The 111497-nt window shown below is 66.2% G+C and carries 103 protein-coding genes, 2 tRNA genes, 3 pseudogenes, 2 riboswitches and 1 other annotated feature (1 of these 111 running past the window's edge); of the genes and pseudogenes, 65 read left to right on the top strand and 43 right to left on the bottom strand.

The window, feature by feature from the left end; translation table 11 throughout:
• On the top strand, positions 1–305 hold the 3' portion of the coding sequence (locus QE363_RS19120; RefSeq protein WP_309697846.1) for a DUF2141 domain-containing protein. 133 nt of this gene lie to the left of the window's left edge; the window shows 305 of its 438 coding nt (coding positions 134–438); its start codon lies off the left edge, out of view; it ends in the stop codon at positions 303–305.
• A gap of 143 nt (positions 306–448) precedes the next feature.
• Positions 449–1273 (top strand): MipA/OmpV family protein, encoded by an 825-nt coding sequence (locus tag QE363_RS19125; RefSeq protein WP_309697848.1) that lies wholly within the window; start codon positions 449–451, stop codon positions 1271–1273.
• 44 nt (positions 1274–1317) lie between these two features.
• On the opposite strand, the gene QE363_RS19130 is transcribed toward QE363_RS19125, so the two are convergent.
• Entirely contained in the window at positions 1318–1830 is a 513-nt protein-coding gene (locus QE363_RS19130; protein WP_307101193.1) for a hypothetical protein, read from the bottom strand.
• Between the two features lie 71 nt (positions 1831–1901).
• Here QE363_RS19130 and QE363_RS19135 point away from each other — a divergent pair, with 71 nt between their 5' ends.
• A complete protein-coding gene (locus QE363_RS19135; protein ID WP_309697850.1) occupies positions 1902–2345 on the top strand; it encodes a DUF1810 domain-containing protein in 444 nt (147 codons plus the stop codon).
• 24 nt (positions 2346–2369) lie between these two features.
• On the opposite strand, the gene QE363_RS19140 is transcribed toward QE363_RS19135, so the two are convergent.
• A complete protein-coding gene (locus QE363_RS19140) occupies positions 2370–2750 on the bottom strand; it encodes a hypothetical protein (protein ID WP_309697853.1) in 381 nt (126 codons plus the stop codon).
• Positions 2751–2865: 115 nt separating this feature from the next.
• Between QE363_RS19140 and ung the strand changes: the two genes are divergently transcribed.
• The 5 genes from ung to QE363_RS19165 all read left to right on the top strand — a co-directional run bounded on the left by ung (position 2866) and on the right by QE363_RS19165 (position 5119).
• Positions 2866–3561: a uracil-DNA glycosylase gene (gene ung / locus QE363_RS19145; RefSeq protein ID WP_307101198.1), complete on the top strand. Its 696-nt coding sequence runs from the start codon at positions 2866–2868 to the stop codon at positions 3559–3561.
• Between the two features lie 78 nt (positions 3562–3639).
• On the top strand, positions 3640–3948 hold the full coding sequence (locus tag QE363_RS19150) for an alkylphosphonate utilization protein (RefSeq protein ID WP_309697855.1): 309 nt from the start codon (positions 3640–3642) through the stop codon (positions 3946–3948).
• A 38-nt stretch (positions 3949–3986) separates the two neighbouring features.
• Positions 3987–4232 carry a type II toxin-antitoxin system prevent-host-death family antitoxin gene (locus QE363_RS19155; RefSeq protein ID WP_309697857.1) on the top strand — a complete coding sequence of 82 codons (246 nt, stop codon included), beginning with the start codon at positions 3987–3989 and terminating at the stop codon, positions 4230–4232.
• Positions 4233–4234: 2 nt separating this feature from the next.
• Positions 4235–4495 carry a Txe/YoeB family addiction module toxin gene (locus QE363_RS19160; protein WP_309698249.1) on the top strand — a complete coding sequence of 87 codons (261 nt, stop codon included), beginning with the start codon at positions 4235–4237 and terminating at the stop codon, positions 4493–4495.
• Positions 4496–4837: 342 nt separating this feature from the next.
• Positions 4838–5119, top strand: a complete 282-nt coding sequence (locus tag QE363_RS19165; RefSeq protein WP_309697859.1) for a DUF3892 domain-containing protein — start codon at positions 4838–4840, stop codon at positions 5117–5119.
• Between the two features lie 89 nt (positions 5120–5208).
• Here the strand turns inward: QE363_RS19165 and thiC are convergent, their stop codons facing one another.
• From thiC to gluQRS, 8 genes are all read right to left on the bottom strand, one after another.
• On the bottom strand, positions 5209–7056 hold the full coding sequence (gene thiC / locus QE363_RS19170) for a phosphomethylpyrimidine synthase ThiC (RefSeq protein ID WP_309697861.1): 1848 nt from the start codon (positions 7054–7056) through the stop codon (positions 5209–5211).
• A gap of 32 nt (positions 7057–7088) precedes the next feature.
• Positions 7089–7198: riboswitch (TPP riboswitch) on the bottom strand.
• A gap of 140 nt (positions 7199–7338) precedes the next feature.
• The gene (locus QE363_RS19175) at positions 7339–8355 is read right to left on the bottom strand and encodes a ferritin-like domain-containing protein (protein WP_309697864.1); all 1017 of its coding nucleotides are present in this window, start codon (positions 8353–8355) and stop codon (positions 7339–7341) included.
• 37 nt (positions 8356–8392) lie between these two features.
• On the bottom strand, positions 8393–9349 hold the full coding sequence (locus QE363_RS19180) for a ferritin-like domain-containing protein (protein WP_309698250.1): 957 nt from the start codon (positions 9347–9349) through the stop codon (positions 8393–8395).
• A 200-nt stretch (positions 9350–9549) separates the two neighbouring features.
• Positions 9550–10527: an L-histidine N(alpha)-methyltransferase gene (gene egtD / locus QE363_RS19185; RefSeq protein ID WP_309697865.1), complete on the bottom strand. Its 978-nt coding sequence runs from the start codon at positions 10525–10527 to the stop codon at positions 9550–9552.
• 2 nt (positions 10528–10529) lie between these two features.
• A complete protein-coding gene (egtB, locus tag QE363_RS19190) occupies positions 10530–11801 on the bottom strand; it encodes an ergothioneine biosynthesis protein EgtB (RefSeq protein ID WP_309697867.1) in 1272 nt (423 codons plus the stop codon).
• A 40-nt stretch (positions 11802–11841) separates the two neighbouring features.
• Positions 11842–12405 carry a cob(I)yrinic acid a,c-diamide adenosyltransferase gene (locus QE363_RS19195; protein WP_309697869.1) on the bottom strand — a complete coding sequence of 188 codons (564 nt, stop codon included), beginning with the start codon at positions 12403–12405 and terminating at the stop codon, positions 11842–11844.
• 4 nt (positions 12406–12409) lie between these two features.
• A complete protein-coding gene (locus QE363_RS19200; RefSeq protein ID WP_307101213.1) occupies positions 12410–12637 on the bottom strand; it encodes a twin transmembrane helix small protein in 228 nt (75 codons plus the stop codon).
• Positions 12638–12647: 10 nt separating this feature from the next.
• Positions 12648–13514: a tRNA glutamyl-Q(34) synthetase GluQRS gene (gene gluQRS, locus QE363_RS19205; RefSeq protein WP_309697873.1), complete on the bottom strand. Its 867-nt coding sequence runs from the start codon at positions 13512–13514 to the stop codon at positions 12648–12650.
• 110 nt (positions 13515–13624) lie between these two features.
• Between gluQRS and QE363_RS19210 the strand changes: the two genes are divergently transcribed.
• A complete protein-coding gene (locus tag QE363_RS19210; protein ID WP_261270221.1) occupies positions 13625–14191 on the top strand; it encodes an HNH endonuclease in 567 nt (188 codons plus the stop codon).
• 45 nt (positions 14192–14236) lie between these two features.
• Entirely contained in the window at positions 14237–14656 is a 420-nt protein-coding gene (locus QE363_RS19215; protein ID WP_309697876.1) for a hypothetical protein, read from the top strand.
• 45 nt (positions 14657–14701) lie between these two features.
• On the opposite strand, the gene QE363_RS19220 is transcribed toward QE363_RS19215, so the two are convergent.
• Positions 14702–15319, bottom strand: coding sequence for a DUF1826 domain-containing protein (locus QE363_RS19220; RefSeq protein WP_309697878.1), 618 nt, complete (start codon positions 15317–15319; stop codon positions 14702–14704).
• Between the two features lie 10 nt (positions 15320–15329).
• On the bottom strand, positions 15330–15794 hold the full coding sequence (locus tag QE363_RS19225) for a hypothetical protein (RefSeq protein ID WP_309697880.1): 465 nt from the start codon (positions 15792–15794) through the stop codon (positions 15330–15332).
• 272 nt (positions 15795–16066) lie between these two features.
• Between QE363_RS19225 and ppc the strand changes: the two genes are divergently transcribed.
• Together ppc and QE363_RS19235 are read left to right on the top strand one after the other, a co-directional pair.
• A complete protein-coding gene (gene ppc, locus QE363_RS19230) occupies positions 16067–18742 on the top strand; it encodes a phosphoenolpyruvate carboxylase (protein WP_309697882.1) in 2676 nt (891 codons plus the stop codon).
• Positions 18743–18746: 4 nt separating this feature from the next.
• A complete protein-coding gene (locus QE363_RS19235) occupies positions 18747–19151 on the top strand; it encodes an OsmC family protein (protein WP_309697884.1) in 405 nt (134 codons plus the stop codon).
• A gap of 87 nt (positions 19152–19238) precedes the next feature.
• On the opposite strand, the gene QE363_RS19240 is transcribed toward QE363_RS19235, so the two are convergent.
• The 6 genes from QE363_RS19240 to QE363_RS19265 all read right to left on the bottom strand — a co-directional run bounded on the left by QE363_RS19240 (position 19239) and on the right by QE363_RS19265 (position 24553).
• Positions 19239–19571 carry a chorismate mutase gene (locus QE363_RS19240; RefSeq protein ID WP_307101227.1) on the bottom strand — a complete coding sequence of 111 codons (333 nt, stop codon included), beginning with the start codon at positions 19569–19571 and terminating at the stop codon, positions 19239–19241.
• Positions 19572–19691: 120 nt separating this feature from the next.
• Positions 19692–20189, bottom strand: coding sequence for a methylated-DNA--[protein]-cysteine S-methyltransferase (locus QE363_RS19245; RefSeq protein WP_309697887.1), 498 nt, complete (start codon positions 20187–20189; stop codon positions 19692–19694).
• 50 nt (positions 20190–20239) lie between these two features.
• Positions 20240–20632 carry a thioesterase family protein gene (locus QE363_RS19250; RefSeq protein ID WP_307101231.1) on the bottom strand — a complete coding sequence of 131 codons (393 nt, stop codon included), beginning with the start codon at positions 20630–20632 and terminating at the stop codon, positions 20240–20242.
• Positions 20629–21234, bottom strand: coding sequence for a DedA family protein (locus tag QE363_RS19255; RefSeq protein WP_309697889.1), 606 nt, complete (start codon positions 21232–21234; stop codon positions 20629–20631). Before QE363_RS19255 ends, QE363_RS19250 begins: the two co-directional genes overlap by 4 nt.
• Entirely contained in the window at positions 21210–23279 is a 2070-nt protein-coding gene (locus tag QE363_RS19260) for a S9 family peptidase (RefSeq protein ID WP_309697891.1), read from the bottom strand. Before QE363_RS19260 ends, QE363_RS19255 begins: the two co-directional genes overlap by 25 nt.
• Before the next feature lie 50 nt (positions 23280–23329).
• Complete coding sequence (locus QE363_RS19265) at positions 23330–24553, bottom strand: glycoside hydrolase family 43 protein (RefSeq protein ID WP_309697893.1); 1224 nt, start codon at positions 24551–24553, stop codon at positions 23330–23332.
• A gap of 137 nt (positions 24554–24690) precedes the next feature.
• Between QE363_RS19265 and QE363_RS19270 the strand changes: the two genes are divergently transcribed.
• Positions 24691–26481 carry an aminopeptidase P family protein gene (locus QE363_RS19270; RefSeq protein WP_309697895.1) on the top strand — a complete coding sequence of 597 codons (1791 nt, stop codon included), beginning with the start codon at positions 24691–24693 and terminating at the stop codon, positions 26479–26481.
• A gap of 507 nt (positions 26482–26988) precedes the next feature.
• Here QE363_RS19270 and QE363_RS19275 read toward each other — a convergent pair.
• Both QE363_RS19275 and QE363_RS19280 read right to left on the bottom strand, forming a co-directional pair.
• Positions 26989–31590, bottom strand: a complete 4602-nt coding sequence (locus tag QE363_RS19275) for an NAD-glutamate dehydrogenase domain-containing protein (protein ID WP_309697897.1) — start codon at positions 31588–31590, stop codon at positions 26989–26991.
• Between the two features lie 92 nt (positions 31591–31682).
• Complete coding sequence (locus tag QE363_RS19280) at positions 31683–32489, bottom strand: hypothetical protein (RefSeq protein WP_309697899.1); 807 nt, start codon at positions 32487–32489, stop codon at positions 31683–31685.
• A 144-nt stretch (positions 32490–32633) separates the two neighbouring features.
• Here QE363_RS19280 and QE363_RS19285 point away from each other — a divergent pair.
• Together QE363_RS19285 and QE363_RS19750 are read left to right on the top strand one after the other, a co-directional pair.
• A tRNA-Thr gene (locus tag QE363_RS19285) sits at positions 32634–32709 on the top strand.
• Between the two features lie 651 nt (positions 32710–33360).
• Positions 33361–33574 (top strand): annotated as a pseudogene (locus tag QE363_RS19750) (integrase core domain-containing protein); the annotation flags it as partial.
• Positions 33575–33633: 59 nt separating this feature from the next.
• Here the strand turns inward: QE363_RS19750 and QE363_RS19295 are convergent.
• Complete coding sequence (locus tag QE363_RS19295) at positions 33634–35838, bottom strand: TonB-dependent siderophore receptor (protein WP_309697901.1); 2205 nt, start codon at positions 35836–35838, stop codon at positions 33634–33636.
• Between the two features lie 320 nt (positions 35839–36158).
• Here QE363_RS19295 and QE363_RS19300 point away from each other — a divergent pair, with 320 nt between their 5' ends.
• From QE363_RS19300 to QE363_RS19335, 8 genes are all read left to right on the top strand, one after another.
• Complete coding sequence (locus QE363_RS19300) at positions 36159–36281, top strand: hypothetical protein (protein WP_309697903.1); 123 nt, start codon at positions 36159–36161, stop codon at positions 36279–36281.
• On the top strand, positions 36278–37204 hold the full coding sequence (locus QE363_RS19305) for a VacJ family lipoprotein (RefSeq protein ID WP_309697905.1): 927 nt from the start codon (positions 36278–36280) through the stop codon (positions 37202–37204). The genes QE363_RS19300 and QE363_RS19305 overlap by 4 nt, the downstream gene beginning before the upstream one ends.
• A 318-nt stretch (positions 37205–37522) precedes the next feature.
• Positions 37523–37918, top strand: coding sequence for a DUF333 domain-containing protein (locus QE363_RS19310; RefSeq protein ID WP_309697908.1), 396 nt, complete (start codon positions 37523–37525; stop codon positions 37916–37918).
• A 16-nt stretch (positions 37919–37934) separates the two neighbouring features.
• Positions 37935–38585: an RNA polymerase sigma factor gene (locus QE363_RS19315; RefSeq protein ID WP_309697910.1), complete on the top strand. Its 651-nt coding sequence runs from the start codon at positions 37935–37937 to the stop codon at positions 38583–38585.
• A 37-nt stretch (positions 38586–38622) separates the two neighbouring features.
• The gene (locus tag QE363_RS19320; RefSeq protein ID WP_309697912.1) at positions 38623–39579 is read left to right on the top strand and encodes a FecR domain-containing protein; all 957 of its coding nucleotides are present in this window, start codon (positions 38623–38625) and stop codon (positions 39577–39579) included.
• Positions 39576–41990 carry a TonB-dependent receptor plug domain-containing protein gene (locus tag QE363_RS19325; RefSeq protein ID WP_309697914.1) on the top strand — a complete coding sequence of 805 codons (2415 nt, stop codon included), beginning with the start codon at positions 39576–39578 and terminating at the stop codon, positions 41988–41990. Before QE363_RS19320 ends, QE363_RS19325 begins: the two co-directional genes overlap by 4 nt.
• 186 nt (positions 41991–42176) lie before the next feature.
• Positions 42177–42767, top strand: coding sequence for a DUF333 domain-containing protein (locus QE363_RS19330; RefSeq protein ID WP_309697916.1), 591 nt, complete (start codon positions 42177–42179; stop codon positions 42765–42767).
• Between the two features lie 318 nt (positions 42768–43085).
• A complete protein-coding gene (locus QE363_RS19335; protein WP_309697918.1) occupies positions 43086–43781 on the top strand; it encodes an outer membrane beta-barrel protein in 696 nt (231 codons plus the stop codon).
• A gap of 82 nt (positions 43782–43863) precedes the next feature.
• Here the strand turns inward: QE363_RS19335 and QE363_RS19340 are convergent, their stop codons facing one another.
• Positions 43864–44004, bottom strand: coding sequence for a hypothetical protein (locus tag QE363_RS19340; RefSeq protein WP_309697920.1), 141 nt, complete (start codon positions 44002–44004; stop codon positions 43864–43866).
• A gap of 85 nt (positions 44005–44089) precedes the next feature.
• Between QE363_RS19340 and QE363_RS19345 the strand changes: the two genes are divergently transcribed.
• The 6 genes from QE363_RS19345 (at position 44090) to QE363_RS19370 (ending at position 51746) form a co-directional block, all read left to right on the top strand.
• Positions 44090–44164: transfer RNA gene (locus tag QE363_RS19345), tRNA-Thr, on the top strand.
• A gap of 101 nt (positions 44165–44265) precedes the next feature.
• Positions 44266–45558: a dicarboxylate/amino acid:cation symporter gene (locus tag QE363_RS19350; protein ID WP_309697922.1), complete on the top strand. Its 1293-nt coding sequence runs from the start codon at positions 44266–44268 to the stop codon at positions 45556–45558.
• 73 nt (positions 45559–45631) lie between these two features.
• Positions 45632–47743: a transglycosylase domain-containing protein gene (locus tag QE363_RS19355; protein WP_309697924.1), complete on the top strand. Its 2112-nt coding sequence runs from the start codon at positions 45632–45634 to the stop codon at positions 47741–47743.
• Positions 47744–48157: 414 nt separating this feature from the next.
• Positions 48158–48213, top strand: a sequence feature (sul1 is cis-regulatory element that is thought to sense ions involved in sulfur or methionine metabolism; They are found in Alphaproteobacteria).
• Between the two features lie 73 nt (positions 48214–48286).
• Positions 48287–49768, top strand: a complete 1482-nt coding sequence (locus QE363_RS19360; RefSeq protein ID WP_309697926.1) for a SulP family inorganic anion transporter — start codon at positions 48287–48289, stop codon at positions 49766–49768.
• A gap of 59 nt (positions 49769–49827) precedes the next feature.
• Positions 49828–50829: a beta-eliminating lyase-related protein gene (locus tag QE363_RS19365; RefSeq protein WP_309697928.1), complete on the top strand. Its 1002-nt coding sequence runs from the start codon at positions 49828–49830 to the stop codon at positions 50827–50829.
• Positions 50826–51746, top strand: a complete 921-nt coding sequence (locus tag QE363_RS19370; RefSeq protein WP_309697930.1) for an EamA family transporter — start codon at positions 50826–50828, stop codon at positions 51744–51746. The genes QE363_RS19365 and QE363_RS19370 overlap by 4 nt, the downstream gene beginning before the upstream one ends.
• Here QE363_RS19370 and QE363_RS19375 read toward each other — a convergent pair.
• On the bottom strand, positions 51656–52495 hold the full coding sequence (locus QE363_RS19375; RefSeq protein ID WP_309697932.1) for an NAD(P)-dependent oxidoreductase: 840 nt from the start codon (positions 52493–52495) through the stop codon (positions 51656–51658). The genes QE363_RS19370 and QE363_RS19375 overlap by 91 nt on opposite strands.
• Positions 52496–52660: 165 nt before the next feature.
• Complete coding sequence (locus tag QE363_RS19380; protein ID WP_309697934.1) at positions 52661–54370, bottom strand: M28 family metallopeptidase; 1710 nt, start codon at positions 54368–54370, stop codon at positions 52661–52663.
• Between the two features lie 138 nt (positions 54371–54508).
• On the opposite strand from QE363_RS19380, the pseudogene pepN reads away from it, so the two are divergent.
• Positions 54509–57113, top strand: a pseudogene (gene pepN / locus QE363_RS19385) (aminopeptidase N).
• 130 nt (positions 57114–57243) lie between these two features.
• Here pepN and QE363_RS19390 read toward each other — a convergent pair.
• From QE363_RS19390 to QE363_RS19415, 6 genes are all read right to left on the bottom strand, one after another.
• A complete protein-coding gene (locus tag QE363_RS19390; RefSeq protein ID WP_309697937.1) occupies positions 57244–58176 on the bottom strand; it encodes an alpha/beta hydrolase in 933 nt (310 codons plus the stop codon).
• A gap of 201 nt (positions 58177–58377) precedes the next feature.
• Entirely contained in the window at positions 58378–58737 is a 360-nt protein-coding gene (locus QE363_RS19395; RefSeq protein ID WP_307101279.1) for a tRNA-binding protein, read from the bottom strand.
• Positions 58724–59395, bottom strand: coding sequence for a glutathione S-transferase family protein (locus QE363_RS19400; RefSeq protein ID WP_042487586.1), 672 nt, complete (start codon positions 59393–59395; stop codon positions 58724–58726). Before QE363_RS19400 ends, QE363_RS19395 begins: the two co-directional genes overlap by 14 nt.
• 27 nt (positions 59396–59422) lie before the next feature.
• A complete protein-coding gene (locus tag QE363_RS19405) occupies positions 59423–60889 on the bottom strand; it encodes a PepSY domain-containing protein (protein ID WP_309697940.1) in 1467 nt (488 codons plus the stop codon).
• Positions 60876–61055, bottom strand: coding sequence for a TonB-dependent receptor (locus tag QE363_RS19410; RefSeq protein ID WP_309698251.1), 180 nt, complete (start codon positions 61053–61055; stop codon positions 60876–60878). The genes QE363_RS19405 and QE363_RS19410 overlap by 14 nt, the downstream gene beginning before the upstream one ends.
• Positions 60976–62991 carry a TonB-dependent receptor gene (locus tag QE363_RS19415; RefSeq protein ID WP_309697941.1) on the bottom strand — a complete coding sequence of 672 codons (2016 nt, stop codon included), beginning with the start codon at positions 62989–62991 and terminating at the stop codon, positions 60976–60978. Before QE363_RS19415 ends, QE363_RS19410 begins: the two co-directional genes overlap by 80 nt.
• A gap of 241 nt (positions 62992–63232) precedes the next feature.
• Positions 63233–63454, bottom strand: a riboswitch (cobalamin riboswitch).
• Between the two features lie 86 nt (positions 63455–63540).
• Between QE363_RS19415 and QE363_RS19420 the strand changes: the two genes are divergently transcribed.
• From QE363_RS19420 to QE363_RS19440, 5 genes are all read left to right on the top strand, one after another.
• Positions 63541–63843 (top strand): hypothetical protein, encoded by a 303-nt coding sequence (locus QE363_RS19420; protein WP_309697944.1) that lies wholly within the window; start codon positions 63541–63543, stop codon positions 63841–63843.
• 962 nt (positions 63844–64805) lie between these two features.
• Complete coding sequence (locus QE363_RS19425; RefSeq protein WP_294275029.1) at positions 64806–65306, top strand: hypothetical protein; 501 nt, start codon at positions 64806–64808, stop codon at positions 65304–65306.
• Positions 65303–66241 (top strand): hypothetical protein, encoded by a 939-nt coding sequence (locus QE363_RS19430; protein WP_294275030.1) that lies wholly within the window; start codon positions 65303–65305, stop codon positions 66239–66241. The genes QE363_RS19425 and QE363_RS19430 overlap by 4 nt, the downstream gene beginning before the upstream one ends.
• A gap of 246 nt (positions 66242–66487) precedes the next feature.
• Positions 66488–66802 (top strand): hypothetical protein, encoded by a 315-nt coding sequence (locus QE363_RS19435; protein ID WP_309697947.1) that lies wholly within the window; start codon positions 66488–66490, stop codon positions 66800–66802.
• Positions 66799–68934: a relaxase/mobilization nuclease domain-containing protein gene (locus QE363_RS19440; RefSeq protein ID WP_309697949.1), complete on the top strand. Its 2136-nt coding sequence runs from the start codon at positions 66799–66801 to the stop codon at positions 68932–68934. Before QE363_RS19435 ends, QE363_RS19440 begins: the two co-directional genes overlap by 4 nt.
• Positions 68935–69160: 226 nt before the next feature.
• Here QE363_RS19440 and QE363_RS19445 read toward each other — a convergent pair whose 3' ends face one another.
• A complete protein-coding gene (locus tag QE363_RS19445; protein ID WP_309697951.1) occupies positions 69161–70141 on the bottom strand; it encodes an MBL fold metallo-hydrolase in 981 nt (326 codons plus the stop codon).
• 2 nt (positions 70142–70143) lie between these two features.
• Positions 70144–70770, bottom strand: a complete 627-nt coding sequence (locus QE363_RS19450) for an SOS response-associated peptidase family protein (RefSeq protein ID WP_309697953.1) — start codon at positions 70768–70770, stop codon at positions 70144–70146.
• A gap of 476 nt (positions 70771–71246) precedes the next feature.
• Between QE363_RS19450 and QE363_RS19455 the strand changes: the two genes are divergently transcribed.
• From QE363_RS19455 to QE363_RS19470, 4 genes are read left to right on the top strand one after another with little or no spacing between them, the layout of a single operon-like run.
• Positions 71247–72008: an ImuA family protein gene (locus QE363_RS19455; RefSeq protein WP_405053228.1), complete on the top strand. Its 762-nt coding sequence runs from the start codon at positions 71247–71249 to the stop codon at positions 72006–72008.
• Entirely contained in the window at positions 71926–73710 is a 1785-nt protein-coding gene (locus QE363_RS19460) for a DNA polymerase Y family protein (protein WP_309697957.1), read from the top strand. The genes QE363_RS19455 and QE363_RS19460 overlap by 83 nt, the downstream gene beginning before the upstream one ends.
• Positions 73710–76985, top strand: coding sequence for an error-prone DNA polymerase (locus QE363_RS19465; RefSeq protein WP_309697959.1), 3276 nt, complete (start codon positions 73710–73712; stop codon positions 76983–76985). The genes QE363_RS19460 and QE363_RS19465 overlap by 1 nt, the downstream gene beginning before the upstream one ends.
• 6 nt (positions 76986–76991) lie before the next feature.
• The gene (locus QE363_RS19470; RefSeq protein WP_309697963.1) at positions 76992–77249 is read left to right on the top strand and encodes a hypothetical protein; all 258 of its coding nucleotides are present in this window, start codon (positions 76992–76994) and stop codon (positions 77247–77249) included.
• A 117-nt stretch (positions 77250–77366) separates the two neighbouring features.
• On the opposite strand, the gene QE363_RS19475 is transcribed toward QE363_RS19470, so the two are convergent.
• Genes QE363_RS19475 through QE363_RS19485 form a run of 3 tightly spaced genes read right to left on the bottom strand, consistent with a single transcriptional unit; the run spans position 77367 to position 80593 of the window.
• Complete coding sequence (locus QE363_RS19475) at positions 77367–77756, bottom strand: DUF4878 domain-containing protein (protein WP_309697965.1); 390 nt, start codon at positions 77754–77756, stop codon at positions 77367–77369.
• Positions 77756–78496 (bottom strand): hypothetical protein, encoded by a 741-nt coding sequence (locus tag QE363_RS19480; RefSeq protein WP_309697967.1) that lies wholly within the window; start codon positions 78494–78496, stop codon positions 77756–77758. Before QE363_RS19480 ends, QE363_RS19475 begins: the two co-directional genes overlap by 1 nt.
• Before the next feature lie 27 nt (positions 78497–78523).
• Positions 78524–80593 carry a S8 family serine peptidase gene (locus tag QE363_RS19485; RefSeq protein ID WP_309697969.1) on the bottom strand — a complete coding sequence of 690 codons (2070 nt, stop codon included), beginning with the start codon at positions 80591–80593 and terminating at the stop codon, positions 78524–78526.
• 23 nt (positions 80594–80616) lie between these two features.
• Between QE363_RS19485 and QE363_RS19490 the strand changes: the two genes are divergently transcribed.
• The 6 genes from QE363_RS19490 (at position 80617) to QE363_RS19515 (ending at position 86905) form a co-directional block, all read left to right on the top strand.
• Complete coding sequence (locus tag QE363_RS19490) at positions 80617–80856, top strand: hypothetical protein (RefSeq protein WP_309697971.1); 240 nt, start codon at positions 80617–80619, stop codon at positions 80854–80856.
• Between the two features lie 612 nt (positions 80857–81468).
• A complete protein-coding gene (locus QE363_RS19495) occupies positions 81469–82122 on the top strand; it encodes a hypothetical protein (RefSeq protein WP_309697973.1) in 654 nt (217 codons plus the stop codon).
• Between the two features lie 42 nt (positions 82123–82164).
• Positions 82165–82818 (top strand): hypothetical protein, encoded by a 654-nt coding sequence (locus QE363_RS19500; RefSeq protein ID WP_309697975.1) that lies wholly within the window; start codon positions 82165–82167, stop codon positions 82816–82818.
• 46 nt (positions 82819–82864) lie between these two features.
• Complete coding sequence (locus QE363_RS19505; RefSeq protein ID WP_309697976.1) at positions 82865–83722, top strand: hypothetical protein; 858 nt, start codon at positions 82865–82867, stop codon at positions 83720–83722.
• Between the two features lie 133 nt (positions 83723–83855).
• The gene (locus QE363_RS19510) at positions 83856–85394 is read left to right on the top strand and encodes an AAA family ATPase (protein ID WP_309697978.1); all 1539 of its coding nucleotides are present in this window, start codon (positions 83856–83858) and stop codon (positions 85392–85394) included.
• 161 nt (positions 85395–85555) lie between these two features.
• Positions 85556–86905 (top strand): hypothetical protein, encoded by a 1350-nt coding sequence (locus tag QE363_RS19515; protein ID WP_309697980.1) that lies wholly within the window; start codon positions 85556–85558, stop codon positions 86903–86905.
• Positions 86906–87642: 737 nt separating this feature from the next.
• On the opposite strand, the gene QE363_RS19520 is transcribed toward QE363_RS19515, so the two are convergent.
• Positions 87643–88527 (bottom strand): LysR substrate-binding domain-containing protein, encoded by an 885-nt coding sequence (locus QE363_RS19520; protein ID WP_309697982.1) that lies wholly within the window; start codon positions 88525–88527, stop codon positions 87643–87645.
• Between the two features lie 109 nt (positions 88528–88636).
• Between QE363_RS19520 and QE363_RS19525 the strand changes: the two genes are divergently transcribed.
• The 4 genes and pseudogenes from QE363_RS19525 (at position 88637) to QE363_RS19540 (ending at position 92691) form a co-directional block, all read left to right on the top strand.
• Positions 88637–89728, top strand: a complete 1092-nt coding sequence (locus QE363_RS19525; RefSeq protein WP_309697984.1) for a putative sulfate exporter family transporter — start codon at positions 88637–88639, stop codon at positions 89726–89728.
• A 96-nt stretch (positions 89729–89824) separates the two neighbouring features.
• Positions 89825–90193, top strand: a complete 369-nt coding sequence (locus tag QE363_RS19530; RefSeq protein WP_309697986.1) for a DUF305 domain-containing protein — start codon at positions 89825–89827, stop codon at positions 90191–90193.
• Positions 90190–91620: a YncE family protein gene (locus tag QE363_RS19535; protein WP_405053202.1), complete on the top strand. Its 1431-nt coding sequence runs from the start codon at positions 90190–90192 to the stop codon at positions 91618–91620. Before QE363_RS19530 ends, QE363_RS19535 begins: the two co-directional genes overlap by 4 nt.
• A 438-nt stretch (positions 91621–92058) precedes the next feature.
• Positions 92059–92691, top strand: a pseudogene (locus QE363_RS19540) (tyrosine-type recombinase/integrase).
• A gap of 153 nt (positions 92692–92844) precedes the next feature.
• On the opposite strand, the gene QE363_RS19545 reads toward QE363_RS19540, so the two are convergent.
• Genes QE363_RS19545 through QE363_RS19555 form a run of 3 tightly spaced genes read right to left on the bottom strand, consistent with a single transcriptional unit; the run spans position 92845 to position 94399 of the window.
• Positions 92845–93378 (bottom strand): DsrE family protein, encoded by a 534-nt coding sequence (locus tag QE363_RS19545; RefSeq protein WP_309697988.1) that lies wholly within the window; start codon positions 93376–93378, stop codon positions 92845–92847.
• Between the two features lie 29 nt (positions 93379–93407).
• Entirely contained in the window at positions 93408–93785 is a 378-nt protein-coding gene (locus QE363_RS19550) for a metalloregulator ArsR/SmtB family transcription factor (protein ID WP_309697990.1), read from the bottom strand.
• The gene (locus tag QE363_RS19555) at positions 93782–94399 is read right to left on the bottom strand and encodes a peroxiredoxin (protein WP_309697992.1); all 618 of its coding nucleotides are present in this window, start codon (positions 94397–94399) and stop codon (positions 93782–93784) included. Before QE363_RS19555 ends, QE363_RS19550 begins: the two co-directional genes overlap by 4 nt.
• 152 nt (positions 94400–94551) lie before the next feature.
• Between QE363_RS19555 and QE363_RS19560 the strand changes: the two genes are divergently transcribed.
• The 13 genes from QE363_RS19560 (at position 94552) to QE363_RS19620 (ending at position 105397) form a co-directional block, all read left to right on the top strand.
• Positions 94552–95403: an MBL fold metallo-hydrolase gene (locus QE363_RS19560; protein WP_405053203.1), complete on the top strand. Its 852-nt coding sequence runs from the start codon at positions 94552–94554 to the stop codon at positions 95401–95403.
• Complete coding sequence (locus tag QE363_RS19565) at positions 95400–95840, top strand: YeeE/YedE family protein (protein WP_405053204.1); 441 nt, start codon at positions 95400–95402, stop codon at positions 95838–95840. Before QE363_RS19560 ends, QE363_RS19565 begins: the two co-directional genes overlap by 4 nt.
• Complete coding sequence (locus tag QE363_RS19570) at positions 95840–96256, top strand: DUF6691 family protein (RefSeq protein WP_309698253.1); 417 nt, start codon at positions 95840–95842, stop codon at positions 96254–96256. Before QE363_RS19565 ends, QE363_RS19570 begins: the two co-directional genes overlap by 1 nt.
• Positions 96257–96275: 19 nt before the next feature.
• On the top strand, positions 96276–97931 hold the full coding sequence (locus QE363_RS19575) for a TIGR01244 family sulfur transferase (RefSeq protein WP_309697996.1): 1656 nt from the start codon (positions 96276–96278) through the stop codon (positions 97929–97931).
• Positions 97928–98710: a sulfite exporter TauE/SafE family protein gene (locus QE363_RS19580; protein WP_309697998.1), complete on the top strand. Its 783-nt coding sequence runs from the start codon at positions 97928–97930 to the stop codon at positions 98708–98710. Before QE363_RS19575 ends, QE363_RS19580 begins: the two co-directional genes overlap by 4 nt.
• The gene (locus tag QE363_RS19585) at positions 98710–100119 is read left to right on the top strand and encodes a cytochrome ubiquinol oxidase subunit I (RefSeq protein ID WP_309698000.1); all 1410 of its coding nucleotides are present in this window, start codon (positions 98710–98712) and stop codon (positions 100117–100119) included. The genes QE363_RS19580 and QE363_RS19585 overlap by 1 nt, the downstream gene beginning before the upstream one ends.
• Entirely contained in the window at positions 100116–101123 is a 1008-nt protein-coding gene (gene cydB, locus QE363_RS19590) for a cytochrome d ubiquinol oxidase subunit II (RefSeq protein WP_309698002.1), read from the top strand. The genes QE363_RS19585 and cydB overlap by 4 nt, the downstream gene beginning before the upstream one ends.
• Positions 101123–101239, top strand: coding sequence for a DUF2474 family protein (locus QE363_RS19595; RefSeq protein ID WP_309698003.1), 117 nt, complete (start codon positions 101123–101125; stop codon positions 101237–101239). The genes cydB and QE363_RS19595 overlap by 1 nt, the downstream gene beginning before the upstream one ends.
• Positions 101239–102048: a TlpA disulfide reductase family protein gene (locus QE363_RS19600; RefSeq protein ID WP_309698005.1), complete on the top strand. Its 810-nt coding sequence runs from the start codon at positions 101239–101241 to the stop codon at positions 102046–102048. Before QE363_RS19595 ends, QE363_RS19600 begins: the two co-directional genes overlap by 1 nt.
• Positions 102045–102674: a DsbA family protein gene (locus tag QE363_RS19605; protein ID WP_309698007.1), complete on the top strand. Its 630-nt coding sequence runs from the start codon at positions 102045–102047 to the stop codon at positions 102672–102674. The genes QE363_RS19600 and QE363_RS19605 overlap by 4 nt, the downstream gene beginning before the upstream one ends.
• An 85-nt stretch (positions 102675–102759) precedes the next feature.
• Entirely contained in the window at positions 102760–103647 is an 888-nt protein-coding gene (locus QE363_RS19610) for an MBL fold metallo-hydrolase (RefSeq protein WP_309698009.1), read from the top strand.
• A complete protein-coding gene (locus QE363_RS19615) occupies positions 103644–104603 on the top strand; it encodes a c-type cytochrome (RefSeq protein WP_309698010.1) in 960 nt (319 codons plus the stop codon). Before QE363_RS19610 ends, QE363_RS19615 begins: the two co-directional genes overlap by 4 nt.
• Before the next feature lie 41 nt (positions 104604–104644).
• Entirely contained in the window at positions 104645–105397 is a 753-nt protein-coding gene (locus tag QE363_RS19620) for a substrate-binding domain-containing protein (RefSeq protein WP_309698012.1), read from the top strand.
• Between the two features lie 735 nt (positions 105398–106132).
• On the opposite strand, the gene QE363_RS19625 is transcribed toward QE363_RS19620, so the two are convergent.
• From QE363_RS19625 to QE363_RS19635, 3 genes are all read right to left on the bottom strand, one after another.
• Entirely contained in the window at positions 106133–106933 is an 801-nt protein-coding gene (locus tag QE363_RS19625; protein ID WP_309698014.1) for a DUF1883 domain-containing protein, read from the bottom strand.
• 79 nt (positions 106934–107012) lie between these two features.
• The gene (locus QE363_RS19630; protein WP_309698016.1) at positions 107013–107306 is read right to left on the bottom strand and encodes a DUF3892 domain-containing protein; all 294 of its coding nucleotides are present in this window, start codon (positions 107304–107306) and stop codon (positions 107013–107015) included.
• 14 nt (positions 107307–107320) lie between these two features.
• Complete coding sequence (locus QE363_RS19635; protein WP_309698018.1) at positions 107321–107461, bottom strand: hypothetical protein; 141 nt, start codon at positions 107459–107461, stop codon at positions 107321–107323.
• A gap of 131 nt (positions 107462–107592) precedes the next feature.
• Here QE363_RS19635 and QE363_RS19640 point away from each other — a divergent pair, with 131 nt between their 5' ends.
• A complete protein-coding gene (locus tag QE363_RS19640) occupies positions 107593–107949 on the top strand; it encodes a helix-turn-helix transcriptional regulator (protein ID WP_309698019.1) in 357 nt (118 codons plus the stop codon).
• Positions 107946–108830: an ImmA/IrrE family metallo-endopeptidase gene (locus QE363_RS19645; RefSeq protein ID WP_309698021.1), complete on the top strand. Its 885-nt coding sequence runs from the start codon at positions 107946–107948 to the stop codon at positions 108828–108830. Before QE363_RS19640 ends, QE363_RS19645 begins: the two co-directional genes overlap by 4 nt.
• Before the next feature lie 99 nt (positions 108831–108929).
• Here QE363_RS19645 and QE363_RS19650 read toward each other — a convergent pair whose 3' ends face one another.
• Positions 108930–110126: a hypothetical protein gene (locus QE363_RS19650; RefSeq protein WP_309698023.1), complete on the bottom strand. Its 1197-nt coding sequence runs from the start codon at positions 110124–110126 to the stop codon at positions 108930–108932.
• A 628-nt stretch (positions 110127–110754) separates the two neighbouring features.
• On the opposite strand from QE363_RS19650, the gene QE363_RS19655 reads away from it, so the two are divergent.
• On the top strand, positions 110755–111497 hold a 743-nt coding region (locus QE363_RS19655), incomplete at its 3' end, for a serine hydrolase domain-containing protein (protein ID WP_309698025.1).

Genomic DNA, 111497 nt, shown 5'->3' on the forward strand with positions numbered 1-111497 from the left:
TGACCGCCGACCCCGACAATTTCCCCGCCTGTGTCGATGATGCGCGGGCGATGACCCGATCGGTGCCTGCGGGCCAGCGCGCCATCCATCTCGACGGCCTGCCCCATGGCAATTATGCCGCCGCCGTCATCCATGACGAGAATGACAACGCCAAGCTGGATACGCTGGCGGGCATACCGCGCGAAGGCTTCGGCTTTTCGCGCAATCCGGCGATCCGCTTCGGCCCGCCGCGTTTCACCGCAGCCCGTTTCGGGCTCGATTCTGTTGCCGAAACACAACAGATCAGGATGCGGTACATATTCTGACACACAGCGCCGGAGCGAAATCGTTACCGTAGCGTTGCATTTCGGATAACCGATTCAGGGAGTTTTCCGTCTTGCGCCTTTTCTCGCGCTCCATCCTACGGGGTGCCGCCCCGCTGATCGCCCTGGGCGCCGCCTCCCTCTCCATGCCTGCCCAAGCCCAGGACAATGCACCGGCCACCAGCCCGGCGGCGGCCGAAATGGCGGGCCAGCTCGGCAAGAACACGATCACCATCGGCCTAGGCGCGGCCTATCTGCCCGATTATGAGGGGTCGAAGGATTATTCCTTCAGCCCCGCGCCCGCCGCGCTCGCCTATATCGACGGGCATACCATCACCTATATCGGCAACCGCCTGTCGGTCGACCTGATCGGCGACAAGTCCAATCGCGACTGGGACATTCAGGCCGGGCCGATCGGCGTGGTCAATCTGGACCGGACCACCAGCTCGGGAATCGACAATCCCCGCGTCCGCGCGCTGGGCAAGATCGGCGCGGCGGTCGAGCTGGGCGGCTATGTCGGCATCGGCAAGATCGGCGTCATCACCAGCCCCTATGACCGGCTGTCCGTCTCGCTCAGCTATCGCCACGACGTGACCGGCGTGCATGACAGCGGCATCTGGCAGCCTTCGGTCAATTATTTCACCCCGCTGTCGACCAAGGCGGCGGTCGGGCTGTTCGCCACCGCCGAACATGCCGGACGCGGCTATGCCCGCCGCTATTTCTCGATCACGCCCGATCAGAGCGCGGCGAGCGGCCTGCCCGTCTATAACGCGCGCAGCGGGTGGAAGGACTGGTCGATCGGCGGCCTCGCCACCTATTCGATCACCGGCAACCTGCTGAAGGGCTGGAAGGTCGTCGGCGGGCTGACCTATGGTCGGGAGCTGGGCAATTTCGCCGACAGCCCGATCGTGTCGCAGGTCGGTTCGCGCAGCCAGTGGCTGGGCGCGCTGGGACTGGCCTATACCTTCTGACGCGAGCGGGGCGGGTCGGGAGCGACCGACCCGCCCCTCCCCCCTCATTCCTGCGGGCATTCGTCCGGGCGCGTGACCGGCGCGCCGCCCATATACCATTGGCTGCGGTCGCCCATCGTCTCGCGGTCATGGTAGCAGACCTGCGCCTTGCCCGTCCTGGTATCCAGCGCCACCGTCCAGTTGTTGTCGGCGCAGTCATGCGGGGTGCAGCCATGCGCGGCGATCCCGGACTTGCCCTGCGCGAAGATCGGCACCGTCACCGCGCCGCGCGACATGATCCGCCGGACCAGCGACTGGTCACCGACCGCATCGTGCAGCGCGCTCGCCACCTCGGTCCGGTCGAAGAAGCTCACCCCGTCGACCGCGTCACCCGGATAATGGCCGATATAGGCGGTCAGCGGATTGACCTGCGCCACGCCGGGGATCGGCGTCGGCCGCGCGGTGCCCGGCGGGGTGAAATTGCCCGGCGCCACGTCGGAGTCCGCATCCCCGTCCTTGCTGCCGCAAGCCGCGAGCGCCAGCAGCGCGAGGGGGGCGATCAGGGCAAGACGGCGCATCATACTCTCCTGAAAACATTCTTCTTTTGCAATCGCGGGAACGCATCGACGCCGCGACCGGTTGCCGGGGCATGAAGCCCCCTGCCCCACATGATGCCGCGCTCGATCGCTTTGTCGAGGCCCAGCGGACCCAGCATGACATCGCCCTGGCCGAACTGCGCGCCGGGCGAAAGCGAAGCCACTGGATGTGGTTCGTCTTTCCCCAGATCGCCGGACTGGGCCGCAGCGAGACCGCGCGCTTCTATGCCATCGCGGACGCGGGGGAGGCGCGGGCCTATCTGGCGCATCCGCTGCTCGGGGCCCGGCTGTACGCGGCCGTGGCGGCGGCGGTGGCCGCGCCCGGATCGGCGGAGGCGATATTCGGCGGTATCGATGCCATCAAGCTGCGATCCTCGCTGACCCTGTTCGCGGCGGTGGCGGACGATCCGGCCCCATTCCGCCATGGGCTGGAGCGGTTCTTCGGAGGGCAGCCGGACCCCGCCACGCTCGAACGGCTGAACCGCCCGGCGGAGTGACGCCGGGCGGCCCTTTCGGATGGCTCAGCTCTTGATCGTGACCGGGCCGGGGCCGGTGACGCTGGCGGACTGGTCGGCGGTCATCACGATCGTCCATTGCGCGGTCCCGTCGCACACCGCGTTCCAGCTCGGATTGCCGTTGACCGGGGCGGCCTCCTTCATCGCGGTGACCGACTGGCAGCTGGCCCCCGACGGCCCGGCATCGCGGATCGCCCGGAACAGGACGCCGCGCCGCTGCCCCTCGGGAAGCGCGCGGATCTTGGCGCCCAGCGCGTCCGCACTCATCTCGCTGCCATTGGTGGTCACGGCCGCGCTGCTGGTGTTGCCGGCTTCGGTCGAGGACCCGCAGGCGGCCAGCGGGAGCGCGGCGGCCACAACGGCGAGGGCGATGGTGGAACGCTTCATGATCTTCCTCCTCCAAATCGAACGCAGCGGCCGCGGGCGCGCGACCGTATCGCTTGCATAACGACTATCGGCGATCCCGGTTGCGCGGCCAAGACAGCTTCTGCATGACGGGACCATGAGCGACATTCACCTGCACGAGAGCTGGCTGCTGCCCTTACGCGGCGAGTTCGACGAACCCTATATGAAGGCGCTCAAGACCTTCCTCGCCGACGAGCGCGCCAGCGGCCAGCGGGTCTTTCCCCGGCCCAAGGACTGGTTCCGCGCGCTCGACCTGACCCCGTTGCCCGAGGTGCGCGTCGTGATCCTGGGGCAGGACCCCTATCATGGCGAGGGACAGGCGCATGGCCTGGCCTTCTCGGTCCAGCCGGGCGTTCGCCCGCCGCCCAGCCTGGTCAACATCTACAAGGAGATGGCGACCGACCTGGGCATCGCGCCGCCCTCCCACGGGCTGCTGGACCATTGGGCGCGGCAGGGGGTGCTGCTGCTCAACTCGGTGCTGACCGTGCGGATGGGCCAGGCTGCCTCGCATCAGGGGCGCGGGTGGGAGCGGTTCACCGACGCGGTGATCCGCGCCGTCGCCGCCAAGCCCGAGCCGGTCGTCTTCATCCTGTGGGGCGCCTATGCCCAGAAAAAGGCGGGCTTCGTCCGCGAGATGGGTGGCGGGCGGCATTGCGTCCTGACCTCGGTCCACCCCTCGCCCCTGTCGGCACGCGGCGGCTTCTTCGGATCGAAGCCCTTTTCGCGCGCCAACGCCTTTCTGGTCGAACATGGCCGCGAGCCGATCGACTGGGCACTGCCGCCGCTGGACTGATCTGTAATCACACTGGCATCATTTCCGCCAAGCGCGCATAGGGCCCGCCATTCCACCGATCAGATAAGGACAAGGGCGATGGCCGACGACGAATATGTCTATGACGAAGCGACCGGCGAATGGATCAGCGCAGCCGATGCGGCGGCGAAGGCCGGGACGGCCGATGACGACGCGGTCGTGGTGCGCGACTCGGTCGGCAATGTGCTGAACGACGGGGATCAGGTGACGCTGATCAAGGACCTGACCGTCAAGGGCGCTGGCCAGACGCTGAAGCGCGGCACGCTGATCAAGTCGATCCGCCTGACCGGCGACGCGCAGGAAATCGACTGCAAGTTCGATGGGATCAAGGGGTTGGTCCTGCGCGCGGAGTTTGTGCGGAAGCGGTGAGGATTGACGTTCGGAAGAACGTAGGAGAGCTTCGGCTCATGCAAGCCGTCTCCTACGCCGAAGCGTCCGAGAATCTGGAGGCGATGATCGACAAGGTCGTCGCCGACCGTGCGCCCGTAGCGATCACCCGCCAGCGGGGCGAAGGGGCCGTACTGGTATCCGCCAGCGAATGGGCGTTGATCGAAGAGACTCTGTACCTGCTGCGCTCGCCCAAGAATGCCGAACGGCTGCTGGACGCGGTACGCGGGTTCGAAGCTGACGGGCAAGGCGTGCCCCTTTCTTGAACGTGACGTTTCGGCCGACGGCGTGGGACGATTATCGCCATTGGCCGGAACGTGACGCGAAGCTCTACGACAAGCTCCATGCGCTGATCGAGGAATGCCGCCGTCACCCGTTCAAGGGAACAGGCAAGTCCGAACCACTGGGCAGCAACCTGTCAGGCTGGTGGTCCTGCCAGATCAGCCATGAACATCGTCTGGTGTACCGGGTGGCGGGCAGCGGCGGCGAGCAGGTGCTTCAAGCGGCGCAGTGCCGGTATCATTATTGATCCGAAATGGATGCGATTGTGATGGGCGTCGCTTGCCACGCCGCTCAACGCCCATCACCTCAAAGATCACGGTCCAGCGACAACCTTCTCGCTTCGTTATGGCCGCTGATGTCATGTCTATCAGGCTCTACTGCTCAGCGCTACACGCAAGAAGCGAGAAGCGGCATTGACGAAGACTTGGTTTCATGATTTCTTCATCAAGTCAGGGCGGTCGTTCCAGCGACCGCCCTGACAAACGGCAGGCATCCCCGCCGGTGCTGTGGTCAGCGTCGGGAATCTATGGGGCCGTTAGCTCAAGGTCAACCGCCACGATGCCTGGGCGGTCGTGCGGAGCTATGTAAGATGGCCAATACAGCGCAAATTCAGTGCATCAACAAGACCAGCCGATATAGCACCTATGAGCGCATTTCGCATGTCGGCGGCGCTTTTCCCAGCCGATGGAAACTGACGCAGGAAGAGGCCATTGCGGCGATCGAGTCCGGTCAGTGGCAATTTTACGTATCGGTAGGCGGTCAATCGGCGTGGGTCATCGTCGCCCGCTCAGCCGCAGGCAATAAGTATCTGAAGACGCAAAACGATGGCGAGCAGCCCAACAATTTGTTGAGCCTGCCCGAATGCCCCTAAGCTGAAATTCCCGTGGCCTTCGACTTCGCTCAGGCTGAACGGAGGCTGGGAGTCGGGGCCGCACCGTTGCCAGGTGCGGCCCCTTTTCGTCACTCCGCCGGAAGGTAAACCTCCCCACCCTTCTCGCGGAACTTCTCGCTCATTTCCTGCATCCCCGCCTCGGCATCCTCGGCCGCGACGAAGGTTTCGACCGGCGCGTTCTGCTTGGCGGCGAACTCGCGCACTTCCTGCGTGATCTTCATCGAGCAGAATTTCGGGCCGCACATCGAACAGAAATGCGCGGTCTTGGCGCCCTCCGCCGGGAGCGTCTGGTCGTGGTAGGATTCCGCCGTGTCCGGGTCGAGCGACAGGTTGAACTGGTCGCGCCAGCGGAACTCGAAGCGGGCGCGGCTCAGGGCGTCGTCGCGCATCTTGGCGGCCGGGTGCCCCTTGGCCAGATCGGCGGCATGGGCGGCCAGCTTGTAGGTCACCACCCCGACCTTCACGTCGTCGCGGTCGGGCAGGCCCAGATGCTCCTTGGGCGTGACGTAGCAGAGCATCGCCGTGCCGTACCAGCCGATCATCGCCGCGCCGATGCCGCTGGTGATATGGTCGTAACCCGGCGCGATGTCGGTCGTCAGCGGCCCGAGGGTGTAGAAGGGCGCCTCGCCGCACGCCTCCAGCTGCTTGTCCATATTCTGCTTGATCTTGTGCATCGGCACATGGCCCGGCCCCTCGATCATGACCTGCACGTCCTGTTCCCAGGCGCGCTTGGTCAGCTCGCCCAGCGTATAGAGCTCGGCGAACTGCGCTTCGTCATTGGCGTCGGCGATCGCGCCGGGGCGCAGGCCGTCGCCCAGCGAATAGGCGATGTCATAGGCCTTCATGATCTCGGTGATCTCGTCGAAGCGTTCGTAGAGGAACGACTCCTTGTGATGCGCCAGGCACCATTTCGCCATGATCGAGCCGCCGCGCGACACGATGCCCGTCACGCGCTTGGCGGTCAGCGGGATATAGGGCAGGCGCACGCCCGCATGGATGGTGAAATAGTCGACGCCCTGCTCGGCCTGTTCGATCAGCGTGTCGCGGAAGATTTCCCAGGTCAGCTCCTCGGCGATGCCGCCGACCTTTTCCAGCGCCTGATAGATGGGGACGGTGCCGATCGGCACGGGCGAGTTGCGGATGATCCATTCGCGCGTGTCGTGGATGTTGCGCCCCGTCGACAGGTCCATCACCGTGTCCGCGCCCCAGCGGATCGACCAGACCAGCTTGTCGACCTCGGACGCGACGTTGGAGGCGACCGCCGAATTGCCGATATTGGCGTTGATCTTGACCAGGAAGTTGCGGCCGATCGCCATCGGCTCGGATTCGGGGTGGTTGATGTTGTTGGGGATGATCGCCCGGCCGCGCGCCACTTCGTCGCGGACGAATTCGGGGGTCACGTAATCGGGAATGGCAGCGCCGAAGCTCTCGCCGTCGCGGACATATTCGCGCAGCATCTCGCGGCCCAGATTCTCGCGGGTCGCGACATATTCCATCTCGGGCGTGATGATGCCGCGCCGGGCATAGTGCATCTGGCTGACGTTCATGCCGGGCTTGGCGCGTAGCGGGCGGTTCAGCCCGGTGCGCGGGAATTGCGGCACGCCGCCCGAACGGTCGGGGCCAAGCTGGCCATTGTCCTCGGGGCGGATCTCACGGCCGTCATAGGCCTCGACATCGCCGCGCCCCTCGATCCAGTCGCGGCGGATCTGCGGCAGGCCCGCCATGATGTCGATGCGGGCGTTCGGATCGGTATAGGGGCCGCTGGTGTCATAGACGCGCAAAGGCGGCTCGCCCGAAGACGGGTCGAGATGGATTTCGCGCATCGCGACGCCCAGCGGGCCGACATGAATCTTCTTCGACCCACGAATGGGGCCGGTGGTGACGCCAATTTCAGCCTTTGCGGGAATATCTGCCATAGTCCACTCCATGCGGAGGAAACGGACCATGAGAGACGGGGCCGCTCCCTCCCTACGCCGGTGTCAGCCGGATCAGGTTCAGCGGGTCGGGGGCTCTTGCCCCCCTCTCAAGCGCAGGTCAGCGCTCCCCCGGGGATGGCCCTTGCATAAGCGCAAATCGCGCCAAGCAGAAGGGCTTTCCGCCGAAATGCCCCGCGCGGCCGGGCGGACGTATGAAAAAGCCCCGGTCGGCCAGGGGCTGGCGGCCGACCGGGGCGATCACCCCTTGCGGGACAGAATGCGTCAGCCGCTGGCCGCGCTGGTCCGTACATTGCCGTTCAGGCCGCTCGGGAAGAAGCCGCCGCCGGTCACCGCCGCCTTGTTGAGATAGACGACGTTCAGCACCTGCTGCGGCGTGCGGACAAAGGCGACGGCGTTGGAATCGGCGGGCACGATGTTGGCCGACGTGACGCCGTTGGCGGTGACGGTGATGCCCTGATCGAGGTCGGTCGAGCCGTCCAGGCTGTCACGCGCGTCCGAAATCTGGTTCGCCGCGGTGATCAGCGTTCCGTTGCTCAGCCCCTTGCGATAGATGACCGAGCGGACCAGGCCCGCATGATAGGCCTCGGCTGCGTGGATGCCCGCCGCCGCCTCGACAAAGGTCTTGTTGGAGAGCAGCGTGACCCCGCCCATATAGGCGGTGACGCCGACATCCTCGAAGATATAGGCGGCGAGCAGGAAATTCTCGTCCGAGGCATAGGGGTCGAAGGTTCCGGTCGATCCGATCACCCCGGCCGCGCGCGCCGCCGCCGTGAAGGCGCCATTGGCATCGCCCGACAGGTTGATCGCGGGCTGCGCCACCGCGCTGGAGCCCAGGGCATTGCGCAGGAAGGTGACGTGCGCGATCTCGTCATAGGCGATCTCGCGAGCATATTGCGCCACCAACGGGTCCTGGAACGCGACCTGGCGCGGCTGTCCGCTGGTGCTGGTCGCGACAGAGCCTTGCGTGCCCGTACCCGCCTGAAGCGAGGCGGACAGGCCCGCGCCGAAGGCGGCATAGCTGTAGAATTGCGCTTCCAGATATTCGAGCTGAAGCGCGAAGTTCAGGACATCGGCGTCGGTGACCGAGCCCGCCGTCGCGGTCGGGGTGGGCGTCGGCAGGACGATGACGTCGTTATCGTCGCTGCCGCAGGCGCCCAGCATGGCCAGCCCGCCCACCGCACCGGCCCCGGCGGCCATGCGCATGAAACGGCGACGATCGGACCGGCGCTTGGCCGAAGCCTCTTCGATCACATCGAGAATGAAGCGTTCTTCGCTCATGATGAAAAAATCCTCTCGGAACGAGGAAAAAGGGGGATCAGTTGGCCGCGCTGGCGCGCAGGGTGCCGTTGACGCCGGCGGGGAAGAATCCGCCCAGCGTGGCCGACGCCTTGTTGAGATAGACGATGTTCAGCACCTGCTGCGGCGTGCGGCTGAACGCGATCCCGTTGGAGTCGAGCGGTACGATGTTGGACACCAGCTGTCCGCCGACCGTGGTCGCGGCAATGCCCTGATCCAGGTCGGTGGTCCCGTCCAGGCTGTCGCGCGCGTCCGAGATCTTGCCCGCTGCGGTGATCAGTGCCGGGGTCTGGATCCCCTTGGCATAGAGCGTCGTGCGGACGATCGCGGCGTGATAGGCCTCGACCGCCAGGATGCCGGCGGCGGCCTGGAGGAAGGTCTTGTTGCTGATCAGCGGCGAGGCCCCCTTATAGGCGGTCACGCCGACATCCTCGAAGATATACGCGCCGAGCAGAAAATTCTCGTCCGAGGCGTAAGGATCGAAGGTCGAGTTGGAGTCGATCACGCCCGATGCGCGCGCCGCCGCGGTGAACGCGCCGTTCGCGTCGCCCGAGATGTTGATCGCGGGCTGCGCCACCGCCGAACTGCCCAGCGCGGTGCGCAGGAACGCGACATGTGCGGCTTCGTCGGCCGCGATCTCGCGGGCATATTGCTCGACGATCGGGTCGGTGAACGTCACCTTCTTGCCGCCGGTGACCGCGCCCTGCGTGCCCGTGCCGGTCAACTGGCTGGAGGCGAGGCCGGTGCCGTTGGCGGCAAAGGCATAGAATTGCGCTTCGAGATATTCGAGGTTCAACGCGAAGTTTAGGATATCCGCGTCGGTGATCGTCGACTGGGCCCCCGCCTTGCTGGTCAGGGTAAAGGCCGCGACGCCGGCGGCGGCGGCGCCCATCGCCGTCTTGAAGAACGCGCGTCGTTGATCGCGGCGCTGGGCCCGTGCGTCGAATGCGTCGAGCAGGTGTGCGCTTTCGGTCATCATGCTCCTCCCGGTATGGAACCCTCGCAAGTCTATCTGTCGGCTCTTTGCCAGCAGATAGACTTGCAAGAGGGTCAAGCGGGAAGACTTTTCAGGGTAAAGCCCAACGCCCGACCGAAAAGCGAAACGTTACGTCCGCAGGAAAAGACGCAACTCTTTTCACCTGTCCGGTTATACCGCGATTCGATACGACGAAACGTTCATGGAGCAAGACGAACCGATTGCGCCTCGGCCAGATAGACCGCGAACATGTCATCCGGATCGCTCCATTGCGCGACCGGAGTCCAGCCGCCCGCGCGCAGCAGGATCTTGGCGTCGCGGGGGCCGTATTTGTGGCTGTTCTCGGTGTGGATCGTCTCGCCTGCGGCCATGGCGAAGGGGCGGCCCTCGATGGTGAAGGCGACGTCGCGGGTCGCGGCCAGGTGCATCTCGATCCGCGAGCGATCGTCGTTCCACACCGCGCGGTGGCGGAAATCCTCGACCGGGATGGTGCCGTCCAGCTCGCGGTTGATCCGGTCGAGCAGATTGCGGTTGAACGCCGCCGTCACGCCCTGCGCATCGTCATAGGCGGGGACCAGGATTTCGCTGGACTTGGCGCGGTCCATCCCGATCAGCAGCATTGCCCCCTCGCCCAGCGAACCGCGCATCGCGCGCAGCAGGTCGGTCGCCATGGCGGGCGTCATGTTGCCGATGGTCGAGCCGGGGAAGAAGCCCAGCTTCGGCGCCTCCGCCACCATCGCGGGCAGCGCCAGCGGGTGCATGAAATCCCCCTCCAGCGGATGGATGGGCAGGTCGGGAAAGGCCTGTTGCAGATTACGCGCGGATTCGCGCAGGAAGTCGCCCGAAATGTCGATCGGCACATAGGCCGACGGCTCGACGCAGCGCAGCAGCACCGGCGTCTTGGTCGAGGAGCCCGATCCGAACTCGACCACCGCGCGCCCCTTGCCGACATGCGCGACGAGGTCGGGGCAGATGGTCTTCAGGATCGCGGTCTCGGCGCGGGTGGGATAATATTCGGGCAGATCGGTGATCGCCTCGAACAGCTCGGACCCCTTGCGGTCATAGAACCAGCGGGCGGGGATGGCACGGGGGCGGCGCTCCAGTCCGGCGAGGACATCGGCGCGGAAGGCGGGATCGGTCAGCGACATCTGACCATCCTCGATCTCGGGCTTCAGCATGATTACAGGTCCTTTGCCAGACGGACGCCGGTGAACTGCCAGCGCTGATGGGGGTAGAAGAAATTGCGATAGGAGGCGCGGGCATGGCCGCGCGGCGTCGCGCAGCTTCCGCCGCGCAGGACGAACTGCCCGTTCATGAACTTGCCATTATATTCGCCGACCGCCCCCTCGACGGCGCGAAAGCCGGGATAGGGACGATAGGCGCTGCCGGTCCATTCCCAGACATCGCCGAAAAAGGCGGGGCCATGGGTCGCGGGACGCGGTTCGATCGCGCCGCCCGCCTCCATCTGGTGCCCCCCCGCCGGATCATGCGCGGCGGCGGCGGCTTCCCACTCCATCTCGGTCGGCAGCCGCGCGCCCGCCCAGCTGGCAAAGGCATCCGCCTCGTAGAAGCTGACATGCGTCACCGGGGCGGCGGGATCGACCACGCGGCGGCCGTCCAGCCCGAAACGGGTCCAGCCGCCGTCGCGCTCTTCCCAATAGAGCGGCGCGGCGATCCCCTCTCCCTTCACCCACGCCCAGCCATCCGACAGCCAGAGCCGGGGATCGCGATAGCCGCCATCGGCGATGAACTGCATCCATTCGGCATTGGTGACCGTGCGATCCGCGATGGCATGAGGATGGAGCAGGGCCTCATGGCGCGGCCCTTCGCAGTCGAAGGCGAAGCCCTGTCCGTCATGGCCGATCCGGACCACGCCCGCCTGCCCCTCGATCCAGCCGATCGGGCCGGGCATCGCGACGGGGGCCTTGGGCTCGGGCGGATAGAGCGCGGGCTCCAGCGGGTTTTCGGAGAAAAGGTGCAGGATGTCGGTGACGAACAGCTCCTGATGCTGCTCCTCGTGATGGCATCCCAGCGCGACCAGCTCGCGCGCCGCGTCGGGCAAATCGGGCAGCGCCGCCAGCAGCGCGGCATCGACATGCGCGCGGTACGCCCGCACCTCGTCCAGCGTCGGGCGGGTGATCATCCCGCGACGATGGCGCGCGTGACGCTTTCCTTCCGCCTCGTAATAGCTGTTGAACAGGAAGGGAAAGCGCGGATCGTGCAGCCGATAGTCCGGCACATGGTCGCGCAGCACGAACGTCTCGAAAAACCAGGTCGTGTGCGCCATATGCCACTTCGCGGGCGAGGCGTCGGGCATCGACTGGACGGTGGCGTCGGCGTCGGACAGCGGCTCTGCCAGCGACAGGGTCAGCGCGCGGACGGCGCGATAGCGGGATGCCAGTTCGTCGGCAGGCGTCGGCGCCGTCGCGGACGACGGTACGAGGGTCGGCATTCGGCTGCTCCCCGGATTGCGGGGAACAGCGACCGGCCCGTTACCGTCTCGCCCGCACCCCTCCTGGAACCCAAAGAACGTCCGATGCGCCGTTTTTGTTCACCACCCGTGCCGCGACGAACAGCCAGTCCGACAGGCGGTTGAGATAGGCGAGCGCGGACGGATTGGTCGCCTCATGCTCCGAAAGCGCGACGCCCGCCCGCTCGGCCCGCCGCGTGATCGCGCGCGCCAGATGCAGATGCGCCGCCGCTGGCGTGCCGCCGGGCAGGATGAAGCTGGTCAGCGGCGCCAGTTGCGCGTTCATCGCGTCGATCTCGTCCTCCAGCCGCGCGACCTGTTCGGGCAGGATGCGCAGCGCCCCCTCGACATGGTCGGGCGTGGCGAGATCGGCGCCCAGGTCGAACAGGTCGTTCTGGATTCGCGTCAGCTGCTCGGCCAGCGCGCCCTCCATGCTCAGCAGCGCGACGCCGATCGCACTGTTCGCCTCGTCCACCTCGCCGATCGCGATCAGCCGCGCATCCGCCTTGGACCGGCGTGACCCGTCGACCAGCCCGGTCGTGCCCGCATCGCCGGTGCGGGTGTAGATCTTCGTCAGCTTGACCATCGGATCAGGTCCGCCCCGCCAGGAACAGCAGCAGGACGACGATGGTGATCGCCAGCGCCTGGAAGAAGATGCGCTGCTGCATCATCCGGTTGGATTTCAGCTGCGACGCGGTCGGCCCCTCGCCCTTCGCCTCCGCCGTGGCTTCCTGCAGGAAGGTGATGATGCCGCGCACCAGCGCGACCAGGGTGGCGAGCATCGCCGCGATCAGCAGGATCACGAGAAATGTGGTCATGCCGGGGAGCTTACGCCTCCCCCAGCCGAAATCCAGCGGGAAGCATATTGCGGCGCAGCGCGTCCGCCAGCGCGCGACCATCCTCGCCGCCCTCGCGCATCGCCGCCAGCGCGGGCGCGCCGTGGCGCTTGGCGAGCCGCTGGCCATCGGCGCCCAGGATCAGCGGATGATGATGATAGAGCGGCGTCGGCAGGTCGAGCAGCGCCTGGAGCAGCCGGTGGACATGGGTGGCGTCGAACAGGTCGAGCCCGCGCACCACATGAGTGACGCCCTGCGCGGCATCGTCGACCGTCACCGCCAGATGATAGCTGGCGGGCGCATCCTTGCGCGCCAGGATGACGTCGCCATGCGCCAGCGGATCGGCGGCGACGATGCCCGCGCGGTCGTCCTGCCAGCTCAGCGGCCCGGTGCGTCCGGCGGCGCGCGCCATGTCGAGACGCCAGCCATGCGGCATCGCCATCCGCGCGGCGCGCGCCTCGGGGGACAAATGGCGGCACGTCCCCGGATAGACCGCCACGGCCCCATGCGGCGCCGACAGGCTGGCGGCGATCTCGGCACGGGTGCAGAAACAGGGATAGAGCAGATCGGCCAGGCGCGCCTGCGCCGCCGCATACAGGTCCAGCCGATCCGACTGGAAGGACAGGTCGTCCCATTCCAGCCCCAGCCACTCCAGGTCGCGCAGGATCGTGTCGACATGCTCGGGTCGGCTGCGCGTGCCGTCGATATCCTCGATGCGCAGCAGGAAGCGCCCGCCGCCCGCGCGCGCCAGATCGTGCGCGCGCACCGCCGACAGCGCATGGCCCAGATGCAGCCGCCCGGTCGGGCTGGGCGCGAACCGCGTGACGGGGCGGGTGGCGGGCGGGTGGGCTCCGCTCATCGCCCGCCCCCTTGACCGCGTTTCCCATCCCATGTTCTCATAGCGTCCAGTGTCATAGCCATGTCACGCGCCTGCGCGAATAGCGTCGGCGTACCACGAAGGGAGGAGCTGTGTTTCATCCCGACCTGATCCGACACCCGGACAGTTGTCCGGCACTCGTGCTGAATGCGGACTATACGCCGCTGTCCTATTATCCGCTGTCGGTCTGGCCCTGGCAGACCGCGGTGAAGGCCGTGTTCCTCGACCGGGTGGATATCGTCGCCCATTATGAGCGCGAGGTGCGCAGCCCGACCGCCAAGGTCAAGCTGCCCTCGGTCATCGCGCTGAAGCAATTCGTGAAGCCGTCGCAATTTCCGGCCTTCACCCGCTTCAACCTGTTCCTGCGCGACCGCTTCTCCTGCCAATATTGCGGATCGCATCGCGACCTGACCTTCGACCATGTCATCCCGCGCGCCCAGGGGGGCCGGACGACCTGGGAGAATGTCGTCACCGCCTGTGCGCCGTGTAATCTGAAGAAGGGCGGGCGCACCCCGCGCCAGGCCGGAATGCCGCTGCATATCGAGCCGATCCGCCCGACAAACTGGCATTTACAGGAACATGGGCGCAGCTTCCCGCCCAATTATCTGCATGAAACATGGCACGACTGGCTGTACTGGGACGTTGAGCTGGAAGCGTAACGAACCTGGGAGTCGGCGATGCGGGAATGGGCGATAGGCCTCGGGATGGTAGCGATGCTGGCGACGGCGGCGTGCGGCAAGAAGGAAGAGAATCGCGCCGAAGCCGATCGCGCCGCCGCCAAGGCGGGCTTCGTCCCCCCCTCGGTCACGTCCCGCGTCGATTTCGGCAGCATGATGGCGCGCCGCTTCCGCGAACTCGACCGCGACGGCAACGACATCATCACCGCCGACGAAATGCCCGCGAGCCGTTCGCGCCTGTGGGAGCTGGATCGCAACAAGGACGGGGAGATCACCGAAAGCGAGTTTTTCGAGGGGATGCTGGCGCGGTTCGATCGGATGGACCTGAACCGCGACGGCACCGTGACCTCCGAGGAACGCGAGGCGTCGCGCACCGAGCGCCCCGCCATCCCGACCAACCCGGTCGCGACGGGTGCGACCAGCGGCGCACCGGGGAATATGAACTGAGCCGAAGGGCAGCGGCGCGCGTTCGCCCGCCGCGCCGCTCCCCCGTCAACAGGGATCGGCGCTGGGAAGGAACGGCCCCGATCGGTCCCGCTCGCCGTCATGCACCGGATCGATCGCCAGCACGAGGCGGCGACCGCCACCGGGCGGCGCACGGTGGAGGACCGTGGGCGGGTCGAGCAGCATCCGCCCCTTGAACACGCCCACCGCCCCTGTCGGCACCTCGCAGATCGCGTCCGGCCCCTCGGCGCAGCACCATTGGAGGCCGGGGCCGACATAGGTGCATCGCAGCGCGATGGGGGTGCGGTCGGCGTGGAACTGGTCGCCTTCCCCGCCCTGGCCGACCGCGAGCCGGACGCGCAGGCGATCCTCTCCGGTCAGCGCGGCGAGACGCCGGACGAGACGGTCGATGTCTGCCCCCAGCATTTCGCGCACCGCCCGCGCATATCCCGCCGCGCGCAGGGCGGCCTGCACCGACCCACCGAGATCGGTCTCGACCGACAGGCTGTCGACGCCGTCCAGGTCGAGCGCGCCCAGCGCCGCCCGGAGCGGCGGGGGCAAGCGACGCCACCAGATGGCCAGAGCCGTATCGGGCCGCGCGATATGATCGAGCAGCGCGCTATCGCCACCAATGGCGACCCGCCGCGCCATGCCGATCGCGGTCATTGCCCCGGCGTTACGGCTGATAGGGCAGCGACGACTGGTGAAGGATGATCCGCACCCTCCCATCCTCGCATTGCTTGAACACGAAGCTCTTGTTCACGAAGATATGGCTGTCATCCTCGCCGATGAAGTGCACGTTGCACTGCACGATCGCCAGGTCGCCGTGCAGGATATAGTCGAGCTTGCTGTACCAGACCTTCACCCAGGGCTTCAGCTTGAACCCCTTGTCGTCGGGAAAGTCCGCATTGCTGCCGATGAAATAGGCGAGCGCCCCCTCCTTGGTCGGGCGATAGGTCTTCGCGCCGAAGGTCAGCGTCGGCTTGAACAGCACCTTGCCATGGTCGTAATCGTAATTGTCGCTCAGGATCCGGGACGCGAAGGCCTCGACGTCGCCGCCCTCGGCATGAACCCGGCCGACCGCCACCACATTGTCGCACCAGGTCTGTAGCGCCGTGTGGACCAGCTCTTCGGTGAACATCGTTCCTGCCTTTCTCCAATGGTCGGGATGCCGTTCGCGACCACGCTGGAGCGCGTCGACCAGCCAGCATCCCGGCCCGCTTTTGCCCTTTATGATATTACATATCATCACTGGTCTGTAAGGAAATCTTGCTGCGGCGGACACTTCGACGGGCGACGTGCCCCGCTGCATGTCAGCACGCAATTTTGCAGTCCGATGACACAGGATATTATACCAAAATTGCGGTCCGCAATCGGTTGACGCCCGCCCTATTGCGTTGCAGCAATGCGCGCATGACGAAACTGCCTCCCATCGCGAACAATCCCGATATCCGTTTCCTGGGCGCGCAACTGGGCGACGTGATCCGTCGCTATGGCGGCGATGCGCTGTTCGAGGCGACCGAGGCGATTCGCCGCGCCTCGGTCGATCGGTACCGGGGGCTGGGGGAGGACGGCTCGGTCGACCTCCAACTGGAACGCCTCGCGCTCGACGAGACGCTGGATTTCGTGCGCGGCTTCATGCTGTTCTCGATGCTCGCCAATCTGGCCGAGGACCGGCAGGGCATCGCACGCGAGCCCGGCACCGACATTGCCGAGGTGCTGACGACGCTGGCCGACAAGGGCATCGACCGCGACGCTGCGATGGAGCTGCTGGGCCGTTCGCTGGTCGTCCCCGTCCTGACCGCGCACCCGACCGAGGTGCGGCGCAAGAGCATGATCGACCACCGCAACCGCATCGCCGAACTGCTGGCGATGCGCGATGCCGGACGCGACGTCACCCCCGACGGCGACGATGTCGAGGCCGCGATCGGCCGCCAGATCGCGCTCCTGTGGCAGACCCGCGTGCTGCGTCGCGAGCGGCTCTATGTCACCGACGAGGTGGAGACCGCGCTATCCTATCTGCGCGACGTCTTCCTGCCGGTGCTGCCCGCGCTCTATCAGCGCTGGGACAAGGCGTTCGGCACGCGCGTCCCCGCTTTCCTTCGCACCGGATCGTGGATCGGCGGCGACCGCGACGGCAATCCCTTCGTCACCGCCGAATCGCTGACCACCGCACTCGCGCGCGCGGCCGAGGCGGTGCTGGGCCATTATTGCGACGCGATCCACGCGCTGGGGGCCGAGCTGTCGATCTCGACCGGCCATGCCGAGGTGGACGAGGCGGTGCTGGCGCTGGCCGAGGCGAGCGGCGACGAGGCGCTCAGCCGCTCGGACGAACCCTATCGCCGTGCGCTGTCGGGCATCTATGCGCGGCTCGCCGCGACGCATCAGGCGCTGACCGGCAAGCCCGCGCCGCGCCCCGGCCGCCTGACCGGCGAGCCCTATCCCGATCCCAAGGCGCTGCGCACCGATCTGGTCGCGATCGCGCGCGGGCTGGCGGCGCGCGGCGACGGCGCGCTGGCGAGCGGCGGCGCGCTCGGGCGGCTGATCCGCGCGGTCGAGACGTTCGGCTTCCACCTCGCCACGCTCGACCTGCGGCAGAATTCGGCGGTGCACGAACGGGTGGTCGCCGAGTTGCTGAAGGTCGCAGGGGTCGAGGCGGATTATCTCGCGCTGGACGAAGAGGCGCGCGTCGCGCTGCTCCGCCGCGAACTGGCCAATGCCCGGCCGCTGTTCAGCCATTATGCCGAGTATTCGGACGAGACGCGCTCCGAACTGGCGATCGTCCAGGCCGCCGCCGATGCGCATGCCCGGTACGGCCCCAAGTGCATCACCAACTATATCGTCTCGATGGGCAAGTCGGTGTCCGACCTGCTCGAGATCAACCTGATGCTGAAGGAATTCGGCCTCTACCGCCCCGGCGAACCCGCCACCGCCGCGATCATGGCGGTGCCCCTGTTCGAGACGATCGAGGATCTGGAGGCGGGGCCCGAGATCATGCGCGCCTATTTCGCGCTGCCCGAGATCGCCGCCATCGTCCGCGCGCGCGGGCATCAGGAGGTGATGATCGGCTATTCGGACTCGAATAAGGATGGCGGTTACCTGACCTCCACCTGGTCGCTGTCCAAGGCGTCGAGCGCGTTCCGCCCGGTGTTCGACGCGGCGGGGGTGCAGATGCAGCTGTTCCACGGGCGCGGCGGCGCGGTCGGGCGCGGCGGCGGCAGCGCCTTTGCCGCGATCCGCGCGCAACCGCACGGCACGGTGCAGGGCCGCATCCGCATCACCGAACAGGGAGAGGTGATCGCGGGCAAATATGGCACGCGCGACTCCGCGCTGACCAATCTCGAGGCCATGGCATCGGCCACCCTGCTCGCCAGCCTGGAACCCGAACATCTCTCCCCGGCCGAGAATGCGCGCTTCACCGCCGCGATGGAGCAATTGTCGGCGACCGCCTTCACCACCTATCGCGGCCTCGTCTACGGGACCGAGGGGTTCCGCACCTTCTTCCGCCAGATGACCCCGATCGCCGAGATTGCGGGCCTGAAGATCGGCAGCCGCCCGGCCAGCCGCAAGAAGTCCGACGCGATCGAGGACCTGCGCGCCATTCCCTGGGTGTTCAGCTGGGCGCAGGCGCGCGTCATGCTGCCCGGCTGGTTCGGCGTCGGCACCGCCATCGCCAATTTCGAGGACAAGGCGCTGCTGGCCGACATGGCCAAGAACTGGCCGTTCTTCGCCGCGACGCTGGCGAATATGGAGATGGTGCTCGCCAAGTCGGACATCGGCATCGCGCGCCGCTATGCCGGGCTGGTCGAGGACGAAGCCTTGCGGGATTCGATCTTCGGGCGCATCCATGACGGCTGGCACCGCGCGCGCGACGGGCTGCTGACCGTGACGGGGCAGACGCGGCTGCTGTCGGACAATCCCGCGCTGGAGGCGTCGATCCGCCTGCGCCTGCCCTATATCGAGCCGCTGAACCTGCTCCAGATCGAGCTGATGAAGCGCCACCGCGCGGGCGAGGACGATCCGCGCATCGGCGAGGGCATCCTGCTGTCGATCAACGGCATCGCCACCGCGCTGCGCAACAGCGGGTAAGAGCATGACCGATTTCGTGGTCCGGTACGAAGGCGGCCTGCGCTGCCGGACCGAGCATCCCGACTCCGGCGCGGTGCTGGTCACCAACGCCTCGCAGGAACTGGGCGGCAGCGGCGAAGGCTTTTCGCCGAGCGACCTTTTGTCGGTGTCGCTGGGCGGTTGCGTGCTGAGCATCATGGCGATGGCGGGGCGCGTCGCCGGGCTGGAACTGGCGGGCGCGACGGCGACCGTCACCAAGGAGATGGGCAACGCCCCGCGCCGGATCACGACCCTGGCCGTGACGGTGCGCGTGCCGGGCCGCTATGACCCGGCCCAACGCAAAAGGCTCGAAGCGGCGGCGGCGGCCTGCCCGGTCCATGCGGTGCTGGGCATCGATGCGCCGATCGCCATCCTGTGGGACGAGGACTGACGGCCCGATGGCCTTCCTTCCCTCTCCCCTGTCCAGGGGAGAGGGGAAGAAGAAGCAATGCTGCATGTCGATCCGCCGGTAAGGAATTCAGCGCCCGACCTGCCGCGCCTCCTCGGCGGTGAAGCCCTCGACCATCGCCCGGAAGGTCGCCTCCGCCACATCGGGGTTCACCCCCTGCCGCGCGGCCTTTTCGCGGATGCGCGCCAGGATTTGACGGATTCGCGCCTCATCGCGCACCGTCGCGGCGGAGGTCTTGAACCGCCCGGCCTGCGCGACATAGCGCGACCGCTCGGCCATCAGGCGCAGGATCTGGTCGTCGATCCGGTCGATATTGGTCCGCACCTCGCCCAGATTGCGGCAGCACGGCGTCGGCGCGGGGCTCGCGGCGGTCAGCAGGGCGGCCGCTACGGGCCAGAGCATCGATCGCATATCCGATTCTCCCGGTGGAAGCCGGCGGAGGGATACGCCCCCAGACTTCGACCGGCCAAGCCCGCAGCCCTGCGATCGGCCGCGCGGGCGGGTGCGGCCGTCGTGGATCGCTCAGGCGAGCGCGCGTTGCCGCTCGCCGCGTTCGTGCGCCAGCAGCCATTGCTTGACCGCCAGCCCGCCCGCAAAGCCGGTCAGCGTCCCGTTCGCGCCGATCACCCGGTGGCAGGGGGTGACGATCGACAGCGGATTGCGACCATTCGCCGCCCCCACCGCGCGCGAGGCCCCCGGCCGCCCGATCGCGGCGGCCAGCGCGGCGTAGCTGCGCGTCTCGCCGTAAGGGATGGCGTTCAGGCCGGTCCACACCGCTTTCTGGAAGTCCGTGCCCTCGGGATCGAGCGGCAGGTCGAAGGTGCGGCGCCGTCCCTCGAAATAGTCGCGCAACTGGCGCACCGCCTCGGCCAGCACGGCATGGGCGGGATCGTCGCGCCGTTCGGGCAACCGGACCCGCCCTGCCCTCTCCTCGGCCCACAGGACGGCGCGCAGGCCGCGCTCGCTGGCGACAAGGGTCAGTTCGCCGACCGGCGAGGCCATGGTGCATTCGCTCAACATGGGACCGACCCTAGCCGATCCCCGCGCCCCGCGCGTCCCGCTTCTTGCGGTCAAACCATGAAGGGGGCGGCGATCTCGGCCGTGACGCGCAGCAGTCGGCCGGTGGCGCGGTCGAGCAGCGCCCAGGTCGTCACCGCCTCCACCTTCACCTGCCCCTCGGCATCCAGAAAGCGGACATGCCGGTCGAACCGCGCGCCCTTGGGCGGGTTGGGGACCCAGGTTTCCGCCGTCACCGTCTCCCCCGCCACGACATTGCCGCGATAGTCGATCTCGTGCCGCGTCACGACCCAGACATGCGCCGCGACATGTTCGGGCGGCGCGACCGCTTCCCAATGGGCGGTGGCGATCGCCTGAATCCACTGGACCCAGACGGCGTTGTTCACATGGCCCAGCTCGTCGATATGGTCGGGGCCTGCGGTGATCTGGATCGAAAAGCGGCTCATGCCTGTTCGTTCGGGTCCCTGTACCTTTGCCACAGCGCGCGGACGCCCCAGCCGATCGCGGCGGCGACCATGACCAGCGCCGCCGCCATCAGGATATGGCGCAGGCTGGGGCGATAGCGCGCCGCCAGTTCCTGGAACGCCTCGCCGAACAGATAACCGATGCCGACGAAGATCGAAGCCCAGCATGCGGCGGATGCGGCGTTGACCGCGACGAACAGCCGGGTCGACACCTGGCTGGTCCCGATCGCGACCGGGCTGATCGTGCGCAGGCCATAGAGGAAGCGGAAGGCGAAGATGAAGCCGACCGGATAGCGTTCCATCATCCGCGTCACGCGCGCATAGACCCGTCGCTTGCGCAGCTTGGCCACCCAGCGCCCGTCGCGCGACCGGCGGCCGATGGTGAAGAAGATCTGGTCGGCGACGAACGATCCGATCGCCGCGGCGATCAGCGCGGCGGGCCAGCCGACCAGCCCCTGATGCGCCAGGATGCCGCCGGTGACGACCGCCGTCTCCCCCTCCAGCCCCGCACCCAGCGCGATCGCCGCCACGCCGTAGCGCGCGACGATCGCCTCGATGCTCAGGACTCCACTCCCATCTGCCACAGGATGAAGGCATGTTCCTCCGCACCTTCGCGCAAGGACTCGAACCGGCCCGACTTGCCGCCATGCCCTGCCCCCATATTGGTCTTGAGCAGCAGCAGATGGTCGTCGGTCTTGGTCGCGCGCAGCCGGGCGGCCCACTTCGCGGGCTCCCAATAGGTGACGCGCGGGTCGTTCAGGCCGCCCGAGATGAACATCGGCGGATAGGCCTGGGCCCGGACATTGTCATAGGGGCTGTAGCTGCGGATCAGCTCGAACGCCGCCTTGTCCTCGATCGGATTGCCCCATTCGGGCCATTCGCCCGGCGTCAGCGGCAATTCGGCATCCATCATCGTGTTGAGGACGTCGACGAACGGCACGTCGGCGATCACCGCGCCCCAGAGTTCGGGGTCCGAATTGACCACCGCGCCCATCAGCTCGCCGCCCGCCGAGCGGCCCGCAATCGCGATCTGCCCCTGGCTGGTCCAGCCGCCCGCGATCAGCCCCTTCGCGACATCGACGAAATCGTGGAAGGTGTTGGTGCGCTTTTCGAGCTTGCCGTCCAGATACCATTGCTGGCCCAGATCGTCGCCGCCGCGAATATGCGCGATGGCATAGGCGAAGCCGCGATCGAGCAGGCTCATGCGGCCCGTGGAGAAGCCCGGCGGGATCGCATAGCCATAGGCACCGTACGCATAGAGGAACAGCTTGCCCGTTCCGTCGCGTGGGAAATCCTTCGGGTACACGATCGACACCGGCACCATCGTCCCGTCGCGCGCGGGAATCTTCAGCCGCTCGGTCCGGTACTTGTCCGCGTCATAGCCCGAGGGGATTTCCTGGACCTTCAGCACGGTCAGCCCGCCGGTCGCCACGTCGTAATCATAGACGGTGCCCGGCGTGACCATCGATTCATAGCCGAGCCGCAGGACCGACACGTCGTACTCGGGATTGTCGCCCAGGCCCGCCGTGTAGCTCGCCTCCGGGAATTCGATCCGCTGTGGCACGGTCGGCGCGTCGTAGCGGTGGATGGCGATCCGGTCCAAACCGTCCTCGCGCCCCTCGACCACGAAGAAGTCCTTATAGCATTCCACCCCCGTCATGTAGAAATGCGGGTTCGGCCCGATCAGCTCGTGCCAGTCGCCGGGTGCCTCGATCGAGGCGGTGCACAGGCGGAATTGCGGGTCCACATCGTTGGTGTGGATGAACAGCGTGCCGTCATGCTCGTCCACATCATATTCGCGGCCCTCCTTGCGGGGGGCGACCAGGATCGGTTCGGCGAAGACATTGTCGGAGGGGACCAGCCGCACCTCGCTGGTGACATGGTCGCCGGTGGCGATCACGATCCAGTTGCGCGCGGAGGTCTCGGCGACGGCGACGCGGTAGCCTTCGTCATCCTCGTGGAACAGCTCGACATCGTCCGCGACCGGCGTGCCCAGCCGGTGGAAGCGCGCATTGTCGGTCCGCCACTGGGCATTGGCCACGCCGTAGAGGAAGCCGCTATCGTCCTTGGTCCAGACGATCTCCGACAACATGCCGGGAATGACTTCCGCCAAGTGTTCGCCGGTGGTCAGGTCCTTGATCCGCACCTCGAACCGCTCGGAGCCATTGTCGTCGATCGCATAGGCAAGGTAGCGGCCATTGTTGCTGATCGAGAAGGCGCCCAGCCGGAAATATTCCTTGCCCTCGGCCAGCGCCGGTTCGTCGAGCAACAGCTCGTCGGGGCCGCCCGCGACCGGCTTGCGCCACCATTTGCGATATTGCCCACCCGTCTCGAACGCGGTCCAGTAGAACCAGTCGCCGTCCTTTTGCGGCACGGAGGATTCGTCCTCCTTGATCCGCCCCTTCATCTCTTCGTACAGCCGGTCGATCAGCGGCTGGCGCGGGGCCATGACCGCCTCGAAATAGGCGTTCTCCGCCTCGACATAGGACAGGACATCCTTGTCGGTGACCTCCGGGTAAGCGGGGTCCTTCAGCCAGGCATAGGGATCTTCGATGGTGATGCCATGCGCGGTGAAGCTGTGGGCACGGGTTTCGGCAACGGGCGGAGTCAGCGCAACGGGTTCGGTCATCACCCGGATGTAGCTAGGGTTGGGGTCTGCCGGAAGAGGCGGCGGGTCCGCTATTTCTTATGCCGTCCCACCCGTTCACGCTGAGCGAAGTCGAAGCGCATGTTCCGCGCTTGGCCACGAAGGGAATCCCGTGGCCTTCGACTTCGCTCAGGCTGAACGGCGGGCGGGGTTACCTGGCCTTCCACCCATCCGCCAGCGTCCAGCGATCCCGCCAGTGCAGGACCGGCGTCTCGCCCTCCCATTCCACCGGCAGCCAGACATAGCGCCCGTCGATCGCATTTTCCGGCCGCCAGCGATCCGCCATGAAGATGAAGCGCGGCTCGCCCCCCGGCCCGCTCGGGCGGCAGGGGCAGGACGAAGGTCGATTGCGAGTGGAAGGTCGTCTTGCGGTCCACCTCGCTTCCCCGAACCGGATTGCCCAGCGAGCGCCACGGCCCCGTGACCGCGTCCGCGACATAGACCCGCCCCGGATTGGGCCGCCACCCGGTCAGGCCCGAAGCGAACATGTAATAGCGCCCCTTCGCCTTGAAGAGCGCGGGCGCCTCGTTCCCGCCATCGGGCAGCGCGCGGACATAATAGCCGTCATGCCGGGTCCAGTCGGGCGCCAGCCGGGCGATCTGCAGCGTCGCATTCTCTTCCGAGGCATAGATGTGCCACGCGGTGCCGCCGTCGACGAAGACGGTCATGTCGCGCGCCATCTGCCCGCCGGGGAAGTCGCGCGCCAGGATCGTGCCGGGCGCCTTGTCCTCGGCCGTTGCGTTGGCGGGCCAGATGCCGGGATTGACCCGGCCCGCGTGCAGGAAGCGGAACGGCCCCTGCGGCCGGTCGGCCACGGCGACGCCCGCCTGCGCGGCGCCATATCCCCGCCCCTTGAGTTCCAGATGGAACCACATCACGAATTTGCGGGTGCGCGGATTATAGACGACCTTGGGCCGTTCCAGGATACAGCCGCGCGCGATCGGGCTGGCGGGATCGTCGGACACGGACAGCGCGACCCCTTCGTCACGCCAGTTCACCAGATCGGCCGAGCTATAGGCATGGACGCCGACTAGCGCGGTATTGCCGCCTTCGCCCTCGGTCTTGTGCTCACCATGCCACCACCAGCGTCCGCCGTGCCGCAACAGCCCGCCGCCATGGGCGTTGATCGCCACCCCCTTCGTGTCGTTCCACACCTCTCCGGGGCGGAAGGCGTCCAGCCCGGCCGCCCGCGCGCCACCGCCACCGATCAGCGCCGCCGCGCCCGCCCCCACCAGGATGCCCCGCCGGTCGATCATCATCCGATCCTTCCAAATGCCATTCGCAGCGGATCGTATATCGTCTGACAAATTCCTCAAGCCCCCCGAGAGGCTCGACGCTGTACGGGCGGAGGGCTAGACCGGCCCCGTTTCCCATTGCTGTCAGGCCGCTTCCCATGTCCCACTCCGCCCGTCTTGCCGCCCTTCGTGCCGAACTGGCATCCCTTGGCCTTGACGGTTTCGTCGTCCCGCTGACCGACGAGCATATGAGCGAATATGTCGGCGACTATGCGCAGCGGCTGGGCTGGCTGACCGGGTTCGGCGGTTCGGCGGGCAGCGCGGTGGTGCTGGCGGACAAGGCGGCGATCTTCACCGACGGGCGCTATACGCTGCAAGTGCGCGAGCAGGTGTCGGGCGACGACTATGCCTATATCCCCGTGCCCCAGGACAGCGTGGCGGGCTGGCTGGGCCGCGAGACGGCGGCGGGGCAGCGGATCGGCTATGACCCGTGGTTGCACACCCGCCAGCAGGTCGCCGACATGACCGCCGCGCTGGCCGACCGCGACGCGGAACTGGTCGCGGTGGGCGCCAATCCGATCGACGCGATCTGGACCGACCGCCCCGCCCCTTCGCCCGCCGTGATGACGGTGCAGGACGATGCGGTGGCGGGCGAGAGCGCGGCGGCCAAGCGCGCGCGGATCGGCGAATGGCTGGCCGAGCAGCGCGCCGATGCGGTGGTGCTGTCGGCGCTGGACTCGATCGCCTGGACGCTCAACGTCCGCGGCACGGACGTCGCGCATACGCCGGTCGCCTTGTCCTATGCGATCGTCCATGCGGATGGCGAGACCGACCTGTTCGTCGCGCCGGACAAGATCACGCCCGAGGTTCGCGCGCATCTGGGCAATGCGGTGCGGCTGCACGACCGCGCGGCGTTCGAGGTCTATCTGACCGGCTTTGCGGGCAAGCGCGTCGTCGCCGATCCGGAGCGCGCGGTCGCTGCCATCGGGCAAGCGCTGGAGGCGGGCGGGGCCAAGGTGCTGGCGCTTCGTGATCCGGTGGTGCTGACCAAGGCGATCAAGAACCCGGCCGAGGTCGCCGGGCACCGTGCCGCCTCGGTCCGGGACGGCGCGGCGATGGTGAAGTTCCTGCGCTGGGTCGAGAGCGAATGCCCCAAGGGCGGGCAGACCGAACTGTCCGCCGCCGCCCGGCTGCTGGCGTTTCGCGAGGCGACGGGGCTGCTCAAGGACACCAGCTTCTCGACCATCTCGGCGACCGGGGCGCATGGCGCGAGCCCGCATTATCACGTCACCGAGGAATCGAATGCGGCGATCGAGCTGGGGCAGCTCTTCCTGATCGACTCCGGCGGACAGTATCAGGACGGCACCACCGACATCACCCGTGTCATGCCGATCGGTGAGCCCACGGACGAGATGCGCGACCGCTTCACCCGCGTGCTGAAGGGGCATATCGGGCTGGCGACGGCGGTGTTTCCGGACGGGACGCTGGGCGGGCACCTCGACTCGCTAGCGCGGCGGCCGCTCTGGGAGGTCGGTCTGGATTATGCCCATGGCACCGGGCACGGCGTCGGCGCGTACCTGTCGGTGCATGAGGGGCCGCAGCGTATCGCCGCGCCCAACTATCCCGGCGGTGCCGCGATGGAGCCGCTGCGCGCGGGCATGATACTGTCCAATGAGCCGGGTTATTACAAGGCGGGCGAGTATGGCATCCGCATCGAGAATCTGGTGCTGGTCGAACCGCGCGCCATCGCGGGCGCAGACCGGGACATGCTGGGGTTCGAGACGCTGACCCTGTGCCCGATCGAGCGGTCGCTGATCGTGGCGGACCTGCTGACGGCCGGGGAGCGGGACTGGCTCAACGCCTATCATGCGCGAGTAGCGGAGGTCTTGGCGGCCGAACTGGAGGGTGCGGATCGGGACTGGTTGCTGGAGAAGTGTGCGGCCATCTGATTTTTCACGCGAAGCCGCGAAGGCGCGAAGAAGACGGAAGAAGGTTGGTTCGCGCGGAGGCGCGGAGACGCGGAGGTGTCTCGCCCGCCGCGCCAGCGGCCCTTTTATCTCTGACGCTGACGAATAGAGGGCGCTGCGCGCGGCTTTATAGCAGGACGACATGAGTTGAACCCACTCCTCCCCTTCAGGGGAGGGGCACGGGGTGGGGGGCTTCCGCCAGCGTGCGGCCTGTGGCGAGGCCCCACCCCAACCCCTCCCCTGAAGGGGAGGGGCTTACGCCGTTTCAAGTCAATGTCATCCTGTTCCAAACCTCTCTGCGTCCTCTGCGCCTCTGCGCGAATAAAACTTCTTCTCCGCGTCTCCGCGTCTCCGCGCGAACCAACCTTCTTCGCGCCTTCGCGGCTTCGCGTGAACAATAACGCCGCGCGGGATGGGCCCCCACGCGGCGTTTTGCGCGCCTCACACGACAAAGGAACTGGGCCCCGGCCTTCGCCGGGGAACAGTCGCTTACCGCCCCAGCAGCACCCGCGCCTGGCCCGCGATCTGGGCCAGCATCGCGGCGTTGGGTTGGGCCGCCAGGCGGGCCCGGTCGATCACCGCCTTGAACTGGCCGACCCGCGCGGCGTTGCGCTCCAGCCAGGCTTCGACCGCCGCTTCGGGGTCGGTCGCGCCCGCCCGGCCGAGGAAGTCGAGCCGCTGCTGCTGGAAATCGCGCGCCAGCCCTGCGATCAGCAGGCGCTCCCACGGATCGCTGGGGTTGATCCGCGCCGCCTGACCCTGTGCCCAGTCTAGGCCCAGCGCCTGGCCCAGACGGGTAAAGGCATGGGTCAACCGCGTCTCGTCCAGCGACAACCGCTGGCCCAGATCGGCCAGCCCCACCGCACCGTCGAGTTCGGACACCCGCACCACCCGCGCCGCGAGTTCGGCAGGCGCCCCCGCCTCCTCCAGCACGGCGACGACCCGCGCGCTCTGCGCCTTGGCCTCGTCACGCAGCAGCGCGGGCGTTTCCGCCGCCAGCCGCTCGATCCCCGGCTGCAATCGCTCCAGCGCCGCGCCCGGTGCGGTCCCGGCGGGCATCGCGCGCAGCAAATCGGCGATCTGCGAGCGGGTCGCCCGCGCCACCTCGTCGAACAGCGCGATGCGGGCAGCTTCGGGCATCGCCGCCGTCTCGATCGCGGTCCACAGCCCGCCCAGATCGAACAGCCGCTCGACCACGACGAACATCGCCGCGATGTCGGCCATCGCCGCGCCTTCCTCTTCCGCCAGCTCGAAGGGGTGGAGGATGCCCATCCGGTTGACGATGCGGTTGGCGAGCTTGGTCGCGACGATCTCGCCGCGCAGGCGATGCTGGTCGATCGCCTCGCCGAACGCTTCCCGCATCGCGGGCGGGAAGGCCGCATGCAGATCGGGGCGCAGTTCGTCGTCCAGCGCCAGCGGGCTGGTCTCGATCGCGTCCTGCAAGGTCAGCTTCGCCGTCGCCAGCAGCACCGCCAGCTCGGGCCGGGTCAGCGGAATCCCATCCTGCCCGCGCCGCAGCAGCACGTCGTTGCTGCCCAGCCCCTCGACCGCGCGGTCGAGCCGTCCGGCGCTCTCGAAGATTTCGATGACGCGGACATAGCTCGGCATCGCGCCCGCCCCGTCCGCCTCGGCGATCGACAGGCCGAGCGTCTGGAGCCGGTTATCCTCCAGCACGATATGCGCCACGTCATCGGTCATCGCGGCGAGCAACCTGTTGCGGTCGCCCTCCGCCAGACGGCCCTCGATCATCTCGCGGTTCAGCGCGATCTTGATGTTGACCTCGTTATCCGAACAGTCGACGCCCGCCGAATTGTCGATGAAGTCGGTGTTGATCCGCCCGCCCCGCTCGGCAAAGGCAATGCGCGCGGCTTGCGTGACGCCCAGATTGGCGCCCTCGCCGATCGCGGTGACGCGCAGATCCTCGGCATCGACGCGCAGCCGGTCATTGGCCGGATCGCCGACCTGGACGTTATTCTCCGCCGCCGCCTTGATGTAGGTCCCGATGCCGCCGAACCAGAGCAGGTCGGCCGGGGCCTTCAGGATCGCCGAGATCAGCGCCGCCGGTTCCAGCGACGTGGCGGTGATGCCCAAAGCCTCGCGGATTTCGTCCGACAGCGGGATGGTCTTGGCCGAACGCGGGAAGACGCCGCCTCCGGCCGAGATCAGGCTGGTGTCGTAATCCGCCCAACTCGACCGGGGCAGCGCGAACATCCGCGCGCGCTCGTCCCAGCTCGTGGCGGGATCGGGATTGGGGTCGAGGAAGATGTGGCGATGGTCGAACGCCGCGACCAGCTTGATCGCCTTGGACAACAGCATCCCGTTGCCGAACACGTCGCCCGACATGTCGCCGCAGCCGACGACGCGGATGGGCTGGCTCTGCACGTCCACGCCCCGCTCGGCGAAGTGGCGCTGGACCGAGACCCAGGCGCCCTTGGCGGTGATGCCCATCGCCTTGTGGTCGTACCCCTGGCTGCCCCCGGAGGCGAAGGCATCGCCCAGCCAGAAGCCGCGCTCCAGCGCCAGCGCATTGGCCACGTCGGAGAAGGTCGCGGTGCCCTTGTCGGCGGCGACCACGAAATAGGGGTCCTCGCCGTCCAGCACGCGCACGCCCGCCGGGTGCACCACCGCGCCCTCGACGATATTGTCGGTGATCGACAGCAGCGCGCGGATGAACACGCGGTAGCTTTCCTTGCCCTCGGCCGCCCAGCCGTCGCGGTCGGTAACCGGCGAAGGCAGCTGCTTGGGGTAGAAACCGCCCTTCGCGCCCGTGGGCACGATGACTGCGTTCTTTACCCGCTGCGCCTTCATCAGCCCCAGAATCTCGGTGCGGAAGTCGTCGCGGCGATCCGACCAGCGCAGCCCGCCGCGCGCGACCGGCCCGGCGCGTAAGTGGATGCCCTCGACGCGGGGGCTATAGACCCACACCTCACGCCAGGGCAGCGGCGCCGGGAGCCCCGGAATCTTGTGGCTGTCCAGCTTGAACGCCAGCGCTTCCTTGCCCGCCTCGGCAAAGGCGTTGGTGCGCAGGGTCGCGGCGATCATGTCGCGGAAGCTGCGCAGGATACGGTCGTCGTCGATCGCCGACACGGCATCCAGCCCGGCCGCGATCGCGGCATCGGCGGCGGCGAGATCGCCGGTCGCCTTGGGATCATGCGCCGCCGTGAAGCGCTCGATCAGCGCAGTCGCCAGCTTGGGTGCCCGGCGCAGCGCGTCGACCACGGTGGTCAGCCCATAAGGCAGCCCCGCCTGGCGCAGATAGCGGAACCAGGCGCGGAACAGCACCACCGCCTGCGGGCTCAGCCCCACATCGACGATCAGCCGATTGAACGCGTCATTCTCCGCCTTGCCCTCCAGCACGGCGGCGATCGCCCCCTCCAGCACCGCCGCGCCCTTGGGCTCGGTGGTCGCCTCGGTCTCTACGATGAAGTCGTGGACGAAGGGATCGGCATCGTCGCGCAACCGGGTCGGCAGCTCGCCGATCACGCGGAAGCCGAAATTCTCCAGCACCGGGACCGCGTCCGACAAAGGCAGCGCGCCGTTCAGCTTGTAGATCTTCAGCTGGCGATCCTGCCCCGGCTGGACCGGGAACAGGCGCACCGAGCGGCTCCCCTCATTCTCCAGCGACGACAGGCGCAGAATGTCGGCGGCGGCTTCGGCTGCGTCGCTGACATTGCGGTAATTGGTCGGGAAGCCATTGGCCCAGCGCAGGGCCAGCCGCGCCGCACGCGGGGCGGGCACCTGCTCGGCCAGCGCTGCCTCGACATCGGGCATCCAGCCGCGCACCATCTTGCGCAGCCGCTCGGACAGTGCCGCCGTGTCGGGCAGACGACCGTCCTGGCGCAGGTCGATCGTATAGCGGATCAGCGCGACGACGCCGTCCTCCAGCGCGATCGACCAGTTGAGCAGCGAGCCGTTCGCCGCCTCGCCCAGCATGTCGCCGATCGCGACACGCCGCGCGGTGGTCAGCTCGTCGCGCGGCAACCAGACAAAGGCGAACAGATGCCGCTGCAACACCGACCGGATCAGCACCAGCTCGGGCCGCGGCCGGTCGGCCAACGACATGGCGGTCAGGGCCAACGTCTCCAGCGCCTCGGCCGGGAAGGCGGTGACCAGATCATGCGGCAGCGCGGTCAGCGCATGGGTCAGCGCCTTGCCGGTATGGCCGCGCGGGTCAAAGCCGAACTTGGCCTGGAGCGCCGCCAACCGCGTGCGCAGCACCGGCACCTCATGCGGCGGACTGGCGAGCGCGGCGCTGGTCCACAGACCCGCATGGATCGACAGACCGACCACGCGGCCCTCCTCCATCACCGGCACCAGCACCAGGTCGAGCGGCACCGAACGATGCACGGTCGAGATCGCATTGGACTTGAGCAGCAACGGCGCCGCCCCACCTTGCGCGAAATAGTCCAGCGCCCGCTGGCGCGAGGTGTCGGCGAGCAGCGGCACCTTGTGCGGCGTCCGCGCCACGCCCAGCGCGGGTGCGTCGCGGCCGTCCTCGAACCATTTCTCATGGCCCAGCAGCGTCAGCTTGCCGCCCAGGAACCACAGCAGCAGTGCCGCCCCCTCGCCATTCTTCTCGCCCAGCGTGGTCGCATCGGCGGCCAGCGCGTCCTGCAACCCCGACCAGTCCACCACGGCGGCGCGGACATCGGCCAACACGGCGCGCAGATCGTCGACCAGCCCGCGCCGGTCACGCGCATCGGCGCGTTCCATTTCCAGATAGATGAAGGATTCGGACCGGCCGCCGGTGCCGATCGCCTGAAGCTGTCCCTCGGCATCGCGGGTCACGGGCAGGACGGGGTGGATCACCCGGTCGATCGCGATTCCGTCCGCACCGACCATCGCCGCGATCGAATCGACCAGGAAGGGCATGTCGTCATTGACGATGGCCAACCGCATCCGGCGGTGCGTGTCGTCGCCCGACATCGGCTCCAGCGCGATCGACGGCTCGCCCGGCGACCGCTGCTGGGCCACGCCCGCGACGAAGGCCGCCGCGGCAGCCACCTCCGCGGGGCCGAACCCCTGCAATTCCGCCGGAAGGGCGCCCTGGGTCAGCCGTGCGGCAATCGCGTCGGCCATCGGATGCGACATATTCGGTGCCATGGGTGCAAGTCCTAGGCTTGGGCTTCGCGCCGCTCAACCCTTTGCCGACAGAGAAAAGATGTTGCGCCGCAGCGCAATTTTCATTGCGAGGCGCGCAATACCCTGTCGGCCAGCCGCTCGTCATCGACGACCGACCCCTGAACGGCGATCCGGCCGCCCTGCGTCACCCGCCCGACCAGGACGACCGGGCTTCCGACCGCCGCGCCGGTGTCGAACGCGACATGGCCGAGCGGCGCGGGATCGGCGCGCGCGCGACGCAGGGGCGGCTCGGGCGCCTCGTCCCACAATGCCCCGCCCGTCGCGGGCGGCTCCGCCTGCGCCATCGAATCGAGCAGCGCGGAATCGAGCGTCGCCTGCAACAACGGATCGGCCAGTTCCTTCCAACTGACGACGCCGTGGATGAAGTCGATCGTCCGGCCGTCGGACGAATAGGGCAGCAGGATGGCGCGGTACAGCGTGGTGCGGCCGCGCGCGTTGACGAACTCCGCCTCGAACCCGGCGGGCGCCTTGTCGCTCAGGATCTGGCCATAATGCCCGACCATCCGCGCCAGGAGCGAGCCCTGCGGCAGATCCGCAAGCGTTCCGGGCCGCCCGTCCAGATCACCCTCCCCGCGCAGGGCCTGGCCGATATAGGCGATCGCCGGATCGCCCGACCGCCCCCGAAAATCCAGCAGCACCGAATTGCCCGCGAAATCGGCGATCGCCTCGGGATCAAGCGCGGCGATCGGCGGATAGGGCGCTTCGCCCAGCAGCGAGGCCCAATGGTGATAGGCGCGCGCATGCAACCGCCGCTCCACCCCGCCCAGCGCGAACAGCACGTCGTCAGCCTCTCCCACCCCGCTCGTGTCGACGGGGAGAGCCTCGTTCAGATCCGGCCCGGTGGTCATGACTGTCATCCTCGCTATCCGGTCCAGTCATGGCGCCGTTATCGTTAACGACATGTAAAGATGCCAAAGCCGCTTGCCAGCCCCCAACAGACCTGTTAAGCGCCGCCACCTCGACCGGACACCAGCCGGTTCGACCGATGAAGGGCCGCTTTAGCTCAGCTGGTAGAGCATCGCATTCGTAATGCGGGGGTCACAGGTTCGAGTCCTGTAAGCGGCACCATCCACCTTAAGCCATCAAAAGGCTTAGGTTTTTACGAAAATCACCGCTTGTAACGACTGTCTGCTACAATCGTAGCGAGGCAAGGATGAGTGCGTACCTGCTCAAGCGTGATGGCGGCACCTATTATTTCCCGCGTTCGATCCCGCTAGCCCAAAGGCAGCGGTTCGGAGGAAACGCGAATGGGTTCGGTTGCCGGGTGCAAATGACCGTAACGAGGCCAAGAGGCTCACACCCGCCTGTCTGATCTAGGCGATGGAAGCGGATACCTTGAACGCATCCGCCCGGAACCCACCAAAGCCCTTTGACGCTCCTGTCGCATCGACCAGCCCCATAGATACCAAGCTGCTACCGAAGCGCCCGACAATGTTTCTATTAGGTGTTTGATCCCACGGTTTGTTGGTGCGATCCTTTCGTTTGGCATGGAAGGAGGCCGTATGGGACAGGTCCATCACGGGAGCGCCAAGACCACGCGCGCCGTCCGATCAGCAATACAGCGCGCCAAGCTTCGCTCGCGACGCTGAGCCGTGAGTTGGGGATCAGCCCGAAGACGGTCGCGAAGTGGCGGAAGAGGGCAAACGTCGAGGATCTAAAAACCGGGCTGAAGGCCTCTCATTCTGCGACCTTGTTCGAGGCTGAAGAGGCGATGGTTGCGAGCACCGGCTCACCAAACCGGACCATCCGTCGACCAGCGGACAAGTCGAGCGGATGAACCGGACCATCAAGGAGGCGACCGTCAACGCTTCCACTACGACAGCCACGACCAACTGCGGACACTCCTTGCCGCTTCATAGCCGCCTATGATTTCGCCCGCCGACTCAAAACATTCAGCGGGCTCACACCTTACCAATACACCGCCAAGGCCTGAACATCAGAACCAGATCGGTTCATCGTCAATCCGATCCACCAGATGCCGGGACTGAACACCTAGAAAGCGTAACGTAGCGTGGCCTTCACGTCGGCGGGGCGGCCATAGGCCAATTGATTGTAGAAGCCGATCTGCGAGTAATACTTCTTGTCAAAGATATTGTCGGCGTTGACCTGCACCGACAACCTGTCCGTCACCGGATACCGCGCCATGAGATTGACGAGTGCGTAGCTGTCGATCCGCAATCGCTCGGCATTGCGGGTGACGGGATTGGTCGTATCGGTGTAACTCGCCCCCTCCCAGTTGACACCCCCGCCGATCGTGAGCCCCTTCAAGCTGCCGTCGCGCAGCTCATAGGTAGTGAAAAGGCGCAACAAGCGATCGGGATAGTTGCTGTTGACCCTTTTATCGTTTTGGTCGCGTACCTTGAACTGGGTATAGTTCACGCTGACCGCCCAGCCCGACCTGATCTCGCCATTGGCTTCGGCCTCGAAACCGGTGCTTCGCGCGCCCTTTGCAGCATAATAGGCCTGGTTGATCGTGCCGGGTATCAGGTGGCCGGGATCGATCTGCGCCAGATTGTCCTGCTCCACCCGGAATACCGACAAGGCGGTCTTTAGCCGTCCGCCGAAGAAGCCGCTCTTCAGACCGGCTTCGTAATTGACCCCGGTGACCGCCGGAAGATAGCCCCCCTTGCGGTCCTGGGCGTCCTGCGGCTGGAATATCTTCGTGTAGCTGACATAGACGGTGTGATTGGGCGTCACGTCATAGAGGATACCAGCATAAGGAATGAACTCGTTCCGGTTGCCATAGTCGGCGACCGTGCCATAGGAAACGCCCTTCCGCTCCCATGAGGCGAGGCGCGCGCCCAGAATGACCTTGAGCGGATCGGCGAGCGACAAGCGGGTCGCCGCGAAATAGCCCCATTGCCGGGTGCTGACATCGACCAGTTGCGAGCGCGCGCCCCATGTCGGCTCGGGGTAGGAGCCGTCCCATGTATTGAAGTCGCCCGCCGGCGCTTCGTTGCTGCTATCGTATCCGAAGAAACCCAGCTTCTGCCTGGCGTAGCTCGCCCCGGCGATCACGTTATGGCGGCGCCCGAACAGTTCGAACGTGCCGGTCAGGCGCGCCGTCAGGTCCAGTTGCGACAATCGGCTGTCATATCGTGCCGGGATCGGCACGAGGCCAAGACCGGTGGTGCGGTCCGGTTGGCCGTACAGGTAGAGGAGCCGCATGTCGCCGCTGTTCTTGCTGTAGTTCCCATAGAGACGGAGCGTCCAGTCGCGCCCGAAATCCTGCTCCAGGTTCACAAAGGCAGTGCGCTGCTTCGAATCCCAACGCGTCCAGTCGGCACCGATGGTCTTCGACCGCGGCCAGTCGGTCCGGCTGCCGTCCGCATACCATGTCGGGAGCCCGCCCCACAGCGTCGCGCGGGGGCTGTTGGCTTGGTAGCTGGCGCCCGCACTGAGCCGCGTCGATGGCGAAAGGTCCGCGTCCACCACCCCGTAGAGCACGATCTTCCGGTTGCCGAGCAGATCGACATAGGAGTCCGCATCCTGAAACCGGGCGACGCCGCGAACGCGAACGCTGCCGTCGCGGGTTACCGGACTGCTGACATCGGCCTGCACGAGATAATCGTTCCAGCGCCCGGCCGATGCCATGAACGAGCCCGTCAGATGGTCGCTAGTGGCGTGCTTGCGAATGAGATTGATCGAGGCGGACGGATTTCCGGCCCCGGTCAAAAGCCCGGTGGCGCCGCGCACAATCTCGATACGATCGTAGATGGACAGGTCCAGTTCGGACTCGCCCGCGCTATAGGCCGCCATATATTGAAGCGGCATCCCGTCGATCTGGTAGTTCTCGATGTCGAAACCGCGCGCCGCGAAGACGTTGCGCGAACTGTCGAACGCCTTGGCGGAAAGGCCGGCGGCATTGTTGGCGACATCGGTGAGGCTGCGGAGCTGCTGGTCGTCGAGCCGTTGGGACGTCACCACCGTCACGGACTGTGGAGTCTCCTGGATGGTGAGGCCGAGCCCGGTCGCAGAATCAAGCCGGTCGTTGGTGGTGTAGCGGCCGATAACGGTGATATCGTCGCGCTCCTTCGACTGATCGTCGCTGGCCGCACGGCTTTCCTGTTCACCGCGCTGTGCGCGTGGGGACTGCGCTGACTGTGCCACCGCGATCGAAGGAATTGCCACGCCTGCCAGCAGAGAGCCCAATATGAACCGGCACCACATAACCGGCGCGTGCGCAGCAAAATCCATTTCATTGCCCCTTAATATCGATTCGCATTAGCAAGGAGGTGTCTTCTATTCAAGTTCGGCATGACTGCGCCTCGGGATTCCCATTTTACCCTCCCGGGCAAACAGCGCATGGCGGATCGGCGCTGTTGCGGAGCATCGCCGTCATCACGGCGTCCCACTCGCGCCACGTCGTCCCGTGACGCGAAGCGACCATGCCCCCTTCGCCCGCTGACCGAAACCAGCCGTATACGCTCGTTCGGATATAAGGTGGTCCGGCGCCGACTCCGTCCCTGTGATGACGGAGGTGATCGTGCGCTTCGTCGATGCGAAGGACCTGACCCATGACGCTTCCTGCCCTGACGCTGGCGACCGGCGCCCTTTGCGTGTCGGGGTACGCGAGCGCCATCCCGGTGGGCGGCGCCCATGCCGGTCCGGGTGTCCAGAGCCAGGGAGAGGGCCGTTGATCGCATTGTCGCTGGTCGCGATACTGGCGACCCCGTCGCTGCCCGTGCAGCGATCGGTGCCCCTGCCGCCGGATTTCGAGATGGCCTCGATCGCGATCGAGGATGTCCATGCCTTCGCCCCGCCCGAAGCCGCCGCCGCTCCCGCAACCGACAGCGATCCCGGCGAGGCGGAGGAGATCGTGGTGACCGCGAGCCGGCACCGCGCGAACGATCCGCTGCGCGCGGTGAACGCCGCCGCCTTCGCGCTGTCCGAGAAGGTGGACGACGCCATCCTGGAGCCCGCCGCCCATGTCTATGAGCAGGCGGCGCCCCGGCCGGTCCGCACCGGGCTGCGCAACTTCTTCGCCAATCTGCGCGAGCCGGTCGCCTTCGTGAACTTCCTCCTTCAGTTCAAGTTCGGCAAGGCGGCGGAGACGGTGGGCCGCTTCGCGATCAACTCGACGATCGGGCTGGCGGGAGTGGTCGACATGGCGCGCCGGTGCCCCTTCCGTCTTCCGCGCCGCCCCAACGGCTTTTCGGACACGCTGGGCTTTTATGGCGTCAAACAGGGACCCTTCCTGTTCCTGCCCCTGCTCGGGCCGACCACCTTGCGCGATCTCGTCGGCGGTGCGGTCGACGGCATCGCCTCGCCGGTCGCGATCGGGGGGCCGTTCCGCAACCGCGCCTATATCGTCATCAGCAACGTCGTGCGGACGCTCGATCGTCGCGTCGAGATGGATGAAGAGTTGCGCGAGATCAGCGAACAGCCCGATCCCTATGCCGCCCGACGGGACCGCTATCTCGACCAGCGCGAGGCGCGGGTGCGGCGATTGAAGGGGCTGGGCGACCCGGACGCCGTGGTGGAGGAAACGCCCTATGGCCAGGTCGATCCGTCCGCGCCCCTCCCTGCCTGCCCGCGCCGAAAGGCCAGCCATGCGGGATGACCGCCCCTGCCCCGCTGCCTTCGAAGCGCAGGATTGCGGAGCCCCCGCCCCGCCCCTGTCCCACCCGGCATGCCGCCCCGTTCCGGGCGGCTGGATCATAGGACGACCGATGCGACTGCTCGCTTTTTGCCTGACCTCCCTCCTCCTCTCGGCGACGCTGATCCCGAACACCGCGCATGGACAGGGTTGGACCTGGAACGGGTGACGGACCTCGCCGTCGCGATTCAAAGGCAATGCCCCTTTCGCTCCGTCTGCTGAGTGAAGGCAGCGTGAAAAGCCCGCGCGCGGATCAGGGGCAGGCGGATCAGGGGCAGGCGGATGAAGGACGGGTATGTGATGGATCGACTGGCCTATGTCGCGACGGGATTGCTGATATGCGCGGGCGTACCGGCGCTGATCCTGACCAGCGCCGAAGCCTTTCCGCAGGTGAGCGTACAGGCGCCCGAAACCGGGGCGTGCCTCCGCACCGGCGGGGTCAGCATCCTTGTCGACGGCACACCCTATTGCCGCCAGCCAAATCGCCCCGCCATCGACGAGCAGCATTTTCCCCGGCCACGGCCAGGCATCGCCGTCATGTCCAACCCCGCCAGCGCCTATTGCGAGGAGCTGGGCGGCACGCTGGAGACGGTGGACGCGCCGGACGGCCAGACGGGTTATTGCCATTTGCCGAACGGCGCGGTGGTCGAGGAATGGGCGCTGTACCGTGGCCGGTAACCGCCATGGGGCCGCGATGCTGCGGCAGGACTTTTGCCATGCAGGGGATCACGCCCCGCCGCCCGCCCGCATGCATCCGCGGCGGGTGACGGCCGCGAATTCCTTTTTCAACGATCCGTCACTAAGGAGTTCGATACGATTCACTCCCATCATGTCGGTGCCGATGTCATCAAGCGGGCTCGAAGCAGTCTATCTGGCCAACCGCGACAAACTTGTCCGGTTCCTGGTCGCGCGCGGTGCGGGCGATTCCGCCGAAGACCTGGTGAATGATCTTTGGCTAAAGATTTCAACACTTTCGCCGGGACCGATCGCCAATCCCATGTCCTATCTGTTTCGCGCCGCCGATACGTTGATGATCGACCGCTATCGGGCGCGCCGCCAGGCGGAGCGCCGCGACCAGGACTGGTACGACCTGAGCAGCGACGGCGAAACCTCGGGCGAACCGGCGGGCGAGCGGGTGATCGGCGCGCAGCAGGAAGTGACCAGGGTGGCGGCGGTGCTCGCAAAGCTGGGCGCGCGTCGGGAAACGATCTTCCGCCGCGCCCGGATCGACGGCGTGTCGCAGCGGCAGATCGCGGCCGAACTCGGCGTCAGCCTCAGCACGGTGGAGGCGGATCTGCGGATCGCCACGCGCGCATTGATCGAATTGAAGGAAGACCTGCGATGAGCATCACCCACGCCATCGCGATCAAGGACAAGGCACGATGACCGGCAGGAAGGTCGAGGACCATGCACTGGATTGGGCCATCCGTGCCGCCGATCCCGATTTCGACGATTGGGACGGGCTGACAGCGTGGCTGGAGGCCGATCCGCGGAACCCGGACCGGTATGACGATGCGACGGTGGCCATCGCCGAGGCACGCGACCGCGTCGCGGCCCTGCCCGTCCAGACGGCCCCCGCCCAAGCGGCGCCCGTCCAGGCCGTGCCGGTCGCCGCCAATGATGCCGGCGCGGCGCGGCGTGGCTATTGGCGCTGGGGCGGCGGGGCCGTCGCCGCGATGCTGGCCGTGGTCGTCGGCACCTCGGTCTGGAACGGCCGGTCGCAACCCTATGCGGTGGAAACCCGCCCCGGCGAGCAGCGCGAGATCGCGCTGGCCGATGGCAGCCAGATCATCATGGCGGGCGGCTCGCGCGTGACGCTAGACCGCGCGAACGCACGGGTGGCGGTCGCGGATCGTGGCGAGATGCTGTTCCGGGTCCGGCATGACGCGGCGCATCCCTTCCGGGTGACGGCCGGGGAGACGACGATGGTCGATCTGGGCACCGTCTTCGACGTGAAGCGCGATCCGCAGCGGACGCGCGTCGCGGTGGCGGAGGGCGCGGTGATGATCGATCCGAAGGGCGCGGGGCTTCGGCTCGATCCCGGTCAGGCGGTGGTGGTGGCGGGCGGCCGCTCCTTCCGTCGCGAGCGCGCCGAGGATGTCGGGGGCTGGCGCGAAGGGCGAGTGACCTTCGACGGCGCATCCCTATCCGACGTCGCCCGCGATCTCAGCCGTCAGATGGGCCATGCCGTCCGCGCCGACGCCTCCGTCGCGGATCGGCTGTTCAGCGGCACGGTCGATCTGCGCTCGCTGAACGACGATCCGGCGCTGCTGGGTCGCCTGCTGGCGGTGAATGTCCGGACGGACGGCCAGACCTGGGTGCTGGGCGGCGATCGGTGAGGCCGGCCGCCGGGTGGGTCGCGGTCGGGCTGTTGACGACCGCGACCGCGACGTCTGCCGCCGCCGCCGCGCCGACGCTGGCGATCGATCTGCCCGCCGGCAGCGTCAGCAGCCAGGTTCTGGCGCTGGGGCGGCTGGGCGGCGTCAGCGTCGTGGTGACCGACGCGCGGCTATGGGGAAAGCCGGTGCCCGCGCTGCGCGGACGGATGACCGTGCTCGCCGCGCTGCGCCTGATCGCCGCGCGCTGCGGCGGCGCGGTCGAGCCGATCGATGCCGCGCTCTTCCGGCTGGTGCCGGGCCGCGCAGCGGCGCATCGCACGCCCCCGCCCAGACCCCGGCCGCCCGCCCCGGCACCCGCGCCCCCCGCCCCGCCCACCCCCGATATCGTCGTGGTGGCCAGCAAGCGCGACCTGCCCCTCGATCATGTCGCGGGACAGATCATGCGGATCTCCGGCCGGGATCTGGAATTCGGCGGCGCCGGGGGGACCGAACGGCTGACCTCTCGCCTGTCGACCCTGGCGTCGACCTATCTGGGGGCCGGGCGCAACAAGCTGTTCATACGCGGGATCGCCGATTCCAGCTTCACCGGCCCGACCCAGGCGACGGTCGGCCAGTATTTCGGCGACCTGCGCCTGGGCTATAATTCCCCCGACCCCGATCTTCGGCTGGCCGATCTGGCGGCGGTCGAGGTGCTGGCGGGGCCTCAGGGCACGCTGTACGGCGCCGGTTCGCTCGGCGGCCTGATCCGGCTGGTTCCCAATCCCGTCGAGCTGGACCGCACCGGCGGATCGGTCGCGGTGGGCGCCTCCGCCACCAAGCATGGCGCGCCGGGATATGACGCGCAGGGGGTGCTCAACCTGCCGATCGTGACGGATCGGCTGGGCATCAGGCTGGTCGCTACGGCGGTCGAGGAAGGCGGCTACATCGACAAGCCGCTGCTCGGTCGCCACAATGTCAACACCACGCGCATCGTGGGCGGCCGCGGCACCGCGCACCTGAAGATCGCCGACCATTGGAGCGCCGAGCTGATCGGGATAGGCCAGCGTATCCGCGGGGCCGACAGCCAATATGCGGATTGGAACGGCGCCCCCCTGACGCGCAACACCAAGGTCGTCGAGGGGTTCGGAAGCGACTTCCGTCAGGGCCAGTTCGTACTGAACGGCCGGATCGGAGAGGTGCGGTTCAGCTCCTCCACCGGCATCACCGCGCATGACCTGACCGAACGTTACGACGCGACGGTGGCGGGCGACGATCCGACGGTCTTCCTCCAGACCAACCGGACGCGCATGTTCGCCAACGAGACGCGGGGCTGGGTCACGCATGCCGACGGATCGGGCTGGCTGCTGGGCCTGAGCTATACCGACAATCGCTCGCGGCTGTCGCGCGCCTTCCTGTCGCTCGGCGACCGCCAGCAGCTTCCCGGCGTGTCGAACGCGGCGCAGGACGCCACCGCCTATGGCGAGGCGAGCGCGCGATGGACGAAGAGCCTTCTGGTGACGGGCGGCTTGCGCGTGAACCGATCGGTGCTGACGGGGGCGGCCGAAGACACGCTGGTGCAGAGCGGGCCCGAGGTAGGGGCGACCCTAGCCTCGCGACGAAAGCTGTCCCTGTTGCCCTCCGCCTCGGCCCTGCTGGACGTGGGGGCCGATGCCGCGATGTTCCTGCGCTATCAGCAGGGGTTTCGGCCCGGCGGGTTGACGATCTTCGACGGCTATGTCCGCCGCTTCAACAGCGACCATGTCGCGACGATCGAGGCGGGCTATCGCCTGGGTCACGCCGGGCGAAGCCCATTCGCCTTCTCCCTTACCGTCGCCCATACCGACTGGCGCAATATCCAGGCCGACTTCGTCGATGCGGGCGGCCTTTTGTCCACCGCCAATGTGGGCAATGGCGACATCTGGACGGTGGAGACGACCGCCTCCGCGCGGGTGGCGAAGGGGCTGCGGGTCGACGCCGCGCTCTCGCTCAACGACAGCAGCATCAACGAACGCACCCCGAAATCGTCTACGACCGACGACGTGGCGGGCGTTGGCGCTGGGGCTGGAGGGGGCGTGAAGGCGCGGCTGGGGCCCATCCCGAACATCGCCAACGTCACCGCGCGCATCGGGCTGTCCTATGATGCCGCGCTATCCGATCGCACGCGGCTGAAGGTCGATGGCTGGGCCCGCTATGTCGGCACCTCGCGGCTCGGGGTCGGACCGGAGCTGGGTGAGGAGCAGGGCAATTTCCTCGACAGCGGCCTCACCGCTCGCCTGGGATGGGATCGCTTCGGCCTGACGGCGGGCGTGACGAACCTGACCGATACGCGCGGCAACCGTTTCGCGCTGGGAACCCCCTTCTTCACCGGCAAGGGACAGGTCACGCCGCTGCGCCCCCGGACCTTCCGCATCGGGCTGGACGCCGCTTTCTGACGATTGTTTTTACGGTATCGGCCATACCGCTCCGTCATCCCCATTGCCCGGCCTCGAAAGCCGACCGTCGAATACCGGCGAGCGGTTCATTCAGCTACCGGCAATACGGAGTAAGGAATAACCCGTCTTCGGAATGACAATCTCCATGACGGGAAAATTCCCGGCTTCGTTGGGAAGGACAAATATATGAAGCTCAAAGTATTTCTGATGACCAGCCTGGTGTCCGCGGGTGCGGCGATGCTTGCGACTCCCGCCCAGGCGCAGGGCAATAGGCAAGGCATCGCCAATCCCGCTTCGGAATATTGCGTCTCGATCAAGGGAACCTCATTCTCGCGCAAGACGCCATCGGGCGAGATCGGCTATTGCCGGTTGCCCAACGGCCGGACCGTTGAAGAGTGGAAGCTGTTCCGCGAAAGCCAGAAGCGTCCCCCCGCCCCGAAGCCGCGCAACGACGCGTCCATGGCCAATCCCGCATCGGTCTATTGCGACAAGATCGGCGGAACCAACATCGACCGCCACACGCCGCAGGGCGATGTGGGGCTATGCCGCCTGCCCAATGGCAAGACGGTCGATGCCTGGGCGCTGTACCGGCGCGACGAAGGCAAGCCCGCCCCGGCCCGCCGCGATCGCATCGGTCTCGCCAATCCGGCATCGGGTTACTGCCTGAAGCAGAAGGGACGCCTGGAAATGCGCGAGGGGCCGGGCGGCACGACGGGCTATTGCCATCTGCCGAACGGACGCGTCGTGGAGGAATGGCGCCTGTATCGCGAGCAGTAATCGGCCAGGCTCGCCAGGAGCCTTTGTGAATAGCGGCCGCGCGTTTCGACGCGCGGCCGTTTTCGTTGCGTCATGGACGGGGCCGCGACAGCAACGACCAAGCAGAAAATTCCCCGGCCAAGTTTTTCCAAAAAATTTTTCCGGGGACCCAAGGCATATCGGAAATGGTGTCGTCTTGCGAGTGTAGGGGGACGCAGACTGGTGCAGCCCACTCGAAACAAGATTCATTTCGAAGGACGATTTTCCATGACCCTGGTTAGCACGTTCGCGGCCGCTCGTCTCGGTGCGTACCGGTATTCGACGGCCCTGGCCGTCAGCATGATTGCCACCATCGTCGCCGTTGCCCCCGCCGCCGCGCAGCAGTCCGAACCCGGCCCCTATGCCGTCGCCCGCGCCGGCGTGCAGGTCGACTCGGACGTCAAGACCAACCGGGTGCTGGCCAAGGGCCAGACCGTGTCGAAGACGGCGCCGACGCTGCCCAAGAATATCGACAACAATTCCGGCTTCACCGGCGAACTGGGCCTGGGTTACGACTTTGGCGGGTTCCGCCTGGAAGGCACGGCGGGTTACGACACCGCCAGCGTCAATCCCAAGGCCCTGGGCGACAAGAATTATGTCGCAGGCGGCCGTGCCAAGTCGTTCGACCTGGGCGTCTCGGCCTATGTCGACCTGATCCAGGACGGCCCCCTCAAGCCGTTCGTCGGCGGCGGCATCGGCGCCTCGCGCGTCAAATATTCGGCCTATCGCGAAGCGCGCAGCGCCAATCCCGGCACGCTGAAGCCGAGCGCGGACATCGTCGGCACCGACTGGGGCTTCCGCTGGCACCTGGACGCGGGCGTCAGCTATGACGTGGCGCCGATGACGTCGATCGAAGTGCTCGGCCGCTATGCGAAGACGTCGGGCCTGCGGATGAAGGGCGTGACGCTCGATCAGGATCTCAGCCGCTCGACCACCGACTATAAGCTGAAGAGCTCGTCGACCTCGCTCATGATCGGCCTGCGCCAGAAGTTCTGATCGCACGCCGACCCAATGCGAAGGCGCCGTCCCTGCTCCGGCCGGGACGGCGCCTTTTTTTGCATGGCAGATCCGCGCCCCGTCAGTCGGCGCCCCGCTCCTCCGGCGGCGTGTCGCGCGGCGGGGCGGCGGGGGCGCCCAGCCCCCTGGCCTGGGCCTTGCGACGTTTCAGATTTTCCCGCAGCTGCGCCGCCAGCCGTTCCGCGCGTTCGTCTTTTGTCATGACAAAATGCATATTCCGGCAAACGGCCGCTTGACAACGCCCGCCGGATCGTCTCTAGGCGCGCTTCCCGCGGTGAAACGCGAGTGCTGCCGTAGCTCAGTGGTAGAGCGCATCCTTGGTAAGGCTGAGGTCGTGAGTTCAATCCTCACCGGCAGCACCATTTTCCCCCGCCCGTGACCGGGCCGGGGCGATCCCCCAGCTTTCGGGACCCATCACAAAACTTGGTTGGGATCGTTTCGCGGCTTCGCTAGCTATGACCCAATGAAATTTCGTTTTTCCTTTGGAGCCCAGGTCTTCGTCGGCATGGCCGTCGGGCTGCTGCTCGGGCTGTTCGCGCGCGCGCAGAATGTCGCCGGACTGGCCGAGGCGTTGCGGATCATCGGCGAGAGCTTCGTCCAGCTGCTCAAGGTGCTGGTCGTCCCGCTGGTGTTCACCGCCATCGTCGCGTCGATCGCCGCTTTGCGCGACCTGAACAATGCCGCGCGGCTGGTCGCCGCCACCTTCATCTGGTTCGCGGTCACCGCGCTGATCGCGGTCACCATCGGGCTGACGCTGGGCACCGTCCTGCAACCCGGCCTACATGCCGGAGTCGCGGCGGGCAGCGCGGTGCGGCCCGACACGGCGGGCTCGTGGCTCGACTTTTTGCGCGGGCTGATCCCGTCCAACATCCTGGGCCTGTCCGCCTCGACCAGCGCGGGCGATGGCGGCGCGCTCAAGACCGGGCTGTCGTTCAACATCCTGCAGATCATCGTCATGGCGGTCGCGATCGGCGTCGCGGCGGTGCGCGTCGGCGACAAGGGCGAGAGCTTCCTGTCGTTCAACGCCTCGGCGCTGGCCATCTTCCGGCGCATCCTGTCCTGGGTGATCCGGCTGACCCCGATCGGGTCGGGCGCGCTGCTGGGCAATGCCATCGTCCGCTATGGCTGGCAGTCGCTCTCGGCGCTCGGCAGCTTTGCGCTGGCGGTCTATATCGGGCTCGGCCTCGTCCTGTTCGTCGTCTATCCGCTGCTGCTGCTGGCCAACGGGCTGTCGCCGAAGCGCTTCTTCGCCGCCGCCTGGCCCGCGATCCAGCTGGGCTTCGTCTCGCGCTCGTCGATCGCCACCCTGCCCGTGACCGAGGATGCGGTGGAGCGGCGGCTGGGCGTGCCGCGCGCCTATTCGGCCTTTGCGGTGCCCTTTGCCGCGACGACCAAGATGGACGGCTGTGCGGCCATCTATCCCGCCATATCGGCGCTGTTCGTCGCGCAATATTATGGCCTGCCGCTGCATGTCGGCGATTATGTGCTGATCGTGCTCGTCTCGGTCCTGGGTTCGGCGGCGACCGCCGGGCTGACCGGCGCGGTCGTGATGCTGACCCTGACCCTGTCGACCCTGGGCCTGCCGCTGGAGGGCGCGGGGCTGCTGCTGGCGATCGACCCGATCCTCGACATGGGGCGGACCGCGATCAACGTGGCGGGCCAGGCGCTGGTCCCGACGATCGTCGCGCACCGTGCGGGCCTGATCGAACAGACGCCCCCCGCAGACCGCTTGCCGGAGGTGCCGCAAACGGGGTAAACTGCGCCATGAGCTTGCGCGCGGTGTTCTGGCAAAGTAATACACGCGAGTGGCAGACCGCCGGAACCCTGTGATGCGCCCCGACCCTTTCAATCCCGACCGTACGCCCATCAATCGCCCCTATGAGCCGGTGGGGCCCAACTATCCGCTCTACGATGCCGAGACCCAGAGCTGGTCCTTCGGCACCGACGAGGACGAGGCGCCCGCCGAACGCCCACGCCGCCGCATCCACTGGGGCCGGTGGATCGTGCGCGGTACGGGGGTGGGCATCATCCTGCTGGTGCTGGCGATCATCTGGCTGGCGGTCACCGCACCGCTGTCGCGCTCGCTCCAGCCGCCGACGCCGCCGTCGATCACGCTGACCGCCGATGACGGCACCCCGATCGCACGGCGCGGCGCGATCATCGGCGCGCCGGTCGACGCGGCCAAGCTGCCCGCCCATGTGCGCGAGGCGTTCATGGCGATCGAGGACCGGCGCTTCTACTCGCACTGGGGCATCGACCCGCGCGGCATCCTGCGCGCGATGTGGCACAATGTCGGATCGGGCGGCGTGCGCGAGGGCGGATCGACCATCACGCAGCAGTTGGCCAAGAACGCCTTTCTCGATTCCGACCGGACGGCGGGCCGCAAGATCCGCGAGGCGATGATCGCCTTCTGGCTGGAGGCGTGGCTGACCAAGGACGAGATCCTGTCGCGCTATCTGTCCAACGTCTATTTCGGCGACAATGTGTACGGCATCACCGCCGCCTCGAAACATTATTTCGGGCGAACGCCGGACAGGCTGAACATCGGCCAGGCGGCGATGCTGGCGGGGCTGGTCAAGGCGCCCTCGCGCCTGGCGCCGACCACCAATCTGAAGGGCGCGCGCGCGCGCCAGGCGGTGGTCGTCGCGGCGATGGAGGATGCGGGCTTCCTGACCAAGCGCGAGGCCGATGCGGTCCAGCCGCAGCGTGTGCTCGCCTCGCGGCCCGAGACCCTGCCCTCCGGCACCTATTTCGCCGACTGGGTACTGCCCGAGGCACGCGACCAGGCGGGCGAGATCAAGACCGAGGCGACCGTCCAGACGACGCTCAACCCCCGGCTCCAGCGGATCGCCGAGCGGACGGTGCGCAGCGCCGGGCTCAACCAGGCGCAGGTCGCGCTGGTCGCGATGCGCCCCGACGGCCGCGTCGTCGCGATGGTCGGCGGCAAGGATTATTCCAAGAGCCCGTTCAACCGCGCCACCCAGGCGCGGCGCCAGCCGGGCTCGGCGTTCAAGCTGTTCGTCTATCTGGCGGCGCTGCGTTCGGGCATGACCCCGGACTCGACCATCGAGGACGAGCCGGTCGACATTGCGGGCTGGAAGCCGCGCAACAGCGACGGGCGCTATCTGGGCAAGATCACGCTGCGCCAGGCCTTTGCCCGCTCGTCGAACGTCGCCGCCGCGCGGCTGACCCAGGCGGTGGGCGTGAAGTCGGTGATCAAGGCGGCGCGCGACTTGGGCATCACCACCCCGATCGCCAACGAGGCGACGATCGGCCTGGGCACCTCGACCGTCAGCCTGCTGGAGCTGACCGCCGCCTATGCCGCAGTCGCCAATGAAAGCTATCCGGTCGTCGCGCGCGGCCTGGGCGATGTGAAGGACAAGGGCTGGTATCAGGCGCTGACCAACCGCAAGACGGGCTTCTCGTCCGCCGTGCATGACGGGATGCTCGACCTGCTGTCGTCCTCGATCAAAACGGGGACGGGGCGGCAGGCGCTGCTGACCGTCGATGCCTATGGCAAGACCGGCACGACGCAGGATTCGCGCGACGCGCTGTTCATCGGCTTCGCGCGCGACCTGGTGGTGGGCGTGTGGGTCGGCAATGACGACAATACCCCTAACCCCGGCCTGTCGGGTGGCGGCGTGCCCGCGCGGATCTGGCGCGCCTTCATGCAGTCCGCGCTGGACATTCCGCCGGTCGCGGCCCCGGTGGTCGAGCAGGAGGTCGATCCCGACGCGATCGCCAACGGCATGGAAGAGGAAACCCTGCCGATCGAGGGCGACCCGGTTGGGGACATCATCCAGGGCATGGGGCTGGACCTGCGCACCGGTGAGGACGGATCGATCACCGTCGGCCCCGGCCGCCGCCGCCCCGACCGCGCCAGCCCGCCCCCCGAGGACCGCCGCCCGCCCGACGAGCGCGATGGCGAGGGCGAGGAGTAACGGGGGCTCTTCCGGCGGGAGGGGCTTCGCGCGAACGGGAGATGGTTCACCCGAAGCCGCGACGGCGCGACGAGGAATGGTTCGGCGTTTGATCGCAGCGCTTCGCTTGCGACGTCCGGCAACTACCACCCCGGCGAAGGCCAGAGTCCAATTGCCGAGCAGTCGTCGCGACCTACCAACGCCACCCCGACTGGATTCCGGCCTTCGCCGGGATGGTGCTTATAGAATTTAAGGCGGATCGACAGTCAGGGCCTTCTTCCCCTCGCCCCTTGCAGAGGGGAGAGGGGAAGAAGGGGCAATGTCGGTCCGCCCCAAGGCGTTTAATCCCGACAGGCGGATACGCGAGCTGCCGGGGTAAAGGGACATGGGGGCTTGCCCTGCCCGCCCCTTGCCCGTTAAACGCGACGTCATTCGCAAGGACCCGGTGAAATTCCGGGTGGCTATTCCGGCCGCCGATCCGCCGGACAACAGACAGCATGGCTTTTCCCTTCCCGCTCGCGAACCGCCGAGCGGCCCTGCCATGCGCCTGATCCTGGTTTTCCCATGACTGTTACAAACTACCGAACCCCCTGGTTCTCGAGCCTCGGCGAGGCGCGTCGCGACGTGCTTGCCGGGCTGGTCGTCGCGCTCGCGCTGATTCCCGAGGCGATCGGCTTTTCGATCATCTCGGGCGTCGATCCGCGCGTCGGACTCTATGCCTCGGTCGCGATCGCGATCGTCATCTCCTTTCTCGGCGGGCGGCCCGCGATGATCTCCGCCGCGACCGCCGCCGTCGCGGTCGTCGTCACGCCGCTGGTCCGCGACCACGGTGTCGACTATCTGTTCGCCGCGACCATATTGATGGGGCTGATCCAGATTGCCGCGGGCGCGCTTCGCCTCGACCTCGTGATGCAGTTCGTCTCGCGCTCGGTCATCACCGGCTTCGTCAACGCGCTCGCCATCCTGATCTTCATGGCGCAGCTGCCGCAACTGACCGGTGTGACCTGGCACAGCTATGCGATGGTCGCGGGCGGGCTCGCCATCATCTACCTCTTGCCGCGCGTGACCAAGGCGGTCCCCTCACCGCTGGTCGCGATCCTGGTGCTGGCCGGGATCAGCATCGCCCTGGGCCTGCCGGTGCGCACCGTCGGCGACATGGGCCGCCTGCCCGAAGGCTTGCCCAGCCTCGCCATCCCCAACGTGCCGCTGACCTTCGAGACGTTGCGGATCATCCTGCCCTATTCGCTGACCATGGCCGCGGTCGGCCTGCTCGAATCGCTGCTGACCGCGCAGATCGTCGACGACATGACCGACAGCGACAGCGACAAGCGCCGCGAATGCATGGGCCAGGGCGGGGCGAACATCGCCGCCGCGCTGGTCGGCGGGATGGGCGGCTGTGCGATGATCGGCCAGTCGGTCATCAACGTCACCTCGGGCGGGCGCAAGCGGCTGTCGACGTTGACCGCCGGTGTCGTGCTGCTGGTCCTGCTGGCCGGGCTCGGCCCGGTCGTGGGGCGGATTCCGATGCCCGCGCTGGTCGCGGTGATGATCATGGTGTCGATCGGTACGTTCAGCTGGAACTCGATCCCCAACCTGCGCCGCCACCCGCCGACCTCCTCGGTCGTCATGCTGGTCACGGTGGCGGTGGTCGTGGCGACCCGCGATCTGGCGCAGGGGGTGCTGGCGGGCGTGCTGCTGTCGGGCATCTTCTTCGCGGGCAAGGTCCGCCGCCTGTTCGCGGTCGAGCGGATCGAGGATGCGGGCACCGTGCGCTACCGGGTGACGGGGCAGATCTTCTTCGCCTCGGTCGACCGCTTCACCCGCGCCTTTCGAGCGGAGCCGGGCCGGACGGTCGTGATCGACGTGTCGGCGGCGCATTTCTGGGACATTTCGGGGGTCGGCGCGCTCGACAAGATCGTCGCGCGGCTGCGGCGCGACGGAGCCGGGGTCGAGGTGATCGGCTATAACCAGGCCAGCGCCGACCTGGTCGACCGCTTCGCGCTGCACGACAAGACGGGCGTCGAACTGGGCATCGCGCCGCACTGACGCCCGGCCGGGGGGAGCGGTGTTGACGCATGGGTCCGCCTCCCCCAAACGCCTGTCCCATGCGCTTTTTCTCGGACAACGCCGCCCGTATCCATCCCAAGGTGATGGAGGCCATCGCCAGCGCCGACCAGATGGACACCGCCTATGACGGCGACCGCTGGTCGAAGGCGCTGGACGGCCGATTGTCCGAGCTGTTCGGCACCGATGTCGAGGTGCTGTGGGCGCCCACCGGCACCGCCGCCAATTGCCTGGCTCTGGCCGCGCTCTGCCCACCGCATGGCGGCGTCGTCTGCCACCGCGACTCGCATATCCAGAATGACGAGGGCGGCGCGCCCGAATTCTACACCCACGGCGCCAAGCTGATGCTGGCCGATGGCGAGGGGGCCAAGCTGACCCCCGACACGATCCGGACCGTGATCGATGCCATCGCCGACGATGTCCACCGGGTCCAGCCGCACGCCGTCTCGATCACCAACGCCACCGAATATGGCCGCGTCTACAACCCCGACGAGGTCGCCGCGATCGGCGCGCTGGCCCAGCAACGGGGCCTCGGCTTCCACATGGACGGCGCGCGCTTCGCCAATGCGGTAGCGCGGCTGGGCTGCACGCCCGCCGCGCTGACCTGGCAGTCGGGGGTGGAGGCCCTCTCCTTCGGCTTCGTCAAGAACGGCGCGATGAGTGCCGAGGCGCTGGTCTTCTTCAAGCCCGGCCTGGCGGACGTCACCCGCCGCCGCCGCAAGCGTGCCGGGCTGTTGATGTCCAAGGGCCGCTATCTGGCGGCGCAGGTACTGGCGATGGTCGAGAACGACCTGTGGATCGCCAATGGCGCGCTGGCCAATGCCTGTGCCGAGCGGCTGGGCGGCGCGGCGGGCGAGCGGCTGGTCCACCCGGTCGAGGCGAACGAGGTCTTCCTGCGCGTCACGCCCGAAGAGGCCGCGAGCCTGCGGGCGCAGGGGTTCGACTTTTACGACTGGGCGGAGGGCGAGATTCGCCTCGTCACCGCCTGGGACACCGATGCGCAGGCGGCCGTTCGCCTCGCCGACGCGATCGCACGGCTATGAGCGAGTTCGACACGGCCCCCCGCTCGACCCGCGCCGCCGTCCTGATCCCCTTTGCCATCGTCACGCTGATCTGGGGATCGACCTGGCTGGTGATCCGCGACCAGATTTCGGTCGTCCCGGCCACCTGGTCGGTCAGCTATCGGTTTCTCGTCGGTGGGCTCGCCATGGGCGCCTTCGCGCTCGCCCGGCGGGAGAGTTTCCGGCTGGGCACCACCGGCTGGCTGTTCGCGGCCGGGATCGGGGTGTTCCAGTTCGTCCTGAACTTCAACTTCGTCTACCGGGCGGAAGCCTATATCACCTCCGGGCTGGTCGCGGTGGTGTTCGCGATGCTGCTGATCCCCAATGCGGGCTTTGCGCGCCTCTTCCTCGGGCAGCGCATGGGGCGGCAGTTGCTGGTCGGTTCGGCGATCGCGATGGCGGGGGCGGCGCTGCTGTTCGTGCACGAGGCGCGGGTCGATCCGGCGGGGCCCGCGCGCGCGCTGACCGGCATCGCGCTGACCATGATCGCGATCCTGTCGGCGTCGACCGCCAATGTCATGCAGGCGACCAACACCGCCAAGCGTTTCCCGATGCATGCGACGCTCAGCATCGCGATGCTGACGGGCGCGGCGCTGGATGCGATCATCGCCTATAGCCTGAACGGCCCGCCGGTGTTCGAGATGCGTGCCGGCTATGTGCTGGGCATCCTCTATCTGGGGCTGTTCGCCTCGGCGCTGGCCTTTCCGCTCTATTACCGCGTGCTGCGCGCGATCGGCCCGGCCAAGGCAGCCTATTCCAGCGTCATCGTGCCGGTGATCGCGATGAGCCTTTCGACGGTGTTCGAGGGCTATCGCTGGTCGCTGCTGGCGGGCGCGGGGGCGGCGGTGACGGCCGCCGGGCTGGTCATCGCGCTCAAGGCCCGCAGGCCCAACCGGTAATCGGGATAGCGGGGCCGCCAGCCCAGCACCCGCTTCGCCTTGCCATTGGCCACCCGCCGGTTCTCGGCATAGAAGCCCCGCGCCGCCGCCGACAGGCTCTCCACCGGGACCAGCGGCGGCGGCGGCATCCCTGCAAGCGTGGCGGCATAGGAGACGACGGCATCCTGGTCGCAGGGGAAATCGTCGGCCAGGTTATAGGCCCCCGCCGGGCCGTCGAACCCGGCGATCACGCCCGATACGATATCGGCGATATGCACCCGGCTGAACACCTGTCCCGCCAGCCCGACGCGGTGCGCCCGACCGCCGCGAACCCGGTCGATCGGCGAGCGGCCGGGGCCATAGATGCCGGGCAGGCGAAACACCCGCGCGCCCAGCGCCTGCCAGTCCGCATCCGCCACCGCCCGCGCTGCGCGGCGGCCCGAGCCGATCGGCGCGGTCTCGTCCACCCACGCGCCGCCGGTGTCGCCATACACGCCGGTCGAGGACAGATAGCCGATCCAGGCGTCCGATTTCACGAGGTGCGCGCCATAAGCGACCAGCACCGGATCATGCTCGCCCTCGGGTGGGACGGAGGACAGGATATGCGTGGCGGCGGCGATCTCCGCCTCCACGCTTTCCCGGTCGTCGAAGCGGAGCGTGCCGCCGCGCCCGTCACGGGTGGTACCCGAAACGGACCAGCCGCGCCCTTCCAGCAGCGCCGCCAGATGACCGGCGGCATAGCCCATGCCGAAGACGAAGAGACGACTCATGCCTTAATGCCACCCGTCATCGTGATCGCCATTTATCCTAACCTCCGTTCGCACTGAGCGAAGTCGAAGTGCACGTCCAAGGTGCGGCCCTTGGCCTTCGACTACGCTCAGGCTGAACGGGCGTGAGGGAAGTTTGGCCGCAAAAGCCATACTCCCCCTGCTCCCTCACTTCGCCGCCATCGGCCCCTTGTAGAGCGTGCCGAAATAATCGCCCTTGTTCCACACCGGCCGCTCGGGCGCATCGGCGATCTCGCGGGCGATGGCATAGTTCACGCTGACGAAGCGCGGCCCCTGGCTCCAGTCGATGCCCTGGTCCACCTCGTCGCCGGGGCGGTGATAGCGGTGGCTCATGAAATCCTCGACCGCCGCCTTGCCCGGCCCCGCCTGCCCCGGCCACAGGAAGACCGAGGGGATCCCCTTCTGCACGAAGCGGAAATGGTCGGAGCGGACGAAGATCCCCTCCTCGGGCATCGGATCGGGCGCGACCGGCAGGCCCATCGCCCCCACCGCCTTGCGCACGATCGGGCCCAGCGTCGATCGGTCGGCGCCGAACACCACCATATCCTCGAACTTATAGGTCAGGATCGGCATGTCGAGATTGACGTCGGCGACGATCGACTTCAGCGGCACGGTCGGATGGTTGGCGAAATAGTCGGAGCCGACCAGCCCCTTTTCCTCCGCCGTCACCGCCAGGAACATCACGGTGCGCTTGGGCGGGGTGGCGGCGGTCTTGAACCGCTTGGCCTCCTCGATCAGGCTGGCGATGCCGATCGCATTGTCGAGCGCGCCATTGTTGATCCGGTCGCCATCGCCCCCCTCATTGGTGCCGATATGGTCGAGATGCGCCGACAGGACGACCACCTCGTCCTTCAGCCTGGGGTCGCTGCCGGGGATCAGGCCGATGACGTTGCTGCTGTCCATCGGCTTGAACCGGGTCTTGGACGCCACCGTCAGCTGCCCCCTGGCGGTCAGCGGCTTATAGGCGGGCTTCGCCGTGGCGGCGGCCTTCATCACCGCGTCCCAGCCCTTGCCGAACAGCTTGGCCGCGCCCGCCTGCGACAGGGTGCCCAGCACCGGGGTCGACGGGGTCATGGCATGCGCGGTGCCGTCCGGGTTGGCCCAGGTCACGCGCGGCGCGTCATAATAGCGCGCCAGCGTCGAGAAGGGCCGCTGGCGGGGCCCGGCGCGCGGCATGTCGATCTGGATCGCGCCGACCGCGCCCTTCGCCGCCGCCAGCGAGGCCTTGTTGCCCGCCGATCCGAAAAAGGCGCGCGCTTCGCCGTCCAGCCCCTCGGGCGTGCCGGGGACGAAGGCGACGATTTTGCCGCGCACATCGACGTTCCGGTAGTCGGTCAGCCCATATTGCGCCGCGTCGATGCCATAGCCGACGAAGACGACCGGCGCCGACACGCTGGTCTCGCGCCGGTCGGGCACGGGCGAGGGCACGAAGTCCTCGGCGAAGACCAGTTCCTGCGGCTGTCCGCCCGCCGGCGTCCACAGCGCGCTGCCCTTGTCGGCGACATTGTACGCGACCAGCGGCACCTTTTGCAGATAGCCGCCCTGGTCGCCGCCGGGCCGCAGCCCCGCCGCATAGAATTGCGCCGCCACATATTGCGCGGCGATGTCATAGTCGCGCGTCCCCGCCTCTCGCCCCGCCATCGCGTCGGAGGCCAGGAACAGGACATGCGCCTTCATCGCGGCCTGATCCTCGGGCAGCGGTGCGGTGATGACGGCATTGCGCTCGGCCGCGCTGCGCTGCGCCGCCGGTGCCGAGGCGGTCGGGGCGGCGGCCTGGAGGTGCAGATGGTCATGGTCGTGGGCGACAGCGGCGGTGGACAGGAGAAGCAGCGGCAAAAGGGCCGTCGAACGCGACATGCAGAACCTTTCCAGAGAAGTATGACACAGGCGTAACAGGCCGCATCGCCCGATCAACCCCGGCCACGGCGCGGGCCTGTGCTTTTTCGGGTACGGCCGATGGTGGTCCAATGCGCTGGCCGTGGCTATATTCCCGTCATGGACATCCAGCGTAGCGCCGCCCAGCCCAGCATGACCCCGGCCGCCATCCGGCGCGAGGATTATGCGCCGCCCGCCTGGCGCGTGCCCGACACGCGGCTCGACTTCGCGCTCGACCCTGCCGAGACGCATGTCCGCGCGACCCTGTCGGTGGTGCGCGACGGCGCGCATGACGAGCCCCTGCGGCTGGACGGCGCGGGGCAGGTGCCGCTGTCGGTCAAGGTCGACGGCGTGGCCGTCACCGACTGGCGGATCGAGGGCGAACAGCTGGTCGTCCCGCTGCCCGGCGACGCGCATGAAGTCGAGACCGAGGTGGTGATCGCGCCCGACCACAATACCCAGCTGATGGGCCTTTATGCCTCGGGCGGGAATCTGTGCACCCAGTGCGAGGCGGAGGGGTTTCGCCGCATCACCTTCTTCCCCGACCGGCCCGATGTCCTGAGCGTCTATCGGGTGCGGATGACCGCCGACCGGGGGCGCTATCCGGTGCTGCTCGCCAATGGCGATCCGGTGGCCAGCGGCGAGAATGACGACGGCACCCATTGGGCGGAGTGGCACGATCCCTTCCCTAAGCCCTCCTATCTCTTCGCGCTGGTGGCGGGGCGACCTGGCGGTCAACGCCGCAACCTTCACCACGATGAGCGGGCGCGAGGTGCGCTTAGGCATCTGGGTCCGCGCCGCCGACCTGCCCAAGACCACCCATGCGCTCCACGCGCTGAAGCTGTCCATGGCCTGGGACGAGCGGGTCTATGGCCGCGAATATGACCTAGACGTGTTCAACATCGTCGCGGTCGACGATTTCAACTTCGGCGCGATGGAGAATAAGGGGCTGAACATCTTCAACAGCCGCTACATCCTGGCCGATCCCGACACCGCGACCGATTACGACTATGACGCGATCGCCGCCGTCGTCGCGCATGAATATTTCCACAACTGGTCGGGCAACCGGATCACCTGCCGCGACTGGTTCCAGCTGAGCCTCAAGGAAGGCTTCACCGTCTATCGCGACCAGTGTTTCTCCGCCGACCAGGGATCGGCGGCGGTCAAGCGGATCGAGGATGTGCGGGGGCTCCGCGCCAGCCAGTTCCCCGAGGACTCCGGCCCGCTGGCGCATCCGGTGCGCCCCGAAAGCTATATCGAGATCAGCAATTTCTACACGGCGACCATCTATAACAAGGGGGCCGAGCTGATCCGCATGATGGCGACGATGCTGGGCCCGGTGAAATTCCGCGCCGCGACCGACCTGTACTTCACCCGCTTCGACGGGACGGCGGCGACCTGCGAGGATTTCGTCGCCTGCATGGAGGAGGCGGGCGGCGTCGACCTGTCGCAATTCCGCCTCTGGTATAGCCAGGCGGGAACCCCGCGCGTCTCGGCGGGCCTCTCGCACGAACCCGGCGGCGGTCGCGCGACGTTGCGCCTGGCCCAGCACGTCCCCGCCACGCCGGGGCAGGCCGTCAAGCAACCGATGGTCCTGCCGCTCAAGGTCCGGCTGTTCGGCGCGGAGACGGGCCGCCCGCTGACCGACGAGCGGCTGATCCTGCTCGACCAGGTGGCCGAGACGATCACCTTCGAGACGGTGACCGAGCGGCCCGTCCTGTCGATCAATCGCGGCTTTTCCGCCCCCGTCGTGGTCGAGAGCGACCGGACGGCGGAGGATCTCGCCTTCCTGTCGGCGCATGACGACGATCCCTTCGCCCGCTATGAGGCGATGCAGCAGCTGATGCTCGACACGCTGGTCGCGGGCACGATCCATGGCGAGGTGCGGGCCGAGGCCGTGGTCGACGCGGTGACCCGCACGCTGGCGGCCGAGGGGCTGGAGCCCGCCTTCCTGGCCGAGGCCGTGCTGCTGCCGTCCGAGAATTTCATCGGCGACCAGCTGGCGACGGTCGATCCCGACGCGATCCATGCCGCGCGCGAGGCGCTTCGCCGTCGTCTGGGGCAGGCGCTGGAGCCCGAATGGCGGCGGCTCCATGCCGAGCTGGCGCAGGATGCCTATGTCTATTCGCCCGAGGCCAAGGGGCGGCGTCGCCTGCGCAACGTCGCGCTCGGCTATATCGCGGCGAGCGGCGCGGAGGATGCCGCCGCGCTCGCCTTTGCGCAGTTTGAGGCGGCGGACAACATGACCGACCGGCAGGCGGCGCTGACCACTTTGGTCAACTCCGACGCGCCCGAGCGCGAGGCGGCGCTGGCGCAGTTCCACGCGCGCTATGCCGACAATCCGCTGGTCCTGGACAAATGGTTCCAGACCCAGGCGCTGTCGTCGCGCAGCGACACGGGCGCGATCGTCGAGCGGCTGGCCGGGCATCCCGACTTCACGCTGGCCAATCCCAACCGCGCCCGCGCGCTGGTCGGGGCGTTCGGGATGAACCAGCGCGCGCTCAACGCCGCAGACGGTTCGGGCTATCGTTTCCTGGCCGACCAGTTGATCGCGCTCGACCGGCTCAACCCGCAAACGGCGGCCAAGCTGTTGCCACCGCTGGGCCGCTGGCGGCGGTTCGACGCGAAACGCTCCGCCCTGATGCGCGCCGAGCTGATGCGGATCATCGCCACGCCGGGGCTGTCGAAGGATCTGTTCGAGCAGGCGTCGAAGAGCATCGAGTGATCCCATTCCTCCCCAAGCTGTGCTTGGGGAGGGGGACCGCCGCGAAGCGGTGGTGGAGGGGCATGCTCGCTGGCGGGGACACCCCTCCGTCAGTCCTTTGGACTGCCACCTCCCCTTGCAGGGGAGGAATTTATTGCGTCTTTGCTTTCAAAAATCCCTCCATCACGATCCACCGATAGAAGGCGTCGAACCAGCCGGTGCTGGTCGTCTTCTTCGGATACATGCCGAAGCCGTGCCCGCCCTGGCCATAGAGGTGGAACTCGACCGGCTTCTTCGCCGCCAGCCACTGGTCGATCAGGCCGAAGCCCTTGCCCGCGAACAGCGGATCGTCGGCGGCGATCGCGGCGAACATCGGCGGCGCGTCAGCGGGGACCGTCATCGGCTGGAGCGGGCCATAGATGTCACCGACAAAGGCGGGCCTGGCCTGTCCGTCGAGCACCGTCGCGACGGTCAGCATCGCACCCGCCGAAAAGCCGACCATGCCGATCCGGTTGGGGTCGACCATCCACTCGTTCGCGCGCTGGCGGACCAGGGCGAAGGCGGCGCGCGAGTCGGCGATCTGGGGGGCCAGGCCCTTCAGCGCCTCTTCGGGGTTGGGCCGCGCGGCGGGTCGCGCCACGCTGGAGAACATCGCCGCCATCGACTTTTCGAATTCGCCCATATCGGCGGGCGTCTGGTTCAGCCGGTATTTCAGGACGAAGGCGGCGATGCCGCGATCGGCCAGCGCCTTGGCGACGTCCCAGCCCTCATTCTGCATCGACAGCGTGCGGAAGCCGCCACCGGGCGCGACGATCACCGCCGCGCCGGTCGCCTTGGCGGGATCGGGGAGGAAGGGGGTCAGCGTCGCTTGCGTCACGTTGCGCGCGAAGACGCTGTCATATTGGCTGTGCCAGCTTTCCTTGTTCTTCGCGCCGGGCAAGGGGCCGGTGTTCAGTGGAATGGCACCCGGCTGAGCGGGGATGGCGATCGGCACCATCTTGTCGCTCTGCGCGAGGGCGGGTGCCGCCAGCGAGAGCGTTAGCAAAGCGGCCAGCGCATGGCGGGCCCAGCGTTTGGACTTCATATCCCCTCCTGTCCTCCGTGGGTTATGTCCCTACGGTCGGACGAGGATGGTACGCTTCGGGGCGTGGGGTGCAAGGGGTAATGTTAAGGCTAACAGTGCTGGGGCGTGGGCTTCGACTTCGCTCAGCCCGAACGGCTGTTGTATTCAGGCCCGGCCCCCACCCCGTTCAGCCTGAGCGTAGTCGAAGGCCAAGGGAAACCCTCAGAACAACCGCCCCCCATCGGGCACCGCCTGATCCGGCCCGATCAGCACCACCTGCCCCTCCGCATCGGGAAAGCCCAGGGTCAGCACCTCGGACATCATCGGCCCGATCTGGCGCGGGGGGAAATTGACCACCGCCGCCACCTGCCGTCCGACCAGCGTCTCGGGCGTGTAATGCCGCGTGATCTGCGCCGAGGATCGCTTGACCCCGATGACGGGACCGAAGTCGATGGTCAGCTTGATCGCGGGCTTGCGCGCCTCCGGAAAGGGCTCGGCGGCGATGACGGTGCCGACGCGGATGTCGACCGCCAGGAAATCCTCGATCCCGATCCGGGGTGCGGGCGCGTCAGAAGTCGACATTGTCGTAATGCGACGGCGGCGTGACCATCTCCATCCGCTCGGACAGCAGCGGGCGGAAGGAGGGGCGGCTCTTCAGCCCGCGATACCAGCGCGCGGTCTGCTCATGCCCCTTCCAGTCGATGCCGCCCAGATAATCGGCGACCGAGATCTGCGCGGCGGCGGCGAGGTCGGCCAGGCTCATCGTCGCGCCGCCCAGCCAGTTGCGATGGTCGAGCAGATAATCGGTATAGTCGAGATGGCCGACCGCCGCCTTCATCGCCTCGCGCAGGCCCTTGGCATCGGGGCTGCCGGTGCGCGCGACGCGCTTGACCATGCGTTCGTGGAGCAGGGGGCCGGTCACGTCCTGATAGAAATGCGTGTCGAACCACGTCACCAGACGCCGGATCTCGGCCCGGCCGACGGCGGTGCCGTTGATCATCGCCGACTTTTCGACCGTCTCCTCGAAATATTCCGAGATCGCCATGGAATCGACCAGCAGCACGCCGCGCTCCTCGTCAACCATCACCGGGGTCTGCCCGGCGGGGTTCATGTCGAGGAACTCGTCGCGCCGCTGCCACGGCGACTCGCGGACCAACTCATATCCGACGCCCTTCTCGCCCAGCAGCAGCCGGACCTTGCGCGAAAAGGGACAGAGCGGGAATTGATAGAGTTGCCACATGCCGCCCATCTAAGCGGCCGGGCATGGTTACGCCAACCCCGATGGCGATGTTTTCACCCGCCCGCGCGACGCAGGACGGCTCAGTCGCCGCCACCCGACCACGACGCCGCTGACCGACAGGATCAGCCCGGCGATCGACCAGAGCCACATCCACGCCGTCCAGCCGGGCCGCCACGCGGTCAGCCACGGCCAGTCCCAGGTGTGAAGCAGCGTATAGGCCCAGCGATAGGCCCGCCGGACGCGGTCCTGCCGCTCGACCACCGCCCCGCTCATCGGGTCGAGATAGAGCCAGGTCGCCGCACCATCGTCGAACCGCATCCGCACCACCGGCAGCCGGGCGGGATTGGCCCAGTAGAAATCGGGCCGCTCCAGCCGCGCCACCCCCGTCACATGCCCGCCGGGCACCAGCATGGCGGCGGCGTCCGGTCGATCGATCGGCGCGGCCGGGGCCAGCGTCGCCTGCTCGAGCCAGCGCGGATGCGGTCCGGCCGGGTCGATCGCGATACGCCGCCATCCGCCATCGCCGCTCCACACGACGCTACGCGCCGGGCCCGCCATGGCCGCGAGCCGGTCGAGCGCCACCGGCTCGCCCGCCTGCCCGGCATAGGCGCGCATCGCCGCCACCGGCGCGGTGCCCCCGGCAAAGACGCGTCCCGGATCGACCGACAGCCAGCCGCTGACGATCCAGCCGGTCAGCAGCACGCCGCCCAGCAGCCCGCTGACATGATGCCAGACCATCCAGCCGCGATAGGGCGTCACCCGCCCGCCGCGATAGCGACGCCGCCCCAGCCGCATGCGCAGGATGCCGATCCACATCCCGGTCAGCGCGACCGCGATGCACGGCCCCGACACCCACATCACCACCTGCCGCCACAGCCCGCCGTCGCGGCGCAGGATCGTCGGATAGAGCCAGTGCGGCACCGACCCCAGCCAGTTCCAGATGCGCTGCGTCCGCGTCGTCCGCTGCACCGGCTGGCCGGTCAGGCTGGAGACATAGAGCTCGGTCCCGGCGGCATCGGCCAGCGTCGCCTTCCACAACGGGCGGTGCCGGTCGAAGCCGCCCGCCACGGTCCACTGGTCATGCCCGATGGGCGCAACCGCGACGACCGGCGCCCCCGCGAACCGCGCCGCGACCCGGCGGGCATAGGCGGCATCGACCGGCGCGACGCGAGCCCCCGTCCGGGCGGAGCGGACCTGCGTCTCGCCCCCCGCCCCTTCGATCCGCCAGACCGGTACGCCGTCGCGCATCTCCAGCGTGATCCGCCGCGCGGTCGCACCGTCCGGCGGCGGCCGCTCGACCCCGCCCCAGTCGATCGGCTCCACCCCGGCCGCCATCTGGGCAGGGGTCAGCGCGGGATAGGGGACGTAGATCATCACCAGCCCGGAGGCGAACCACATCGCGAAGAACAGGCAGGCGGCGATCCCGGCCCAGCGATGGACGAGAAAGGCGAACCGGACGGCCGCCCTTCCCCATGATGCGTCAGAACGTCGCACGAAGGCCCAGGTCCAGCGAGCGCGGACGCCCCAATATCCATTGCTGATCGCCATAGGCGGTGACCGCATAGGCCTTGCCGAACAGGTTATAGACGCGCAGGTCGACCGCCATGCGCGGGCTCAGCGCATAGGACAGGGTGGCGTCCACCGTCGCATAGCCGGGGATGCGAAACGCATCGGCATTGTCGGAGAAGCGCCGCCCGACATAGCGCAGCCCCGCCCCGTGCCTGCATGCGGGCCGTGGCATCCCAGCGCAGCCAGAGATTGCCCAGCGCCTCGGGCACATTGGGCGGCGTCCGGCCGCTATAGTCCGCGCCGCCCGAACGGAAATCGTCGAACCGCGCATCCAGCATCGTCGCATTGGCGTCGATCCCGAACCCCTGGGGCAGATCGACCGAGACCGCCGCCTCCACCCCTTGCGCCGAGCGCTGGCCGACCTGCTCGACCGGGCTGGAGAGGGTGCGCTGCGCCAGCAGCCCCGTCTTGACGATGCGATAGGCCGCCAGCGTCGCGGTGCCGCGCCCGCCCAGGAACAGCCACTTGGCGCCCAACTCGACCTGATTGCCCTTCGCATTGCCGAACTGCACCTGCCCGCTCGACACGGTGGTCAGCGTGGCCAGCGGATCGACGCCGGTGGCATATTGGCCATAGAGCGACAGGGTCGGCCTCGGCTGATACACGATGCCCGCCCGCCAGGTCGCGTTGCGGAAGGTCTTTTCAAAGGCGAAGCGATCGGTCCGCGTGCCGCCCGGATAGGCGATCGCCCAGCGGCGGACCTGATCCTCCTCGTAACGGAAACCGCCGACCACCGACCATTTCTGGCCCAGCGACACCCGATCCTCGGCAAACACCGCCAGCGCGACGGTGCGGGTGCGGTATCGCGGCGCGATTCCCTGCGTATCCAGAAAGCGGCCGGGATCGAAGGCGAAGGGATCGACCGCATCGACCTGCGCATCCGATCCGAAGTCGTTCTCATGGGTGAAGCGCACCAGATTGGCGTCGACCCCGACGACCAGCGCATTGGCAATGCCCTGCGCCAGCGGCGTACGCAGCGTCACGCTCGCCTGGTCGCCCCATTGGGTCTGGTCGTGACGGATGCCGTAATTGTCACTCCGCCGGATCGTACCGGGCGTACCGCTCTCCCCGTTGGCGCACGCGCCCCTGGCACCGACCCAGCAATAGCTCTCCAGATTGCGCCAGAATCGGTCGCTGGTCAGATAATAGGCGATGTTGGAGACGCTGACCGCCGCGCTCGGCGTCCAGTCGACCTGTACCGAGGCACGGTCGTCGCGAAACCGCATCCGCCCGTCCCCGACATTATAGTTGCGCGTCCGGATCGCCGGGTCGAGCCGCCCGTCAATCAGCGGCGTCCCGAAATAGCCGATCGGCCGCTGGTCGCCATGATCGCCGCGGATCGTCACCGCCAGTCGTGGCGAGGGGGTCCATTTCACCGTGCCCGACAGCGCGAAGCTGCGCGAATCCCCCCGGTCGACATAACCGTCGGAGCGGCGATAGCTGGCATCCAGCCGATAGCCCAGCGTGGCCCCTGCCGGACCGCCGATCCCGGCCGCCAGCCGGACGCTGTCCTGCGCACCATAGCCGATCTCGGCCTGTCCCTCGGTCCGGGCGGTGGGCTTGCGCATCACCACATTGACCGCGCCGCCCAGCGCGCCCTGGCCATAGAGCACCGACGCCGGGCCGCTCAGCACGTCGATCCGCTCGACCATCCAGGGATCGGTTGGAAAGGTGATCGTCCCCGCTGCCGGGAACAGCCGGACCCCGTCGATCAGTTGCAGGACCGAGCCCTGTCCGGAAAAGCCACGCGCCGCCAGGGCGGTGCCGCCATTGCCGGGATTGGCGACGCTCGACAGTCCGGGGGCGCGTGTCTCGGCCTCGACGATCGACTGGTCGCCCCGCGCGCGCACCAGGTCGCCGTCGAGCGAGGTGATGCTGGCGGGGGTTTCGAGCGGGGTCAGCCCCAATCGGCTGCCCGTGGCATTGGGCCGGTCCATCGCCGGTTTGTCGCGCGTGCCGACGACCAATATCGTGGCGTCGGTGCCGGTCGGCATACCCCCCTGCTGCGCCCAGGCGGGCATCGCCATGCAGGACCACAGGGCCCCACCCACAAGGATGAGACCACGGCTTGATGATATGTGATGATATAACATTATTTGCTCATAGCGTCTTGTCGCGAACAAGCCGAGACCTTCCGTTCGCCTCGAACGGCCGGATGCCATGCGCGCTGGACGCCTTTCCGCACTCGACATGGCCACCCATGCGCCTCCGCCACCATTGGCGTCGCTCGTCGGAAAAGACCTAGCCATGGCCATCCCCTGGGCCCGGCATGAGCGACCTGACGCCGGCAGGTCTCCTGGCTCACGGGTCATCGCGAACCATGCGCCTTCCCAGGTTGCCCCAGTGGCTGGACCGGCTCGACACCGGTCCCTGCATGTCCGCTCACCGCTTACAGTTGCAGGGACAGCCTCGGATTTGGGCGGTCACCCGCCCTCACCGCGTTCCCTTTTAATTCCCCTGTTCGGGGAAACCGGCGCGATCACGACCGGAATATTCCGGCCGCGTTCTGATTGCGGCAATCGGCGGGGCGGGTCAAGCATCTGCCCCCAGGAACGGCTTTGCGCTATCCCGCGTCCATGGCCCGCAAGACCCGCTATCTGACCGCAACGATGCCCGACGGCTATGTGAAGACCATCGGTCCGACCTCTGCCCCGTTCACCCATTACTGGCGGATCGTCGCCGATCTGGGCGGCGGCCGGACGGAGGTGTTCTGGGGTCACGCGAAATCACGCAAAGAAGCCATGGCGCACGACGCGTCGCTGGCGGAAGCGGCACGCAAGCGCGGCTGGGTGGGCTACAGATTCGAGGTGGTGGAATTGGCGGAGAGCCAGGATCCGCCAGCGGCGCTACCGCCGAGGGGTGGCGGGCGTCGTCGCTAAGGCGTGAACGCGCCAATCCGCCTTCGGCTATGCCGTGGCGGTCTCGTATGGGATGATGTTGTTGTGATGGTTGCGGGGGCAGGATTTGACCGCTGTAGAACCAAGTTGTCACTTGCTGCGTGCCGCGTCGGATCATTGCGCGAATCGATACCTTCTTGTCCATCCATCCCAACTTTTCGGCAAGATCGGCATCGACTCTGACCCTCGGGGTCGGTCTTTCCTTTGAGATCGACCCCATCCCCAACTCTATTCAGATGGATGAGGGCATCTCAATTTATCCGGATGACAGCGCCAGCCCGATTACCCGAATCAAACATCGCTTTCTCGCTCCGTGCCCCTGGCTTCATCGGCCGTTGCGCGTATCTGCAACGGCCGATGAAGCCAGATCGCGAGGAGACGAGCCGCCGCCCCTTGCAGATCGCCACTCACGTCGCGGGCGTTCCAGACCACGCGGACGCACACCGGACGGGCTTGGAATGCTGCTGACGATGAGCGCAGCGAAGGCATCGTCTCCCTGTGCGGACGTCGTAACTTTGAAAAGGTACGTCAGCTGCACTGGCGTGGCGTTCAGCGGTTCACAGCGCCGCCGGGTCCCAACAGAAACGCGCCACGCGCTTGACCTCGCGAGCGCATGGACATATGAGGAACATGCATCCCCCGATGTTGGGATGTGTGCGCGATGACTGTCATGTGGCTTACAGCTGCGGATGCAGGCATCGTACCGGACCGGTGGTCCGGAAACTGACGGCACGGGCACCGCAGCGGCACGAGACGGACGCATGATACAGACCAGGGGCGCGCTCCCGCTCCTCCACCGCTGACCTCTGTCAGCTGTCTGACGTCCGACCAAGGAGCTTTTTTATGTCCTGCATTGTCCGTGACCTAGTCGTGCATGTGCGCGGTGCGCTGCCCCGCCCAATGTCGATCACGACTCGCCGTGATCCGGTTGAGGGAGGCCACGCATGAGCCGCCGCCCCTCCACCGTCGCACGTCCGCTGCCGCCGCTTGTGCTCGACGGCCGCCTGACGCAACTCGCCACCGAGCGCTTTCCCGCCGCGCGCGCGCCGATGAACCAGAGCGACCGCGCCGCCTACTGGCTCGGTGAGTACGTCAAGGCGCGCCTCGAGCTACCGCATCTCAAGCCCAGCGACTTGCTCGCGCTTATCGCGGAGCAGGACGCAGCGGCATGTGGTGCGACCTTCACCCGCACAATCAAGCGGCTTGCGCAGCCGCATCTGGATGACCGCTCGAAGGCAAGCCCGTCGCCTGCCCCAGCACCGCGCCGCAAGGTGCTCGACCCCGTACCATCCACTGTATCTCCTTCCCCGGCCGTGAGCACGACGGTTGCAGTGCCAGTACCTTCGCTGCCGTCCGGCCGCGTTGATGACGATGAGGCGACGGATCCTGATCTGCTCGCACGCATGGGCCGCATGCGGGCCACCCCGCCGAGGCAGCAGGCATGAGCAACGATCCCATGCGGCTGCGAAAGCACGCCGACCGGCCGATGCTTCTGGCCAGCGGTAGCAAGGCCGGTGGCAGCGCCAAGACGAGCGTGCTGCTTGCAACCGCCTCACTCGCGCTGCTCGCCGGATTGCGCGTCGGCATCATCGATGCGGACGCGACCGGCACCAGCGCGATCTCGCACCGCGTGCAGCGCCCCGACGTGCAGGTCATTCCCCTCGTGGAGGGTATCCAGGTGTCGGCGCTCTTCAATCAGTGCGCAACATTCGACCTCGTCCTATTCGACGTCGGTGCCAATGAGCTAACGAATGAGCGAACGTTCGTACCGCTGATGAAGCTGGTGGCTCGCCTCGGAGGTCGGGATGGCAATGCGGCGATGCTGGTGTCCCAGATCCCGAACAAGAGCAACATCACCGATGACTTAACAAAGGCGATCGACGTGTTTGGCGATCTGCTCGACATTCACATCGTCCAGCAGAACGTCGACGGCACGGGTGACTTCGATGACCTGCCACCGGCACTCGCCGCGCTGCCGCGCCACGAGGTGCCCCATCTGACACCGACGGTTCTCAACATCCCGCTCGGACGTGGCTGGCTCCCCGCCGATCTCATCCGCGATGGCTTCCCTGGCTACGAGCGACTGCGTGGAGCGTGGGCCGCACACTTGCTGCACTTTGCCACGTCCGGCGGCTTCGCACGCTGGCTCGGCTTCGATGCCGCACTCCCCGTGCTCGAACAGGTCACGCGGGCAGCACCTTCCCAGCCGTTGCCCCGAAATGTGCCAGCACATCGACTGACTGACGAAGTAGTCGATTGCTGGGAAGAATTCGTCGACTCGCTTGCGTCCATCAGATCCGCTAGCAACGACTGCGACCTCCTGGCGGCGGCAAAGCGGTTTCAAGCCAGCGATGCCCGTTATGAGACGTTGATAGCATGATCACGCTCCATAGCCGCGGGGCATCTCCTCCAATCCGGCGTCAGGCAAGTGACCCGACGTCGACATCAACATTGGCCTCGCTCGTGTCCCGGCCACACGTTCGTGTCCTGCAGCGTCAGCACAACCGGGGTGACCAGAGGGTCAGAACGGAAGTAGGGGGTAGAGAGGGCAGGATGGGCCCGGTAAACCGGGCCATGCGGGTGTTCCGCGCTCCGCTTGTCACACCCTCGGCAGCCGGAGGCTGCGATGGGCGTCGATGAACCAACGCCGGACCGCGGATCGCAAGCGATTTCGACCAAGCTCGACGCAGCGCAGCTCGCGCAGTTCGAACTGGCAGTCGCAGCCTCGGGGCTAAGCCGTGCGGCCTTCATCCGCGCGGCGGTGCTACGCCAGGGGGTCGTGCTGCGCCCCTACGAGCCGCTCATGGCACAAAGCCTCGCCACGCTGGCGGCATGCCGTACCGCGGTGAAGAACGGCAAGGTGGTGGACCATGCGCTCGTCCGCCACCTTGAGGCGCTGATCGAAGCGCTCCATCTGCTGGCAAGGACGGAGCTGCGATGATTGTCGTCGCAATCAGCCACCGCAATCGCCAGCAGCGCCGCGCCACAGCGCGCGCCCTCAAGAAGCAGGTGGAGCATACCACCGTGGCACAGGTGCGCGCGCATTTCATCGCGCTCTCTGACTATCTGCGCGATGCCGACCCAGCCACGCTGGAGGTTCTCGGCCTTGCTGACCACGCCGACCATGCGCTGCTCGGCTATGTCACCGACCAGGCGCATGGTGGCGAGAAGGTCGACCTCATCGGCTACCGCAACGTCACCCCGCAATTCGAACGCGCGCAGATCGAGATGCTGGCACAGATCACGCGTGCCGGCGGCACTGACCCTATCGAGCACTACGTCATCAGCTGGGGTGAGAACGAACACCCGACGCCGGAACAGGTCGACGAAGCGGTCACGCTGCTCATGCGTGTCCTGAACTTGGAAGAGCATCAGGCGATCTACGCCGCCCATAGCAATACCCGACACTATCATGTGCATGTCGCGGCCAACCGCGTGCATCCGGAGACCGGCACGGTCGTCGCGGCAGGCGACGGCTGGCAGCTCAACGCCGCCGGTCAGGCGGCAGCCTTGATAGAACACCAGCAGGGCTGGGAGGCCGAAAAGGGCGCGCAGTACCGGGTCGATGTCGACGGCGTGCGCCACATCGATAGCGGTCGGCTGGTCCGCCATGTGGATGGCAGCGCCACCGGGGTGCACCCGCCCGACCGCCGCACCTTGGACAAGGCTGTCGACAAAAGGGTATCGCGCGGCGCGCGCGGCTATGAGGCGCGCACCGGGCGCATGTCCTTCGAGCGCATCGCGATGACGATTGCTGCCCCGATCATCGCGCGTGCCCGCTCATGGGACGAGCTTCACGAGAAGCTCGGCAAGGAAGGGCTCGGCTACGCACGCTCCGGTACCAACGGCGCGCGGATCACGATGGGCGAGCGCGCGATCTCGGCGAGCATCGCCGCCCGCGGCGCGGCGCTGACGCAGCTTGTGCAGGCTGATCGGCTTGGCCCATTCAGCGCGGGCAGTCCCGATCAGATCGTCATGCATAAACCTCGCTACATGCCGGGGCAGGAACGTCGTCCCGGCTATGAGGCAGCGCGCGATGCGCACGCAGGCGCAGTGACCGCCGCACGCGAACAGCTCGGCGCGCAACGTACGCAGGCACGTGCGACGATCATCGCGTGGCGGCGGGCCATCGCTGCCCAGATCAACGCCAGCGATTGGCGCGGGCGCCGGGACCAGCTGAACGCCACGCGCAAGCTATTTGGCATGCACTTCGCAGGGATCGAACGGGATCTGATGGCGGCGACCGCGCCGGCCGTGGCCGCACTCGATGCCGCCGCGCGCTTTCCGTCTTACGACGCCTGGTGCGCCGGCGCGAGCGCTCCTTCTGTCCCGAAGGCACTCGACCTTACGGTGCCGATGGTAGTCGCGTCCTCCGGGGACCATGCCGCTACGGGCGTTCCGGTCGCCGGCTATGAGTGGCACCGTGACGATGGGGCCTGCATCTACCGCCGCATCAATCAGCCGGGACCAGCGTTCACTGACCATGGACCAACTGTAGCGATCCACACGCTCCGGCGTGCCGATGTGGTCGCGGCGCTCAAGCTAGCGCAACGAAAATGGGGAACGGTCGAGCTGATCGCAGGAAGTGAAGCATTCCTGCGCATGGCGGTCGAGGTCGCGGACGAAGAGAAGATAAAACTCACCGGCAAACTCGCAGCGCGCATCCGACAAGGGATCGCGCAGGATGCTGCAAGATTCACCTCGCCCGCGCTCCCGTTACCTGCGCCCACAAGCGAAACGGCGCCGGTATCGCCTAGTGCGGTGTCGTTGCCGGCATTGACAAAGCTGTCCCAACCCCACTCACCCGCCTCCCCGACCCTTGACGAGATGCGCGGTGGACATTCGGCGGTCGATGCATGGCTGGATGAATGGCGGCGTGATCCAAAGGCAATGGCAAAGCTGCGGCCGTTGGCCGCGAAGGCGTTCGCCGATCCGAAGGCGCGCAACCTGCTTAATCAATGGGTCGCTGAGGGAATGCCAGCCGCAATGCGATTGCAGCAGCAAGCAGGCGATCACGCGCGAATGCTGGCGGCACAGGTGCAGACACCCAGTCGGGGACTGCAATTGCAGTAATCAGCACAACAGCGTGGCGTCGCCGACGAACTCGGTGCTTCGCCGCCCCAACTGGCGCTGGCCTGGCTGCCGGTGCAGGGCGATGTCATCGTCATCCCCAAGGCAGCGAGCAGCGCGCAGTGCGGGATAACCGGGCGGCGGCCGACCTGACGCTCGATGCGGATGCCCTCACTCACCCCGATGAGCTATAGCCGCGCGCCAGGGGACGCGTGCACTTGGAGATGCTCTAGCTGAAGCGGTACACGCCGCCCGCTTCCGCCGCGACGAAGCGGTCCGGGGCGATGCGCGCCGCGTCCAGCGCTGTCGCCAGTTCCGCGACCGGCGCTTCACGGGCCTCGTCGGTCAGCTGGAAGGTCCCCCAATGAATGCCCAGCGCACGTCCTCCCCCCACGTCTGTGAAGATCCGCACGGCCTCGGCTGGATCGACATGCTGTGCGGCCATGAACCATCGCGGCGCATAGGCTCCGATCGGGATGAGCGCGACATCGGGCGCACCCAACCGCCCGCGCACCTCGCCGAAGATGCGTCCATCGCCATAGCCGGTGTCGCCGACGAACCAGATCGTCCCGGAAGGCGTGTCCAGATAATGCCCGCTCCACAGCGTCATGCGCGTGTCGCTCGGCCAGCGGTTCGACCAGTGGTTGGCCGGTGTTAGTGTCGTCGCGGTGCCGTTGCCGAGGTCAAGCCGGCCCCACCAGTCGCCGATCTGGCATCGCGCGGCCGGTACCGCCGCCCGGACGATGGCATCGTTGCCGAGCGGCATCGCCATCAGCGGGTCGTGTGCGGCGTGGAGGCGCCGCAGCGTGTCGACATCGAGATGATCGTAATGCGCGTGGCTCAATAGCACGACATCGACCGGGGGGAGGTCGTCGAACGCGATCCCCGGTGCGGTCACCCGCTTCGGCCCGACGCGGCGGAATGGACTGGCACGCTCCGACCAGACCGGATCGGTGAGGATGTTCACCCCTGCCGCCTGGATCAGCAGCGACGCATGACCCACCATCGTCACGCACAGGCCATCGACGCGCGCCTCGGGCCTGGCGGGCGTGACCGGCACCGACTTCGGCCATTTGGCAGCAGCCCCCGCCAGTTTCCAGCGCAGGATGGCGCGCAAGCCCCGATCAGTGCCGGGCTGCCCCGGATTGAAGAACCGCGTACCGTCGAAGTGATCGCTCGGCGGCCCGTCATAATAGCGGTTGCAGACCATGCTCAGGCAACGCTCATCAGCTGTGACGGATAGGCTGTCAGCAAGCTGAGCGCCTCCTCCACCGGGGCGTTCAGCCAGCGTTCCTGATCTTCGGCCAGCAGGATGACCGGCATCGCCTTGGGGTGCTTGGGCGCCACCAGCGGATTGGGCTCGGTCGTGCAGAAGGCATAGACCCGGTCATGATCCTGATCGACCTTCCATAGCCCGGCGAAGCACGGCGCTGGCTGATCCTCGACGGAGAACCACCAGTTGGTGTCGCCCGGGCCCTTCCGATCGGCCGCAGCCTTGGGCTCGGCAAAGCGGGTGAAGGGCACCAGGCAGCGATGCTCGGTCCGCATCAGCCAGGGCTTCCACATATTGCTCTGCATATTCCGCGCGTTCGTCCACCAGTCGTAGAGGAACGGCAGCTCCCCTTCGCGGGCCGGACGTTTACGCGGTTTGCGCGTCGGGAAGCCCCAGCGCATGGTGCTCAGCACCCGCTCGCCGGCCGAATGACGCACGACATAGCCGGGTTTACCGGGCGCCGCGTAATCCTTCTCGACCTCCAGCGTGTTGCTCGTATCGTCGACCTCAGCAAGCGCGTCGAAATAGGTCCGGGGATCGACCTTGATGTTGTAAAGATTACACATTCGCCTGTTCGATCACGACCGGTAGCGCGAGACAAGCTTCTTCCACGTCGCGGCGTCCGGATAGGGCAGAGCAGCGCCGGTGGGCTGGTCCCGCCCGATCACCATATGGGGACGCTGGGTGCGTCCTTCCGCTTGGCATGCCGAGCAGCATAATCGCCGTCCCACCAATCCGAGCGTGCCGTCCCATCCTCGCCGGTAAAACATCCACCAGAGCGCAACCGCGTCGAGGACGCGGACGTGACCGCATTTTGGACAGGTGAGACGCAACGTACGCTTGTGCAGGGCACACTCCTCCAACGTGCGCAGACGCCGCCCGATATGATCGTGATCGGTCCCTGCCCCGCCTTCTTGGCTGCCCCTTTTGCGGCCCTCTACCACGCCCCTGTCCCGTTCCGATTATCGATCCGCTTGCGCAACGCCTTGACCCGCCAGTGGAATCAACGGAACATATAGCGAACATATGAGTCGCAGCAATGATGTCTTCCACCGCCCCACCCATCGAAACACTGGCCCGCCTGCGGGGCGCCATAGGCGCTGTGCGAAGCGGTGAGGGTGCAGTCCTGCCTTTCGGCATCGAGGCGGTAGACACGCGATTGACGGGCGGCGGCCTGGCGCTCGGCGGTCTGCACGAGACGTCTTCGGCGACACCGACCCTTACAGATGATGCAGCTGCCACGCTGTTCGCGGTCGGGATTGCCGCGCGCGCAGCAGCGCTGAGCGGCCGCCGGGTGCTCTGGGCGCTCACCCGGTTCGACCTCTATGCGCCGGGTCTCGAACAGGCCGGGCTCAGCCCTGCAACGCTGTTCTTCGCCGAGGTACGTGAAGACAAGGACGTTCTGGCCGTCATGGAGGATGGCTTGCGTCATGGCGGGCTTGCAGCGGTCGTCGGCGAGGTAAAGCGCGCCGACATGGTTGCGACCCGGCGACTGCAGCTGGCGGCCATGACGGGAAATACCCCTGCCCTGCTCTCGCGTCGCTGGCGCCGACAGGGCACCTGCCCACTGACCGAGCTGTCGGCGGCCATGACACGGTGGCGGATCGCCTGCGCGCCTTCCGCGCCGCTCCTCGCCCCCGGGGTCGGCCGCGCGCGCTGGATGGTCGAGCTGGCACGCCAGCGCGGTGGCCCGGGCTTCACGATGGACTTGGAGGCATGCGATGACACGGGTCGCCTCGCTCTACCTGCCGCATCTCGCGATCGAGCGACTGCGACGGCTGGAGCGGCCGCGCGCGCTGCCTGAACCAAGGCCCGCGCCTATGCTTCCCATCGACGACGACCCCGGTGCCTGCTCGGTGCCGCGGGGCGGCGGCTGGCGTCCCGGTGCGCGCTGGGCGCAAGGCGCTGCGCGTGCAACGGTGGAGAAGCAGGTAGCGGCACTGCCGCTGCACCAGCGACCGCCGATGCGCGAGCTGGGTCGTCGGTCTGAGGCGGCGGACCATCCGTTCAGACACCCCAGCGCACCGGGTCAGCACAAGGCAGTATCAGGGCCAGCACCCGCGTTGAACCTCGTGCCGATGGTATTGGCTGAGCAGATCGGACAGCGACAGGTGATCTCCGCCGCTTGCCCGGCGGCGATGACGCTCGGACTGACCCCGGGCATGGCGGTGACGCAGGCGCGGGCGCTAATCCCGGATCTCGACATCCGCCCCGCCGACCGGGCGGCAGATATGGCGTTGCTGGCGGATCTGGCGCTGCATGCCGTGCGCCATTGGACACCGACCGCCGCGGTCAGCGGATCGGACGGGCTGTGGCTGGACCTGAGCGGCGTCGCGCATCTGCACGGGGGCGAGACCCGCTTCTGCCAACGACTGGTCCGGTTCTGCCGACGCTTCGGCCTGACCGCACGAGTCACGGTCGCCTCCACGCCGGGCGCAGCTCATGCGCTCGCCCGTTTCGGTCGCGATGCCATCCTGCTGGTTCCCGGCGGACAAGAGGCACAGGCGCTGGCTCCCTTACCTCCTGCCGCACTCCGCCTGACCCCGGAGGCAACAGCGGCGGCGAACCGGTTTGGGCTCGACCGGATCGCCGATCTCCTGCCGCTGCCACGCGGGCCGCTCGCCCGGCGGCTAGGCATGGCGAGTGTCCGCCGCCTCGACGACGCACTGGGGCGTGTCCCCGAACCGATCGTGCCGGTCGTGCCCGAGGAGACGCCGGTCGCAAAGCGCCGGCTGCTCGAGCCGATCGGCACCGCCGAGGCGATTGAGCAAGTGATCGCCGACCTGCTCGCCGACATGATGCTGCTGTTGCAGGCGCGCGGGCGCGGTGTGCGCACATTGGTGCTGCTGCTCGACCGGATCGACGGCAGCGAGCAGCGGCTCGCGATCGGCACCGCGCGCGCGACCCGCGATGTCGTGCATCTCGCCCGCCTCTTCCACCTGCGCATCGAGCGGATCGATCCGGGTGACGGGATAGAGACGATGCGCCTCGCCGCGACGCGGACCGATCCGCTGGGTGCTACCGCGGTGGCGGGTGACCTGACCGGCGAGGCGGCGGTGCCCGACGTCGCGACGCTTGTCGACCAGATCGCCGGCCGGGTCGGCGAGGCGGCGCTGTTCACCGCCGCGCCAGTCGAGAGCGACGTGCCCGAACGCGCGGTACGCCGCGCGCCGCCGCTCGCCGCGCCGACTGGCTGGCCGGCCTGGCGCCGGCCGGTACGGCTGCTCAGCCGGCCCGAGCCGCTGACCGGCGTGCTCGCCCTCCTCCCCGACGCACCGCCGCGCCGCTTCACCTGGCGCGGGCAGGTCCATGCGGTGGTGGCCGGAGATGGTCCGGAGCGCATTCACGGCGAATGGTGGCGGCGCGACGGCGAGGTCTGGGCGGTGCGCGACTATTTTCGGGTCGAGGACGACACCGGCGCACGCTTCTGGCTGTTCCGCCGCGGCGACGGGGTCGATGCCGCAACCGGTGATCTCAGCTGGTACCTCCACGGGCTATTCGGCTGATGGCTGCCCCCACCACGACCTATGTCGAGCTTCAGGTGACGAGCCATTTCTCGTTCCTGCGCGGCGCCTCCAGCCCCGACGAACTCTTCGCCGCAGCCGCGCTGCAAGGCCACACCGCGCTCGGAATCGTCGACCGGGGCAGTGTCGCCGGACTGGTGCGCGGGTGGGAGGCGCAGAAGGCCACTGCCGTGCGGATGATCGCAGGCGCGCGCGTCGATCTCGACGATGGGCGGGCGCTGCTGCTCTATCCAACCGACAAGAACGCCTGGTCGCGGCTCACCCGGCTACTGACGCTGGGCAAGTCGCGCGCGGGCAAGGGCGGCTGCACGCTCGGTTGGGCGGATGTGGTTGCCTGGAATGAGGGGTTGATTGCGATCCTGCTCCCGCACGAGGCCGACAAGATGACGGACCGCCATCTTGTCGATCTGCACAAGACATTCGGCGGGCGCGGCTATCTCGGCCTTGCCTTCCGGCGGCGGCCCGACGACGCGCTTCGCCTGCACCATCTATCGATGCAGGCGGCGGCTGCAGGGGTCGCGACCGTCGCCATCGGCGACATCCTGTACCATGCTCCGCAAGCGCGTCTGTTGCAGGACGTGGTCACCGCGATCCGCGAGAAATGCACCGTCGACACGCTCGGCTATGCCCGTGAGCGTCATGCCGATCGCCACCTCAAGTCGCCTGAGGAAATGGAGCGTCGCTTCGCCGCCTTCCCAGATGCGATCGCGGCCACCGCCGCGATCGCGCGCGCCTGCACCTTCGACCTCGGCGAACTCAGCTACCAATATCCGCAGGAGCGCGTGGTAGAAGGACTGACCGCGCAAGGCGCACTCGAACGGCTGACCGAGACGGCGGCGGCACGGATGTTCCCCGAGGGCCTGCCGCAAGCCTATCGCGACCAGATCGCACACGAGCTCAGGCTGATCGGCGAGCTGGGCTACGCTCCGTACTTCCTCACGGTGAACAGCATCGTCGCGGAGAGCCGCAGGCGCGGTATCCTCTGTCAGGGGCGCGGATCCGCCGCCAACAGCTGCGTCTGCTTTGTGCTCGGCATCACCAGCATCGACCCGATCAAGCATGAGCTGCTGTTCGAGCGCTTCGTCTCCGGAGAACGCCGCGAACCGCCCGACATCGACGTCGATTTCGAGCATGAACGGCGCGAGGAGATCATCCAGTGGATCTATGACACCTATGGGCGCAACCATGCCGCACTAACCGCGGTCGTCACCCGCTACCGCGCCCGCGGAGCGGTGCGTGAGGTCGGCAAGGCGCTGGGCCTGCCCGAGGATTTGACCAAGGCGCTTGCCGGCCTCATCTGGGGCTGGAGCCAGGAGGGCGTCGGCGAGAAACAGGTTACCCAGCTCGGCCTCAACATGGATGACCGGCGGCTGCGCCTGGCGCTAGAGCTGTCGCGCCAGCTGATCGGCGTACCGCGCCACCTGTCACAACATCCCGGCGGCTTCGTCCTCACCCATGACCGGCTTGACGATCTCGTCCCCATCGAGCCCGCCGCGATGGTCGACCGGCAGGTCATCGAATGGGACAAGGACGATATCGATGCGCTGAAGTTCATGAAAGTCGATGTGCTGGGCTTGGGCATGCTCGGCTGCATGAACCGCGCCTTCAACCTGCTGGAGGAAGCCAAGGGCGTGGCGGTCGGCATGGCCGACCTGCAGGACGACGATCCGAACGTCTATGCGATGATCCAAAAGGCCGACACGCTCGGCACCTTCCAGATCGAGTCCCGCGCGCAGATGAGCATGCTGCCGCGCATGAAGCCAGCGCGTTTCTACGACCTCGTTATCGAGGTCGCGATCGTGCGGCCAGGGCCGATCCAGGGCGACATGGTCCACCCGTACCTCCGCCGCCGCGAAGGGCGCGAGAAGCCGGACTATCCACGCCCCGAATTGCGCGCGGTGCTGGAAAAGACGCTCGGCGTGCCGCTCTTCCAGGAACAGGCGATGAAGGTCGCGATCGTCGGTGCAGGCTTCACTGCGGTCGAGGCCGACCAGCTCCGCCGCGCCATGGCGACGTTCAAGTTCACCGGCGGGGTCAGCCATTTCTACGACAAGCTGGTCGAGGGCATGGTCAGCCGAGGCTATCCTCGCGACTTCGCCGAGCGCACCTTCAAGCAGATCGAGGGCTTCGGCTCCTATGGCTTCCCGGAGAGCCACGCCGCCTCCTTCGCCAAAATCGCCTATGCCAGCTGCTGGATGAAGCACCATCATCCCGACGTGTTCTGCGCGGCGCTGCTCAACGCCCAGCCGATGGGCTTCTACGCGCCCGCCCAGGTCGTTCGCGACGCGCGCGAGCACGGCGTCGAGGTGCGGCCGGCCTGCATCAACGCCAGCCGCTGGGACTGTACGCTGGAGCCGACCGCCGGCCGCTATCTCGCGGTGCGGCTCGGTCTGCGTCAGGTGCGCGGCCTCGCCAACGCGCATGGTGCGGCGATCGTCGCGGCACGGGGGGACGCGCCCTTCCAGTCGGTCGAGGAGGTATGGCGGCGCGCCGGCGTCCCGAGGGCCGCGATCGAGCGACTGGCCGAAGCGGATGCCTTCCATGCGCTGGGCGAGGATCGCCGTCAGGGGTTATGGAAGGTGAAGGGCCTAGGCGAGGCCCCCCTGCCCCTGTTCGCCGCCGCCGATGCCCGCGAAGCCTCGTTCAGCCCGGAGGGGCTGGAGCCGGACGTATTCTTGCGCCCGCTGACCGAGGGCCGCGAGGTGGTGGAGGATTACCGCGCGCTACAATTGTCGCTGCGCGCGCACCCCCTCGCCTTCCTGCGGCAGGATCTCACCCGACGCGGCATCGTCTGCTGCGCCGACCTCGCCCACATCAAGGACGGCCGCCATGTCGAGGTCGCCGGGATCATCCTCGTCCGCCAGAAGCCCGGCAGCGCCAAGGGCGTGCTATTCATCACCATCGAGGACGAGACCGGCATCGCCAACGGCATCCTCTGGCCCGATCGGTTCGAGGCACAGCGCCGCACCGTCATGTCAGCGGCGATGATCGGGATGAGGGGCCGGGTGCAGCGCGAGGGGCTTGTCATCCATGTCATCTGCGACCGGATCATCGACCATGGCGGGCTGCTCGCCCAGGTCGGACAGATGGACTTCCCCCATGCGACCGGACGGGGCGATGGCGCGCGCCATGCCGGGTCACCCGACCGGGGCGATGCCGGCTGGCGACCGGGTCCGCGCGACAGCTACTGGCCACCGCACGCCAAGGGCCAAGACCCCGAACAGATGGTGCGGATCAAGTCCCGCGACTTTCATTGATCGGCCATGTCGCGCCATCAGCGGATCATCATAGACTTGTCGCTCCACATCCTGCGCGGGGCCGCCGCGCGGTCGGGCAAGGGCAAGGTTGACACCATCGAGGTGCGGCTCGCGCTTCGCTGCCTGATCGCACATTGCCCGGAGCGCTGGCCGTTAGACATGTTCTGGAACTCCGCCGGCACCGATCACGATATCGGTCGCGCGCAGGGATGCACCGCAGCGCTGAACGGCATTATCCGGCAGATCGGGAGCGATCCTCGCTAGGCGCTTGTCCAGCGCACCGAAGCCAGCACGCTGGACTGCCCCCAGCCAGCCATCCATTCTCGCATAGGCCGAGCATGGAACGTGGCGATTATCGGCTCGGAACGGGCGTGTGTAACCTCACATCGTGATGTACCACTTGCCGTCGACTTTTCGTACCTTGCCGGTGTCGGTCTGCGTCGACCCGTCGCCAAAGCGGGTGACGGTGGTCACCAGTGCGTGATCCGCATCCATTTGGTCGACCTTCTCGACCTCGACAGACGTCACGCCGCCCCGCTTCTGCGCGTTCGCGGCCTTGCCTTGCAGCATCGGCGTGATGAAAATTCCGGCGGTCGCCTTGATCTCCGGATCAATGCGTTCGAGCGCCTCGGCGGTCTGACCGCGCCCGGCCGCCTCCATCGCGGCACGGGCAGCATCACCCGGTCCCTGGCCGCAGGCGGTCAGCGCCAGAAGCGCGGCGGCTACGACCAGCGGACGGATGTGCATCGTCCGCTTCAGGTTCGCGCCCATCACAGCACCGGCTTCTTGGCACGAGCGGCGATGAAGGCGTCAGCGGCCTGCTCGACCAGTCGGCCGGGTTGCTGGGCCGAACCTTCAGGTGGCGCGATCTCGACAGTCCCGCCCCGCGGGCCAACATTCGCGCTGGCGCGGAAGCCACTGCCGTTCTTGCTCCAGCGTGCCGCGAATGTATCACCCGGCTGCTCTTCGCGCGCCGTGCCCCATTTTTCGACCAGCATGCGACGCCATTCGGCAACCGTCGTTCCTTGCGGCGCAAGGTACACGATCGACGACAGATGCGCCCCATCCGGCCAGACCAGCGTCTTCAATACATAGCGTCCGCCAGCATCGTCCTGAAGCGTGGCCTCGCCAAGCACGCCACGCCGTGTTTCCACACCCCCAACGCCGCCACTAATGTTGATGGCGCTGCGAACCTGACTTTCGAAATCGACGAAGCGCGTCACGCCCCGGCTCGTCAACTTTCGCGTCGCGATGACGGCGGAAATTTCCGCCTCGCTCATGCCGAGGCGAAAGCCGCCGAGATCGAAGGTGACCGGATCACCGGCAACGCTGCGATCGGCAGCGCGGGTCAGGCCGACGATCACCGGCGTGGCCGGCATGGTGATGGCAGGCTGTTTCGGCCCGTTGCCGAAGACGGATGGGATCTTGTCGAGTAGCTTGGTGATCGGTGCCCGCTGGGCGGCGGCGGGCACGGCGGCCAGCCCGATGACGAGTGCAATGGTCAAACGCATGAGTCTCTCCCTGTGATATCGATCGGATCAGAAGCCGGTGTGCCAGCCGACGAGCGCGGCGGCGGAGCCGTCGGTGACGTCGTGCATGACGCCGAGGCGGAGTGGCATGGCGGTGTGGGTGACGTAACCCGCGGTCAGCTGGACGCGGCGGGCTCCGGCGAGGCTGGCGCGGGTGACGCCGTACATGACCGAACGGCTGGCAAGGTCGTAGCCGGTGCCCAGGGTCAGCTCCGCCGCGCCCGCCTCAATGGCGAGCGGCTGCGCGATCCCGAGCGTCAGCAGGCCGCCGGGCATCGCGCCGGTTGCCTGCACGCCGATCCGGCTGCCGAGGATCGGGGTCGCGCCCGTCACCAGCGACGCAGCATCGATCTTGAGCCGGGTGATGCCCAGTGAACCATAGCCCTCCAGCGCCCAGCCATCGGCCACACCGATGCGGTGGTGGACCTCGACCATGACGGTGCGGGCGCCGCGTCCCAATCGCAGCGCACCGGCACCGGTCGGCATACCCATCAGCGTGCCATCCTCGTCGATGTAAGAGGCGCGCAGATCAGTGCTACCGCGGCTCCAGCCCAGCGTCATCGCCTGCGCGGCGCTCCCGCTGGCTCGCCCCGCCACAATGGTCAGCCCGAGCCGTCCGCCACCGACCGCCCGGTCGACGCCGAGGCTGGTCGCGGCCTGCGGGGCATAGGCGAGCACGCCATCGGCGAAGGGCGCCAGACCCATGACATCGGCCTGGAGCATGTCGGCACCGTTCCACGCCGCGTGCACCCCGGTCGTCCCGTCAGTGTAACCGAAGGTGCCCGCCGTCGCTTCGGCACGGACCTGATCCTGTCCTGGGCCGAAGCGGGTGCTGGTAAAGCCCATCGTCCCGCTGAAGCCGCCGAGTGACAAGCTCGCCTGTCGCCCCATCTGCTGGACCCGCCGCTCGATCCGGCGGTCGGCGATGACCTGCGGCTGGACGACGAGCGCGGCGACCGAACCCGCAAAGTCGCGGCCATAGGCGTCGAGCACTGTGACATGCGACAGCGCCGTCTGGATCGCAGCGGTGCCGACCGCCGTCGGCACCATCATCACCGACTTGGCAACGCTGGTCTGAGTGCTGCCGTTCGACAGCGTCGGATTGACCGGCGACAGCGCCGCCTTGAAGTCGACCAGACCCATGCCGAATACCTCGTCCGGTCCCGGCGCACCGATGTCCTTGGCGGTCTTCAGGATGACGTCGCCCGCCTGCTGACCGCTCAGCTGCGGCCACTTGGACAGGATGTCGGCGGCGAGGGCTGCGACCACGGGCGCCGCCGAACTGGTGCCGGAGAAGACACCGACCGTGCCATCGACCAGCGTGGTAACATTGGAGCCGACCGCGACGACGGTGCGATCCTTCATGGTCCCCGCCCGATTGGAATAGGCCTCAATTTCATACTGGTTCAGCGCCGGGCTGAGCGCGCCGACGAACAGCAGCGCCTTGCGATTGTCGGCGGTGATCCACTGGCTATTGTGGGGATCCGCAGCGCCGTAATTGCCGGTGGAGTTGACCAGCAGCCCGCCGGTTGCTGCCAGGCGCTCGGTTGCCGCGGTCCAGCTCGCGCTGCCACCGACGAGCGATGAACTGACGATCTTGATACCCTTGTCCGCTGCATAGCGGATGGCCTCGTCGGTGTGCCACAAGATTTCCCCTTGGGTCTTCTCGTCCCAGTCGGCGACCCGCAGCGCGACGATCGTCGCCGACGGGGCATAACCAACAGTCGCGTTGCCGTTGATGCGGGCGGCGATGATGTTGGCGACCGCCGTGCCGTGGTCCGACGCTGCGCTGCCCAGCTCGTTACGCTTGGTCCGGGTGCCGTCGGCGGCCACGATATAGCCGAAGTCCTTGGACAGCGTCTGGTCGATGCGGCCGTCGAGCTCGCCGTTCACGTTCATCACGCCATCGTCGACCACGGCGACGGTGACACCCTGACCGATGTGCCCGCTGTCGAGGGCGTAGAGCGCATTCATGAACTCGTTCGCACCGTAGTTGCGGCGGAACTCGGGCGTGTCGTTGACCGAGCGGATCGGCTGGCGATCCGATGGCGTGATGACATAGCCCGGCGGTGGCGGCACCGGCGTCGAATAGACCGGCGGCGTTGGCGTTGGCGTTGGCGTTGGTGTGGGAGCCGGTGTCGGTGTCGGTGTGGGAGCCGGTGTCGGCGTGGGTGAAGGCGTCGGAGACGGCGTTGGCGTTGGGCTCGGCGACGGCGTTGGCGACGGTGTCGGACTTGGCGATGGCGTCGGCGCGGGCGACGGTGTCGGTGTCGGTGATGGACTCGGCGTCGGCGTCGAGCCGCCAGCCGGCGGTGGCGTCGCTACGCTGCCCGAACTGCTGATCGCGCCGCCGCCCCCGCAGGCGGCGATCGTCAACGCCAGCATGCTGGCCGACGCTGCTCTGATCCCCCGTACTCCAACCATCGTCATCCCCCGATGGGGATGCGCGCCGGACAGCCGGCGGCACCCCGTGAAATGGCGGGGTGCCGGCCCTCTGGAGACCGGATGTTCGAAACCAGCACTGAAACTGGCGCGGGCGCCTTTAGCCGGGTGGCCTGGACATACGCGTCCGCCACCCGGTCACAAAGAGCTCTGCGACCGTGTTTGGTCTTGCGACCGGCTTTCAGTGCGGGGTTTCGACGCCCCGGTTCACGGACAAAATCCGCGAACCGCCTCAGGCTATAAGTCAAACCTTAACGAATTGCGACAGTCCGAAGGGGCACAGCCATGCCGCTGGCATGGAAAAGGGGCGCTGGTGGCGCTGATCCGTACGGACGGACGATGCGAAAGCTCTGAACGAAAGGAAAAAAAGAGTCGGCATCCGCCGGCTCGGCCCTCGGTCAGAATTTTCACCGTCGATCGGTCCTGCCGGTCATTCCCACCATCCGCGCGTCCTTACCCCAGCCGTTTCACGCAGCCTGGGGCCTATGGCGCGTGCCTGGAGCTCTCCGCCTATGCTTTCTTCACCTATCATTACGGCCCTGAGCGTCGCCCGGCTCGACGTCGGTCATCGCCTGGGCGTCGACCGCCAAATCCCCATCGGTGCTGCCATTCTGACCGCTGAACTGCGCGGTTCGGACATTCACTTTGCCCTCGGCAGCTGCGTCCTCCAGCCTTCCGATCCCGCTGAGTGGCTCCTGACCTGGCTTGACGAACAGCTGCTCCGCGATGGCGCAACGATCGCCGGATATGGCCTGGACGATGACGCCGCACTCCTCGACCACTTGCCGGGAGCCGAATGGTCGCCCTGCATCCGCGCGCTCGCGGGATGCGGTCAGCAATATGCTCTGAACCTGACCGCCAGCCATGACGACAAACGGCTGACCTTCGCGCAGGCCTGCGCGAACATGAACATTCTCCATGCCCAGGTCGATCGGGGCCGCCGCTTCGCCGACTGGCTGCGGTCGAACATCAGCGAGATCGAGGGGCAGGTGCAAGTCGATGCAATCGCCACCTTTCGGCTCGTCATACGGCGCTTCGCCGCGCTGAACCCGGTCGGACACAGCATCGCGGCCGTCCTCAGCGACCATCTCTCCGTCTGGCTCGGCGAAAGCGATCACGCCGCGGCGCAAGCGCACGTCGCGGACCTGCTGTCCGTAACCAACTGATCCCACACGGCCGCCATGCGGCCAATGCCCAAGGAAATGCCCATGTCTCTCGTCGACCTGTCGGTTGAGGAGCGCGGTTTCGCGCCCACATCGATCGCACTCGCCATTCGCACCATCGGGGCCTGTCCCGCCGCGCGCAACAGGCCGGATGCCCGCATCTTCTGCGGGATCGGCATGCTCACTGTCACGCCGGATCATGACGGCTACCGCTTCTCGACCGAGGCTCGCTGCCTCGGCGAAGGGGACACCGTCCTTGATCTGCTCGACTGGCTGGAGCCGCACGTCGCATCGCCCGGTGCCGTGGTCAGCTGGGACAATTTCGGCGCGGTGCCCTACCGTCTGCTCGCGCTGGCCGATCCGGCGCGCCATCCGCAGATCATCATGGCCGCCGCCGACACCGCGGGACGATGGCGGGCCCTGCCGCTCGGGTACACGTGGCACCTTCGTCAGGCACGCGCGCATCTCATGCCCTGCATGTGCCCGCCGCAGACGCCAGTTGACGAGTGCGCTGCAGAGATGCCGACCGTCCTGCTGCCGGATCCGGCGACCACTGCGGTCGAACTGATCGGTGAGGCGATCGCCGGATGGCGATGCTGGGCTCAAGGCTTCGGCGATTTCGACGACGCCGATCACCCTGCACAAGCAGCACTTCGGGCGCTGGACCGCTGGCGGGGCGAGCAGCCCACTGCTCTCTGAAGCCCACCCCCCTCATCCCGGACCTTCCTTCGATAGGAGAATTACCATGCATATCGATCCCGCTCGCCTCTGGAAGAGCGACACCCCTGCTTATGTCGTCGTGCTCGATGCGGAATGCCGCTACGATCATGAAGTCCATGGTCGCTATCTTGCGGCCGAACGCTTCTGCCCTGCCGACGTCGCCGACATCGAGCCGCGCGATCGCCGCTATGACCCGCGCGTGATACCGCGCTGGCCGTGCCAGAAGATCGTCGCCCTCTCCTGGCTCATCCTCACCGACGGTGACGACGGCTTGCGCCCGGTGCGAATGGAGACACGCGGGTGTCCCGAACTCGACGAGGCTGGCATCGTCGGTGCCTTTCTCGCCGACATGGCGCAACTGGGTCATGTCCAGATCGTGACCTGGGGCGGATTCCACTCCGATATGCCGCAGATCATGCTCGCCGCCGTCGCCGCGGGGCTGCGCCTGCCTCCTTCACTGGCAGGCCTGCATTCGCCATGGCGGCGCGAGGCGTCGGGACACCTCGACCTGATGAGCGAAATGTGTGGCGGCGCCAAATCCGCACACCTCGCCGAGGTCGCTGCCAAACTCGGCGTGCCCGCCAAGATCACATGCCGCCCGGATCAGGTCAGCAAGCTGATGGATCAGGGCAAATGGTCGTCGGTCAAGGCCGTGGCGGAGGGAGATGTCCTCTCGACCCTGATGCTCCTCATGCGCTGGCGGCATCTGCTGGGCGGAAGCGTGTCGACTCTGGAAGCGACGCAGCGGCTGACCAGCTTCGTCTCCGAACACCTGTCTCACCGTCCCTACGCCGCAGACTGGGAGCGCTACGGCGCCGAGGCGTTGCGCCAAGTTTTCACGCTTGAAGCCGCCAAGGTCGAAGAGCTGATCCCGTCACCCTGACGATCGCGCAAGAGGCCCTGCGCCCGCGTTAACCATCGCCCGCAATTTTTTCAGCGCGCACACTGGGACCAGGGCGGCTGATGCATTCAGCCGCCCATGGCCCATAAACATATATAAAGGCATTGTACGCTGAATGCTGAATTCCCGTCGCGCTCATCATGAGCACGACCCGCAACCGGGATTGGCCAGCATGTCCAAATCGAATGCCATACCAAGCGATCCGAAGCATTCGGATCGCCGACCCGCGTCGGCGCATGTTGCGCCGACGAGGCGCTGGGACTCCCAGCCCGAGACCGACAAATGGCTGGCCAGCCACCATTTCGAGGACGCGACCCCGACCATCCCCTTCCGGATCGACGGCTGGCTGGCGGCCCAGGGCGCCGCCGTCTGGTTCGGCGCGGGCTCGACCGGCAAGACGCAGCTTCTGCTCTGGATGGCGGCGATGATCGCGAGCCGCCCGGAGCACCGGGCCCCCACCTGGCTGGGCGGCAAGATCAACGGCACCGGCCATGTCCTGATCCTCACCGCCGAGGACGCCCGGCCGCAGATCGTCGGCCGTCTGCGCGACATCGTGCAAAACACGATGCACCAGAGTGCGGCCGTCGCGCACGAGACCTGCTCGCGCCTGCACGTCATGCCGTTCCTCAGCATGACCGAGGACGAGTTCGGCCACCCCAACGCCAGCCTGCTGCGCTTCGGCGACGACCGCGTCTGGCGACCCTCCGAGGTCATGGCCGAGGTTCGCCGCTACATCACCGAGTGGAACGCGCGGCACGACGATCCGGAGGACCGGATCGTCGGCGTCGTCATGGACTCCGCCACCAGCATGGCCGGGTTCGACGGCATGGAGGGCGAGGCCACCACCAACTTCTTCTTCTATCTCGGACGGCTATGCGAAGCACTCAGCGTCTTCTTCACGATCATCGGCCATGTCCCGAAGGCCGCTTTCGTCCCCAAGAAGGATCCGTGGGGGAGCGCCGCCTCCCGTCTGCGCGGTGTTGCCATGTGGACGACGGCACCGCGCATGGCGGTCGAGGTGCGCCTCCTTCAGGAGTGGCGCGAGAAGGGCCGCATCTATTACGAGGAGGAGGAGCTTCGCGACCTCTTCCCCGATATCGAGCGTAAGGACTTCCTCGTCATCTATGCCGCAAAGGCCAACTTGCTCGGGGTCTGCCGCGAACCACGCTACCTCATCCGCGACGCTCAGGGGGCATTTCGCGAGGTGAGCCTCCCTGCCCCCACCGATGACGAGGGCACTGGTGCTGGCGAACCGACGCCGCCGCAGTCTCAGGCCAAGCCGAAGTCCGGAGCCAAGCCGAAGACTTCACGCACTGCACCGTCTCGCGCTAACCGATCCCGACGTGTCGAGCAGGACTACACGCCGGGCACCGACCTCGTGATGCAGGTCATGGGCGTGACCTATCCTGACCTTGCCGATGGTCAGCGCGTCGCGGCCGACCGCGTCATGAAGACGCTCAAGGCCATGCATGCCGAGCAGCCCCTGCCCGCGCGGTCGCTGGTCGGCAGCGCCTCAGGCGGCGGCAAGACCGGCGCGCGTGCCGGCAGCATCGCCTGGCACTTTCAAAAACTTGAGGAGCGCGGCGTCCTCATCAAGCGCAATAGCCGACATTTCTATGTCGGCCAGACCGATGCATCCACCGACCAGCCATAGAGCATGCCGCGGCCATCAGGCCGCTCATCAGCCCTGACAGCGTCCTAGGCGAGCGTCACCCCTTCTCCTCTTTTTTTTCCCTCCTCAAAGTCGACCTGCAATCGATCGATTCTGAAGAAGATTGGCGAAAGCCAGAGAAAGGAAAAAAAGGAGTATTTAGAATGAAGACGTTCGCAACTGACCTGCTTGAAGTCACGCTGGTCGATAAGTTCGATGCTGCCTTGCGCTCGGTTGAACTGGAAAACGGAACATTGCTCGCCACTGTCTTGGCATCCGCGATCATGGTCGATCTACGATGCAGCGGGAGTGAGGATGGCGTCGATACAATCGACACTCTGGACGAAGACGCAATCAGGGAGCTCGGCGCCCTTCTGCTATTCGCCATTTACGGAGACGGCAGGCCATTCAGCCTTCCTCTCGGCACCGTCGTCCGGCCGTACGAACCGGGTTCGGTCGAGATCGGAGCGGAAGTCTGGGTGATCCAGACGGGCAAGCCGGGTCTGTCTCCGATGGAGACCGTCCGGTACGATGCCTATGGCCGTAACCTCGAGTTGCTACGTGAATTCATCAGCAAATGGGTTCAAGGTCGCCCGTGGCAATGTATCGGTCTGCCCTCGCCCTGCAACATCTCGGATTACGGTCCCGTAAATCTGCTCGCGTTCCCGCCCTTTCACGACGCTGGCGGCGTGGTATTGCAACGTGAGGTCAACAGCACCGGTGCGGCCTGCTTCGCCGCCGCCATGCCAGAGGACATCAAATTCCTGGCCTTGTCGATCGCTAACGACATGAGAGCCATGTGGCACCGTCGGCAGGACATAGCAGAACAAGCTCGCGCAGTGCGCCACATCGCCGAGAGCAAGATCTCGAGCGATGCGGTTGGCGTCGCGCTGCACGCGATCGCCATCGACCTTCACCGGCAACACACCGACAAGCACTTCGGCTTCTACGTCCACTATGACGCCATCGACGATGCATTCCGTCCCGGCGTGGTGCGAAACTTCATGCCCGCTCCCTTCGAGGGCGTGTATCCAAACCAGGGCGCCACCCACGAGATCGTCGGTCGCCGCGAAGCGCGCGACGTCGTGCGCGCACTTGGCGCAGACGGTGAGATCGACTCCTTCGCCGCTGCTGTCGTGCGCTACGCGCCAGAGGGTCAGGCGGAGGTACTTGCTCGTCTGGCGATCGACTATGACACGGTCGTGCTATTCGACACCCCGCTGGGGCCGGTCTATGCCACCCTGTACTGGCGCGACGGTTGCATCGAGGCTGAGATTTCGGCCCCTGGCCGGATCGTCAAACGCGGCGAGTTCCTCGAATGGTATGAAGAGGATTTCGACGCAGAGGACGCGCAGACGTTGCTCGGCCTCACGCCGTTCGATGTCCTGCCACTGCCCTTCGATGCCAGGTGCACCATCAAGCAGGCCACCCCGCTGCGTCCCGGCGTGAAGATGCAGCTCGACAGCAGCCGCTTACTCGTCAACTGCGCCACTGGGCGCATCTGGAAAGACTGATCGGTTGTGGGGCCGGTGCTCAGCGCACCGGTCCCAGATCCGTCGCTGACCAGCATCATTGTGGTCACTACGGCCGAGTTCGCAGGCGGGCCGCACTCTTGCCCTACCGGCACCGCCGCATTCGCGCGGCGCGATCGCTCTGCGCATCGACAGCGCTGCCACACACGTCCGGACCTCGAAGACAAGTCCGTTACCCGGCGCATCCGCCGCCGGTTGGGCTTTCGAAACGAAGAACGGGGAAGCCGCCCCTCTGAGGAAAGAGGAAAAGAAACAAGGACAATTCGTTCAAACCCTCAGCTGCTAGCGCGTCGATCAAACTCATTCTGCCCGGTCCGGGCCCGCCGGTGATGATGTGAAGGTGGTTGGTCATATGATCCTTATGGCTAAGACCCGCCCTCCCGAAAACGAACCTGCAACGGGACGGGACAGTTGCTGCCGTCTTCCCCTGTTTGAAGGCGGCAGCTTTCCCGAAATCTGACCCCGATTGCGTTTTCCCAAAACGGTCTGTTGAACATGAAGAAACGGGACTGCTGACGGTTAGCGGATCGGCCGGTTTCGGGGTGGCGAGCCGATTCACAGAATGACCGGAAATGGCGAGAATTGGGACAAACCCGACATCTACGAAGGCCGAGCTGAACGGCAGGTTCAACCGAGAGCAGCCGTTCAGGAGCGTCCCGAAGGATGGCGAAACAGGAATGCGCATATCTCGCCAGCGCTCGCGCCCTTGGACGTGCCGCTTAAGGGTTGCCTCGGCTGTGCCCGATCACGTCCAACAGGGCGTCTGCGGCCTTCGTGCGATAGCGCTCCTTGTGCCGTAACCCGAAGAAAGGGCGCGGCTCGAACGCGATCGGGGCGGCATGCAGCGTGCCTGCGGCAATGGCTGGTTCGACCACCAGCGCAGACAGAACGGCGACGCCAGCGCCCGCCTCGACAGCCGTGCGGACGCTCTCGTTGGAAGGCATCGTCAATGCCACGTTGAGGGTGGCCGGATCGACGGCCAAGCGGCGCAGGTGGCTGTCGAAGGTGGAGCGCGTACCGGACCCTGGTTCGCGCAGCACCCAACGCGCCTGACGCAGCCAGGCGGCGTCGATCGAGGCATTCCCGAACGGCCTGGCCCCGACCATCAGCAATCGATCCTCGCCGATCGGCCAATGCGCCAGCGCCGGATCGTCGATCTGCCCTTCGACGATCCCCAAGTCCGCCGCGCCATCGTGGACCCGCGCGGCCGCCTGTTCGCTGTTGCCGATCGCAAGGGCTATATCGATCGCGGGATGGCGAGTGTGGAAGGTCGCGAGGAAAGGCGGCAGCCAATAGGCGGCGATGGTCTGACTGGCGACGACCCTGAGCGTGCCACGTGCCAGCCCGCCAAATTCGCGCAGCATCGTCTCAGCCATTTCCGCCCGTGCCAGAACACCGCGCGCTTCGGTCAGGAACATTCGCCCGGCCTCGGTCAGCGCGATACCGCGGCCGACGCGGTGGAACAGCTTGATCGAATGCCGTTCCTCTAATGCGGCAATAGCCGCCGAGGCCGCAGACTGGGTGACGTTCACGGCACGGGCAGCAGCAGTCATATGCTCCCGCTCGGCCACGGCGACAAAGATGCGGAGCTGCTCTAGCGTCATGCCGCACCTGTAGCGCAACCAATCACATTTGGTGATTGAAATCACAATATATATGCGTTGGAACGATCGGTGGTGGCGGCATAGATGATGCGGCGGAAGGAACTCCGCCGTGACCACCGTTGCCCGAACCCACGCAGACGCACCTCTTGCCCGAACGAACAGACTGGCCCCACTCCTGCCGGGTATCGGCCTCTGCCTGACCGTGACTGGCGCTGCTTATATCCTGGAAGCAGGCGAGCGCGCCCTGGCCGGCAAAGCCTGGCTGGAGGCGCTGGTCCTCGCTATCCTGATCGGCACCGCAATCCGCAGCCTTTGGACGCCCGGCGACAGATGGCACGACGGCATCGCAATCAGCGCCAAATATCTGCTGGAAGTCGCGGTCGTCCTGCTCGGCGCTTCCGTCAGTGCCACCACCATCGTGGCTGCCGGCGTGCCGCTTCTCGTCGGAATCGCCGGCGTGGTGGCAAGTGCGATCCTGCTGAGCTTCGGCATAGGTCGTTTGCTGGGCCTGCCAACACGCATGGCACTGCTGATCGCGTGCGGGAACTCGATCTGCGGCAATTCGGCCATCGCCGCGGTCGCGCCGGTGATCGGGGCCGACAGCGATGACGTCGCCGCCTCCATTGCGTTCACCGCCGTGCTGGGCGTCATCGTGGTGCTGGGCCTGCCGCTGCTCGGGATCGCGCTCGGTATGAGTGGCATCGCCTTCGGGGCGCTCGCCGGACTGACCGTGTACGCGGTGCCGCAGGTGATCGCAGCCGCCTCGCCGCTGGGCGCTGCGGCCGTGCAGATGGGTACGCTGGTCAAGCTGGTCCGTGTGCTGATGCTGGGGCCAGTCTGCCTCGTCCTGTCGCTGATTGCGCCGCGCCTTGCCCCGCAGGAGCTGCCTGTGGGAGAGTTTGTTGCAGGCACCGCAGCGCCAAGGAAGTTCGACCTTGCCCATCTGGTCCCGTGGTTCATCGTCGGCTTTCTCGTGATGGTCGCCTGTCGGTCAATGGGGCTGGTGCCGACCGCTGCGATTCCGCCGATCGGCCGCATCGCCACCTTGCTGACCGTGGTGTCGATGGCAGCGCTGGGACTGGGCGTGGACGTCCGCACCGTCGCCAAAGCTGGCGGCAAGGTGACGTCTGCCGTGGTGCTGTCGCTGCTCGGCTTGGGCGCGATCAGCATGTCTTTGCTGGCCCTATTGCACATCGCCTGACAGCCGATCGCGGCCGAAGCGGATCGAATAACATGGGTTTATGTTGAGCCGGATGCGCGGACCTTCCGTGTCCGACCGTATGGAGTTGCCGATATCGTGAGAATCCCGCTCAAGACAGCGCTCGCTGCTGCCGCTCTGGTCAGCGGCGCGGCGCTGGCCCAAACCAGCGATTTCGCCACCGTGATGGCCGGTGCGATGCAGCGGATGCACCAAGCGATGGCGGTCCCGTCGACCGGTGATCCCGACCGGGACTTCGCCGCGATGATGATCCCGCATCATCAGGGTGCCATCGACATGGCCGAGGCGGAACTCCGCTTCGGCAAGGACGAGCGGCTACACCGCCTGGCGCAGGGGATCATCGTCGAGCAACGGCAGGAGATCTCGGTGATGCAGGCCATCCTGAAACAAAAGGGCGGCGCTCCGGCCGCGCCTCAGACCCACCACTCGGAAGGAACCCATCGGTGAAGCAGCTGATCCTCGCAGCCTTTGCCGGCACCATGCTGGCCCCCGTCGCGGCTACCGCGCAGCAGGTGCCGAACGCACAGCCTGACATGCCCGTGTCGCCCAGTGACCGGTTCTATACCTCGGACCAGTTTTCCAACACCGTGTCGGTCGTCGATCCGGTGACCAACCGGCTGCTCGGCGTCATCAAGCTGGGCGATCCAACGCCGATGAACCTCAGCCCGCTGTATCGCGGGCAGCTGCTGGTCCACGGCATGGGCTTCTCGCCCGACCGGCGGACGCTGGCGGTCGTGTCGATCGGATCGAATGCGGTCAGCTTCATCGACACCGCCACCAACAGCGTCCGGCACACCACCTATGTCGGCCGCAGCCCGCACGAGGCCTTCTTCCGCCCCGATGGCCGGGAGGTCTGGGTCAGCGTGCGCGGCGAGGACTATATCGCCGTCCTCGATGGCACGACCTACAAGGAGACAGGCCGCATTCCCGTCCCGAACGGTCCCGGCATGACGATCTTCTCGCCGGACGGGAAGTACGGCTATGTCTGCTCCAGCTTCTATCCCGAGACCGTGGTGATCGACACCGCGTCGAAGCGGATCGTCGGCCGGGTGAAGCAGGAAAGCCCCTTCTGTCCCGACATTGCCGCGACGCCCGATGGCAAGCAGGTGTGGCTGACGCTGAAGGACATCGGCAAGGTCATGGTGTTCGACGCCAAGCCTCCGTTCGCAGTGCTGAAGAGCTTCGCGACGGGCGCGATCACCAACCACGTCAACATTGCGAAGACGCCACGCGGGCAGTTCGCCTATGTGACGGTCGGCACCGAGAATGTCGTGAAGGTGTTCCGCACCGACAATTTCGCCCAGGTCGCGACGATCCCGGTCGGAGCGCTGCCGCACGGGCTGTGGCCCTCGGGCGACGGCAGCCGCATCTATGTCGGCCTGGAGAATGCCGATGCGGTGGCCGCGATCGACACGACGACGAACAAGGTCATCGCCACCATCCCGATCGGGCAAGGCCCGCAAGGCGTGGCCTATGTTCCGGGCGCGGTGCCATCCGGCACCGGCATGGACAATCTTCAGCCGCTCGCCAAGGCAGGCGAGAAAGTGCAGCTGACTCTCTCCGGCACCGGACGGAGCCAAGTGACGCTGTTCGATCAGGGGCAGGTGCAGATTCTGCAGGCCGCCGTCGCGGGCCTGCCGCCGAAGATGCCGTTCGTTCTGGGCCTGTCCACCAGTCTCGATGGCAACGGCCCGGTCGAACCGCTCGCCAAGTTCATGACCAATCCCGCCGGCGGCGCGATCGTCAACGCGGTCGGTCCGCTGCGACAGATCGTCACCCAGGCCGCCCCCGCAGGATCGCGCCGCTATCTGGTGATCGCCTCCGGTCAGCCGGAAGCTGTAGGCGATGTCGTGCAACGACAGATCGAACAGTAACGGACGCCCGTTTCGGAACGAGCATCGGGGACGCCGCAGATGCTCGTTCTCGACTGCCCATTTTCAGAAACGAACTTCCAATGGGACGGGATGGGACGAGCACAGCGGTCTTTCCTGTGCCTTCAGGTGGCAGTCTTCCCAAAATCTGTTTATAATTGATCCTTCCCGAACCCGTCCCAGAGAGATTGAGAGGTTGGACTGCCAAATGGTGTGGCGCAGCAGCCAGTGTCTGTGCGGAAGTGCTTGCAATCAATGGCCTTCGACCGGGCAATGTTAGTGCTTGGCCAAGAACCCACGAGTGGCCGCTTTTGGAGATAGCGGTCGTACACGTGACCTAACCGGAACAGCAAAAAGTGGTCGGCAGGCGCCCCGAGGCATCAAGGTTCATTCGCCTGCGATGCGTTCTTTAAACGGCCATTTGGCCGTTGGAGAACGATCATGGAGATGCTCGAAAAAGAACTCGCTATCAACAAGCGCCAAGTCTGGAATGCCGGACGTACAGTCGGCGCGAAGCGTGCGCTTAAGCCAAAGCAAATCTGGGAGATCCGCTTCTACCTCAATCAGCGTCGTCGCTTGTGAGATAGAGCGCTGTTTGACCTTGCGATCGATAGCAAACTCCGAGGCTGCGACTTGGTGCAGATTAAGATCGGCGATCTTGTCAGCGGCGGGCAAATCCGAACGCGGGCGATCGTCATGCAGCAGAAAACAGGCCGATCAGTTCAGTTCGAGCTGCTTCCAGACGCTCGCGCCAGCCTGCTGGCTTGGCTCGAGCGGCGGGGTGGCACGGTGGACGACTACGTTTTTCCTAGCCGGGTCGATCACAATGGGCATCTGAGCACGCGCCAGTATGCCCGGCTGGTCGATGAATGGGTGACAGCGGTCGGTCTGATACGAAGTGAGTATGGCACGCACTCCCTTCGCCGAACGAAGGCATCTATCATCTATAGGGCAACCGGCAACCTTCGTGCCGTCCAGATCCTTCTCGGGCATAGCAAAATCGAGAACACCGTGCGCTATCTCGGGATCGACGTGGAAGACGCACTGGCCCTCGCCGAGAACACCGAAATTTAAGCCATTGGCTCCCCGTCTGTTGGCGGGGAGCCCTTCACAGTGTGGGACAAATTTGCAATCCATCTCGGCGTCGCCGACTGGCGGGTTCAACCGAGAGCAGCCGTCCAAGAGTGTGCTGATTGGGATGATATTTTGGGAAAGCGGATGCAGAGGTTAATCTGGGATCAGTGCCCATCCCCGGAGTTGCAAGGTGGCCATCGTGGTCAAGGCGGATACGTCAATCTCTACAGTCTTTGCGACGGTAGCGGGATCAACCTTGTTACCCACCAATGCCTGACTGCATACGCGAACAGATACCCCGGCGGAGCGCAGTGCTGCGATCAGCGGAAGATTCGGATTGTTCGCGGTCTTCAGGCGCTCCGCGTAGGCGGCATCGTCCATGACAAGCGGCGTCGCCGGACCGTGGATCACGACCGCGACATCCCCGGGCAAGGGGCGCACGCCGTCGGCGCCAAGCAGGTTCAGGAACCGTGCGACTTTCTCAAGATTGGGATTTACCTGGTCCGGCGACGCGGTTGCCTTGGTGACGCTGAACAGCACGCGGTAGCGTAGCTTGCGGTCCGGACGCTCCTTGGCGCCAGGCATCGGCGAGATTGCGCCAAAATTCTGCACGACCGGGTGACGCGGATCAGCAGCCACGGCGGAACTGCCGTAAGCCATCGTCATCACTGCGGCAGCAATCAGCATAATCCTGTGTGACATCCGCCAACTCCTCATCATCCGATGCGCGCAAAGGTCGCTGCTCCGGTAAATACGCGATCGGGCGCACGTGGAACCACTGCCGTGGGCACCGTCCGTTTGGGAACAGCAGCCCCCAAGGCAGCGAATAGCGCGTGAATTCGATCTTCGACGACCTCGGAGGCAACGCTGTAGAAAATCTGTCGGGCCTCGCGACGGGTGGCTACCAGATCGGCGCGACGCAATTCGGCCAGCTGTTGGCTAAGCGCCGGCTGCCCGATCCCGGTGGCAGCCTCGATCTCGCCGACCGCCCGCTCGCCGCTCAGCAACGTCGACAGGATCATCAGACGCTGGGGCTGGGCAAGCGTCTTGAGCTGCTCGACCATCCTGTCGGCTTGATTGCGATCAAGGCTCATGTGTCGGGCCGCAGGCGGTGGAACCAGTCGGGGCTGTCGTCGCTGGGGAGCGACGGTGGGAGCAGCACGTCATCGCCCGGTCGCCAACACGCAGGCGTCAAGACACTGCCGTCCGTTGTCCGTTGCAGCGCCTGGACCGTGCGCAGCATTTCATCCACACAGCGGCCGACCTGCATCGGATACCAGTTCGTCGCCTGGATGATGCCGTTAGGATCGATGAAATAGGTCGCGCGCACGGCCGACGAGTCCGTCGCTTCGGCATCGATCATACCATAGGCGCGGCCGATCGCCATGGATGGATCTTCGACGACGGGGAACGGTATCTCGATCCCCGCCAGTGCCTTGATCGCCCGGACCCAGGCGACGTGCGAATAGAGACTGTCGACCGACAGGCCGAGCAACGCACAATCCATTGCCTCGAACATGGGGGCGGCTTTGGCCAGCGCGATAAACTCGCTCGTACAGACCGGCGTGAAATCCGCCGGGTGCGAAAAGAACAGCAGCCAACGCCCGCGAAATTGATCGAGGTTGACGTCCCCCCGTGTGGTGCGGGCGCGGAACGGCGGTGCCTGATCGCCGATGCGGAGCGGGCGCGGTGGGATGGGAACGTCCATGGCCTTTATCATGCCAGCGTGGCTCGCTTGACGCAAGCCAATTACATACTTACACACATATATATACATTGGAGGTGTAAGTGTCAGACTCGTCCCTAGCTCGGGTAGCACGTCAGGTCGTCGCGGCCCGCCCCGAACACGGCGCGCCCCTGGTGCAGGCATTTTTCGATGAACCGACGAACACCGTTAGTTACGTCGTTTCCGATCCTTGGACGGGCCGCGTTGCAATCGTCGACAGCGTTCTCGATTTCGATGCCGCGTCGGGCCGCACCTCGACCGCATCGGCCGACGCCATCATCGCGCATGTCGAGCGCGAGGGGCTGACGGTCGAATGGCTGCTGGAAACCCATGCTCATGCCGATCACCTGTCGGCCGCGCCCTATCTGCAACAGAAACTGGGCGGAAAGCTCGGCATTGGGCGGGCAATCATTCAGGTGCAGGATGTGTTCGGCAAGCTGTTCAATGCCGGCACCGAGTTTGCCCGTGACGGATCTGAGTTCGACCGGCTTTTCGATGACGGCGATCAGTTCGAGATCGGCGGGTTGTCAGCGACCGTACTGCACGTGCCGGGTCATACGCCCGCTGACATGGCGTTCATCATCGGCGATGCGGCCTTCGTGGGCGACACCTTGTTCATGCCGGACTTCGGCACCGCGCGTGCCGACTTTCCAGGCGGTGACGCGCGGCAGCTCTATCGCTCGATCCGGCGCCTCCTCGAACTGCCACCAGAGACGCGGCTGTTCCTGTGCCACGACTACAAGGCGCCGGGCCGTGAGGACTATGCGTGGGAGACCACCGTGGCCGCGCAACGCGCTGGCAACGTCCATGTCCATGACGGGATCGACGAGGATGCATTCGTAGCAATGCGCGAAGCACGCGACGCGACGCTGGCCGTGCCGCGCCTGATCCTGCCGTCGATCCAGGTCAATATTCATGGCGGCAAGCTGCCGCCACCTGAGGCCAACGGAAAACGCTATCTGCGCATTCCGCTGGACGCGTTGTGATGCCGGGTTTTCCGGATGCTATGCCGGTCCACGGCTTGATCGGCGGGCTGTTGATCGGGCTGGCTGCGGCCATCATGCTGTTGGCCAATGGCCGGGTCGCGGGATGCAGCGGCATGTTCGCGCGTGCGGCCGGGCTGGCGAATGGCGGCGCGCCGCGTAGCGTCGCCATCGCCTTCACGCTGGGGCTGCCGATCGGCGCTGCGATCGTCGCGACGCTGGTCGGCGTGCCGTCGCGCTTTCCGACTTCATGGGGACTGCTGGCCGTCGCGGGGCTGATCGTCGGCTTCGGCACGAGGCTCGGATCGGGCTGCACCAGCGGGCACGGCGTGGTGGGCATGGCACGGCTGTCGCCGCGGTCGATCGCCGCGACCGTGACGTTCATGGCAAGCGGCATCGCCACGGTCGCGGTGCTGCGCCTGCTCGGGTTGAGCGCATGATGCGGCAAGCTTTCGTGGCACTGTTCAGCGGGGTGCTGTTCGGCATGGGGCTGGCGCTATCGGGCATGACCGATCCGGCACGGGTGCGCGCGTTTCTCGACGTGACAGGCGCATGGGACCCGACGCTGGCCTTCGTCATGGGCGGCGCGTTGCTGCCGATGGCGATTGCTTGGGCGGTCGTGCGTCGACGCGCCCGGCCGGTCGTCGCCGATGTGTTCCATTTGCCTGCGACCAGTCCGATCGATGCGCGCCTCATCGGCGGTGCCGCGCTGTTTGGGATCGGTTGGGGCCTTGCCGGACTGTGTCCCGGCCCTGCGATCGCCGCACTAACGATCGCGCCCGGTCCGGCGCTGGTCTTCGGCATCTTCATGACGATCGGCTTCGGGCTGTTCCGCCTGCTGCCGTCCGCAAAATAGCATAGCACAGGAGAGCGACATGGCGTTCAAGCCTCTGGATGACGGCATCGCCGTCTCCCCACAGATCACGCTGAACGATGTGGCCGGGGCTGCACGGCAAGGCTATCGATCGATCATCTCCAACCGTCCCGATGGCGAGGAGGCAGGACAGCTTTCCGCCGACGAGATCCGCGCCGAAGCCGAGCGCCATGGGCTGGCTTTTGCGCATATCCCGATCGTTTCTGGCAAGGCGACCCAGGCGGACGCGGCGGCAATGGCGCAAGCGATGGAAAGCCTGCCGGGGCCGGTCCTGGCCTTTTGCCGCAGCGGGATGCGCTCGACGACCTTGTGGGCGCTCGCCAGGGCGAAGGAGCGCGGCGCTGACAGCCTGATCCGCACCGCGGCCACGGCGGGCTATGACATCACCGATCTCGCCCCCCGATTGCGCACCGGGTCGTCGGACAAGAGCTTCGACGTCGTGATCGTCGGCGGCGGTTCGGCAGGCATTGCCACCGCCGCGAGCATCCTGAAGCGCGCGCCCAAGGTGACGATCGCGATCGTCGATCCGGCGCAGGACCATTATTATCAGCCAGGCTGGACGCTGGTCGGGGCGGGCGTGTTCAAGCCGGAAGACACCCGCCGCGCCGAGGCCGATGTCATGCCGGACGGGGTGACGTGGCTACAGGTGGCGGCGAACGGCTTCGATCCCGGCCGCAATGCGGTCGAGCTGGCGGACGGCCGCACGCTGACCTACCGCGTCCTTGTTGCCGCGCCGGGACTTCGCCTCGCGTGGGAAAAGATCGCTGGGCTGGAAGAGGCGCTGGGCCGAGGCGGCGTCACCTCCAACTATCGCTACGATCTGGCACCCTATACGCATCGTCTAGTCAAAGAGATGAAGGCTGGACGGGCGCTGTTCTCGCAACCGCCGATGCCGATCAAATGCGCGGGCGCGCCGCAAAAAGCGATGTACCTGTCCTGCGACCTATGGCGCGACGCCGGCGTTCTGCCGAACATCGATGTCGAGTTTCACAATGCCGGCGCAGTGCTGTTCGGGGTTGCGACCTACGTTCCGGCGCTGATGGAGTATATCGAGGCTTACGGCATCGACCTGCGCCTGGAATCCAACCTCGTCGCCGTCGACGGGGCACGTCGCGTTGCGACCTTCGCGCAGAAGAAGGACGGCGCGACCGCGACGATCGAACGCGAATTCGACATGCTGCACGTCGTCCCGCCGCAGGTGTCGCATGACTGGGTCGCGAGCAGCCCGCTGGCCGCCGCCAGCGGTTTCATCGACGTCGACGAGGCAACGCTGCGACACAAGCGCTACGCCAACGTCTTCGCGTTGGGTGATGGTGCGGGCACCAGCAATGCCAAGACGGCGGCCGCCGTCCGCCAGCAGGCGCCGGTCGTGGCGGTCAACGTCCTCGCCGCCCTGGAAGGGCGCGAGCCGGTCGCGGACTATAACGGCTATGGATCGTGCCCGCTCACCGTCGAGCGCGGCAAGATCGTGCTGGCCGAGTTCGGCTATGGCGGAAAGCTGCTGCCGACCTTCCCCAAATGGCTGGTCGACGGCACACGTCCGACCCGCGCCGCGTGGTTCCTCAAGGAGAAGATGCTCCCGCCGCTCTACTGGCGCGGCATGCTGAAGGGGCATGAACTTCTCGCCCAACCGCACCGGATCGGCGAAGCGGCATGATGCTCGAACCCGTCCAATATCTGCTGGGCGCCTTTTCGGGTGGCCTCGTCGGCTTCACACTCGGGCTGGTCGGCGGGGGTGGTTCGATCCTGGCCGTGCCGCTGATGGTCTATCTGGTCGGCGTGCCCAGCGCGCATGTCGCGATCGGCACCAGCGCCTTTGCCGTCGCCGCCAACGCCGCAACCGGCCTGATCGGCCATGCGCGCGCCGGCACGGTCAAATGGCGGTGCGGCGGCATGTATGCCGCGGCGGGAATCCTCGGCGCGTTCGCGGGATCGACGGCAGGCAAGGCGTTCGACGGGACCAAGCTGCTGTTCCTCTTCGCGCTGGTCATGGTGCTGGTCGGCATCGTGATGCTGCGCGGGCGCAAGGCGCAGGGTGTGCCCGGCGCACAGTGCAACCGGGAGAATGCGCCCAAGGTCCTGGGCTTCGGCCTCGTCACCGGGATCTTCTCCGGATTCTTCGGGATCGGTGGTGGATTCCTGATCGTACCCGGCCTGATCGGGTCGACGCGGATGCCGATGCTGAACGCGGTTGGCACGTCGCTGGTGGCGGTCGCCGCTTTCGGCCTGACCACGGCGCTGAACTATGCCTGGTCGGGCATGGTCGACTGGCCGCTCGCCGGTGTGTTCATCGCCGGCGGTATCGTCGGTGGACTGCTTGGGCTGAAGGCGGCGCGGCGACTGTCGGAAAGCCGGGGAGCGCTGACCACCGTCTTCGCGATCCTGATCTTTGTGGTCGCCGCGTACATGTTGTGGCGCAGCTGGGGGGCGCTGTAATGTTCGATCACCTCGACGCCGTGGTGCTGGCACGGGCGCAATTCGCCTTTACCGTCAGCTTCCATTTCATCTTCCCTGCCTTCTCGATCGGGCTCGCCAGCTATCTGGCGGTGCTCGAAGGGCTATGGCTGAAGACGGGGCGCGAGGTGTATCTCGAGCTGTTCCGATACTGGGTGAAGATCTTTGCCGTTGCCTTCGCCATGGGCGTCGTGTCGGGCATCGTCATGTCCTATCAGTTCGGCACGAACTGGTCGGTCTTTTCGACTAAGGCAGGCCCGGTCGTCGGACCATTGATGGCCTATGAAGTGCTGACCGCCTTCTTCCTCGAGGCTGGCTTCCTCGGCGTCATGCTGTTCGGCATGACAAAGGTTGGTCGCAAGCTGCACTTCGCCGCGACCTGCATGGTGGCGCTCGGCACCTTCATCTCGGCCTTCTGGATCCTGAGCGTCAACAGCTGGATGCAGACCCCGGCCGGCTTTTCGGTCGCGCCCGACGGGCGGCTCCTGCCGGAGGCGTCCTGGCTGACGATCATCTTCAACCCGAGCTTTCCCTACCGGCTCTTCCACACGGTGATCGCCGCGTACCTCACGACGTCGCTCGTCGTCGGTGCGGTCGGCGCGTGGCATCTGCTGCGCGACGCCAGCCAGCCTCATGCGCGCAAGATGTTCTCGATGGCGATGTGGATGGCGGCGCTGGTCGCTCCGATCCAGATCTTCGCCGGGGATGCCCACGGTCTCAACACGCTGGAACATCAACCCGCCAAGGTCATGGCGATGGAGGGGCATTACGATAGCCATCCCGATGGTGCCCCGCTGATCCTGTTCGGCATTCCCAATCCACAGGCCAAGCGGATCGATCATGCGATCGAGGTTCCCAAACTGTCGTCGCTAATTTTGAAGCACGACGCCAATGCGCCGCTCGCCGGGCTGGATACGATACCCGATGATCGCGAACCACCGGTGACGATCGTATTCTGGTCTTTCCGTATCATGGTCGGTCTCGGCTTTGCGATGTTGGGGCTTGGCCTGTGGAGCCTAATCGCTCGCGCGCGCCACCGGCTGTACGCCTGGCCATGGCTGCACCGGGCGGCGATCGCGATGGGACCTGCCGGGTTCGTCGCGGTGATCGCAGGATGGGTTACGACCGAGGTCGGACGCCAGCCCTACACCGTCTATGGCCAGTTGCTTACCAGCCAGTCGCACTCGCCGCTTGCCGCCCCGGCGGTCGCCGCATCGCTGCTCGCGTTCGTGCTGGTCTACTTTTCGGTCTTCGGTGCCGGCGCCTGGTATATCCTGCGCCTGATGGCGCGCGTGCCGCAGCCACATGAGCCCGAGCCCCCCGCCATCCCCGTTCGGACCGCGGGCATCGTGCCCGGTCCCGCCATTCTGGCCGGGGAGCCCGGGCAATGAGCGTCAATGTCGATCTGACCGTGGTGTGGGCGTTCATCATCGCCTTCGCCATCTTCATGTACGTCGTCATGGACGGCTTCGATCTGGGCATCGGCATCCTGTTCCCGACCTTCAAGGTAGGGGACGAGCGCGATCAGGCGATGAACTCGATCGCGCCGGTATGGGACGGCAACGAAACCTGGCTGGTGCTCGGCGGTGGCGGTCTCTTCGCCGCGTTTCCGATGGCGTATGGCGTGTTGCTGACCGCCACCTATCCGCTCATCATTGCAATGCTGCTCGGCCTCGTCTTTCGCGGCGTCGCCTTCGAATTTCGCTGGCGAGATCCCCGACATCGTGCCTTCTGGGATCTCGCTTTCAGCGGCGGGTCGATCATCGCGGCATTGGCGCAGGGCATCACGCTCGGCGCGGTCTTGCAGGGCGTTCGGGTTGTCGGCGGCGCCTATGCCGGGGGCTGGCTCGACTGGCTGACGCCGTTCTCGATCCTGACGGGAGTCAGCGTGGTGATCGGCTACGCGCTGCTCGGCGCAACCTGGCTGGTGTGGAAGGTCGAGGGCACCGCCGAGGCTCATGCCCGTCGGCTTGCGCTGTTCGCCGCGACCGGCACGCTGGTCGCGACCGCGGCCGTCAGCGCGGCGACCCCGTTCCTGCAATTCGAATATTGGAAGCGCTGGTTCGATATGCCGGGCGTCCTTGCAACTGCGCAGGTGCCGCTACTGACCATCGTTGTCGCGTGGGCGCTGTTCCGCGCTTTACGCGGTGGCAGGATCGCGCTGCCGTTCCTGCTGACGCTGGCGTTGTTCGCGCTGGCCTTCGCCGGATTGGGGATCAGCCTGTTCCCCTTCATCGTGCCCGACAGCATCTCGATCTGGGATGCGGCCGCGCCGGAAAAGAGCCAGGTCTTCATGCTGGTCGGCACTGCGATCATCATGCCCGTGATCCTTGCCTATACCGCCTGGGCCTATTGGGTCTTCCGCGGCAAAGTCGGCACGCACGGGTATCATTGATGACCGGCACGTCACCCCTGTGGAAGCGGCTTGGCTGGTTCGTCCTGACCTGGGCAGCCAGCGTAGCCAGCCTCGGTGTCGTCGCCGGCCTGCTGCGCTGGTGGTTGAAGACGTGATGGGAAACGCGGTCGCGATCGGTCCGCTCCTCATCGCGCTGGATCGCGGGCTGGCGATCCTGTGCATTCTGCTCTTCTTTGGAATAGCGGCGCTTGCCGGGCGGTGGGGCACAACCCGGGTCGCAGGCGTCGCCACGAGCGCCGTCATTGCCGGGATCGTAGCCGCACGGATCGGCTATGTCGTGGATCATGCGGCGATCTATGCCGATGCGCCCCTTTCCGCATTTGCAGTCTGGCAGGGAGGCTTTTCCGCGCCGATTGGCATCGCAGGGGCTGCTATGCTGCTCGTCCTGCGGCTTGGACGCAGCCGCGATACGATCGTCGGTTTAGCCGCGCTGGCAGTGCCGTCCGTCCTATGGTTCGTCGCGCAGGCAATCGTACCGCCGGTCAATTACGGCCGCTTTCCCTTCGCACTTACCCTGGCTGACACCAGTGGACGCCCTATCCCGCTAGAACGTTTTCGCGGTAGGCCCTTCGTCGTCAATTTGTGGGCGACCTGGTGTGGGCCGTGCAGGCGCGAACTGCCGATGCTGGATGCCGCTGCATCACGGGGAAGCGGGGTGCCGATTCTGCTCGCCGATCAAGGCGAGGCAGCGTCAACAGTTACAGGCTTTCTGACGCACGAGGGTCTTGGTGCCGAGCATGTAGCGCTCGATACCACCCGCTCGCTGAGCAGCGCTTTCAAGGTCACCGGTTATCCCGCGACCGCATTTGTCGCGGCGGACGGCACGATCGTCCAGTTCCAAATCGGCGAGCTGTCGCGTGCCACGCTCGCGGACGGAATCGACATGGCAAGGAAACACCGATGAACCGACGCTCCCTCCTGACCCGCGGCCTCCTCGCCGCGATGACAATCGCACTCCCGCTGGTACCCGCCAGCGCGCGGCAACGGCCCGACATGTCGCGAAAGGCGGTGACCGACGATCCCCTTGCCCCCAAGCGTGCCGGACCCGGCTACGACGTCACGATCGTCGAGTTCTTCGACTATAACTGCCCCTATTGCCGGCGCATGGAGCCGGTGCTGAATGGCTTGCTCGCCTCCGATCCCAAGGTCCGGGTCGTCTATCGCGATTGGCCGATCTTCGGTCCTGCCTCGCGCGAAGCGTCACGCGCCGCGATTGCGAGCCAATGGCAGGGTCGCCACGCAGCCTATCACCAGGCGCTGCTGACCTCGCCCGGGCGGCTCGACAACAACGGCGTCAAGGCGGCTGCCACACGCGCGAAGGTGGATTGGCCGCGTCTGCAGCGCGACCTGAAGACGCGCGGGGCAGAGATCGATGCTTTGCTGGCGCGCACGGACGCCATTGCCAGTGCAATCGGGTTTAACGGCACGCCCGCCCTGATCGTCGGTTCGCAGGTGGTGGCCGGCGCGGTCGACCTGCCGGCCTTGCGTCGCCTCGTCGCGACCGCGCGCGCAAAGCCTGAGGCACGCTGACGATGGCCGCGCTGCCCAACCGGAGGCAGGCGGTCGGGTTGGGCACCGCGATGATGAACGGTCACCGTAATGAGAGGATAAGAATATGATCGAGTATCGCCATGAGGGCATGACGGTCGCATCGCTCCATGACGAGCGCACCGGCAGCTTTCAGTATGTCATCGTCGATGATGCCACGAAGGTGGCCGCAATTGTCGATCCGGTCCTCGACTTCGATCCCCGCGCCGGGGCGACGTCCACCACCAATGCCGATCTTATCCTCGACTATGTGCGCGACCACGACCTGACGGTGGAATGGGTGCTCGACACCCATCCCCATGCCGATCACTTTTCGGCCGCGCCCTACATTGCTGAAAAGGCCGGTGGTCGGACCGCAATCGGGGCAAAGGTCGTCGAGGTGCAGAAGCTCTGGCAGGACATCTATTGCCTGTCCGATCTCCCGGTCGATGGCAGCCAGTGGGACACGCTGTTTGCCGATGGCGAAGCGTTCCGGATCGGCTCGCTCGACGCGCGAGTGATGCTGTCGCCGGGGCATACGCTCGCCTCGATCACCTATGTCGTCGGCGACGCGGCGTTCGTCCACGATACATTGATGGTGCCCGACAGCGGCACCAGTCGGGCCGACTTTCCAGGCGGCGATGCACACGCATTGTGGCGCTCGATCCGCACTATTCTCGATCTGCCGCCCGGCACCGCGACCTATGTCGGTCACGACTATGGCAAGGACGGACGCGAGGTGGTCGGCCGCTCGACCGTCGCGGACCAGCGTCGCGACAACATCCATGTTCATGACGGTATCGACGAGGCGACGTTCATCGCCACCCGCGAGAAGCGCGACGCCACCCTCCCGCTACCCGACCTCATGCTCGCCGCACTTCAGGTGAACATCCGCGGCGGTCGTCTGCCGGATGCTGAGGCGTGCGGCACGGCATTCCTGAAGCTGCCGCTTAATCGCTTCAAGGCCAACGCATGAGCGAGCCGCTACCTCCAACGCCCGGTGACGATGGACCAGCTCAGCGGATCATCTTCGCCCTATCGGCCGCGCTGCTCGTCCTTGTCGTCACATACAAGATCGGCCAGTCCGACGGAACAAGCCAGGTACCGGCGGAGGTAGCGACGGACGTCGCCTTTTCGCCACCGGCGGAAAGCAGCATCCCTGCAGGGCCGGACGGCGATGCGATCCGGCGCGGTCGCCTGATCTTCACTGCTACTGGAGCCCATGCGGGTCCGTATGTCGGCAACGGCCTGACATGCAGCAACTGCCACCTTGATGCCGGACGCAAGGCTGATGCCGCGCCGATGTGGGCGGCTTGGATCAGCTACCCGGCCTATCGCGCGAAGAACGGCCGCGTGAACACGATGGAGGACCGGATACGCGACTGCTTCCTCTACTCGATGAACGCGCCCGCCTCGAAGGCGGGGACCCCGCCGCCCTATGGCGACGACATCTATCGCGATCTGCAAAGCTATTTTGCCTGGCTCGCGACCGGCGCGCCGTTCGGCAAGCCGCTGCCCGGTCGTGGCTTCGTAAAGCTCGCTACTACACCACTGGGTTACGATCCGGCTCGCGGCGCGACGGTGTTCGCCGGCCAGTGCGCGTCGTGCCATGGCGAAAATGGGCAGGGACAGGCGAACCCGGACGGCACATACACCATTCCGCCACTCTGGGGCGCGCGTTCCTACAACTGGGGGGCGGGCATGGCCGGGGTGGCATCGGCGGCCGGGTTCATCAAGGCTAACATGCCCTACGGGCAGGGCAATACCTTGACGGACCAGCAGGCTTGGGACGTTGCTGCCTATGTCGACAGCCGCGAGCGTCCCCGCGACCCACGGCAGACCGAAACCGTCGAAGACGCGCAAAAACGCTTTCACGCCAAAGGCGATTATTACGGCCAGACGATCGACGGGAAAACTCTTGGGGGAAGCTGACCGTGCTTCATCCCATTACCTCTTCTATTCAAAGGTAGCTCATGCGTACTTTCATCCTGACTGCCCTCGCGGCGATGACTATCGCCGCTCCGGCCTGCGCCGGCCCCGTTCATGTTTTCGGACCTGGCGGCCCCGCGCCGGCAATGAAGGAGGCTGCGGCAACCTTTTCCAAATTGCGCGGAGTGAAAGTTGAGGTTGTAGCCGGACCGACAAGCGATTGGATCGATGCCGCCAAGCAGTCAGGTGACGTGATCTACAGCGGTTCCGAAACCATGATGACCGATCTGCAGCTTGCGATGGGTGATCGAATCGATCCGACGACGATCACGCCGCTATATCTGCGTGTATCCAACATCCTCGTCCGCCCAGGGAATCCGCAAAAAATCCGCGGGCTCAGAGACCTCTTTCGTCCAGGTCACCGGGTGCTTGTCGTGAACGGGGCCGGTCAAAACGGCCTTTGGGAGGATATGGCGGGTCGAACCGGTGATATCGCTAAGGTCCGGGCGCTTCGCTCGAATATCGTCCGCTATGCGAAGAATAGCGCGGAAGCAAAACAGGTGTGGATCGCTGATCCCAGCCTCGACGCGTGGATCATTTGGGGTATTTGGCAAAAGGCAAACCCTACGCTTGCCGACGCTGTTCCTGTCGAACAATCCTATCGTATTTATCGCGACGTAGGTTCCGGGCTGACGACTATCGGCAAATCCAATCCCGATGCCGTAGCATTTGCGGCATGGCTAACAACACCGGCCGCCCGGGCAATCTTCGTAAAATGGGGCTGGGAAGCAAACTGAATGCTACGGGGGCCAGCCCTCCATCATAAGCTTTCCCGGTCAGGGGACGGTGGACGAGGCAACCTGGGCCGTCCCGTTTACGAACCTGCAACGGGACGGGACAGTTGCTGCCGTCTTCCCCTGTTTGAAGGCGGCAGCTTTCCCGAAATCTGACCCCGATTGCCCTTTACCAAAACCATCCCCGATCGATGGGGAAATGGCACTGCCGAATGATGTGCGGGGCAGCCAGTGTTGGGGCGGAGGGATTGCGGCGAACAGCTTTGAACCGAGCGATGCTGGTCGCCTCGTTGACGACCTGAGACGGTCCGCTTTCAGCCGAAGCAGCCATTCGAATCTCGCTTCTCGAACTACGCAACTTGGTCGATGGCAACCGCCCTGCCCTTCCGTCACGACGACCCACAAACGGCCATTCGCGGCCGGTTTTCAGCTCCCCAACTCCTGCCATTCATTTATGTTCTGAATTGGGTTCGAAGGCCCAGGCTGTTCCCGATGCTAACACGGCGAGATTTGGGACATTCCTGCCGTTCCGGGAGGATATTCGAACGGCTGCTACTGTCAGAAGCCGACATTCAGCGGGTCTCTCATCAGCGTCGCAGGTCGGAAGAAAATGGGCAGTGAAGGGACAGGCAGGTTCCGGACAAATCCCTCAGGAAAGCCATTGACCGCCACACGGGTATATCGGCTCCCGACCCGAGCAAATCCTCCCCAACGGCAGCATTGCTAGCATATGTGCAGTTACGCCGCCTCCGGCAAACGTACTACTTCCGCGATCTCGGCGGCAATTTCCTCGACGGTATGCGCGCTTGTGCTTCGCGCGAGGCGGTCGGCAAGCGAGGGCGAGTATCGGATCACCTCGCTTTTCGACACGTTGTGCCAGACAGGCAGGAGGATCTGATCACCCGACACCGCTTTCGTGACAAGGCCGTCGAGTTCGTACTCGGGCCATCCCTTGCCGAAAAAGGCCTTCGACAGCACGACGACCCCGAACCGGCTGCTACCGAGGCCCCGGTCAATCTTCCGCCGTAGGCTGTCGCCGATCCGCAACTCGAACTCGTCATACCAGACCGACAAGCCAGCCTCACGCAGCGCATTTGCCAAGGGGCGAACCACGTCATCCTTGTCTTCCGAGGCGTGCGAAATGAAGACGTCAAATACCCGGCCGTCCGGCGCTTCGGGCGTCGGCGCCAGATCGTAGTCGGCGTCGCGCACAAGGGTGGGGACGCTGCGCAGTGGCGCCTCGTTGATTGCGGGCAGCGGACGCAGCGCATCGCCCCCCACCACCTGTACGCCAGAGCGGACCGTGCCGCGTAGGCCTTGCATGTCGACTGTCACGTGCCAGTTGCCCGAACGGGGAACCTGCAGCCGTACCGGCGAACTTCTGGCAAGACCGCCGATGTAGTGATGTCGACGCCCATTCCTGAAGCTGCTGAGATTAGCGCTATCCATCAGGCGGACGTTCGCAGCGCTCCCAGCGAGGGTGACGACCACCACGCTTCCGCGATCAAGGTGTCCAAGGTTGTAGTGGGTGAAATTCATCGTAGGTTCCTAGTCAGACACGGGGTGATCGATTATGTGGGTGCTGATCGCCCCGTTGGCCTCGAAGAACTGCACCTATTCAGGCGCACTCACGCAAAGCGAGGAGGTTATCCGTCCACACTTTGTCGCGGTAGGTCCGCACATATTTTGTGCCTCGCGTGGAAACCGCAGTGCCCACGCGCACCGTGTTGCCTGCACTGTCACGAACATAAGCGTAGCCGCCTTTGTCCTTGATCCAATTATACATCTCGAGCCGGGTCGACTTACCGGACTCGCGGGTTTCCTCGTTGGTCCATCCGAGATGGCTGATCGCCTCGTGCGGATTGTCGTGATTGCCGCCAGCTTTCGAAATGCAGGTGATGCGCACGGACATGATGTGTGTGTTCCTTACTTTTTGGTGCGGTTGGGACGCTGGGTGAGAGCGGATGCCGCCACAGTCTTGGCGGCCGCGCTTGATCTGGGGTTGCGCAGCACTTTTGAAGCTGCAGTCGCCGCCTTCGCGCTCGTGACTTCGGGCTTGCGAGCCATATTCAGATCCTTTCGTGTCCTTGACGACCCTTCCGAGTCGTCGTACGAAAACCTACGAAATCGTAGGTGCTTTGGGCCAAAAATTAGCCCCGAAGGGCAAACCTTTCTACCTACGATTTCGTATATATAACATGATGGATAACGTAGGGTCAATGACAGGTAACGAAGCTGACGTTTTCGGGGCGAGGTTGGCAGATGCGCGTGACGCGCGAGGGCTCAGTCAAGCGGAGCTTGCTAAGCTGGCCGGTCTCCAGCCCGCAGCGATCGGGCATTTCGAGCGTGATCGGCGCAAGCCGTCTTTCGCGAACGTGCGAGCATTGGCGAAGGCCCTCAACATATCGTCTGACTATCTGCTGGGGCGTTCATCCTCGATGGAGGGAGCGACCACTGCCTTTCGAGGCGAGGAAAATCTGACCCATAATGATCGCGAGCATATTCAGATGATGATCAATCTTATGAATGAGAGGCGGGGGCAGAGCGAGAAATGACCGGCTTCCGCCTTTCCTGGGCGCGCGAGCGCGGCGAGCGAAAGGCGCGGGAGCATGGATTCGATTCGTTTCCCATCGACCCCTTCGCAATCGCGCAAAGCGAGGACATTATGATCTGCCCGAAGGCGTCCGATCAGGTGGGCGTCAGCGGCGGTATCATCTTCGATTCTGCGGGGACGGCCATCTTCTACGCGACCAACATCAAGAGCCTAGGCTTCCAGAGATTCACGGTCGCCCACGAACTGGGCCATTATTTCCTTGAGGGACATCCGGAGGAGATAACTAAGCTAGCGCCGATGCACGTTTCGCGGGCCGGCTTCACGCAAGGCGACGTCTCGATCGAGGTCGAGGCGGATCATTTCGCATCCGGATTACTTCTACCCACGACTTTGGTGCGCCGCCTGCTCGACCACGAGCGAATCGGCCTGGATGGAATCGACGCGCTGGCCGAACAGGCGCAATGTTCGCTAACAGCCTGCGCAATCCGCGCCGCCGAGTGCGGCACCTATCCGATGGCTATCGTGGTCAGCAAAGGCAGGGAGGTGCGCTATTCTTTCATGTCTGATAGCTTCAAGAAGCTTGGACGGCTGACCTTCCTGCGCAAGGGAAGCGCCCTGCCATCCACTTTGACATCCCGTTTCAATTCTAATGCCAGCAACGTCTCTTCAGGTAAGCGCGTCACGGACACCACTACACTGAGTCATTGGTTCGACGGCCCACGAAACGTCGAGCTTGATGAGCAGGTCGTCGGGCTAGGGTCCTATGGGTACACGCTCACCGTGCTCTCGGGCGAAGCGCTCCCCGACGATCCTGACGAGTATGAAGACGAAGAAGCGCGGCTGATCGAAAGCTACACGCCGAAATTTGCCTACGGCCGCTGACAAGCGCTAGAAATGTGAAATTGGCCGCGCAGGAAACGGCCATTTCTAGAATTCTTCGCAAGATTTCTAAAGCGAACGTTCAAAATCGTAAGGGCGCAACTAATCCTGCCCATTCGCGTTCGCAGCGCGCCAAGCGTCAAAGGTTTCGCGCGCAACGTTGGTCAGCATGCCTGCAAAGGTGGCAGGGTTCGCTGCGTAGAGAGCATGGCGCATCTCGGTAAAGGCATTGAACTTCTCGCCCTTCCCCTCTTCCAGAAACCAAGCCTTATATTGATGCACCATACCAATCGTCGAGCGCAGGTAATGGTTGAACTTGCCGCGGCTGATACCAGGCTCACGCTCGATGATGTCAGCCGTAAAGCCGTCGATCTTGCGCGGCTCGAATTCGACGCCAGGGAAAAAGTGGCGGGCGATGCGTAGCAGCCTAAACGCATCCAGCGGCGCATACTGCCTGCGTGCAACGTCAGCGTTGGCTATCGGCTCGGCAGGCGCCTCACCTTGCGCGGCTTCTTCCGCCTCAGGGCCCGGCTCCGGCTCCGCCGCCGCACGCTGAATTTCAATTTCGGTCTCATCGCGGATCTGTCGAAATTCGCGATCCGAGAGCTCAAACAGGGCTGCCAGCGTATTGATCCGACGCTTCAGCGATGCCGGTATCGACTTCTTGTACTTGATCTTGTGATCAAGCGTGCTCCACGAATCCTGGACGACGGTGCGAATCTGGAGCTCGAACTGGTATGGCGCGTACGGAGCGTAATCTGGCATCACCGCACGGACGTCGTTCAGCCTTAGGTCTAAGTGAAGGCCCTTGTAACCAAACGCGTTCTCCGTGCCCTCGATCTCGGCGGTCTTGTCTGTCACGTCGATCACGTAGAAGTGCTCGCGGATCAACTCGCTGATCGGCTCAATCTCGTCTTCATAGAGGCAGACCAGCCGCAACCCGATCAAGTCAGAAATGTGGTCTTTAATCGCGTACGGCGTAGCGCTCTCCTCGAGTTCTCCCTGATACTTCCGCGTAAACTTCTTAATCGATTCCTCGCGATCTTTGATGCGGCCAGATGCCGCCGCCACTTCGAGCTTAGCGTGTGCGAGGAGCGAACTGAGCAAGGTTAGGAACGCCTTCTTAGCCTGATCAAGGCGCTGGGCGTTGTCGTTATAGTATTCTCGGAAAGCGGCCTTCTCAGCCTCAAAGTCTAGTGACGGCATCTCGATCCTACCCCCTGCCGCATCAAAAGGCCGCAGCGAACCATGCGCAAGCGATTTCTGAAGATCGCCCCGGTTTGGATCAGATTCCTGCATTTAAGCGGTTCTATTCGTAGCGCGAAGTGAGCTGGCGGCCAAACGTGGCCTTTTGCCTGATGTTGGACCGGCCACTGCCTTACCTCCTGGTCATGGTCGCCTCACCAGACCGGAACATGATAGAATAGTGAAATTTGTGATTGAGTAGGCCCCCACGGAATAACCGCAATGGGGCGCATGCTGCCAGACGTTTTCACGCCGACCGAGCGGCAGGTTTTGGCAGCAGCTCTCGTTGAAAGCGCGACCGACGAACGACGCATCTTGGTCGGGAGTTGCCACTCTGACTTCTGTCCTGGCGACCCAGTTCCGGACGTTCGCGGTGACACCGCCACTGCTCAGAAGTGGACGTTCATTCATCAAGCCCAGATTTGCAGGCTGTGGCAGCTATAGATTTGAGGACGCCACACGCCGGATGAGCCGACTCGCCCTTCGGCATGGCACGAGGATCAATTGCAAATAGTACGACGCACCGTATTGTAGGCACAAGACACCAAGCGATCGGTTTTGCCATGACGTCCTTGCGAATGCCCGAATGAACCCGACACGGCGAACGATCCTGATCGGCACCGCAGTCGCTGCCGGCTGTGCCTCCTTGCCGGCGCCGGCCAGGAGCCGAAGGCGTACGGCGATGCAGGTCCAGTCATGGATGGCGCTTGCTTCAGTGCCGGGGACAAGCTGGGCCGTGCTCGACGGCGAAGCGGAGCCGGTCAGCTCTGCGGTAGGATACGCCAAAATTGGGAAGGCGAACGCAACCACGGAGACGGTGTTCGAAGCCGCTTCCCTGTCAAAGCCGGTCCTGGCGGCTGCCATCCACGACCTTGTCCGCGACGGCAGCATTGATCTCGACGAGCCTGTGGCCAAGCATATTGATTTCACGACGGATGTCGCGACTCGGACCACGACGCCTCGTCACCTGCTGTCGCATTCCAGTGGTCTGCCGAATTGGCGTACCGAGGCCGGCAGCGATCTGGTGAGCAGGTTCAGGCCCGGTTCCGACTTCCGCTATTCGGGAGAGGGCTACGCACTGCTTGCTCGCCTCGCCGAAAAAGTCACCGGTCAGACCGCAGCGGAGGTCGTCCGTTCTCGGGTGCTGACGCCTGCAGGAATGACGCGGAGCGGCTATGGCTGGCTGGCCGGCCAATCGCCTCCGGTGGCGTGGGCACACGATGCCGGCGGCGAGTTGATGGCGGACAAGGGTCCCGCGCAGTTCGAGAGGAGCCGGGACGCCGGCCCTCGCCGGTCCATCGAGGCATGGACCCAGGACGATCGCGTTGGGGCGGCCAAGGCGCTCGGCAAGCCGGCCCTGCCCGTCTTCATGACTCCGAACATGGCGGCGGGACTGTGGACGACCGCGAGCGACTATGGCCGCTT

The organism is Sphingomonas sp. SORGH_AS_0870 (genome assembly GCF_031453175.1).
Lineage (GTDB): Bacteria > Pseudomonadota > Alphaproteobacteria > Sphingomonadales > Sphingomonadaceae > Sphingomonas.

Bases quoted from the DNA above. Each gene is read 5' to 3' on its own strand.
- ppc (WP_309697882.1), top strand. From the start codon at position 16,067: ATGACGAAACTGCCTCCCATCGCGAACAATCCCGATATCCGTTTCCTG.
- QE363_RS19175 (WP_309697864.1), bottom strand. From the start codon at position 8,355: ATGAGCGAAGAACGCTTCATTCTCGATGTGATCGAAGAGGCTTCGGCC.
- QE363_RS19380 (WP_309697934.1), bottom strand. From the start codon at position 54,370: ATGTCGCGTTCGACGGCCCTTTTGCCGCTGCTTCTCCTGTCCACCGCC.
- QE363_RS19395 (WP_307101279.1), bottom strand. From the start codon at position 58,737: ATGTCGACTTCTGACGCGCCCGCACCCCGGATCGGGATCGAGGATTTC.
- QE363_RS19300 (WP_309697903.1), top strand. From the start codon at position 36,159: ATGACGCTTCCTGCCCTGACGCTGGCGACCGGCGCCCTTTGCGTGTCG.
- QE363_RS19265 (WP_309697893.1), bottom strand. From the start codon at position 24,553: ATGATCGACCGGCGGGGCATCCTGGTGGGGGCGGGCGCGGCGGCGCTG.
- QE363_RS19370 (WP_309697930.1), top strand. From the start codon at position 50,826: ATGAGCGAGTTCGACACGGCCCCCCGCTCGACCCGCGCCGCCGTCCTG.
- QE363_RS19180 (WP_309698250.1), bottom strand. From the start codon at position 9,349: ATGACCGAAAGCGCACACCTGCTCGACGCATTCGACGCACGGGCCCAG.
- QE363_RS19220 (WP_309697878.1), bottom strand. From the start codon at position 15,319: ATGACCGCGATCGGCATGGCGCGGCGGGTCGCCATTGGTGGCGATAGC.
- QE363_RS19500 (WP_309697975.1), top strand. From the start codon at position 82,165: ATGTCTCTCGTCGACCTGTCGGTTGAGGAGCGCGGTTTCGCGCCCACA.
- QE363_RS19585 (WP_309698000.1), top strand. From the start codon at position 98,710: ATGTTCGATCACCTCGACGCCGTGGTGCTGGCACGGGCGCAATTCGCC.
- QE363_RS19630 (WP_309698016.1), bottom strand. From the start codon at position 107,306: ATGTCCGTGCGCATCACCTGCATTTCGAAAGCTGGCGGCAATCACGAC.
- thiC (WP_309697861.1), bottom strand. From the start codon at position 7,056: ATGGCAGATATTCCCGCAAAGGCTGAAATTGGCGTCACCACCGGCCCC.
- QE363_RS19355 (WP_309697924.1), top strand. From the start codon at position 45,632: ATGCGCCCCGACCCTTTCAATCCCGACCGTACGCCCATCAATCGCCCC.
- QE363_RS19335 (WP_309697918.1), top strand. From the start codon at position 43,086: ATGATTGCCACCATCGTCGCCGTTGCCCCCGCCGCCGCGCAGCAGTCC.
- QE363_RS19135 (WP_309697850.1), top strand. From the start codon at position 1,902: ATGAAGCCCCCTGCCCCACATGATGCCGCGCTCGATCGCTTTGTCGAG.
- QE363_RS19620 (WP_309698012.1), top strand. From the start codon at position 104,645: ATGCGTACTTTCATCCTGACTGCCCTCGCGGCGATGACTATCGCCGCT.
- QE363_RS19465 (WP_309697959.1), top strand. From the start codon at position 73,710: ATGGCTGCCCCCACCACGACCTATGTCGAGCTTCAGGTGACGAGCCAT.
- QE363_RS19200 (WP_307101213.1), bottom strand. From the start codon at position 12,637: ATGACCACATTTCTCGTGATCCTGCTGATCGCGGCGATGCTCGCCACC.
- QE363_RS19390 (WP_309697937.1), bottom strand. From the start codon at position 58,176: ATGAAGTCCAAACGCTGGGCCCGCCATGCGCTGGCCGCTTTGCTAACG.
- QE363_RS19455 (WP_405053228.1), top strand. From the start codon at position 71,247: ATGTCTTCCACCGCCCCACCCATCGAAACACTGGCCCGCCTGCGGGGC.
- QE363_RS19550 (WP_309697990.1), bottom strand. From the start codon at position 93,785: ATGAGCCTTGATCGCAATCAAGCCGACAGGATGGTCGAGCAGCTCAAG.
- QE363_RS19165 (WP_309697859.1), top strand. From the start codon at position 4,838: ATGGCCAATACAGCGCAAATTCAGTGCATCAACAAGACCAGCCGATAT.
- QE363_RS19545 (WP_309697988.1), bottom strand. From the start codon at position 93,378: ATGCTGATTGCTGCCGCAGTGATGACGATGGCTTACGGCAGTTCCGCC.
- QE363_RS19150 (WP_309697855.1), top strand. From the start codon at position 3,640: ATGGCCGACGACGAATATGTCTATGACGAAGCGACCGGCGAATGGATC.
- QE363_RS19505 (WP_309697976.1), top strand. From the start codon at position 82,865: ATGCATATCGATCCCGCTCGCCTCTGGAAGAGCGACACCCCTGCTTAT.
- QE363_RS19475 (WP_309697965.1), bottom strand. From the start codon at position 77,756: ATGGGCGCGAACCTGAAGCGGACGATGCACATCCGTCCGCTGGTCGTA.
- QE363_RS19260 (WP_309697891.1), bottom strand. From the start codon at position 23,279: ATGACCGAACCCGTTGCGCTGACTCCGCCCGTTGCCGAAACCCGTGCC.
- QE363_RS19430 (WP_294275030.1), top strand. From the start codon at position 65,303: ATGAGCAACGATCCCATGCGGCTGCGAAAGCACGCCGACCGGCCGATG.
- QE363_RS19155 (WP_309697857.1), top strand. From the start codon at position 3,987: ATGCAAGCCGTCTCCTACGCCGAAGCGTCCGAGAATCTGGAGGCGATG.
- ung (WP_307101198.1), top strand. From the start codon at position 2,866: ATGAGCGACATTCACCTGCACGAGAGCTGGCTGCTGCCCTTACGCGGC.
- QE363_RS19450 (WP_309697953.1), bottom strand. From the start codon at position 70,770: ATGTGTAATCTTTACAACATCAAGGTCGATCCCCGGACCTATTTCGAC.
- QE363_RS19580 (WP_309697998.1), top strand. From the start codon at position 97,928: ATGATGCTCGAACCCGTCCAATATCTGCTGGGCGCCTTTTCGGGTGGC.
- QE363_RS19280 (WP_309697899.1), bottom strand. From the start codon at position 32,489: ATGACCACCGGGCCGGATCTGAACGAGGCTCTCCCCGTCGACACGAGC.
- QE363_RS19275 (WP_309697897.1), bottom strand. From the start codon at position 31,590: ATGTCGCATCCGATGGCCGACGCGATTGCCGCACGGCTGACCCAGGGC.
- QE363_RS19225 (WP_309697880.1), bottom strand. From the start codon at position 15,794: ATGTTCACCGAAGAGCTGGTCCACACGGCGCTACAGACCTGGTGCGAC.
- QE363_RS19605 (WP_309698007.1), top strand. From the start codon at position 102,045: ATGAACCGACGCTCCCTCCTGACCCGCGGCCTCCTCGCCGCGATGACA.
- QE363_RS19215 (WP_309697876.1), top strand. From the start codon at position 14,237: ATGGTAGCGATGCTGGCGACGGCGGCGTGCGGCAAGAAGGAAGAGAAT.
- QE363_RS19245 (WP_309697887.1), bottom strand. From the start codon at position 20,189: ATGTTGAGCGAATGCACCATGGCCTCGCCGGTCGGCGAACTGACCCTT.
- QE363_RS19640 (WP_309698019.1), top strand. From the start codon at position 107,593: ATGATGGATAACGTAGGGTCAATGACAGGTAACGAAGCTGACGTTTTC.
- QE363_RS19460 (WP_309697957.1), top strand. From the start codon at position 71,926: ATGACACGGGTCGCCTCGCTCTACCTGCCGCATCTCGCGATCGAGCGA.
- QE363_RS19140 (WP_309697853.1), bottom strand. From the start codon at position 2,750: ATGAAGCGTTCCACCATCGCCCTCGCCGTTGTGGCCGCCGCGCTCCCG.
- QE363_RS19645 (WP_309698021.1), top strand. From the start codon at position 107,946: ATGACCGGCTTCCGCCTTTCCTGGGCGCGCGAGCGCGGCGAGCGAAAG.
- egtD (WP_309697865.1), bottom strand. From the start codon at position 10,527: ATGCTGAAGCCCGAGATCGAGGATGGTCAGATGTCGCTGACCGATCCC.
- QE363_RS19495 (WP_309697973.1), top strand. From the start codon at position 81,469: ATGCTTTCTTCACCTATCATTACGGCCCTGAGCGTCGCCCGGCTCGAC.
- QE363_RS19615 (WP_309698010.1), top strand. From the start codon at position 103,644: ATGAGCGAGCCGCTACCTCCAACGCCCGGTGACGATGGACCAGCTCAG.
- QE363_RS19420 (WP_309697944.1), top strand. From the start codon at position 63,541: ATGGCCCGCAAGACCCGCTATCTGACCGCAACGATGCCCGACGGCTAT.
- QE363_RS19295 (WP_309697901.1), bottom strand. From the start codon at position 35,838: ATGGATTTTGCTGCGCACGCGCCGGTTATGTGGTGCCGGTTCATATTG.
- QE363_RS19520 (WP_309697982.1), bottom strand. From the start codon at position 88,527: ATGACGCTAGAGCAGCTCCGCATCTTTGTCGCCGTGGCCGAGCGGGAG.
- QE363_RS19320 (WP_309697912.1), top strand. From the start codon at position 38,623: ATGACCGGCAGGAAGGTCGAGGACCATGCACTGGATTGGGCCATCCGT.
- QE363_RS19635 (WP_309698018.1), bottom strand. From the start codon at position 107,461: ATGGCTCGCAAGCCCGAAGTCACGAGCGCGAAGGCGGCGACTGCAGCT.
- QE363_RS19350 (WP_309697922.1), top strand. From the start codon at position 44,266: ATGAAATTTCGTTTTTCCTTTGGAGCCCAGGTCTTCGTCGGCATGGCC.
- QE363_RS19330 (WP_309697916.1), top strand. From the start codon at position 42,177: ATGAAGCTCAAAGTATTTCTGATGACCAGCCTGGTGTCCGCGGGTGCG.
- QE363_RS19365 (WP_309697928.1), top strand. From the start codon at position 49,828: ATGCGCTTTTTCTCGGACAACGCCGCCCGTATCCATCCCAAGGTGATG.
- QE363_RS19510 (WP_309697978.1), top strand. From the start codon at position 83,856: ATGCTGAATTCCCGTCGCGCTCATCATGAGCACGACCCGCAACCGGGA.
- QE363_RS19470 (WP_309697963.1), top strand. From the start codon at position 76,992: ATGTCGCGCCATCAGCGGATCATCATAGACTTGTCGCTCCACATCCTG.
- QE363_RS19400 (WP_042487586.1), bottom strand. From the start codon at position 59,395: ATGTGGCAACTCTATCAATTCCCGCTCTGTCCCTTTTCGCGCAAGGTC.
- QE363_RS19650 (WP_309698023.1), bottom strand. From the start codon at position 110,126: ATGCAGGAATCTGATCCAAACCGGGGCGATCTTCAGAAATCGCTTGCG.
- QE363_RS19570 (WP_309698253.1), top strand. From the start codon at position 95,840: ATGCGGCAAGCTTTCGTGGCACTGTTCAGCGGGGTGCTGTTCGGCATG.
- QE363_RS19125 (WP_309697848.1), top strand. From the start codon at position 449: ATGCCTGCCCAAGCCCAGGACAATGCACCGGCCACCAGCCCGGCGGCG.
- QE363_RS19555 (WP_309697992.1), bottom strand. From the start codon at position 94,399: ATGGACGTTCCCATCCCACCGCGCCCGCTCCGCATCGGCGATCAGGCA.
- QE363_RS19195 (WP_309697869.1), bottom strand. From the start codon at position 12,405: ATGGTCAAGCTGACGAAGATCTACACCCGCACCGGCGATGCGGGCACG.
- QE363_RS19600 (WP_309698005.1), top strand. From the start codon at position 101,239: ATGGGAAACGCGGTCGCGATCGGTCCGCTCCTCATCGCGCTGGATCGC.
- QE363_RS19625 (WP_309698014.1), bottom strand. From the start codon at position 106,933: ATGAATTTCACCCACTACAACCTTGGACACCTTGATCGCGGAAGCGTG.
- QE363_RS19250 (WP_307101231.1), bottom strand. From the start codon at position 20,632: ATGAGCCGCTTTTCGATCCAGATCACCGCAGGCCCCGACCATATCGAC.
- QE363_RS19575 (WP_309697996.1), top strand. From the start codon at position 96,276: ATGGCGTTCAAGCCTCTGGATGACGGCATCGCCGTCTCCCCACAGATC.
- QE363_RS19415 (WP_309697941.1), bottom strand. From the start codon at position 62,991: ATGGCGATGCCCGCCTGGGCGCAGCAGGGGGGTATGCCGACCGGCACC.
- QE363_RS19270 (WP_309697895.1), top strand. From the start codon at position 24,691: ATGTCCCACTCCGCCCGTCTTGCCGCCCTTCGTGCCGAACTGGCATCC.
- QE363_RS19445 (WP_309697951.1), bottom strand. From the start codon at position 70,141: ATGGTCTGCAACCGCTATTATGACGGGCCGCCGAGCGATCACTTCGAC.
- QE363_RS19515 (WP_309697980.1), top strand. From the start codon at position 85,556: ATGAAGACGTTCGCAACTGACCTGCTTGAAGTCACGCTGGTCGATAAG.
- QE363_RS19375 (WP_309697932.1), bottom strand. From the start codon at position 52,495: ATGAGTCGTCTCTTCGTCTTCGGCATGGGCTATGCCGCCGGTCATCTG.
- QE363_RS19310 (WP_309697908.1), top strand. From the start codon at position 37,523: ATGAAGGACGGGTATGTGATGGATCGACTGGCCTATGTCGCGACGGGA.
- QE363_RS19440 (WP_309697949.1), top strand. From the start codon at position 66,799: ATGATTGTCGTCGCAATCAGCCACCGCAATCGCCAGCAGCGCCGCGCC.
- QE363_RS19130 (WP_307101193.1), bottom strand. From the start codon at position 1,830: ATGCGCCGTCTTGCCCTGATCGCCCCCCTCGCGCTGCTGGCGCTCGCG.
- QE363_RS19340 (WP_309697920.1), bottom strand. From the start codon at position 44,004: ATGACAAAAGACGAACGCGCGGAACGGCTGGCGGCGCAGCTGCGGGAA.
- QE363_RS19315 (WP_309697910.1), top strand. From the start codon at position 37,935: ATGCTGCGGCAGGACTTTTGCCATGCAGGGGATCACGCCCCGCCGCCC.
- cydB (WP_309698002.1), top strand. From the start codon at position 100,116: ATGAGCGTCAATGTCGATCTGACCGTGGTGTGGGCGTTCATCATCGCC.
- QE363_RS19480 (WP_309697967.1), bottom strand. From the start codon at position 78,496: ATGCGTTTGACCATTGCACTCGTCATCGGGCTGGCCGCCGTGCCCGCC.
- QE363_RS19235 (WP_309697884.1), top strand. From the start codon at position 18,747: ATGACCGATTTCGTGGTCCGGTACGAAGGCGGCCTGCGCTGCCGGACC.
- egtB (WP_309697867.1), bottom strand. From the start codon at position 11,801: ATGCCGACCCTCGTACCGTCGTCCGCGACGGCGCCGACGCCTGCCGAC.
- gluQRS (WP_309697873.1), bottom strand. From the start codon at position 13,514: ATGAGCGGAGCCCACCCGCCCGCCACCCGCCCCGTCACGCGGTTCGCG.
- QE363_RS19360 (WP_309697926.1), top strand. From the start codon at position 48,287: ATGACTGTTACAAACTACCGAACCCCCTGGTTCTCGAGCCTCGGCGAG.
- QE363_RS19425 (WP_294275029.1), top strand. From the start codon at position 64,806: ATGAGCCGCCGCCCCTCCACCGTCGCACGTCCGCTGCCGCCGCTTGTG.
- QE363_RS19610 (WP_309698009.1), top strand. From the start codon at position 102,760: ATGATCGAGTATCGCCATGAGGGCATGACGGTCGCATCGCTCCATGAC.
- QE363_RS19435 (WP_309697947.1), top strand. From the start codon at position 66,488: ATGGGCGTCGATGAACCAACGCCGGACCGCGGATCGCAAGCGATTTCG.
- QE363_RS19240 (WP_307101227.1), bottom strand. From the start codon at position 19,571: ATGCTCTGGCCCGTAGCGGCCGCCCTGCTGACCGCCGCGAGCCCCGCG.
- QE363_RS19595 (WP_309698003.1), top strand. From the start codon at position 101,123: ATGACCGGCACGTCACCCCTGTGGAAGCGGCTTGGCTGGTTCGTCCTG.